The organism is Pseudomonas cichorii, assembly GCF_019719005.1.
Lineage (GTDB): Bacteria > Pseudomonadota > Gammaproteobacteria > Pseudomonadales > Pseudomonadaceae > Aquipseudomonas > Aquipseudomonas cichorii_E.
This window is the reverse complement of sequence record NZ_JAIGPJ010000025.1, coordinates 1-85,428: the sequence shown is the minus strand read 5'-3', so window position 1 is coordinate 85,428 and position 85,428 is coordinate 1. Positions and strand designations below refer to the sequence as shown.

The window sequence follows — 85,428 nt, the reverse complement described above, 5'->3', positions numbered from 1 at the left end:
GCAACCGGGTAGCGGTGTTCAAAAGCAAAGCGGGTTGACAGTGGGGGCGAGTCCATACATAGGAGCGAATTCATTCGCGAAAAGGCCAGCCACTACTTCCCGATCCCATACTTGCGCAATCGGTGCGCAATCGCGGTATGGGAGGTGTTCAGCCGTGCCGCCAGTTGCCGGGTCGAGGGGTGATCGGCATAAAGCTTCTGCAATAGTTCGCGCTCGAAATCCTCGACGGCCTGTTCAAGGCTGCCGACTTCGCCATCGTTCTGGCGAGCGACAGCAGTGCCTGCGATATCCAGATCGCCGATGTCCACCACTGTGCTTTCACTGATGGCCGCGGCGCGGAATATCACGTTCTGCAACTGACGCACATTGCCCGGCCAGCGGTTGCCCAGCAGGGCTGGATAGGTGCCAGTCGCCAGGCGGCATACCGGTCGCTGGATCTGGGTGCAGGCCTGTTCCATGAAATAACGGGCCAGCAGCAGAATGTCCTGACCGCGCTCGCGCAGCGGCGGGACCTCCAGGTTCAGCACATTCAGGCGATAGAACAGGTCTTCGCGAAAGGTGCCTTCGCTGACCATCTTTTCCAGGTCGCGATGGGTGGCGCTGAGGATGCGCACGTTGACCCTGACTTCCCGATCCCCGCCCACTCGTCTGAAGCTGCCGTCGTTGAGAAAACGCAGCAGCTTGGCTTGCAGGTAAGGCGACATTTCGCCGATTTCATCGAGAAACACGGTGCCCTGGTTGGCCAGTTCCATCAGCCCTGGTTTGCCGCCACGCTGGGCTCCGGTAAACGCGCCGGGCGCATAACCGAACAGCTCGCTTTCAGCCAGGTTTTCCGGGAGCGCCGCACAATTGAGCGCCAGGAAAGGTTCACCATGACGAGCGCTGCTGGCGTGACAGGCGCGCGCAACCAGCTCCTTGCCTGTGCCGGTTTCGCCTTGAATCAGCAGGGGCGCATCCAGTGCGGCAACTCGCTGGGCGCGGGCCTTGAGGATGCGGATCGCTGGGGATTCACCCAGCAGCGCATCGAAGCCTTCGGCATGGTCGTGATGCAGGGCCGACAAGCGTTCGCCGATCCGGCTGGGCAGGTACAACGTCAGCAGGGCACCGGCTTCGGTGATGGGCGTGGCGTCCAGCAGCAGGGCTTCGCCATTGAGGGTGACTTCGCGCATGGGCAGACGAAAACCGTTTTCCAGCAGCGTGGCCTGCAGGCTCGGATCGGCGAACAGTTCACCGATGGGCTCGCCTTCAGGTTCCCGGCCAATCAGCGCGATCAGCGCCGGGTTGGCCAACAGCACATGCCCGGCACTGTCCAGCGCCAGCACCGGGTCGGTCATGGCGGCGAGCAGGGCATCGAGTTGCAGGTGGCGGCGCTGGCCGGGGAGGATATCGACCACGGTGATCGCTTCGACGCCACGCACCCGGAACAACGCATCCTTGAGTTCTTCGAGCATCTGAGGGCTCAGCGTCGGCGCATCGATGTAAACGTTGGGAGGCACCATCTCCACGGCATCGAGATTCAGATTGCGTCCACCCAGAATGGCCAGCACTTCCTGGGTGATACCGACGCGGTCGATGAAGCAGACATGGATGCGCATGGGGCGTTATGGGTTCTGGGCTGCGGAGGGTGGCCAGTATAGGTTTTTTCGCGAATGAATTCGCTCCCACCGGGTTCGCAGGAGCGAATCGGGCGGCGTTCCGCTCATTCGCGAAAAACGATCACTCCAGATGCTCGGGCTTCACAGGCTCGCCGGGCTTGGCATGCAGCTTTTCGCGGATGTCGTTGAACATTCTGTCGTAATCCTTGTGCAGGTCGATGGGCATGGCGGCGCGATTGGGCAGGCCATATTTGATACCGATACGGCCCGCATCGTGGGCGAAGTTGAAAGCCAGATCACGTGGCAGGCTGAATTCTTCAGTGACGCTCTTGCCGTTGATCTCTCCCTGCATGGTGAAGTGCATGGAAGTGCCTTCCTTGGGGTCTTCCTGTACTTCGTAACGAATGTGGATGTCGTAGCTGAAACCCGTGTTTTGCAGGGCAGCATGGGTAATGTGCAGATGACCTGGTTCAAACATGGCGGTCGCTCCGTCGCAGAAGATAAGTGTAGGGGTAGACCCCGGCCCGTTGGCCGGGGTTCAGCACCCTTGACAGGCACCCGACAGCATAGCCTTGCGGCACATTTGCGTTACTGATTCAGATCACGGCCCGGCTCGGGTCTGGACCAGAGCCACAGATTGCCCATCGCCATGCCCGCGATGGCCAGATAAAGCCACCACACATGATTGAGCAGGCTCAGCATTACGATGGCGCACACCAGCATGCTGATGGTTGCGCTGATCTTGGCGCTGCGCGTGACCAGCCGGCCATTGCGCCAGTTGCGCAGGAGCGGGCCGAACACGCGATGGTTTTCCAGCCAGGCATTGAGGCGCGGCGAGCTGCGGGTCGCGGCCCAGGCGGCCAGCAGAATGAACTCGGTTGTCGGCAGGCCGGGGATGAATATGGCGGCAATGCCTATCCCCAGGCTGACGTAAGCGAGGATGCCAAACAGAAAGCGCGAAAGTCTGGAGCCGGGCGGTTTATAGGTCATGTTCACTACAGGCAGGTTCACAAAGCCCGGCCAGCTTAACAGCACCGGGCGTTTTTTCATGCCTGAACCTGTTCGACCTGTGGCGCATGGGCGTAAGCGTGTTGCAACAGCACGGCGAAGCGCTCGAACGCTGCAATGGCTCCCCGATCCAGCTGTGCTTCTTCTTCGGCACTGAATGTCAGGCCGTCCAGAGTCCTGATAAAGGTTTTCCAGCCTTCGGCACGACCACCGGCAGGTTCACCCAGATGCCGTGCACCAAAGCTTTCGCTGAGGTTCAGGGCGGCGGCGCGCTTGATCAGGAAGGCCGCGCCCAGTTTTGAACCTTCGGAGACGAACAGCCAGCCCAGGGCTTCGGCCTTGCCCGGATTCTGCACAGCGCCTGCGACGGATTGAGGGATGTCGGTGTTGAGGTCCGCGAGGTCGGCCCTGGCTTGTTCGGCACGGCAGCGGGCGGGCAGGTCGGCGACGACATGGATCAACTCTGGGTCGTTGTAGAGGCTTTGCAGTTCCGCCTGGAAAAGGTACTGGGCAACGACAAAACGCTTGTAGCTGTCCAGGGTTTCAAAGGGCGCATTGGCCTTGACCGTCTTGTCGAGCTGCTCGTGAGGCGCATGGGTAATCTGGTTGAGACGCTGGGAACGCAGTGCAGGACGAGTCTGCTCGGTTGTCATCAGGTTCTTCCTTGCAAAATGAAAGGGCGTTGTTGAATAGACGAATGGCCAGCCCCCTAAGCGTAAAAAAACACGCCGCCGATCAGGCCCGATGGCGTGTTTTTCACAAGGCTGGTGGTGACTGGAATCAGATATCCCAGACCAGATTGACGCTGAAGTTGCGGCCCGGCTGGGTCAGGCGATCCAGGTTGGCCGGCGCGGTAGCACCTGCTTCACCCACGCCGTCGTAGCCGCGTACGTCATCCCAGAGCCAGTATTTCTTGTCGGTCAGGTTGTAGAGGCCGGCATTGACGGTGACGTCGTTCGTGACCTTGTAATAGCCGGTCAGGTCCAGAATGCCGAAGCCCGGTGTGCGGAACTGTGAGGCCGAGCCATCCGGCTCGTGGAATTCGCTGTCATCCACGCGAGTCTTGCGTTTGACCAGTGTCCAGTTCAGCAGGCCGCCGTAGTTATCCTGCTCGTAACCCAGGCCGAAAACGCCGGTCAGCGGGTTGACGCTGTTGAGCGGTTCGCCCGTGTCGTTGTTGCGGCCCTGAGCGTAGGCAATCGAGCCCTGAGTGTAGAGGCCTTGCGGCGCGCCGAAGCTGTCCAGATTCAGGCGGCCCTTGACCTCGGCGCCTTTGATGGTGGCGTGCTTGATGTTGTAGGACTGGAAGGTGAGCTCATCGTAGCCGGCAGCCAGACCGTCTTCGTTGATGAAGTCGCGGTACTTGTTATAGAACACGGCAACGTCGAACGAACCGGACTCGAAACGTCCGCGCAATCCGGTTTCATAGCTCTTGCTCTTTTCCGGCTCCAGGTTCGGATTGGGCTCGACCACATAACCGGCCGTGGTGTTTTCAAAGCTGCCGTACAAGGCTTTGGCCGACGGTGTCCGGAAACCTTCAGCGTACTGGCCGTACCAGGTGTATTCGTTGCTCAGGGCGTAGGTCACGCCGAGTTTGGGTGATACGCGGTCCCAGGTCCTGTCCTTGTTATTGCCGCCGCTTGGGTCGTTCAGACCTTCGGAGTTGAGGAACTCATCGGTCATCTTCGGGTTCAGGCGGGTGTAGCTGTAGCGCACGCCCGGCATGAAGGTCCATTTGTTCCAGCTGATCTGATCCTGAGCGAACAGCGCATAACTGGTGATGGTCGGGTCCGGGAAGTCGCTGGTCGGGACCGGGTTATCGGAGGCTACCGGGCTAGTGGCACCCGCGACGGTACAGGCACCGAGCACCCGCGCGCAGGTTGCGCTGCCGGTACGCAGGCCGGTGACTTTCTGCTGCTTGAGGGTGGTGCCGTAGGTCAGCACGTGATCGGTGCTGGCAATCGCGAATGCCTTGTCGAGCTGGGCATCGAAGATCCACTGCTTTTCCTGGTAAGTCGTGTCGCGGTTGCGCAGCAGGTCGCGGCTGAACGGGAAATAGCGCTCACGGGTGCTCTGTTCTGTCTTGGCATCCTGATAGTTCAGGCTCCACTTGACCTTGTCGGCCAGCAGGCTGTCGAGGGCAAAGTCGTGTTCGATGCCAACGCGTTCGCGGGTGATGGTGTCGTTGGTGGTTCGGCCGCGGTACATGCCAACCCCGACTCCGTTGCCGAATGGCCCGCCGACGGCGCTGAGCTGATTGGTGTCACGATCATCCTTGTACTTTTCGTAGGTAAACGCCAGGCGCGAGTCGTCGGCGTAGTTCCAGCCCAGTTTGGCCAGCACATTCTTGGCGCGCTGGTCTTCCGGGTTGGCTTCGGTACGGGTCAGGCCGGTGCCGCTGGTGCTGCCGTAGGATTCGGTTTCATGACCTTCGCGCTGACTCAGGTGCAACAGCGCGTCGAAGTCTCCCTGGCGGCCGGCGACGGTGCCCGAGGTCAGCCAGCTTTCATCGGCCGAGCTGTAACCGGTTTTCAGACGGGCGCCGACGTCTTTGCCGGGCTTGATGATGTCTTCCGGATCCAGGGTGTAGTAACTGACCACACCACCGATGGCGCTGCTGCCGTAAAGCGCTGATGCCGGGCCACGCAGAATTTCGACGCGCTTGACGATTTCCGGGTCCACGTAATTGCGGCGGGTCTGGGCGAAGGGGCCGGTGAAGAAGCTGTCCGGTACTTCGACGCCATCGACCTGGGTCAGGACCCGGTTACCGTCGATGCCACGAATGTTGTAGCCGGTGGTGCCGCCACGCTGGCCTGCGCCGCCCACCGAAACACCCGGTTCGTTGCGCACCAGATCGCGGATGTCATTGACGTTGCGTCGGTCCAGTTCGGCGCGCTCGTGCACGCTGACGGTCGTGGGAACCGTGGAGATGTCCTGTTCCTGGCGCGTGGCGCTGACGGTGGTCTGCTCAAGGGCGATGACGCCAGCGACGCGCTTTTCCAGCACGACATTGTTGTCACCCAGATTGCGATAGCTCAGTTGGCTGCCCGACAGCAGGCGTTCCAGTGCCTGTGCGGGTTGCAGGTTGCCATTGGCGCCAGGGGAGACGACGTTTTGCGTCAGGTCCGACGACATCCCGACCTGCCAGCCGGTAACGCGGCTGAATTCATTGAGTGCCGAAACCAGCGGTTGCCTGACAATCGAGAACGTGTAAGTACCGGCAGCTCTTGCCTGTGGCGCGTTTTCGGTCGCAGCGACGGCGGGCATCGCCTGCATGCCGGCGCTGAAAACCGCCACGGTCAGCAGCGAAAGTGCAAACCGCTTGCGCGTGTGAGTGAACGAGGATGACATCTGTGGCGCTCCCTGACGTACTGCTGGTTATAGTGTTGTGCTTCTGATCGTTAATGCGAATCAGTTGCATTGGCTATGACTAGACGAACGAGGGAGGGCGAGTGCGTAAAAAAAGTTTTGCCGATCAGTTGATGAGTACAACGGCGGGCAATTCACGCACGTTGGCCGAGGTGATGTGCGCCAGTGAACGCACCACATTCAGGGGATTATCCAGCTTGTAGTTGCCGGTCACGGTAACGCGATCCAGCGCCGGATTGGTGTTGATGATCCAGCCGGGGTAATAGCGTCGCAGCTCTGCCAGCACTTCACTGAGGGGACTGTTATCGAAAATCAGGCGGCCCTGAACCCAGGCCAGGTCCCTGGCCGGGTCGAGTCTTTCCCGATGGCCAAAGCCCGACGGACCTACACGCACGCTGTCGCCCGCACCGAGACTGACTCTGGAGTCGCCGCGTATGGCGCTGACATCCACTGCGCCACGCTGGACCTGAACCCGTGCCTCGCCATCGAGGTAACGCACCGAAAACTCGGTGCTGTTGGCGCTCATGCGGATCGGGCCGGCTTCGATTTCCATCGGCACATTCGGGTCGAGGGCCACGTTGAAATAGGCTTCTCCTCGATAAAGGTGTGCCACACGCTGGCAGTCGTCCAGGTGGCTGGAAAAGGCCGAATCGGTATTGAGCAGGACTTTCGAGCCATCGCTCAGTTGCAGGCGCTGGCGTTCGCCGACCACGGTCAGGTGATCGGCCTGGATACGCAGCGGCAGGTTGCTGAAGTTGAATAAACCCAGCAACAGAATCGCGGCCGTGGCCAGAGGTTTCCAGTGTGGCCGGACTCGTTGCCACACCGAGGGTTTGCGCGGTGGCTGCAAGGTCGCTGCCGCGTGCTGCACCGTTTGCGAGTCCCATATCGCCTGTGCCCTGGCGAAGGCCTGGGCATTGGCAGGATCGGCCAGCAGCCAGGCTTCGAAACGCTCCTGCTGCCGAGGATCTGCGCCTTCCAGTTCGATCAGCCAGGTCAGGGCTTGATCCATTGCGCTGTCACTCAGTACATCCTGGGCAAGCGACTGCGGGCGTTCTGTTTTCACGGTGTTCCTCGGCTGCTTCGGTTTGATCTGTTTGCATCAGTGCGCGGTAGCAGACTGCGGCAGCGTCCAGGCCCGGTCAAGCCAGGTCGAGTCTTGCCACGACTCCCACACAGATCGCCATGATCAGTTTCAGTTCTTTTTGTACGGTGCTTGCAGAGATGTCCAGTTGCCCGGCGATCTCCAGATAGCTGCATCCGTTAAGACGGCTCAACGTGAATATTTTCTGTTGGCGCGGGCTGAGTTTACCCACAGTGGCACTGAGGCTTTCAAGCAGGCGCTTGGCGTGAGTGGCATCTTCGGGCGTACTGAGTTGCGCGATGACACTTTCGATCTGCTCTGCGGATGCATCTTCGACCAGAGTGCGGCCATGAATACGACGCGAGCGCAAATGATCCAGCGCCAGATTGCGGGCGGTCTGGTAGACGAAGGGTTCCAGGTGATCGATCGGGCGTTCGGTCAGGGCGCGGGTGACCCGCAGCCAGGTTTCCTGCAGCAGGTCTTCGGCGGTGCTGTGATTGCCCACCATGCCTTGCAAGGTTCGCAACAGCACCTCGCGTTGAGCGACAAACACGTCATTGAAGTGCGATTGCGACACAGAAATACCTGACCGGGAAAATCAGTGGATGATAATGCTTATCATCCACATATTCAGTCAAGTCGGCTTTCTGTATTTTTCTTAATGCTCGGCTGTTACTGCGCGTTGTGCAGCGCCAGGCAGTTGTCCAGCATGCGGTTGGAGAACGCCCACTCGTTGTCGTACCAGGCCAGTACCTTGAGCAGCTTGCCGCTGACCTTGGTGTGGTTGGCGTCGAAAATCGACGACAGCGGGTTGTGGTTGAAGTCGTGAGAAACCAGCGGCAGGGTGTTGTAGCCCAGAATCCTGGAGTGCTGGCTGGCTTCCTTGAGCAGTGCGTTGACTTCGTCGGCGGTGGTTTCGCGTTTGATGTTGACGGTCAGGTCCACCAGGGAAACGTTGATCACCGGTACTCGCACGGCCATGCCGGTGAGCTTGCCCGCCAGTTCCGGCAGCACCAGACCCACCGCCTCGGCTGCGCCGGTCTTGCTCGGGATCATCGATTGAGTGGCCGAACGGGCACGGTACGGATCGGTGTGGTACACATCGATCAGGTTCTGGTCGTTGGTGTAGGCGTGAATGGTGGTCATCAGACCGCTTTCGATGCCCAGTTCGCGATGCAGCACCTGAGCGACCGGTGCCAGGCAGTTGGTGGTACACGAAGCGCTGGAGATAATCTGATGCGACTGGCGCAGGGTATCGTGGTTGACGCCGTATACGATGGTGGCGTCCGCGCCTTTGGCCGGTGCAGAAATAATGACCTTTTTTGCCCCGGCGGTGATGTGCGCGGCGGCTTTTTCGCGGTCGGTGAACAGACCGGTGCATTCAAAGACGACATCGATATTCTGGGCTTTCCATGGCAACTCGGCAGGGTTGCGGATGGCGCTGACAGCGATACGGTCACCATTGACTGTCAGGCTTTCGCTGTCGCATTCGACGGTGCCGGCGAAAGGGCCGTGAACTGTGTCGAAACGCAGCAGATGAGCGTTCATCTCGCTATTGCCCAGATCGTTGATAGCGACGACCTGCAGGTCTTGCCGGTAACCTTGGGTATAGAGTGCGCGTAGGACGTTACGGCCGATCCGGCCAAAACCGTTGATTGCAATGCGAATAGTCATACAGTCGTCCTTCAAGAATTGTTGTTGGAATTACAAGATTATTCTCATAAAAATAGAAAACAAGCATTTTTAGTGGCAATATTTTGTTTTATCTACAACTACAAGCCTGAAAGGCTGCTTCAGTTGATCGAGATCAGGTTTTTTGCGCCTTGGCGCAGCATCCCGATAGCTGGCATGGTCTTTACGGGTGACCATAGACGTTAGCCTGGAGTTCATCACATGCATCCCCGCATTCTTGAGGTAACCGAGCGTCTCATCGCTCGCAGTCGCGAAACCCGTCAGCGCTACCTTCAACTGATTCGCGGTGCAGCGAGCGACGGCCCGATGCGCGGCAAGCTGCAGTGTGCCAACTTTGCCCACGGTGTGGCCGGGTGCGGCACCGAGGACAAGCAGAACCTGCGCATGATGAACGCCGCCAACGTCGCAATTGTTTCTTCATATAACGACATGCTCTCGGCGCATCAGCCGTACGAAGTCTTTCCTGCCCAGATCAAACAGGCATTGCGTGACATTGGTTCGGTCGGTCAGTTCGCGGGCGGCGTGCCGGCCATGTGCGATGGTGTGACTCAGGGCGAGCCGGGCATGGAACTGGCCATCGCCAGCCGTGAAGTGATCGCCATGTCCACAGCCGTGGCGCTGTCCCATAACATGTTCGATGCGGCATTGATGCTGGGCATCTGCGACAAGATCGTGCCGGGCCTGATGATGGGGGCGCTGCGTTTTGGCCATTTGCCGACCATCTTCGTACCCGGCGGGCCGATGGTTTCCGGTATTTCCAACAAGGAAAAGGCCGATGTGCGCCAGCGCTATGCCGAAGGCAAGGCGACCCGCGAACAACTGCTGGACTCGGAGATGAAGTCCTACCACGGCCCCGGCACCTGCACCTTCTACGGCACCGCCAATACCAACCAGTTGCTGATGGAAGTCATGGGCCTGCACCTGCCGGGCGCATCGTTCGTCAATCCGGGCACGCCCTTGCGTGATGCGCTGACCGTCGAAGCCGCTCAGCAGGTCACCCGCCTGACCAAACAGAGTGGCGAGTTCATGCCCATCGGCGAAATCGTCGATGAGCGGGTGCTGGTCAACTCCATCGTGGCCCTGCACGCCACGGGTGGTTCCACCAACCACACCCTGCACATGCCGGCCATTGCACAGGCTGCCGGTATCCAGTTGACCTGGCAGGACATGGCCGACCTGTCGGAAGTCGTGCCGACCCTGAGCCACGTCTACCCCAACGGCAAGGCTGACATCAACCACTTCCAGGCTGCGGGCGGCATGTCGTTCCTGATTCGCGAATTGCTGGCAGCCGGTCTGCTCCATGAGGACGTCAACACCGTGGCAGGCCGTGGCCTGAGCCGTTACACCCAGGAGCCTTTCCTTGAAGATGGCAAGCTGGTCTGGCGCGAAGGTCCGTTGCAGAGCCTGGACGAAAGCATTCTGCGCCCTGTGGCGCGTCCGTTTTCACCTGAAGGCGGTCTGCGGGTCATGGAAGGCAACCTGGGACGCGGCGTGATGAAAGTCTCCGCCGTGGCGCCCGAGCATCAGATTGTCGAAGCTCCGGCCAGGGTTTTCCAGGATCAGCAGGATCTGGCCGACGCCTTCAAGGCTGGCGAACTGGAGCGGGATTTCGTGGCGGTGATGCGCTTCCAGGGGCCGCGCTCCAACGGCATGCCTGAGCTGCACAAGATGACGCCGTTCCTGGGCGTGCTTCAGGACCGCGGTTTCAAAGTGGCGCTGGTGACTGACGGGCGCATGTCCGGTGCTTCGGGCAAGATCCCGGCTGCGATTCATGTCTGCCCGGAAGCCTTCGATGGTGGCCCTTTGGCTCTTGTGCAGGATGGTGATGTGATTCGCGTTGATGGCGTAAAAGGTACGTTGCAAGTTCTGGTCGAAGCGTCAGAATTGGGAGCCAGACAACCGGCAGTCGGTCAGCTCGACAATGGTGTCGGTTGTGGCCGTGAACTGTTCGGCTTCATGCGCATGGCCTTCAGCTCGGCGGAGCAGGGTGCCAGCGCCTTTACTTCAAACCTGGAGACGCTCAAGTGAAATTGGCTCTGGTCGGTGATATTGGCGGCACCAATGCACGTTTTGCCATTTGGGAAGACGACAAGCTGCATTCGATCCGGGTATTCCCCACTGCCGATTATGCCGGGCCGGAACAAGCCATCGAGATCTATCTGCAGGACCTCGAACTGCAACGCGGTGATATCGGCTTCGTCTGTCTGGCCGTAGCCGGTCCGGTGGACGGCGATGAGTTCTATTTCACCAACAGCAACTGGCAACTGAGCCGTTCGAAGTTCTGCGCCAACCTGAAGGTCGATGAGCTGTTGCTGATCAACGATTTCACGGCCATGGCCCTGGGCATGACCCGCCTGCGTGACGATGAATACCTGACCATCTGCCATGGTATCGGCAAACCGGATCGCCCGCGTGTGGTGGTCGGCCCGGGAACCGGGCTTGGAGTCGGGACCCTGATCAGCACCGGCGAAGGCCGCTGGATGGCCTTGCCCGGCGAGGGCGGCCATGTGGACCTGCCGATCGGCACGGCTCGCGAAGCCCTGCTTTGGACGCGGCTGATGGCCGAGCACGAGCATGTCAGTGCCGAGACGGTGCTGAGCGGCGCAGGCCTGTTGCAGTTGTATCAGGTCAGTTGTGCGCTGGACGATATCGAGCCGGTACTCAAGTCGCCTGCGGCCATTACCTCGGCGGCGCTGTCGGGTGATCCGGTGGCGGCCGGGGTTCTGGATCAGTTCTGTGTGTTTCTGGGCCGGGTGGTGGGCAATAACGTTCTCACGCTGGGCGGCCTGGGTGGGGTATATATCGTGGGTGGCGTGGTGCCACGCTTCGTCGACTTCTTCAGCAACAGCGGTTTCAAGCGCGCACTCGCTGAAAAAGGCGTGATGAGCGATTATTTCAAAGGCCTGCCGGTATGGCTGGTTACTGCCGAGTACCCCGGCCTGATGGGCGCGGGTGTCGCATTGCAACAGGCGTTTGGAAAGGATCTCTGATCCGCTTTTCCGCGCTGTATGTCACGGATGGCAACTCAATAAAAACAACGTCACTGTCAACAAGGACGATTCAATTTGAGCTCAGTCAGTAAATCGATTCTGTTGGTCGATGATGACCAGGAAATCCGTGAATTGCTGGATACCTACCTCAGCCGCGCCGGTTTTCAGGTGCGCACGGTGGGAGACGGCGCGGATTTTCGCCAGGCGTTCAACGAGGCCCCCAGCGACCTGCTGATCCTCGACGTCATGCTGCCCGATGAAGACGGCTTCAGCCTGTGCCGCTGGGTGCGTCAGCATCCGCGCCAGCCTCATGTGCCGATCATCATGCTCACCGCCAGTTCCGACGAGGCCGACCGTATCATCGGTCTGGAGCTGGGGGCCGACGATTACCTGGGTAAACCTTTCAGTCCTCGTGAGTTGCAGGCCCGCATCAAGGCCTTGCTGCGTCGTGCGCAGTTCGGCCATGAGCGCTCTGGCAACGACGTGATGGTGTTCGATGAGTGGCGTCTGGATATGGTCAGCCATCGGCTGTTCCATAACGATGGCGAGGAAGTGATCCTCTCCGGTGCGGACTTCGCGCTGCTCAAGCTGTTTCTCGATAATCCCCAACAGATCCTGGACCGCGACACCATCGGCAATGCCACCCGCGGACGTGAGCTGATGCCGCTGGAGCGTATTGTCGACATGGCCGTCAGCCGTCTTCGTCAGCGTCTGCGCGATACCGGCAAGGCACCGCGACTGATACGCACCATACGCGGCAGTGGTTATCTTCTGGCGACGAATGTCAGCGTGCACGCCAGCAATGGCTACTGAAAAAACCGGTTTGAGGTTGCCGAGTCCCAGACTGCCACGTTCGCTGCTGGGGCGGATGCTGTTGCTGACGTTGCTGGCCGTATTGATGGCCCAGGCACTGTCCAGCGTCATCTGGCTTTCCCAGTTGCGCGCCACGCAAATGGTCGGCCTGGTGACCAGCGCCCGCAGCCTGGCGTATTCCATGGCCGCCAGTGTCAGCTACTTTCGCTCGTTGCCTCTGGCCTATCGCCCGCTGGTGCTGGATCAATTGCGCAGCATGGGCGGCACGCGGTTTGTCGTGTCGCTCAACGATCGCCCGCTGGACATGCAGATACTGCCGCCGACACCGCGCAAGCAGGCTGTCCTGCAGGTTGTCGATGAAGTCTTGCGCGAACATCTGGGCAAAGATCCCGATATCGCCGTGTGGTTCGTGCGCCCCGATGACCTGCGGATTTTCAACAGCGGCCTGAAGCTCGATGAGCTGCCTCGTTCATGGGCGCATTACGCCCTGACCCTGGAACCGCTGGACCCACCCGTGCTGGTGACCCAGATTGAACTGGCTCCCGGCGAGTGGCTGTATATCGCCTCACTGCTGCCTGAACCCTATACCTCGCTGGAAGAACAGGAACTGCCTTTGCAGCAGGTCTGGTTCATTGCCCTGACCAGTGTTTTTCTGCTGCTCTTCATCGGTCTGCTGGTGCATTGGCAAAGCCGGCCTCTCAAGCGTCTGGCGCGTGCGGCGCGGGACATGTCCCTGGGCGCTGACGTCGAGCCGGTGGTCGAAGGCGGTGGCAGTGAAGTGGTGGAAGTCAGCCGCGCCTTCAATGCCATGCGCAACCGGATCAGCCGTTACCTGACCGAGCGCGGCCAGTTGTTCAGCGCCATTTCCCACGACCTGCGCACGCCCATTACACGCTTGCGATTGCGGGTCGAACTGCTGGAAGACGAGAAGTTGCAGACCAAGTTCAGCCGCGATCTGGATGAGCTGGAGCTACTGGTCAAAGGCGCGTTGCAATGTGTGAAAGACACCGATATCCACGAGAACATCGAGCAGGTGGACCTCAATCACTTGCTTGAATGCCTGATCGAGCCCTATCTGCGTGACGGGCGTGTCACGCAGAAGGGGCTTGCCGAAGCGGCCTATCCCGGCAAGCCGCTGGCGCTCAAGCGCTGCATCGGCAACCTGATCGACAACGCGATCAAGTACGGGCACCGGGCGCACCTGAAAGTCGAAGACAACGAGCTGGCTTTTGTCCTGCACGTGGACGATGAAGGGCCGGGCGTACCGGAAAAGCGGCTGGAACATGTGTTCGAGCCGCATTTTCGTCTGGCTGGCAGCCAACAGCAGGGCTATGGCCTTGGCCTTGGCATCGCCCGTAATATCGCCCACAGCCATGGCGGCGAAGTAAGCCTGCAGAACCTGCGCGAAGGCGGATTGCGGGTGACGTTGTTTCTGCCTCGATCAGTGGATTGAGGTAGATTTCAAACGTCATCATCGGCGGTGTCTGTGAATCAGCGGTATTCCTGCTTCAACTGATGAATCGATAAATGGCATTGGATGAAAAACCCGTTAGAACACTCGAGTAATAGGCCCCGCTGTCTGGATCTTCTCTCAGGTAGTTCAACCCCTGGATTTCTTCGTAGTAGCACACGCCGTCTGCTCCCAGGCTGGTGTCTGGCCGTCCGTCTTCGAGCAGCCGGGCCATGAAGCCTTTCAGTTGCGGTATCGCGCTGATATGTCTGCCTGCCAGAACAATCCGTCCGGAACTGTCGACAATAGCCGTGAAGTTTACAGGTACGACATTGTCGGGTTCTCTTGACTCGATCAATAAGGTTTCCCCTTGGTTGAAGTCGGGAATACGCTGACCATTTTTGTCTATCTTGCAAATGGCTAAAACACCTCTGCCACGAGCGATGTTTGTACTTCCCCGGTTTCCTGCGCAGACAATATTTCCGGCAGCGTCCGGTAAAAGACTGCTCCAGCTTGAATAAGCGTAATTGCCAAAGTCTGTAAAATATCCATCCGAAGCGAATGTGGTATCCAGCGTTCCGTTTTCATGAAATCTGGCAACAAAGGGAACGCCTGGGTGCGAGCCGCTGATGACAAGCATTCCATTGTCCTGCGCGACTAAACGATAAGGCTTGAACCATATATAACTTCGAGGCTCCATCAGGCCCTGGGTATTGAATGTCGGGTCCGGTTCGCCATCCGGGGTCAGTCTCAAGACGTAAGTACGATGAGTATTTTCAACCAGGTCCCTTACTGTGGTCAGGACCAACAGCTTTCCATCACTCAATACCTTGAGGTCACCGTATTGTTCGTCGGGGAACCGCCATATCTGTGGTTGGGGGAGACGGCTGGCAAGCTGGTGTAATGGCTGCGGCCATTGTGCCGGGTTGGCGGCCAGGGGATACAGTCGCAGCCCGTTACTGCCAAACGCCGGGTCCTTCTGACCATCAGCGGTAAAGCAGGCCAGTACCAGACAACTGACTTGATGGTTTTTGATGGTGATTATGGTATCCAGTCTGGCCAGATACCTGCCGTCGGGCAACAGATCCACATTCAGTAGATAACCGTCGTTTTCGGCGATAGGGTGACTGCGCACATCAACGAAGGCATAACCATTCTGGCCGAAGGTTTTATCAAGACTTTTATCGGGTTTTATTCTGACCAGGCAGGGCGGTTGGATATTGATCTCATCATGGCAGCCTGCAATTAAATATCCATTGGCCACTGGAAGTAATGTCTCAACAGAAAAGTTTCTTTGCGTCTCATTCGGGTTGGGGATGCCGATGGGTGGAAAGCCCGGATCAATTTCACCGGATTTAAACGAAGCAGGGTTGTTCATTGTGTTGTTCCTTGTCAGCGAAAATGTACGTCCATTTATGATCTTTCCAGCAGAGCTGAAACGGTGGAGAAGGCGCTCTGCCTTTTTAATATTAGGTAACTAAGGGTTAAATCATCGCCTCACGTTATATTTATTTGCGACATGAGGTGGATTGTTATTCCACGTCATTCGAGTGAGGGTATAAAATCAATGATGTCGTTATGATTGATTTTTTGGCTACTCATCGGTTTTTTAAGCGTGGACTACTCTGTTTCCTGAGGCTGGGCGCTGGTGTCCCGAGAGGGCTTGCAAATGTAACCATCCTGTGACTTTTGCGCATCCCTTCGTTACCGTGCCCGGAAAACCCTTGGTTACACTTCCCCGAGCGCAAGCACAGACTTGCTCATGCATAACAACAAGAAAGGTCAAATCGATGAATTCAATCTCACGTCTCGCTGCTGTCATTTCTCTCGCCTCGTTGTTCCCTCTGAGCGTTACTGCTGCTGATTCCAAAGGCACTATCGAAGTCGTGCACTGGTGGACGTCCGGTGGCGAAAAGGCCGCTGTCGATGTTCTGAAAGCGCAGGTTGAGAAAGACGGTTTCACCTGGAAGGACGGCGCAATTGCCGGCGGTGGTGGCGCGACTGCCATGACTGTACTCAAGAGCCGTGCAGTCGCGGGTAACCCGCCTGGCGTCGCTCAGATCAAAGGCCCGGACATCCAGGAATGGGGTGCCACCGGCCTGCTCGATACCGATGCGTTGAAGGACGTTTCCAAGGAAGAGAAGTGGGATTCTCTTCTGGACAAGAAAATCTCCGAAACCGTGAAGTTCGAGAACGAATACGTTGCCGTGCCGGTGAACATCCATCGCGTCAACTGGCTGTGGATCAACCCGGAGGTCTTCAAGAAAGCCGGTATAGACAAGGCCCCAACCACTCTTGAAGAGTTCTACGCTGCAGGTGACAAGCTCAAGGCAGCCGGTTTCATCCCGCTGGCCCACGGTGGTCAGCCATGGCAGGACAGCACCGTATTTGAAGCGGTAGTGCTCTCGGTCATGGGTGCTGAAGGTTACAAGAAAGCCCTCGTTGATCTGGATCAGAAGACCCTGACTGGCCCTGAAATGGCCAAATCTCTTACCGAATTCAAGAAAGTCGCCACCTACATGGATGCCAACCGTGCCGGTCGTGACTGGAATATCGCGGCGGCTGACGTCATCAACGGCAAGGCCGGCATGCAGATCATGGGCGACTGGGCCAAGAGCGAGTGGACTGCCGCCAAGAAAGTCGCAGGCAAGGATTACGAGTGCGTAGCCTTCCCGGGCACTGACAAGGCGTTCACCTACAACATCGACTCGCTGGCTGTGTTCAAGCAGAAAGACAAGGGCACCACCGCCGCGCAACAGGACCTTGCCAAGGTCGCGCTGGGTGAAAACTTCCAGCAGGTCTTCAGCATCAACAAAGGCTCCATCCCGGTTCGTAACGACATGCTGGCCAATATGGAAAAGCACGGTTTCGATTCCTGCGCCCAGGCTGCTGCAAAAGATTTCCTGGCTGACTCGAAAACCGGCGGTCTGCAGCCAAGCATGGCCCATAACATGGCGACTACGCTGGCGGTACAAGGCGCATTCTTCGATGTCGTGACCAACTACATCAACGATAAAGATGCCGACCCTGCGGCAACTGCCAAAAAGCTGGGCGCGGCAATCATGTCCGCCCAGTAATGATCGTTACCTGAACCCCAGCCGCAGTCCGTGCTGATGAAACCGTACCCCGGTTTCACACACGCCTGCGGCCTGGATTCGATATTCCGGATTGGATACTCCCGATGAGCTCTGTCGCTGTGTTCAGCAAAGCCTCGCCTCTGGATGCGCTGCAACGCTGGTTGCCCAAGTTGGTACTGGCACCCAGCATGTTCATCGTGCTGGTTGGTTTTTACGGTTACATCCTGTGGACCTTCGTGCTTTCGTTCACCAATTCGACGTTCCTGCCGACCTATAAATGGGTCGGGCTGGCGCAATACATGCGCCTGATGGACAACGACCGCTGGTGGGTGGCGAGCAAGAACCTGCTGATGTTCGGTGGCATGTTCATCGCCATCAGTCTGGTGGTCGGTGTGGTGCTGGCGGTGTTGCTGGACCAGCGCATTCGTCGTGAAGGTGCGATTCGCACCATTTATCTCTACCCGATGGCGCTGTCGATGATCGTCACCGGTACGGCCTGGAAATGGCTGCTCAACCCGGGCCTTGGCCTGGACAAGATGCTGCGCGACTGGGGCTGGGAAGGCTTTCGCCTGGACTGGCTGGTCGATCCGGACCGGGTTGTGTATTGCCTGGTCATCGCGGCGGTCTGGCAGTCTTCCGGGTTTGTCATGGCGCTGTTTCTGGCGGGCCTGCGGGGTGTCGATCAATCGATCATCCGCGCCGCACAGATGGATGGCGCGAGCCTGCCGCTCATCTACTGGCGTGTGATATTGCCCAGCCTGCGTCCGGTGTTCTTCAGTGCCGTGATGATTCTGGCGCACATTGCCATCAAGAGCTTCGACCTGGTGGCGGCGATGACAGCCGGTGGTCCCGGGTATTCGTCCGACCTTCCGGCGATGTTCATGTATTCCTTTACCTTCAGTCGCGGCCAGATGGGCATGGGCTCGGCCAGTGCAATCCTGATGCTTGGCGCGATCCTGGCGATTCTGGTGCCGTACCTGTATTCCGAACTGAGGACAAAACGCCATGAATAATATCGTTGGCAAACCTGGCCTCAGCTTCAGCCGGATCCTGATTCATGCCGTGTTGCTGCTGGCGTGTCTGGTGTATCTGGTGCCGCTGGTGGTCATGCTTCTGACCAGCTTCAAGGCACCCGAAGATATCGGCAGCGGCAACCTCTTGAGCTGGCCGAGCGTGGTCACGGTGATTGGCTGGGTCAAGGCCTGGGATATCGTCGATGGCTACTTCTGGAACTCGATCAAGATCACTATCCCGGCAGTCATCATCTCCACAGCCATCGGTGCCCTGAACGGATATGTGTTGTCGATGTGGCGCTTTCGCGGTTCGCAACTGTTCTTCGGTCTGTTGCTGTTCGGCTGCTTCCTGCCGTTCCAGACGGTCCTGCTGCCGGCGTCCTTCACCCTCGGCAAGATGGGGCTGGCCAGCACCACGACAGGTCTGGTGTTCGTGCATGTGGTCTACGGGCTGGCATTCACCACACTGTTCTTTCGCAACTACTACGTCAGTATTCCGGATGCGCTGGTCAGGGCGGCACGTCTTGACGGTGCGGGCTTCTTCACGATTTTCGGGCGGATCATCCTGCCGATGTCCACGCCCATCGTCATGGTCTGCCTGATCTGGCAATTCACCCAGATATGGAATGACTTCCTGTTTGGTGTGGTGTTTTCCAGTGGCGAGTCCCAGCCCATCACCGTGGCACTGAACAACCTGGTCAACACCAGCACCGGGGCCAAGGAATACAACGTTGATATGGCGGCGGCGATGATCGCCGGGCTGCCGACACTGCTGGTCTACATACTGGCTGGCAAGTATTTCCTGCGTGGGCTCACGGCCGGCGCGGTCAAGGGGTAATCATGGCGACTCTCGAACTACGTAACGTAAACAAGACCTACGGCGCCAACCTGCCGGACACGCTCAAGAACATCGAGCTGAAAATCAATGATGGCGAGTTTCTGATCCTGGTCGGCCCGTCCGGCTGCGGCAAGTCGACGTTGATGAACTGCATCGCCGGTCTTGAGAACATCAGTGGCGGCGCGATCCTGATCGATGACGAAGACGTCAGCGGCACCAGCCCTAAGGATCGTGACATCGCGATGGTGTTCCAGTCCTACGCCCTGTATCCGACCATGAATGTGCGGGAGAACATCGAGTTCGGCCTGAAAATCCGCAAGATGCCGCAAGCTGCCATCGACGAAGAGGTGAGTCGCGTCGCCAAGCTGCTGCAGATCGAGCACCTGCTCAATCGCAAGCCGGGCCAGTTGTCCGGTGGTCAGCAACAGCGTGTGGCTATGGGCCGTGCCCTGGCGCGACGTCCGAAGATCTACCTGTTCGACGAACCGCTGTCCAACCTCGACGCCAAGCTGCGGGTCGAGATGCGCACCGAAATGAAACTGATGCACCAGCGTCTGAAAACCACCACCGTCTACGTCACCCACGACCAGATCGAGGCCATGACCCTGGGCGACAAGGTGGCAGTCATGAAGGACGGGATCGTGCAGCAGTTCGGCACGCCCAAGCAGATCTACAACGATCCGGCCAACCTGTTCGTCGCCAGCTTTATCGGGTCGCCGCCCATGAACTTCATTCCCTTGCGCCTGCAACGCAAGGAAGGCCGCCTGCTGGCCGTGCTCGACAGCGGTCAGGCACGTTGCGAACTGCCTCTGGGCTTGAGCGACGCGGGGCTGGAAGATCGCGAAGTGATCCTGGGGATTCGTCCGGAGCAGATCACCCTGGCGTCTGGCGAGCCAAACGGTCTGCCGACCATTCGCGCCGAGGTGCAGGTCACCGAGCCGACCGGTCCTGACACCCTGGTTTTCGTCACGCTCAATCAGAGCAAGGTCTGCTGCCGTCTGGCGCCAGACGTCGCGCCTCAGGTGAGTGAAAGCCTGACCCTGCAATTCGACCCGGCCAAGGTCCTGCTTTTCGATGCACAGAGCGGCGAGCGCCTGGGTGTCCTGGGAAAGCAGCAAACGGCTGAGCGCGTGGGCAATGTCACGCAAATGATCCGTTAAGCGTTACCGAGCACAGCTGTCGGGTCGAGCGCTGCCATACCGCACGATCCGCCAGTGAACACGAAGCAGTAAGAAAAACGTGCACCAAAGCTAATAACAATAAAACGAGGATTGATGGGATGAAAAAGATCAAGGCTAAATCGCTTTCCCGGTTCCAATTGGTACGCAAACTGTCAGTTGTGGGTGCGATGAGTCTGGCGGGCAGCGTACATGCTGCCGATGCGTTCGACGCCAACTCACCGTGGATGACGGGCGACTGGGGTGGCACACGCACCGAGTTGCTCGACAAGGGGTATGACTTCTCTCTGGAATACGTTTCCGAGATGGCCAGTAACCTCAAGGGTGGCTTTAACGACGACACCACCGGTCGTTACAGTGACCAGTTCGCTTTCGGCTTGAAAGTCGACCTGCAGAAAGCCTTTGGCTGGCAGGATGCAGAATTCAAGCTGGCCATTACCGAACGTAGTGGTCGCAATATCTCCAATGACCGGATCGGCGATCCTCGTGCGGGCACCCTCAGTTCCTCTCAGGAAGTCTGGGGCCGTGGCCAGACCTGGCGTCTGACGCAAATGTGGATCAAACAGAAGTATTTCGATGGCGCCCTGGACGTCAAGGCTGGCCGGTTCGGGCCAGGCGAAGACTTCAACTCCTTCCCGTGCGACTTCCAGAACCTGTCGTTCTGCGGCTCGCAGGTGGGTAACTACGTCAACACCTGGTACAACTGGCCAATCAGCCAGTGGGCCTTGCGCATCAAGTACAACATCACGCCTGAGGTCTATGCCCAGGTCGGTGTGTACGAGCAGAACCCGTCCAACCTCGAAACCGGCAACGGCTTCAAGCTCAGCGGCAGCGGCACCAAGGGCATGATCCTGCCGGTCGAACTGGTCTGGACCCCGACCATCAACTCGCTGCCCGGCGAATACCGTGTCGGTTTCTACAAGAGCACGCCAAGTGCCGACGACGTTTATGAAGGTGCAGACGGTCAGGCTCAGCCGATCTCTGGCGGTGCGTTCAAGTCTCACAGCAGCAAGCATGGCTGGTGGGTCGTGGCTCAGCAGCAGTTGACGGCTCACAACGGCGATTCGTCTCGTGGTCTGAGCATCTTTGCCAACGCCACTGTGCATGACAAGGAAACCAACTTCGTCGACAACTACCAGCAGATCGGCCTGACCTACAAAGGTCCGTTCGATTCGCGTCCAAAGGATGACATCGGTATCGGTATTGCCCGTATCCACGTCAACGACGATGTGCAGGACCGTGTCCGTCTGCAAAACCAGATTAACGGCATCAACGACTACGACAACCCGGGCTACCTGCCGGTACAGGACACCGAGTACAACTCGGAAATCTACTACGGCTTCCATGTCACCAACTGGCTGACTGTGCGTCCTAACCTGCAATACATCAAGCATCCTGGCGGCGTCAGCCAGGTTGACGATGCCATTGTTGCGGGCCTGAAAATCCAGTCGAAGTTCTGATTTCACAAACCGCTCAAGGTCGTGTGTGCTTTACGGGCAGCCTGGCTGCCCGTTTTTTTATGGTCATGAATACCTTTATTTTCAGAGGTGCGGTTGGCGATGTCCCTCACTAACGCGCAGATGCACGAGCACCCTTTACAACGCTTTTTCACCTCCCGACGCGTCAGGCCGACCTTCGAGTGGGATCGCTACCAGTTGCGGGATGTGCTGGTGATCGATCATCCCCAGTGCCAGGCCGTGTTCAGTCGCCAGGGCGGGCAGTTATTGCATTTCCAGCCTCGCGGCCAGAAACCCTGGCTCTGGTGCGCTGCGCAATGGCCGCAGGTTGGCGCCATTCGTGGTGGCGTGCCGGTCTGCTGGCCCTGGTATGGCCGTCATCCCAGTGAAAGCGGCTGGCCTGCCCATGGCTGGGCGCGTCTGCTCAACTGGAAGCTGATCGACAGCGCCGAGAGCGAGGCGGGCGTGACCTTGCACTGGCAGTTGCAGCTCTGGGACTGGCAGGTCGATTTGCATGCCGAACTGGGGCAGGGTATGGAACTGCGCCTGAGTACCCGGCATGAAGACAGCGAGCCCTGCCATTTCAGTCATGGGCTGCATGCTTACTGGCGCATCAGCGATGTGGCGGGCGTCGCGCTGGAGGGGCTGGATGGCGCGCAGGGCTACGACAAGCTCAGTCGGCAGGTCTGCCAGCAGGAAGGCGAACTGCGGGTTGCTGGAGGCTGCCAGCGGGTCTTCGAGCATACCGGCGCCTTGCAGCTTCAGGACAGTGCCTGGAAACGGCGTCTGCACATCGACACCAGCGACAGCCCTAGCACGGTGGTCTGGCATCCTGGCAGCAGGCCGCTATTGGGTGTCTGTGGCAGCGAAGCCAGCGGCTTTGTCCGTGTTGAAGCAACTTCATGTGAGAGCGAACACGGAAGCCTGGAGCCCGGAGAGCAGGCGCAGATCAGGTTGCAGGCCTGCCTGGCGTAGATACGTTGCAGGGTCTGTGGGAGCGGATTCATCCGCGAAGGGTTCGCGAATGAATTCGCTCCTACGGTGTGAGGTCAGCCCTGATCTTCCGCCGGATACCGGCTGTCGTTCAGGCTTTCCTTGATCTTGCGCAGGTGTGGCTGGAAATCCACGCCGCGGCGCAAGGTCATGCCGGTGGCCAATACGTCGAGCACCGTCAACTGAATGATCCGTGACGTCATCGGCATGTAGATATCGGTGTCTTCAGGCAGCGGAATATTAAGGCTCACGGTGCTGGCCTTGGCCAGGGGAGAACCCGCAGCAGTGAGACCCAGTACCGAGGCACCGTTGGCCCGTGCAATGCGTGCCACTTCCACCAGCTCACGGGTGCGTCCGGTGTAGGAAATGATCACGAACAACTCACCGGTATGCGCCACCGAGGCGATCATGCGCTGCATCAGTACGTCCGCATGGGCAGTAACTGCCAGGTTGAAGCGGAAGAACTTGTGCTGGGCATCCAGCGCCACGGGTGCCGAGGCACCCAGGCCGAAGAAGTGGATCTGGCGGGCCTGGATGAGCATGTCCACCGACTTGCTGATCAGCGTCGGGTCCAGTTGCTGACAGGCGCTGTCCAGTGACGCGATGGCGCTGCCGAAAATCTTCTGGGTGTAGGCCTCGGGATTGTCGTCGGCTTCCACTGCCCGGCTGACATAGGCCGCACCGCTGGCCAGGCTTTGCGCCAGTTGCAGTTTCAGCTCGGGGTAACCGCTGACGTTGAACGAACGGCAAAAGCGATTGACCGTCGGCTCGCTGACTTTCGCCGCCTGGGCGAGGGCCGCGATGCTGAGCCGCGTGGCCATCTGCGGGTTGAGCAGGATCACCTCGGCGACCTTGCGTTCAGCCTTGTTCAGCTCTTCGAGCCGGACCTGGATCTGCTCCAGGAGATTTTTTGCGCGGTCCATTTCAAGTCCTTGTCGCGGCTGATTACCAACGGTTTTGTATTAGCTCTTTAGCCTGTAGCAAAGGTGGCCTATCGTACTGGTGGCCTGTGTCGATCACCACTGGAATATGGTTTTAGACAAAATGTTGTGGTTATTACTACATATGGCCTTGAGTAACGCCTTTAAAAAAGGTATTTGTAGCCTAACTTGATAAAAGAACCAACATTATGCCCTCGATTACGGTTGAACCGTGCACTTTTGCCTTGTTTGGCGCCTTGGGCGACCTGGCGGTGCGCAAGCTGTTCCCGGCTCTTTACCAACTCGACCGCGCCGGATTGCTGCATGACGACACCCGGATTCTTGCCCTGGCGCGCGAGCCTGGCACCGAGCAGTCGCACCTGGCGTACATCGAAAAATCCATGCGTCGCTTCATTCCCGAAGCTGAACTGGAAGCGGACAACGTTGAACGTTTCAAGGCACGCCTGAGCTATCTGCACGTGGACTTCCTCAAGGCAGAGGACTATGTCGCGCTGGCCGAGCGTGTCGGCGATGCCGAAACGCTGATCGCCTACTTCGCCACACCTGCATCGGTCTATGGCGCCATCTGCGAGAACCTGGCATCGGCCGGTCTGGCTGATCGCACCCGCGCAGTGTTGGAAAAGCCCATCGGCCATGACTTGGCGTCCTCGCGACGGGTCAATGACGCCGTGGCGCAGTTCTTCCCGGAAAACCGTGTCTACCGGATCGACCACTATCTGGGCAAGGACACGGTGCAGAACCTCATTGCCCTGCGCTTCGCCAACAGCCTGTTCGAGACCCAGTGGAACCAGAATCACATCTCCCACGTGGAAATCACCGTGGCCGAGAAGGTCGGCATCGAAGGCCGTTGGGGCTATTTCGATCAGGCCGGCCAGTTGCGCGACATGATTCAGAACCACTTGCTGCAACTGCTCTGCCTGATCGCCATGGACCCGCCCAGCGACCTGTCGGCCGACAGTATTCGTGACGAGAAGGTCAAGGTGCTCAAGGCACTGGCGCCTTTCACTCCCGAGCGTCTGGCGACCCAGGTGGTGCGTGGCCAGTACACCGCCGGTTACAGCGAAGGCAAGTCGGTGCCCGGCTATCTGGAGGAGGAAAACTCCAATACCCAGAGCGACACCGAAACCTTCGTGGCCCTGCGCGCCGACATCCGCAACTGGCGCTGGTCGGGCACGCCGTTCTACCTGCGTACCGGCAAGCGTATGCCGCAGAAGCTGTCGCAGATCGTGATCCACTTCAAAGAGCCGCCGCACTACATCTTCGCGCCTGAACAGCGTTTGCAGATCAGCAACCGCCTGATTATCCGCCTGCAGCCCGACGAGGGCATTTCCCTGCAAGTGATGACCAAGGATCAGGGGCTGGATAAGGGCATGCAGTTGCGCAGCGGCCCGTTGCAATTGAATTTTTCCGACACCTACCGCAGCGCCCGGGTCCCGGATGCCTATGAGCGGTTGTTGCTGGAAGTGATGCGCGGCAATCAGAACCTGTTTGTTCGCAAAGATGAAATCGAGTACGCGTGGCAGTGGTGCGATCAGTTGATCGCCGGCTGGAAGAAGGCAGGCGATGCGCCCAAGCCTTACGCCGCCGGTTCCTGGGGCCCCATGAGCTCCATTGCCCTGATTACTCGTGACGGGAGGTCGTGGTATGGCGATATGTGATCTTGAGCTGCCAGCAGGGCTGGTGGCACGCGAATTCGATAACCCGCAGCAGCTGGCCGGTGCGCTGGCTGGCAATGTGGCCGAGCGCCTGAACGCTGCCATCGCCGCCAATGGCGTGGCGACCCTGGTGGTGTCTGGTGGGCGTAGCCCGGTGGCGTTTTTCCAGAGCCTGGCTGAAAAGCCGGTGGACTGGTCCAAAGTAGTCATCAGCCTGGCTGACGAACGCTGGGTTCCGGTCGAGCATGCCGACAGCAATGCCGGCCTGCTACAGCGCCACTTGCTGCAAGGCCCGGTGGCCGAGGCGACGTTCATTGGCCTGTACACCCCGGCCGAGAGCCTGGAAGAAGCGGCCTTGGCCGCGGACGAGATTCTGGCGCAACTGCCTGCCATCGATGTGCTGATTCTGGGCATGGGCGACGACGGGCATACCGCGTCCCTGTTCCCCGGCAGTCCGAACCTCGAACAGGCACTGAGCCTGGATGACGAGCGCCGCTGCCTGCCGATGCTGGCCCCCAGCGTGCCTCATCAGCGCCTGACCCTGACTCGCCGTCTGCTGGCTTCGGCGCGTCACCCGATTCTTTCCGTGTCCGGCCAGGCCAAGCTCGACACATTGCGCACGGCGCTGGCGGGCGATGACATCGCTCAGTTGCCGGTCCGTGCCTTCCTCAACTCAACACTTGAGATTTACTGGTGCCCATAAGCAAAGGATCCGTCGCCATGACAACGAACGAAAATAATCAGCCGCGAAACAGCATGGCGAACAAGATTGCCCAGATCGACGAACTCTGCGCCAAGGCCAGAATCCTGCCGGTCATTACCATTGCCCGCGACGAGGATGTCCTGCCGCTGGCCGATGCCCTGGCGGCCGGTGGCCTGACGGCTCTGGAAATCACCTTGCGTTCGGCGTTTGGCCTGAGCGCTATCCGCATCCTGCGCGAGCAGCGCCCCGAATTGTGCGTGGGCGCGGGCACTGTGCTGGATCGCAAGATGCTGGCCGATGCCGAAGCGGCCGGTTCGCAATTCATCGTGACACCCGGCAGCACCCACGATCTGCTGCAAGCGGCAGTGGATAGCCCGCTGCCGATGCTGCCCGGCATCAGCAGTGCTTCGGAAATCATGATCGGTTATGCCCTGGGCTATCGTCGTTTCAAACTGTTCCCGGCTGAGATCAGCGGCGGCGTGGCGGCAATCAAGGCCTTGGGCGGCCCGTTCAACGAAGTACGTTTCTGCCCGACTGGCGGCGTGAATGCCGATAACCTCAAGAGCTACATCGCGCAGCCTAACGTGATGTGCGTGGGCGGCACCTGGATGATCGACAACGCCTGGGTCAAGAATGGCGACTGGGGTCGCATTCAGGAAGCCACGGCAGAAGCGCTGGCGCTGTTCGACTGAATATCTGGCTTCGGGCATCAGGCCCGGGGCCTTCAAAGAAGTTGTTGTTGGTTTGTATGGTTTTTACGGTGCTCCCTGGTCCGGAGCGCCGTTTTTTTTTGCCTGCGTTATCGGAGCCCTTTGCAGCGTCCAAGGAGCGACTTCAGTCGCGAAGAAATTGCCGCGGTCTTGTCCGCAGCGGATCCAGCAGCCCGCTCAGGCCGTTATGGTCGATTTCCTGCATCAATGCGAGCAGGCCGCCCAGTTCGCCTTGAGGGAAGCCTTCACGGGCGAACCAGTTCAGGTAATGGCCAGGCAGGTCGGCAATCAGTCGGCCCTTGTACTTGCCGAAAGGCATTTCACGGGTGACCAGCAGTTTGAGTTTTTCCGGGTTCATGTGTAAGCCATCGATAACGTCATTCCAATGAGAACATACCTGCATTCTGCATGCAGGCAAAAAGACAGTTCATGCAGAAAGAGCGGGTGGTGTATTTGCCTTATCTCCTAAGTCATTGAAATTTATCTATAAAAAATAATGAAAGAAGCTGGCATGGGCTCTGCAATCACTAAGGTCAGCAACATTACTTTCTCCACACTGCCTAGTAAGGATATTGAAATGACCGACGTCAATAAAGAATCCATTGACCTGCTCAACGATCTGATCGAAACCAGCAAAGACGGTCAAAAGGGCTTTGAAACCAGCGCCGAGGACCTGAAAAACCCTTTGCTCAAGAGCTTTTTCCAGACCCGTGCCAGCGAGTGCGGCGTTGCCGTAAGCGAGTTACAGGCTGAAGTCCGGTCGCTGGGTGGCGAGCCGGAAACCAGCTCCAGCGCTGCAGGCTCTCTGCATCGCGTCTGGGTCGACCTCAAGGCCGCACTGACCGGCCAGAGCGACGAGGCGATTCTCAATGAAGTGGAGCGTGGCGAGGACCATGCCCTGGCCGCCTACAAGAAAGCCCTGGAAAAGGCTCAGGAAAAATCTCTGCCTGCCAATGTGGTTGCCCTTGTGCGCAAACAGCTTGACGGCACTCAGCGCAATCACGATAAGGTCAAGTCGCTGCGCGATCAGGTTCGCCGCGCTTCCTGATAGCGGTTTTCAGCAAGCTTGAGGAAAAACGCCAGCCTGTCTGGCGTTTTTCTGTTCAGTCCTGACCGAAACGCCTCTGCTCCACTCGATTGCGCCCATTGTTCTTGGCCTGATAAAGCGCCTTGTCCGCCAGGCCGAACAGGGCTTCGAGTTTATTGCCTTGCTGGACGATTTGCGAGGCGACACCAATGCTGACGGTGATCCGTTGCTGGTCGCAGTTGAACACTGGCATGACCTCGACGGACGCGCGAATCGATTCAGCCAGTGCCATCGCGCCCTGCAGGTCGGTTTCCGGCAGCACCACGACAAACTCTTCGCCACCATAACGGGCCGCAATATCCCCAGGACGACGGATAGTTCGCGAAATGGTGTAGGCGACCTTGCGCAGTGCTTCATCGCCGCCGGGGTGACCATGGCGTTCGTTGAAGGCCTTGAAGTGGTCCACGTCTACCATCAGCAGCGATAAGGGTTTGCCTGAACGTACGGCCCGGGCCCATTCGATGTCCATTGCATCATCGAGCTGACGCCGGTTAGGCAGTCCGGTCAGGCCGTCGGTGGCGGCCAGGCTTGCCAGTTTGTCTTCGGCCTGGTGACGGCGGCGCAGTTCGCGGCACAGCAGAAAGGTCAGCCACATGATCCCGATGCACAGCACGCCGGTGGCGCTGCCCACCAGCCAGACATTGCGCCTCCAGACGGTATAAACCTCCTCTTCGGCCTGACCGATCACCACAATCAACGGCAAATCGCCGACCCTGGAAAAGGTATAGAAACGCATGGCCTTGAGTTGGGATGACATGGCGGTGAAGCTGCCGGTGCCTTCCTGAACGATGCGTTTGAAGTTTTCCGAGGCGCTGTAATCCTTGCCCGTCAGGTCCTGGCCGTCCATCTCGGGGTAGCGGACCAGCATGGTGCCATGGGCTGTGATGATGCTGATGCTGCTGCCCTTGTCCAGGACCTGGCTTTTGAACAGCTCCCTGAAATAGACAAGCCGGATGACGCCACTGGCGACGCCTTCAAACTCGCCATTGGGACCGGACATACGACGGCTGAGGCTGATACACCAGTCCGGATTGCCCGATCGGGTCTTGAACGGACCGTCTACATGAAGGCCTGTAGAAGGGTTTTTCAAGTGGTACTGGAAGTAGGAACGATCTGAAAGGTTATCGTTACGCGGAATGACCGACAGCGAGTCGGCAATAATCTTTCCGTCTTTATCCAGTAGAACCATATCGCCCTTGAAGGGCGCTATTGTGGAGCGATCGAACAGGACAAGTTGCCGCAGTTCTGCCGAAATATCCGTCAGGTCAGGACGCTTCCACGACTTGAGAATGCCTTGCAATGAAGTGTCATACAGCTCGGCATTGCGCAGGACATCGGCATTGATCAGTTGAACGATATTAGAGGCTGTACGGGCCGCCGACGATGTGGCGTCGGCACGCTCGCGAGCCAGCAGAAACGCGACAATGATCAGAATGGCAAGCATCGACAACGAGCTGCCGCCGATCAGCACTTTCTCGGAGCGTGTCCACTTGTAGTTTGCAGATTGCAGAGGTGCAGGAGAATTCATCGCAGCCGTTGTACTTCCAGAGCAGAGCGGTCGAGGCCGGATATATATCACGCTCTTTATGAAAAGATATGAATTAATTCAAGTAAGGGGCGGTTTTTCGGGGCAGTGCCTGGAGTAAGAGTACTTGTTGCGTGTTGTTTGTTGACGTGGTTTTTATGACGCTGGAGTTAGAGCGGTAGATGGATTCCGAAAGTATTGAAACCCTGCTCGCTTTTCACAAAGACCGTGCCACCGTGCATCAGTGCAATGGCCTTGACGATGGCCAGCCCCAGCCCGTGATTCGCGCCGCTGTTACTGCGTGAAGCGTCCACCCGATAAAAGCGCTCGAACAGTCTGTGCAGATGCTCTTGCGATATGGGCGGACCAGGGTTGGCAATGCCGATGCTGACATGCTCGCTGCCGGGTTGAATGTCTACGCGTATCACCTGGCCGGGCGCGGTGTGTTGCACCGCATTGTGCAGCAGATTGATCAGCGCGCGACGCAGGTGGGCTTTCTCGATGGGAACGCTGGCATCACCTTGCACCTGGACTTTGACCTGAGCGTCTTCGAGGATAAAGTCCAGATAATCGAGAGTAGTGGCGACTTCCTGGGCGAGGGAGGCACAGGTCAGTTCGGTGGCTTTGCTGCCCTGGTCGGCGCTGGCCAGGAACAGCATGTCGTTGATGATCGAGCGCAGTCGCTCCAGCTCTTCAAGGTTCGATTGCAGCACCTCGAAGTAATGCTCCGCCGAGCGGCCACGGGTCAGTGCCACCTGGGTCTGGCCAATGAGGTTGGTCAGCGGCGAGCGCAACTCATGGGCCACATCGGCGTTGAACGATTCAAGCCGTGAATAGGCCTGTTCGACACGCTCCAGGGTCGAGTTGAAAGACGTGACGAACTGTTCCAGCTCCGGCGGTAGCGGCGACATGCGCAGGCGACCGGACAAGTGGGGCGGCGACAGTTTGCTGGCTTCCCAGGAAAGACTGGCCAGCGGTCGCAGACCAATACGCGCCACCCAGTAACCCAGCACCGAAGCCAGCACGACGCCGACCACTGCCAGGCTGATAAGGGCAATCAGCAGCGAGTGCTGGGTATGCCAGAACGTCTCTGTGTCGATGGCGGTCATGAAGCGCAACGTGGGGCGCTGGTCCTTGGCCGGGAACTCGCTGACCAGCACTTTGAAAGGATAGGGATGATCGGCCAGCCTGAAGTCGTGCATGCCCAATGGTCCGTGGGCCAGACGGCGTATCTCGGCGTTCGGGTTGCCGTATTCATAGAGCGGATCGTCGCTGACCACCCAGAAGCGGATGCGCTTGTCTTCCTCGCTCAACAGGCTGAGCTTGTTCTTGATCTTGCCCCAGTGCTCGGGGTTGCCGAAGCGACTCACCGCAGACTCCAGCACGCTGTAGCGCGCATCCACCTCGGCTTTGGGCAACAAGTCCAGGCCCTTGTCGACTTGCAGGTACAGGGCCCAGCCGATCAACAGAAAAACCCCGAAGGCGACCAGCGCGAACAGGCCGCTCAGGCGCAAGGCGATGGAGTCAGTCCGCACTGCGGTCCTCCAACACATAGCCCATGCCGCGAATGGTGTGCAGCAGTTTCTGTTCGTGAGGACCATCCAGTTTGGCGCGCAGGCGCTTGATCGCGACTTCGACGACGTTGGCGTCGCTGTCGAAATTGATGTCCCAGACCATCTCGGCAATGGCGGTCTTGGACAGGATTTCGCCCTGACGCCGGGCCAGCACGCTGAGCAGCGAGAACTCCTTGGCGGTCAGTTCCAGGCGCACCCCGGCGCGTGTGGCCTTGCGGCTGATGAGGTCGATCCACAGATCGGCGATGCTGATCTGTACCGGTTCATGGCCGCCGCTGCGCCGGGTCAGGGCTTGCAGGCGGGCGACCAGCTCCAGAAAGGAAAACGGTTTGCCCAGATAGTCGTCGGCCCCTTCGCGCAGGCCGCGAATCCGGTCATCCACCTGCTCGCGTGCGGTCAGCATGATCACCGGCGTCTGCTTTTTTGCCCGCAGGGCGCGCAGCACACCAAAGCCATCGAGGCCCGGCAGCATCACGTCGAGAATGATGACGGCGTATTCGTTTTCCAGAGCCAGGTGCAGCCCTTCGATACCGTCTCGTGCCAGGTCCACGGTATAGCCTTGTTCAGTCAGGCCGCGATGCAGGTAATCCGCTGTTTTCTCTTCGTCTTCGATAATCAGCACGCGCATGGGACGACTCTCACTTGTGGATGGCCAGCGCTGGCGCAGGCTCTGGCTGGCGGCGATGGAACAGCCGCTCCAGTTGCAGATAGATGACCGGCGTGGTGAACAACGTCAGCATCTGGCTGACCAGCAAGCCACCGACCACCGCAATCCCCAGGGGCTGGCGCAGTTCTGCACCGACCCCGAAGCCGAGCATCAGCGGCAAGGCGCCGAGCAGGGCCGCGAGGGTGGTCATGATAATCGGTCGAAAGCGCGTCAGGCAGGCTTCGTAGATCGCCTCTTGTGGCGTCAGGCCTTGTTCGCGCTGGGCTTCGAGGGCGAAGTCCACCAGCAGGATGCCGTTTTTCTTGACGATGCCGATCAGTAGCACCACGCCGATCAGTGCCATGATCGAGAAGTCCTGGCCCATCAACCACAGCAGCAACAGCGCGCCGATGCCTGCCGAGGGCAGGGTGGAAATGATGGTCAGCGGATGGACGAAACTCTCGTAGAGCACGCCCAGAATGATGTACACCGCCACCAGCGCCGCGAGAATCAGCCAGGGCTGGTTGGCCAGCGAACTCTGGAATGCCTGGGCGGCGCCCTGGAAGTTGCCGATGATCGCCGCCGGCATGGCGATTTCTTTTTTGGCCTCATCCAGCATGCGCACCGCATCGCCCAACGCCACGCCCGAGGCAAGGTTGAAGGACAGGTTGGCGGCGGGGAACATGCCGTCATGGCTGATGGACAGCGGCCCCATGGTCGGAGCGCTGACCTTGGCCAGTGCCGACAGCGGCACCATCTCGTTGGTCAGGGGCGAGCGCAGATAGAAATAGTTCAGGCTTTCGGCCTTGCCGCGCTGTTGCGCATCCAGTTCCAGCACCACCTTGTACTGGTTGACCTCGGTCTGGAATTCGCTGATCTGCCGCTGGCCGAAAGCGTCGTAGAGTGCCTGATCGACGTCGGCAGTGGTCAGGCCGAAACGCGAGGCGGCGCTGCGGTCGATTTCGATGTGGGTCACGCTGCCGCCCAGTTGCAGGTCGTTGGATAGGTCGCGAAAGGCCGGGTTGCTGCGCAGTTTTTCGGTCAGGCGCTGGGTCCAGGTGTTGAGCAGGTCGCCATCGTTGCTCTTGAGCACGTATTGATACTGGCTGCGGCTGGGGCCGGAACTGAGGTTGATGTCCTGGCCGGCGCGCAGGTAAAGCACGATGCCGGGGACCTTGGCCAGTTTCGGGCGCAGACGGTCGATGAACTCACTGACCGATACGTCGCGCTGGGCCCGTGGCTTGAGGGAAATCCAGAAGCGGCCGTTGGCGATGGTCTGGTTGCTGCCGCTGACGCCCACCGAATGCGAGAACGCCAGCACCGCCGGATCGGCGCCGACGATCTTCGCCAGTTCCAGGTGTTTTTTCACCATGTCCGGATAGGAAATATCGGCTGCGGCTTCCGTGGTGCCGAGGGCGAACGCGGTGTCCTGAACAGGAAAGAAGCCCTTGGGGATCAACACATAACCGACAACAGCCAGTACCAGCGTCAGGCCGAATACCCCGAGCGTCAGGCGCTGATGCGCCAGGGCCTTGCGCAAGCCGCGTTCATAAAACGCCAGCAGCCGTTCACTAAACCCGGGTTTCTTGTGTTGGTCGTGCTTGGGAGCACGCATGAACATGGCCGCGAGGGTAGGGGCCAGGGTCAGGGATACGACGACTGAAATCAGGATGGTCGCCGTGGCTGTCAGGGCAAACTCCTTGAACAGTCGCCCGACCACACCGCCCATGAACAGCAGCGGAATGAAGGCCGCTACCAGAGAGAAGCTGATCGATACCACCGTGAAGCCGATTTCCCCCGAACCCTTGATCGCCGCTTCGCGCATGCCTTGGCCCGCTTCAAGGTGGCGATGGATGTTCTCCACCACAACGATGGCATCGTCCACCACGAAGCCGACGGCCACCACAATCGCCACCAGGGTCAGGTTGTTCAGGCTGAATCCCATGACGTACATCATCGCGAAGCTGGCAATCAGCGACACGCCCAGTACGCTGCTGACGATAAGGGTGGCGGACAACTGGCGCAGGAACAGCGCCATGACCGCGATCACCAATAGGACGGCGATCAGCAGGGTCAGTTCGACTTCATGCAGCGAGGCGCGGATGGTGCGTGTCCGGTCGTTGAGCACTGAAACGTCCACGGATGCAGGCAGCATTTCCCGCAATCGCGGCAGTTCGCGCTGAACGCGGTCCACGGTATCGACAATGTTGGCGCCTGGCTGGCGGAAGATCGCGATATTGACGCCCTGCTGGTCACCGGACCAGGTTTTGACGTAGGCGTTTTCGGAGCCATTGATGACCCGCGCCACATCCTTGAGATGCACGGGAGCGCCGTCCTTGTAGGAGACGATCAACTGCGCATAGTCCTGGGGCTTGAACAGCTGATCGTTGGCAGACAGTGTGGAAATACTGTCCTTGCCATACAAGGCGCCCTTGGCCAGGTTCAGGCTTGTCTGTTGTACGGACTGGCGTATGTCCGCCAGGGTCAGGCCCAGTGCGGCGAGTTTTTCCGGGGCTGCCTGGATACGGATCGCCGGGCGTTGCTGCCCTGCGATTGCCACTTGACCAACGCCTTCTATCTGGCTGATCTGTCGGGCCAGCAGGGTTTCGGTGATATCGCTCAGTTCGGTGCCGGGCATCAGGCTGGAACTGACGCTCAGGATCAGCACCGGGCTGTCGGCCGGGTTGACCTTGCGCCAGGTCGGCAGGTTCGGCAGGTCGGCGGGCAAACGTCCTGCGGCCGTATTGATGGCGGCCTGCACTTCCTGGGCGGCGGTATCGATGCTTTTGTTGAGGGTGAATTGCAGGGTCAGATTAGTCGAGCCCAGCGCGCTGCTGGAGGTCATCTGGGTCATGCCCGGTATGGCGCTGAACTGCACTTCAAGAGGCGTGGCGACCGAAGAGGCCATGGTTTCCGGGCTTGCGCCGGGAAGCTGGGCGCTGACCTGTATGGTCGGGAATTCGGCTTCCGGCAACGGCGCGATGGGCAGGCGCGGGAAGGCGATGGCCCCCAGCAATACCAGCGCAAACGTCAACAGCAGCGTGGCGACCGGGTGATCAATGCACCAGGCCGAGATCGAGCCCCGACCTCTCATTGCGCGCTCCCTACCTTGAGCAAGGCAGGCTGTGGCGATTCACTCACTACTTCGATCCGCGTCCCTGGCCGGAGTCGCGACTGTCCGTCGATGACCAGCACGTCACCGGCATGGGGGCCGCTGATCAGGGTCAGGTCGCTGTCCTGATAAAGCACCGTGACGGGCACCACTTCGACTTTCTGTTCGCTCGTGACTCGATACACATAATGCTGGTCGATGCCACGCTGTACGACCTGCGGCGGGACCTTCAGCGAGTTGCGTTCGATACCGGTCTGGATCTTGACCGTGACCAGTTGCCCCGGCCAGAGTTTTTCATCGGCATTGTCGAACTGTGCCTTGGCGCGAATGGTGCCGGTGGTGGCCGACACCTGATTATCGATCAAGGCCAGCTTGCCTTCGCCCAGTAGTGTGCCGTTGGCGCCATCGCCCAGGTAGGCCTTGACTGCCGCCGAAGCGGGATTGGCGGTCAGGGTCTGCAAGGTGGGCAGCATCTGTTGCGGCAGGGAAAACTCCACTGCCACCGGGTTTATCTGAGTGACGGAAAACATGCCGGTGGCATCGCTGACGCGTAGAAAGTTGCCTTCATCCACATTGCGAATACCGACCCGGCCAGTCACCGGGGAGCGAATCTGGGTGTGGGAAAGTTGTACCTGTGCGGCATTGATGTTGGCCTGATTTCCCAGCACGGTAGCAGTGAGCTGACGAACCAGAGCCTGTTGCTGGTCGAACGTCTGCCGGGAGATGCCGTTGTCGTCAGTCAGTTGGCGATAACGCTTGAGGTCCACTTGTGCCACATCCAGTTGCGCCTGGCTCTGGGCCAGTTGGGCGCGGGCCTGTTCGAGCGTGGCGCGAATCGAGCGGTCATCCAGGGTTGCCAGCAGGTCGCCAGCTTTTACCGATTGTCCCTCCTTGACCAGCAGCCGGGTCAGGATTCCATCCACCTGCGGGCGAATCACCACACTTTGCAGCGACAGCACCGAACCTATTCCGGTCACGAAGCGCGGCACATCCTCGGCACTGACACTGATCACCTTGACCGGGACGGCGACCAGGGTGTTTGTCTTGGTAACAGCAGGGCGTGTCAGGTTCCAGGCGGCAATCGCGGCAAGCGTTGCTAAGGTGGCCACAGCAATGACGATTCTGGTCTGTTTACGCATGTGAAGGAGGCGCCGGGAGGGTCAAGTGAGAAACCATGAAGTCTGGTGCTCCTTATAGCGGGTAAACCCGGTCAGTAGAATGACTTTTAGCTGTCAGAATTGTCAGCAAGCGACCAGCAGGGAGTCGCAGCATCAAGAAACGCCGGTTTCAGGCGATATCTGTTTCAGGTTGCACGGGAACACGCTTGAATCACTCACAGGTTCTAGAACACGAAGTTATTGCAGTATTACTTGCAGAAAATTCGCGCTCTACATGAGAAATATCCTACAAGCAATGTACGATTTTTCTGGCGGTTAATCCTTTTGTCGACTTAACTAAAACCTGTCGGTTGATCAAGCGGAGTAGAGCCATGAAGCGCGAGGCGTCGGTGTGGAGAAAGTTTGTCGGGGGTGTATCCAGTGCCCGGAAACTGTCTGCTTTTATCAGTGTTTCTGTAGTGTTCTTATCCGCACCCATCATGGCGCAAAGCGAAGGGCTCAGATTTCACGGCAAACTTGTCAATACAGGCTGCACTGTCGAAAGAACTGCCGCCAGAGTGACAGATAGCGATGTTCGTTATTTACAGGTTTCCGGTATCACGGTGCAAGTCCGTGCCGGGCGCGATGCATGCGGCGAGCAGGCCATTCCGTTCACCCTGCACTATCAGCTATTGCCGGTTACTTCATTGCAGGCAGGCATACAGAATCCAGGGAATATCCAGACAGGCTTACTCATACTGACTTATCAATAAGCGCCTTCTTCTCATGAACCGTCATGCCGGGCAGTGTGACGGTTTTTCAGGCTTTGAAAAAAAGCGAATCATGTTTAGCTAAATGCAATCTTTGGTTGAGTGTTTTGCTCTGTCTTTCTGCGCAGTCCCCGGTCCGTATGGCGTGTAGGCTATTTTTAATTTTTCCTACAGAAACGTCATGCAATTCAAGTTGGTCTATCTCCTGTTTCAAAGTCATTAGCCTGACAGCGGCTTAAAAGTCCGGGACCTATAGTGCTCGCCGTCCGATAGTGGGCACACACGAAATAACACAAGGAATGTCGTTGGTATGAAAAAGCTTTCTCTCACATTGGCTGTTATGGGCGTTCTGGGCTTGGGTGCTGCGGGCATGGCTAACGCCGCCAACAACGGTAAGTTGATATTCAATGGAACACTGACCAATATTTCCTGTGATGTTGCTCCAGGCACGGGTGTCAGCCCGGGCACCAATCCTGGCGAAATCAATGTCGATCTTGGAAATGTATCGTTTTCCGATATCGGTCTTTCGAGTGAAAGCAAACTCGAAACGGCCATGCCTATTCAACTGCTGGTCAACTGCAGTGCCGGTGCCGATCAGTACAACATGGTGAAAATGCGTTTTACAGCCCGCAATGGCAGTGGCCTGGATAACAACGATCCGAAACTGTTGCGCACCACCGGTGCGGCAGACGGTGTCGGTATTGGTCTGCTCAACGCATCCAATGTACTCATGGACCTGAGTGGTAATGAAACCATCGACAACACCCTGGTGAAGGATGGTGCGGGTGGTGCGACGGCAGAAATCAACTTCGGCGCCGTCTATGTACTCAATGGCACACCGACCAATCCGGGTAATGCCGATGGTTTCATGCCTTTCGTGCTGGACTACGAGTAATGAAACGGCAGGGTGAGCATTGCTCGCCCTGCCTCATGCCGAACTCAATGCGAATGCCACCATGTTATTTACCTCTTTTCGCTCTGCCGTCGTTCTTGCGGTGGGGTTGTGGATGTCGGCCGTCGAGGCGGGCATTGTGCTCAATACCACGCGGGTCATTTATCAGGGCGGTGACAAGGAAGCCAGTTTTGCTGTGCAGAACAGCGGCGGCGGAGAGATTCTTCTCCAGTCCTGGCTGGAAGCGCCGGCCCGCGCAGATAACGTCACTGCGAACCTGCCTTTTGTCGTGGCTCCGGCACTTGCCCGCATGGCAGGCGGCAGTCGGCAATTGTTGCGCATCATCTATGCCGGATCAGGCTTGCCGGAGGATCGGGAGTCGGTGCTCTGGCTCAATGTGCAGGAAATTCCCCAGACGGCCTCGGAAAATACCCTGCAGATTGCGATACGCCAGCGCATCAAGGTGTTCTTTCGACCTCAGGGCCTGAAGGGCGATCCGACGGCTGCACCGGAAATGTTGCGCTGGCGGCTGCTCAAGGGCGATGTGCTGGAGGTCGAGAATCCGGGGCCTTACCACGTCTCGATGCTCAAGCTGGCCACCCGCCAGGGAGGCAAGGAACTGGCAAGTCTTGAAAGCCAGATGCTTTCGCCGGGCCAGAACCTGCGCCTGACACTGATGCACAAGTCTGGCAATGGGCCGGTGGCGTTGAGTTTTATCAGCATCAATGACTTCGGTGGGCAAGTTCCTTATCAAGCGACTCTCAATGGAGAGCAAGTTACGTTGGCCACTAAAACCCGATAGCGATAACTCTCCAAATATTAGCCTGGACGCTTTTATTGATTCTCAACCCTTTGAGTACTGAAGATAACAGTGACTCGGTAGTCGTGCGCCTGCGTGAAAGGATTCCGCTGCACGTCAGATCTGCGAAGTAGAGTGAAAACAGCTAATGGAATGGCACCACCAGAACAACAAGAAGGCCATGACAGGTTTTGGTCTGTATGGCAGAGCGAACTGGATCAAAGGCAAGACCCGAAGATCGTTGCGGCGATGTCGGCTGGCGATTGTGGGGGGAAGCCTGTGTATCACCGCGTTCACCGTGGTATCGGCAGATACGCAAGGCGCACAGCCGGTCAAGTTCAATACGGCTTTCATTCAAGGCAGTGACCAGCCTCCCGACCTGCAGGAGTTTCTGCGCGCCAACAGCGTATTACCCGGTACTTACCGGGTGGATGTGTATGTCAACCGCGCACTGAGCGGCCGCCGGGATATCACCTTCAGTCGTAACGAAAGCTCCGGCCTGATCGAGCCCTGCCTGAGCCCCGAGATGCTTGAGAACTTCGGGCTGGACCCGCAGCGTTTGACGGTGGCCAGCGAGCAGGAGTGTTTCGATCTGGAGAACACCATTGAATTCGCCCGCATCGATTACCGGCCCGATGCCCTGCGTCTCGATATCAGTGTGCCGCAGGCTGCCATGGCGCGCAGCAGGCGAGGGTATGTATCACCGGAACTCTGGGACCAGGGAGAAACAGCCGGTTTCATCAATTACAACTTCAATGGCTCAAGACGTGATCAGCGTGGGCAGCAGTCAGATCAGTATTACCTGGGGCTGCGCAATGGCTTTAACCTCGGTGCATGGCGGCTGCGCAACGAGTCTTCGCTGGTGTATGGCGATAACCAGCCCTATCGCTTTCGCAGCAACCGCACTTTCGCGCAGCGCGATATCACGGCACTCAAGAGCCAGCTCACTCTGGGTGAAACCTTCACCGATTCTCAGGTCTTCGACAGCGTGCGCTTCAAGGGCGCGACGATAGCATCCGATGATGGAATGCTGTCCGACAGCGAGCGCACCTATGCGCCGGTGATTCGTGGCACTGCCGAAACCAACGCCACGGTCGAGGTCCGGCAGAACGGCTTCATGCTGTACAGCGGCAACGTTTCGCCCGGGCCGTTTGAGATAACCGACATTTATCCCAGCGGTTCCAATGGTGATCTGCTGGTGACCATTATCGAGGCCGACGGTCGACGGCGCACCTTTACCCAGGCCTATGCGTCTCTGCCGATCATGGTGCCTGCCGGTTCGTTTCGCTACAGCCTCGCCGCCGGGCAAGTGGACAGCAATGATGATCACCAGGCCTCGCCGAACTTCACCAGCGCCGCTGTCATTTATGGGCTTTCCGAGCGTGTAACCGGTTTTGGTGGCCTGCAACTGGCCGAGGACTACAACGCCGCCAATATCGGAACCGGGGTCAATACAGGCCTGGGGGCCGTCTCTTTTGACATCACCCATTCGATCAGCGAGCTGAAGCAACAGACCCGCAGCGGCCAGAGTATGCGGGTTCGTTATGCCAATACTCTGGATGTCACCAACACCACATTGGCAGTGGCCGGTTATCGTTACTCCACCGAGCAGTACCGGACCCTCAACCAGCACGTCAGTGAAACGGACGAGCGGCCCGGGCTGCTTGCCAATGGCCGGGCACGAGACCGGCTGGAGCTTAATGTCACTCAGGTGCTGCCCAGCCAGTCCGGTTCTCTGAGCCTGACCGCCTCCGAGCAGCGCTACTGGAACGTGTCCGGCAAGACTCGCCAGTTGTACCTGTCCTACAACGCTGCCTGGCGCACCTTGAATTACAGTGTGTCGGTAGAGCGCAATCAGGAATTCGGCACTCAGGGAAAGGGTGAAAACGATAACCGTCTGGCTTTGAGTGTGACCCTGCCGCTGGGCGACTCGCCGGGTTCTTCGCGTCTTTCGTTCAATGCCGTGCGTGATGACAGCGGCGAATACAACGTACAGACCGGGCTCAACGGTCAGGTGCTGGACAAGCGCGACCTGTTCTATTCGGTACAGGCCGGCCATGACAGCAGTTCCGGCAGCTTCGGTGCTGGCAAACTGAATGTCACGACGCCTTACGGCCGCTTCGAGACGGGCTACAGCCAGGGCCGTGACTATGACGCCTTGACCCTGGCTGCATCGGGTTCGCTGGTGGCCCATGGTGGCGGGATCAACCTCGGCCAGCCGCTGGGGGAAACCTTTGCTCTGGTTCAGGTGCCGGAGGTGGGTGGCGCCAGGTTGAAGTCCTACAGCAATGTGGAAACTTCGGACAATGGCTATGCGGTGCTGCCCTACGCCCAGCCTTATCGCACCAACTGGGTGTCGCTGGACACCCGGCAACTGGGCGCCGATATCGAACTGGATAACGCGATCAGCCAGATCGTGCCGCGTCGTGGCGCCATTCCTCTGGTGAGTTTCAAGGCATCCCAGGGCCGCCGTGTGCAGTTCGAACTGGTTCGTGCCGACGCCAGCCCGATCCCGTTGGGCGCCAGTGTCGAGGATGAGCAGGGCCGTAATCTGGCCGTTGTCGATCCCAACAGCCAGGCATTGGTGCTCAGCGAAAAGGACAGTGGCGTGTTGCGCGTGCAATGGTCGGGGCAAAGCTGCCGTGCTCCGTTCACGCTTCCCCCCAAAGATCCCAAGCGTGCCTATGAGCGGCTCAAGGTGGTTTGCCAATGAACCGGGCATTGCGTCGCGGGGTGTTTGCGCTGTTCTGCTGGGCGAGCAGCACTGTGCAGGCGGCAGTATCGCTGGCGGGTACCCGACTGATTTTTGATGGCACCTTTCGCGAAGCGAGTATCCAGGCCAGCAATCTCAGTAAACATGAAGTGTTGATACAGGCCTGGTTGAGCGCTCCCCAGGACAATGACGAAACGCCCAGAGAGCAGCGAACAGTCCTGCCCTTTGTCGTCACGCCGCATTTCTCCCGTTTGCCTGCCGGTGGCAAGCAGGAACTGCGGGTGCTGTATCAGGGCGCGGGCCTGCCCGAGGATCGCGAGTCACTGTTGCACCTGTACGTTCTGGAAATCCCGCCGCGGCGTGAGGGCATCAATCAGCTCAATATCGCCGTACGTCAGCGTATCAATGTGTTCTATCGACCTCCCGGCCTGCCGGGCGACCCGGCTGAAACTGTCGGGCGCCTGGGCTGGAGCCTGGCGGATGACACCGTTCGTGTCAGTAATCCCACGGCTTATCACGCCACGCTGCAAGCGGTGAAGCTCGATGAGTTTCTGCTCAGCGATTACCTGTTGCTGGAGCCAGGTGCGCATCTTGAGCTGCCGATGCCGCGTCAGTCCCGTCCACACGTCTTTTCATTCAAGGGCCTGACCGACTATGGCGGTCAGCGCTCTCATTGCACGCGGTTGAACGGGCGAATGCCGTTCACTGACTCCATCCCACTTCAAGAAGAATGCTGATATGACCTGTTTTCCTGCCAAGCGCTGGTTGAAACCCCTCGTTCTTGTGGCGGCACTGAGCCCGACCACCGGCTTTGCCCTGGTGTGCAAGACCCAGGGTTCGGGTGAGTCCGCGATTCATGGAGACCTGAGCAGCACGGTCGCCATACCGGCCTCGGCTCCCAATGGTGAGGTGATCTGGCGTTCCGAACGACTGAACATTCAGGTCGAATGTGCCAGGGAAGGGCAGCAGTCGGTGCCGCAGGAAATCTTTATCTACATCAACCCGGATAACAGGCCGATCGGCCAGGGCATTCGTGCCGGTCTGACCATCGATGGCGTGGATTACCTGCAAACCGGCGGGCGCATCAGTACCCGTCAGTCCGTGCCGGCCTGCCATGAAGGGGATTCCAATATAGGCGCATGTCCCAAGGCCAGTTTCAACCTGGCGTTTTCAGTGTTCGTGCAAAAGTACGGGCCGACGCCGCCTTCGGGCATGGCCAGTGACCTGACCGATTACCGGGTCTTCCAGCTCGATGGTGCGGCCGGTCTGGACCCGGTTCCGGGACGTAATCTCAGTTATGTCATCAACAACCTCAAAGGTCTGCGATTCATCGCCTGTGATGCGCAATTGCAGGTGATGCCTGAAACACTGGAGTTCGGCTCTATCGGTATTCAGCGGGTCGAGGTGGGAAGGGTGTTTGCCAGACGTCCGTTTTCCCTGCTGACCAGCCGCAGCTGTGAATCACCGTTCAGCCTCAATGCGCGCTTCAGGCCGGTGACGGGGCGGCTTGCCGGTGACGTGCTGATACCGGGCAACAACAGTTCTCTGGGTATTCGTATCGTGAGCGAGAGGAGCAACTTGCCGCTGCGTTATAACGAGCTGTTTCATCTGGCCGACCTGCTGGGCGATAGCCAGACGGCGCGTGCAGACTTCAATGCCGAGCTGCTGTGGCAGACAACCAGGCCCAAGGCCGGGCCGTTCGAGGCCGAGGTGATGGTGGATCTGTTCTACAAATGACGACGACCCATGGCCGATGTCTGGTCGGGCAAGCGTTCAACGATTGAGGTATGCTGCGCGCCCACGGGCATGTGCCCGGCTATTTCGACTTTTGGTGTCGCCATGACAACCCCCGAACAAACACCTGCTCCAGAAGCCGTCACCGACTCAGCGCCGGAGACTGACAAGAAACCCGCGATTGCGCCGTTCAGCTTTCCGTTCAAGCCTTCCGAGTTCGCGCAGGCCAAGAAAGATCAGGCCTGGTATCAGAAGTCGAACAAGCCTGGGCATCACAAGACCCCCGGTGCCGCGCCTGCCGGAACCCGTCGCTCGATGGGCAAGCGCTGATCGGCATCAGGCCGACTGTAATGGAATGAACATGTAGGAGGTCGGGTCGCGGGTCGTCACTTCAGCACCTGCCCCATTCAGCGTGTTGATGACTTCCTGCCCCGCCACATGAAACTCCCAGCCCGCATCGGACGAAACCGGCTCCGTACGGGTGGTGACCTGCTCGATGGCGTCCGCAAAAGCCTGCATGTCCGGCAGGTAGGCCACAAACCCGTTGCCCTTGAGCGCGGTGGTGCGAATCCCCAATAGCTGACAGACCGACTGCTTGGTGGCGATCTCGTCCCGGTCGGCCTGACGCGATTGTTCGATCAGCGCTATCAGTTGAGTATCCACCAGTTTGTTGCCCACGATCAGGTCCGGACCCTGTTCCCAGGAGTGCGGCGGGCAGTCCTTGGCTTCAGGGCGCAGGGGAATGTGCGGATTGATTTCCATCGGATAGATACGGCACACCAGCGGGCGACGTTCGTAGATGCGGCAGAGGTTCTCTGCGTCAAGATTCCGGCAACGCCCCACGTTATAGGCCGCGAAAGTGATTGCCACGTACGCCTGTGCGGAGCCGCTGTTCACCACCGTCGAACGACGGGTAGCGTGGGTCAGTTGCTCTTGGGGAACACCATAACCATCACTCAGAAATGCCTCGGTCAACACGATCACCGTACCGCCGTCAGCCGCCCATTGCGTGGCTTCGAGCAGAGTCAGGGGAACATGATGATCGGTGCAGCAAGCGCCGCAGCCTACGCAGGAAAACTGAGTGTTCATTGTTTCGATAACCCGTTCAGGATAGGTGCCAGGACCGACAGCGAGTTGCTGCCGGTCACGACCTGGACAGGTAACGAAGCAAATTGTGCGCCAGCGCTACCTCACTTGAGGGGGAGGCTGTCCCATTCGGTCACGCTGGCCTCTCGGCTTTTGCGGTTGTACAGGCACAGCTCGGTGCCCTTGCGGTTGTTCATGTGCTTCTGGGGATAGCGGCCTTGCAACAGCAGGGCACTGTAGCCAACCCGGTCATCGAACAGGGCGTTGCTGCCGACGGGTTTGCTGTCCTTGAGCTGGCTGGCCTTGAGGCAACTGTCGAGCATGGCCTTGTCCAGAGCGTTCCAGGCTTGCGGGGTGGCAGCGTTGGCCAGGCCGGCAATTGCCCAGAGGATTATCGGCAGCGCGATAAGTGATTTCATGATTGGCCTCCACACTATCGGGAGTCGATTATGCCTGATCAGGTTTCTTCGATTGCCGAACGCCGGACGTAGGACATGTCCATTTTTTCGTACAACTGCCGCGCCATCAGATTGTTTTCCATGACCAGCAGGTCGACCCTGGGTTCGCCGCGTTGACGCAAGTGGCTGAACAGCAGCATCAGCAAGGCCATGGCGACACCCTGGCGTCGGGCGCGTGGGTGAACCACCAGATCCTTGATGAAGGCGCTGGTCCAGCAGGTAATCACGCCGACCGCTCCTTGATCGTCCACGGCAACGAAGCACAGCCCGGTATCGAACTCCGGGTCATGTTCGAAAGCGTTCACCCAGTGGGAAAAGTCCGGCACGCTTCCGCTGCCGTCCCGATAAGCCAGGCTGAGCAGGCGATGAATTTCGAGGGCTTGATCGAGAGAGAAGGGGATCGGGCGGATGTCGGCAGGCCAGTGGGGTTCAAGTACCGGCTGCCCTAGGTCCCGACGCATCAACCAGTAATGCCGGGCTGAGGCGTCGGTCCTTGAAGGGCCTTGGGAGCAGGGCGCTCTGCGTATCAGTTGCCCTGGGCCATGACGGTGTGTGCCGCCTCGATCAGACATTTGGTCAACTCGGGGGACGAGAACTTGGTCAGCACGGAGTTGGCGCCGGCCAGCTTGGCCTTTTCGCCGTTCATTGCGCTGTCCAGAGAGGTGTGCAGCAGGATGTACAGGTCCTGGAAGTCCGGGGTTTCACGCAAGGTCCGGGTCAGGGCGTAGCCATCCATCTCGGACATTTCGATGTCGGAGACCACGATGTTGATCTGCGCCGGGGTGCCTTGCAGTTCCAGCAGGACATCGATGGCTTCCTTGGCGCTGCGGGCCGTGTGGCATTCCAGGCCAAGGTTGCGCAAGGTGATGATCGACTGCTGCAACGCGACCTGGCTGTCATCAACTACCAGAATCCGCGACTGGGCCAGAGCCATGACGTCTTCGGCAGGCAGTTCGTCGGACTGCACGACGATTTGTGCCGGCGCGATACCGTGAATCACTTTTTCGATATCCAGCACTTGTACCAGAACGCCATCGACCTGGGTGACGCCGGTGATGAACGACCGGCCGCTGGAACCGAAAGGCGGTGGACGAATGTCGGTGGTCAGGCAGTGGACGATCTTGCTCACCGCCTGCACATGCAGACCCTGCTTGGAACGGCTGACGTCAGTGACGATCAGGCAGCCGCCATCGGGATCGGCCAGCGGGCGCTCGCCAATGGCACGGCTGAGGTCGATCACCGACAGAGAGGCACCGCGCAGTGTCGCGACACCTTTGACGTGCGGGTGGGACTCGGGCAGGTGAGTCAGGGGCGGGCAGGGAATGATTTCACTGACCTTGAGCAGATTGATCGCCATCAGCTTGCCGCTGCGTAACGTGAACAGCAGCAGCGAAAGTGAATCTGCTCGGACGTTCTTGGGTGACATAAAAACCTTCTGGCTATAGGTGTTCGTCGCTGAGAGGCGCAAAACAACTTTCAGTGACAGGCTATCGACTCGCGACAGGCTGGCTTTAGGCTAACGGGCCGCAGCATTGAAGGCCTGTGTGTTCGGTCACTCTTCTTGAAAAGTGATTTTCACTTCGTGCAGGATTGTTTTCGGCCGCAAGAGCGGGGGACGCAATACTGGCAGTTTGATTTGTTTGACGTCAAACGGTTGATTGCGTCACAGAACGAAAGAGAATTACCGATTGTGTCTTTTGTGCGCCCCTGGCTGTGTCCCGGGATTGCCCTGCGGTAAACTGTCGCACTTCTTCTTCCCGGTGCCTGGGTGCGACAAAAAGACGCATCCTTCTATATATAAGGAAGAGATCTGTTTTTTGCGCCTCTGTGCTCCGCCACCTGTCGCAGTGCCGAAGGAACCATCCGGTTGGCAAATCCATCCGTATGGCGGACAGGCGCTTGAGTTGGCAGGGACGAGAGACGAATATCGCGCACCATCCGCCAGCGGGTATTTACTCGCGATCAGTCCCGCAGGTGCCTGCGCTGGCCCGGCGCACCTGCACACCATTTCGATAAGGTAAGTGAATGAGCGACAACACGTTGTACCTGAGACGCGAAAAGCGTTTTCTGGTCTTGCTGGGAATCATCTGCCTGTCCTTGATCGGCGGCGCCCTGTACATGCAGATCGTGCTGGGCGAGGCACCTTGCCCGCTGTGCATCCTGCAGCGCTATGCCTTGCTGTTCATCGCCATCTTCGCTTTCATCGGCGCCGCCATGCCGGGCCGTCGCAGTATCACGGTGATGGAAACCCTGGTCACCTTCAGCGCCCTGGGCGGTATCGCGGCTGCCGGCCACCATGTCTACACCCTGGCGTATCCGGCAGTGAGCTGCGGCATCGACACCCTGCAGCCCATTGTCGATGGCCTGCCTCTGGCGTCGCTTTTCCCGCTGGTATTTCAGGTCAGCGGTTTCTGCTCCACACCCTATCCGCCCGTCTTGGGGTTGTCATTGGCCCAGTGGGCTCTGATAGCATTCGTTCTGACGGCTGTTCTGGTCCCGATTTGCGTCATCCGCAATCGTCGTAGACCTTACTGAACGCAAGGGCTTTGATGGAAAAATGCCTCGTTTTCACGAGGCATTTTTTCTGGTTATAAAGATCAATGATTTGCGATTGTTGCAAGCTTTGAGATTAACTGTTACAAAATTAGGCATAGTCAATAAAAATTTACATATCTACAATCGCCAGCACTCATCGTCCAGCCAGGCTTGGCGATCAGAAATTTTGAGGCTCGGAGCGCCCTGTGCAGGCTAAACAGGCAGCGCAATGCTGGCCTCTGAGCGCGCAGGATCAGCGCGCGCAAGGCGATTGATCTGCGAAAGCAGGCCAGTTTCCGGCGGCTCAAAATAAGAATTCATAGCAAAAACCCCGGATTTGTCGTTTCGCAACAGAGCGTTTCGGCAGGTCCTTGTTCAATTTAAAAAAAGATGCCGGCACTGGCAGGGTAAAGTGTTGGCGGTCGAAACCCACTGCACCGCGCAAGCTGCTTTTAGAGGTCGTGAGATGAGTAAAACAAGGTACCCCAGGTTTTTTGGCTACTTGGCCCTGTTCAGCATGCTGTTGCTCAGCGGCTGTGACGGCGTTCCTCTGCTCGATCCGAAAGGGCAGGTGGGTATCGAACAACGGAACCTGATCATCATCGCCACGCTGCTGATGCTGATCGTGGTCATCCCGGTCATTGTCCTGACCTTCGTCTTCGCCTGGAAGTATCGCGCGTCCAACAAGGCCGCCAAGTACACGCCCGACTGGTCGCACTCGACCAAGATTGAAGTCGCGGTCTGGGGTATCCCCATGATCCTGCTGGTCTTTCTGGGCTACTTCACCTACATCTCCACTCACTCGCTGGACCCGTACCGTCCGCTTGAGTCCGACGTCAAGCCTGTGACCATCCAGGTTGTCGCGCTGGACTGGAAATGGGTGTTCATCTATCCGGAACAAGGCATCGCCACGGTCAACAAGATCGTCTTCCCTGCCAATACCCCGATCAATTTCCAGGTTACATCCGACTCGGTAATGAACTCGTTCTTCATTCCAGGCCTGGGTGGCCAGATCTACGCAATGGCTGGCATGCACACCAAGCTGCATCTGATCGCCAATGAAAACCACGAGTTCAACGGTATCTCGGCCAACTACAGTGGCGCGGGTTTCACCGGCATGAAGTTCAAGGCTATCGCCACCAGCCAGGCTGATTTCGATGCCTGGATCAACGAAGTGAAGAGTTCACCTAAACAGCTTGGTGCTGCTGAATACGCTGAACTGGCCAAACCTAGCGAACGCAATCCCGTCGAACTTTATTCCACGGTTACTCCGAACCTGTTCCAGATCATCATCGACAAGTATGAAGGTATGAACCCAGGCAAGAAGCTGATCCCTGGTGAGAAAGAAGTCGCTGGTGCCGAAGGTGCGGAAAAGGGCAAAAATTCAGCTGCTGGGGCAGAGGAGTAAACGATGTTAGGTAAATTAAGTTGGGAATCGGTACCGTTCCACGAGCCGATAGTCATGGTGACCCTTGCCATGATCGCGCTCGGTGGTCTGGGTGTGGTCGGGGCTATCACTTACTTCAAGAAGTGGTCCTACCTGTGGACTGAGTGGCTGACTTCCGTCGACCACAAGAAAATCGGCGTGATGTACATCATCGTTGCCATGGTCATGCTGCTGCGCGGTTTTGCCGACGCAATCATGATGCGTGCGCAACTGGCCATGGCCCAGAACGGTGCCGAAGGCTTCCTGCCGCCTGAACACTATGACCAGATCTTCACCGCTCACGGTGTGATCATGATCATCTTCATGGCGATGCCGTTCTTCACCGGCCTGATGAACATCGTTCTGCCACTGCAGATCGGTGCTCGTGACGTTGCCTTCCCGTTCCTGAACTCCCTCAGCTTCTGGCTGCTGGTAGCAGGCATGCTGCTGATCAACATCTCCCTGGGTGTCGGCGAGTTCGCCAAGACCGGCTGGGTTGCGTATCCGCCGTTGTCGGGTCTGCAATACAGTCCTGGAGTGGGTGTCGATTACTACATCTGGGCGCTACAGCTATCGGGGCTAGGTACGACACTTACGGGCGTCAACTTCCTGGTTACCGTGCTGAAGATGCGTACTCCCGGCATGAAACTGATGGACATGCCGATCTTCACCTGGACCTGCACCTGGGCAAACATCCTGATCGTGGCTTCGTTCCCGATCCTGACCGCTACCCTGGCGTTGCTGACCCTTGACCGTTACCTGGACTTCCACATCTTCACGAACGAAATGGGCGGTAACCCCATGATGTACGTGAACCTGTTCTGGGCATGGGGTCACCCTGAGGTTTACATCCTGATTCTGCCTGCGTTCGGTGTCTTCTCCGAAGTCATCTCGACGTTCTCGGGCAAGCGTCTGTTCGGCCACAAGTCGATGATCTTCGCTTCCGGCGCGATCTGTGTACTGGGCTTCATGGTATGGCTGCACCACTTCTTCACCATGGGTGCGGGCGCCAACGTCAACGCCTTCTTCGGTCTGGCGACGATGCTCATCGCGATACCGACGGGTGTGAAGCTATTCAACTGGCTGTTCACCATCTACCAGGGCCGTCTGCGCTTCACCGCGCCAGTACTCTGGACCCTGGGCTTCATGGTTACCTTCTCGATCGGCGGCATGACCGGCGTTCTGTTGGCAATCCCGGGTGCTGACTTCGTACTGCACAACAGCCTGTTCGTAATCGCTCACTTCCACAACGTCATCATCGGCGGTGCGGTATTCGGTTACATCGCCGGCTTCGCGTTCTGGTTCCCTAAAGCGTTCGGTTTCACCCTGAACGAGAAGTGGGGCAAGGCAGCGTTCTGGTTCTGGATCAGCGGCTTCTTCGTTGCATTCATGCCTCTGTACGCGCTGGGCTTCCTGGGTATGACCCGTCGCCTGAACGCTACCGACATGCCTGAGTGGAACATCTACCTGAACGTTGCTCTGTTCGGTGCATTCCTGATCGCAGCCGGTATCGCTTCGCAGCTGATCCAGTTGTTCGTCAGTATCCGTGACCGCAACCAGAACCGCGATCTGACCGGTGACCCATGGAATGGCCACACTCTGGAGTGGTCCACTTCTTCGCCACCGCCGTTCTACAACTTTGCCGAGCTGCCTGAGGCAAAAGACATCGACGCATTCACGGACGCCAAGCGTGCCGGTACCGCCTACAAGGTTCCTGCTCACTACTCGGCTATCCACATGCCTAACAACACAGCGACCGGCCTGTACATGGGTCTGCTGTTGACCGTCTTCGGCTTCGCGTTCATCTGGCACATCTGGTGGCTGGTGGGTGCAAGTCTGCTGGCGACCATCGTTGTCTTCGTCATTCATGCTGCACGTGACGACCAGGGCTACATGGTGCCTGCTGAAGATGTAGCGCGTATTGAAGGTGAGCATCACAAGGTCCTGGCGGCCAACGGTGCATACACTCCTGTCAAGTCCTCGCTGGAACAGGTTTAAACATGTCAAATATTGCTATCAACTCCGGAGCCCACGGTCATGACGCTCATGACCATGGGCATGACGATCACCACGACAGCGGTGGAATGACGGTCTACGGCTTCTGGCTGTACCTGATGACCGACTGCGTGTTGTTCGCATCGTTCTTCGCGGTCTACGCCGTGATGGTCAACAGTGTCGCGGGTGGCCCGTCGGGCCAGGACATCTTCCTGCTGCCTTTCGTGGCTGTGGAAACCGCGTTCCTGCTGGTCAGTAGTATCACTTATGGCTTCGCCATGCTGGCGCTGTACAAAGGCAAGAAGAGTCAGGTCCTGGGCTGGTTGGCCCTGACTTTCCTGTGCGGTGCTGCGTTTATCGCCATGGAAATCTATGAGTTCCATCACCTGATCAACGAAGGCTACGGTCCTAGCCGCAGCGGCTTCCTGTCGGCGTTCTTCGCCCTGGTCGGCCTGCACGGTCTGCACGTAACCAGCGGTCTGATCTGGATGGGTATCATGATGTATCAGGTCCAGAAAAAGGGCCTGACCAACACCAACAAGACCCGTCTGAGCTGCCTGAGCCTGTTCTGGCACTTCCTGGACGTGGTCTGGATCGGTGTGTTCACTATCGTCTACCTGATGGGAGCCCTGTAAATGGCGAATTCACATCATCCAGCTGAAGACAATAGCCACGGTTCCGTGAAGTCGTACATCATCGGTTTCGTGCTGTCGATCATCCTGACTGCCATCCCGTTCGCCCTGGTCATGTCTCCGGTTCTGCCGAAAGACCTGACCATCGCGATCATCCTGGCCTTCGCGATCGTCCAGATCCTGGTGCACCTGCATTACTTCCTGCACCTGGACTTCACGAGTGCGCAACGTAACAACGTGCTGGCGTTTGCCTTCACCGCGTTGGTTATCGTGCTGCTGGTCGGCCTGTCGCTGTGGATCATTTTCAGTATCCATCGCGAAATGATGGCGCATTGAGGAATACCAGATGTCCCTGAAGCACTTTATCCAAATCACCAAGCCGGGGATCATTTTCGGTAACGTGCTTTCGGTGGCAGGTGGCTTTTTTCTGGCTTCCAAGGGTGATATCGATTTCATCGTGTTTCTTGCGGCGGTAATCGGTACCTCCCTGGTCGTAGCGTCAGGTTGCGTATTCAACAACTGCATCGATCGTGATATCGACCAGCGCATGGAGCGGACTCGCAACCGTGTGCTGGTGCAGGGTCTGGTGTCCATCAAGCTTGCGCTGCTGTATGCCACGATTCTGGGCATCGCCGGTGTCAGCCTGCTGTACACCTACGCCAACCCTCTGGCTGCCTTGCTGGGTGTGATCGGCTTCGTGATCTACGTGGGCTTCTACAGCCTGTACTTCAAGCGTAAATCCGTACACGGCACCCTGATCGGCAGCCTGTCGGGGGCCATGCCTCCGGTGATTGGCTACTGCGCTGTAAGCAACAGCTTCGATTTCGCGGCATGGACGCTACTGGTGATGTTCAGCCTGTGGCAGATGCCGCACTCGTATGCGATCGCGATCTTTCGTTTCAACGACTATCGTGCAGCGAAGATTCCGGTTCTGCCGGTCAAGCGCGGCATTCTGGTCACCAAGCGTCACATCCTGCTCTACATCCTGGCGTTCCTCGTGGCGACCCTGATGTTGACGTTCGGCGGTTACGCGGGTCTGAACTACCTCGCTGTTGCAGCGGGCATGGGCATGTACTGGTTGTACATGGCCTGGAAGGGCTACAAGGCTGCAGACGATACTGTCTGGGCCCGCAAGCTGTTCGTGTTCTCCATCTTCACCATCACCGCCCTGAGCGTGATGATGTCGGTGGACTTTCAGGTAACGAAAGAGTTGCTGGTGACCTACGCCTTCTGACTTGCACCTGAACCCGAAAAACAAAACCCTGTCCCGAAAGGCACAGGGTTTTTTATTGGATGCTCACTTCAGCTCAAATGATCTGGCAGAATACGACACAGGCCTGACTCATCCAGGCAGCGGCTAAACGAAAGAGGGCGTTATGAGTCAAGAAAGCATCAACTGGGAAACCCTGGGTTTCGATTACATCAAAACCGACAAGCGCTACCTCTCTCACTGGCGTGATGGCGCCTGGGATCAGGGTTCCCTGACCGAAGACAACGTGCTGCATATCAGCGAAGGTTCTACCGCGCTGCATTACGGTCAACAGTGCTTTGAAGGCCTGAAGGCTTATCGTTGCAAGGATGGCTCGATCAACCTGTTCCGCCCTGACCAGAACGCCCAGCGCATGCAGCGCAGTTGTTCCCGTCTGTTGATGCCTCACGTACCGACCGATGTGTTCATTGAAGCGTGCAAGCAGGTCGTCAAGGCCAACGAACGTTTCATCCCGCCTTATGGTTCGGGCGGTGCCCTGTACCTGCGTCCGTTCGTGATCGGCGTTGGCGACAACATCGGCGTGCGTACCGCGCCCGAGTTCATCTTCTCGATCTTCTGCATTCCGGTTGGCGCCTACTTCAAGGGCGGCCTGAAGCCGAACAACTTCGTGATCTCCGGCTACGACCGTGCTGCCCCGAACGGCACCGGTGCTGCCAAGGTCGGTGGCAACTATGCTGCCAGCCTGATGCCAGGTTCCGAAGCCAAGAAACACAGCTTTGCCGACTGCATCTACCTGGACCCGCAAACCCATTCCAAGATCGAAGAAGTCGGTTCGGCCAACTTCTTTGCAATCACCGCCAACAATGAGTTCGTTACGCCAAAGTCGCCTTCCGTGCTGCCGGGTATTACCCGTCTGTCGCTGATGGAACTGGCGCAAAGCCGCCTGGGCCTGACTGTTATCGAAGGTGATGTGCTGATCGACAAGATCGGTGAGTTCAAGGAAGCGGGCGCCTGCGGCACCGCGGCCGTCATCACTCCGATTGGCGGGATTTCCTACAAGGACAAACTGCACGTCTTCCACAGCGAAACCGACGTCGGCCCTGTAACCCGCAAGCTTTACGCTGAACTCACCGGCGTACAGTCCGGCGACGTTGAAGCGCCAGCAGGCTGGATCGTGAAGGTCTGATTCCCCACGATCGGTATACATGACACTTGTGGGAGGGGCCTTGGCCGCGACAGCCAGTTGTCGCGGCCAAGGCCCCTCCCACACAGCCAGCATAGGTTGTGCCGTCCAATCACTCCTTCGCCGGCCCCAGCACAATCGCCAAATGCCGCAGGTCGTCCACTTCGACGCTGAAGCTTTTCCCTGATGGGCTTTTGACGACATTCCCCAACGCATAGACCGTGAAGAACTTCACGTCGTCGGCATGGCTCAACAGTTCGGTGATGTACCGGCTGGAGCGATAGGCCTGCATCTGCGCGGGTGACACGTACAGCGTCACCAGCTTGGCTTCAAGACGGTCGAAGAACTTGAACTTGAACCCCAGACCATAACGCTCCACCAGCCCGCCGCCATACAGCACCCGGCCGTTGTCGCCTGCCTGCGCATATTTGATGTGGCGAAAGTACGAGCGCAGGGACAACTCGCCTTGTCCGGGAATCTTCAGGGTCAGCAGCTTGAAGTCATCGGGGGATAATTGCGCCTTGGCCTGGCGGAAGCTGTCCACCAGCCGCTCAAGATTATTGGTGCGCGTTTCACTGTAGCGCGGTGCTGCAGGCGTCGAAGTTTCTGGCGCTGGAGAGTCGTTCGCGGGCTTCGGTACGCGAGGTCCAGCCTTGTCGGGGCCGGCCTTTTCCTTGACCGGGTCTTTGATGACCGGATCGAAGACATCAATGTAGTCATCCAGCTTGCGCTTGACCTTGCGAACACGCGCCTGGGGATCGGTCTCTTCGACTTCGGGTTCTTCTTTGGCTTCCCCGGCTTCTTCCTCGACCCACTCGCAGCTGGCGTGATGGTCGTAATGCGGGTTGGCGCGAAAGTGAGCGGCCACGAAGGTTGGATTGTCCTGAGGCTTCACGTCATAGCGAACCCCCGTCACCTTGGCACCCAGCGCCCGGCAGGCCTCACTTGAGCACAGAAACTCGAATCGCGAGCGCGGTAGCTCCTGAGAGAAATACTCTCGCCGTGCGGCGGTAATGGACAGTTCCTGCTGCAACTCGACGCAGAACGCACGAGTGATGGTTTTGCTGGGTTTCATGCGTCTTTCCTTGGTCGTCCAAGGCAATACGCTATTTCAGGATGGGCCGGCTTTCAACCGAATGTTTGGCAGGAAGACACTCTTTGCGCTGTGGGCAACGCAAAGAGTGTGTTTTGGGTCAGGACAGACGGAAGCGCCCTACGATGCCGCTCAGATCCACAGCCAGTCGCGACAGCTCACGGCTGGCGGTGCTGGTCTGTTGTGCGCCGGAGGACGACTGTGCCGACAGGTCACGGATGTTCACCAGGTTACGGTCCACTTCCCGGGCCACATGGGCCTGTTCCTGTGCCGCACTGGCGATCACCAGATTGAGGTCGTTGATCTCGCTGACCGCCGCGTTGATCTTGCTCAGCGCTTCATTGGCGCCTTCGGCGATGCCCAGGGTTTCGCTGGCCAGTTCGGTATTGCCGCGCATGGAGCCCACGGCACGGTCGGTACCGTTCTGGATATTGGTGACCAGACGTTCGATTTCGCTGGTCGATTGCTGGGTACGATGAGCCAGAGCGCGCACTTCGTCGGCTACCACGGCAAAACCGCGTCCTGCTTCGCCTGCGCGTGCGGCCTCGATTGCGGCGTTCAGTGCCAGCAGGTTGGTTTGTTCCGCCAGGCCACGAATAACATCCAGCACCTTGCCGATATCACGGGACTGATCTGCCAGCTCGCCGATCAGGGTCGCAGTCTTTTGTACGTCATTGCTCATGGTATCGATGGCACTGACCGTCTTCTTGACCAGCCCGAGCCCGTCCTGCGCGGCTCCCGTCGCATTGCTGGACGAGCGGGCGGTGTGTTCGGCATTGCGGGCCACTTCTTCCACTGCGCTGGTCATTTGATTGACTGCCGTGGCGGCCTGATCGATTTCGGTGTTCTGTTTGTGCAGGCCGTGAACGCCATCTTCGGTAATGGCAGTCATTTCCTCGGCTGCCGATGCCAACTGGTTCGCCGAGCTGGAGATCTGTTGCAGTGTCTCGCGAAGTTGAGCCTGCATGGCACCTACAGCCGCCACCACGCTGGACTGATCATTGCTCGCAACCTTGATGTTGCTGCTCAAGTCGCCCTTGGCAATGGTGCGGGTGATGCCAGCCACCATATCGGGCTCGCCACCGATGGCACCGAGGATGCTGCGGGTGGTCAGCAGTGTCGCGATAACACCCAGCAGGGCAATCACCAGCGTTGCACCAATCGCCAGGCCATTGGCTTGACTGGCGCTCGCTTCCTGAGCCTGGAAGCGCTTGCCCGCCTGTTGCTTGCCTTGCTCGCGCAGGGTCTGCAGAGTCTTGAAGACCTGCTCCGCGAAAGGCTTGACCTCGGTGCGGTTGATATTGGTTGCGCCGGCAATGTCACCGGTCTGAATCACGCTGGTCTGATGGCGCATGCCGTCACGCAACTTCGCATAGTCGCGCTGCAATTGCTGGGTCAGTTGCACGTCCAGAGTGCCAGCTGTTTCCTGGCTCAACTGGCTGGTGAGCTTGTCCAGTTGAGTGAAGGCGTTTTCGTTTTCGGTCTTCCAGACAGCGGTCTGTTCCGGGTTGCCGATAGCAATCATGCGCAGGATATTGATGTCCACGCGGGTCAGCGTGCCATCAATATTGTTCACGGTCTCTGTTGCCAGAAAATCGCGGTTATAGAGCGCATCGACGTTTTCGGTCGAAGTCTTGAGCGTCTGGATCATGAAAACCGACAGCACGAAAAACGCAACGATGATTGCGAAGGTCGAGAACATCAATCGTTGCTTTACGGTGAAGCCGGTTGTGGAGGCGACTGGAGTATGTGCCATGGCTTTCCCCTCAATGGGAGTCGGTTGCGCAGATAGATAACCGCGCTCTTGAGGCGCGTTATCTTCTATCGGCGTCAAACTCCCCAGCTAAAGCCTTGAGACGGAGTTTACTGGCCCGGCACCGCCAACCACTCACCCAGCGCCTGCTGGTAGGCGCCTGTGGCTTTACTCAAGTGCAGCCATTGGTCGACATAGCTTTTCCAGGTCACATCGTCACGGGGCAACAGATAAGCTTTTTCGCCGTATTGCATGTAACGGGTCGGGTTGACCGCGCACAGGCCCGGCATGCGTTTCTGCTGATACAGCGCTTCGGAAGCGTCGGTGATCATCACGTCGGCCTTCTTGTCCAGCAGCTCATGGAAAATAGTGTTGTTGTCGTGGAAAGCAATCTGAGCCTTGGGCAGATAAGCGCGGGCGAAGGCTTCGTTGGTGCCACCGGCCGGCTCGATCAGGCGCACGGACGGCTGGTTGATCTGCTCGATGGTCTGGTACAGGGCCTGATCTTCGCAGCGTACCAGCGGGATCTTGCCGTCGACATCCAGCGTGTTGCTGAAGAAGGCTTTCTTCTGGCGCTCCAGCGTGACGGAAATACCGCCCATGCCGATGTCGCACTTACCGGCGACCATGTCCGGCATCAGGGTTTTCCAGGTGGTCGGGACCCACTCGACCTTGACGCCCAGGCTCTTGGCCAGCGAGCGTGCCATGGTGATATCGATACCTTCGTACTCGCCGTCTTTGCGCAGGAAGGTGTAAGGCTTGTAGTCACCCGTGGTGCACACTGACAACTGGCCAGCCTGAATCACCTTGTCCAGATGCGAAGCCGATTCCTGGGCCTGCGCCATGCCTGTCAGGCCCAGCAGAAGGGCGGCCGGTACGCTGTATTTCAGATTCATCATGAGGCTGTGTGCTCGCAACGGTTTGATTGGATTTATCGAACGCGGCAGAGTGCTCCATGGGCTGGAGCGACGTGAAGCCGCAGTCGCGTCATGCCCGTTCGTTGAACTTACGGGTACGCATTTCGTCATTTCACAGGACGTTGAATGGAAAGGAGATCGATCATGAGCAACACAACCATTTATGTACAGGCCGGTGGCGGTTACGAGCGCGTTATTGTCGGTGACAGTGAAGTGCTGGCCCCCAAGGCCGGGGAAATCACCGTGCGCCTGCACGCTAACTCCCTCAACTACCACGACTTCGCGGTGGTCAGCGGCATGTGGGGCCCCAGCGAGTCACGCATTCCCATGGCCGACGGTGCCGGTGTGGTCACGGCGGTGGGTGAGGGCGTCAGCGAGTTCAAGGTCGGGGATTCGGTGGTCAGCACCTTCTTCCCGGACTGGATCAGCGGCGAGCCGCTGGTGGAAGGCTTCGTGACTGTTCCAGGCGATGGTATCGATGGCTATGCCCGTCAGCAAGTCACCGCCCGCGCAACCTCCTTCACCCTCGCACCGGTCGGCTACAGCCACGCAGAAGCCTCGACCCTGACCACAGCGGGCCTGACCGCCTGGCGTGCGTTGATGAGCGATGGCGGCCTTAAAGCAGGTGACACCGTACTGGTCCAAGGCACCGGTGGCGTTTCGATATTCGCCCTGCAATTCGCCAAAATGGCGGGTGCCACTGTCATCGCCACATCCTCCAGCGACGAAAAACTGGAGCGCCTGAGCGCGCTGGGTGCCGATCACCTGATCAACTACCGCAAGGACAGCACCTGGGGCGAGACTGCCCGCACCCTGACCGGTGGCCGGGGTGTCGATCACATCATCGAAGTCGGTGGCCCATCGACGCTTGAGCAGTCCATGCAGGCGGCGCGTGTCGGTGGGCATATCTCGGTGATCGGCATTCTGACCGGCGTCGCCGGGCAACTGGCAGTCGTGCCGGCGCTGATCAAGCAACTGCGCCTGCAAGGCGTACTGGTGGGCAGCCGAACCCTGCAGCAGGACATGATTCGTGCAATCGATGCCAACGGCATGCGCCCGGTACTGGACCGCTCGTTCCCGCTGACCGATATCGTCGAAGCATTCCGCTATCAGGAAACCAACCAGCACTTCGGCAAGATCATCCTGGATATCTGACCGGCTCGCACAGGAAGAGGCCTCAGCCGTAGGCCTCCTCCAGTGCATTGAGCTGTTCTTCTATGGTCGCCATGATGGTTTCCCAGTCGGCCTGGGTTCTTTGCCAGGTTTCGCCCTGATGCACATAGAGAAAGTCCACGACGGAATACGTGACCTTGCCCTTGCCTATGGCGCCGAATGCTTCGGCACTCAGCGCCCGGGCCAGCATCTCGAGTTCGGCTGCATGGTTCAGCCAGCGCCAGTGATGCTTGATCACCACCTTGTCCAGCAGGATGCACTGCTTCTTGAATGCCTTCAGCGCCAGACCCAGCGGGCTTGCACTGAGCAATGAGTCGATCTGACGCGGATCATTGCCCGCCTTCAGCTCGGCATTCGGGCCGAAGAACCACTCGTTGAACCCGATCTCGATCTCCCGAAACGCCACACTGGCATCCCAGATGACCCCAAGCGCCTTGTGCTGACGCACATCCCGCTTCCAGCCGCCATACGCCTTGAACGCAACCCCCGCGATCCCGATGATCGCCAGCGTCTCCACCAGAGAAGATGCCGAATAAACCACAAACCAGGCATCCACGGCCCGCACAGGACTGCTGCCGGAAGCCGCACTGTAATAAGTCGCCGCAACCACCACCATCAACGCAAAACAGGCGCTGTAGAACCCGAAGGCATAAGGGTCTTTCATTATTATTCTTGTCCCATCAGTCAAGGTGGTCAGGGCATCAACCGCTTAAATGATGGGTTTGAGGGTAGTTGAGAGTGGGGGTGTTTGCTGTTGAGAGATCTGAGGGGATTGGGTGGGAGCGGATTTATCCGCGAGACGGAATTGAAGACAATTCATTTTGTGTGCTGAGACGTCCATCCCGCAGACCCAACCTTGTGGGAGGGGCCTTGGCCGCGACAGCTTCACACGGGATATGTCAGGAAATGGAGTTTTTCCAGGCTGTCATGTCGCAATTTTCGTGTTTTAGCGACACGTTATTGGGTCATGTCGTTGGCGACGACATATCAAACAGCAGGGCCTGTCGCAGCATATGAATATCTTTTTACGGCAGACAGGAATGAACCCTTTCCTGACCCTCTTTTTTCACCGCAGATTCGCCTTTTAAAAATCAATGACTTACAAGGCCCGATAAAAAAAGGGTTAAAAAGGCTGCTGGCGCATATTTTTCTTTGAAAACGGACGGTTATCGAGGAAAGTGTCTACTTCACTGCCGTATAGGCAGCTCAGAAAGAAGAAATCCGGTGGCTTATGGATTTGCTGGCCTTCACTGCCGTATAGGCAGCTCAGAAAAGCTACCACAAGGCGCTGCAGGAACTGAAGAACTTCACTGCCGTATAGGCAGCTCAGAAATTTCACGCTGGTCACGCAAGAAGCAGGCTTCCCTTCACTGCCGTATAGGCAGCTCAGAAAATGTGTAATTGTTGCCGCAGTCACAGGCACCGCTTCACTGCCGTATAGGCAGCTCAGAAAAGCCACAGCACATCACTGGGTACGCGGATCTGCTTCACTGCCGTATAGGCAGCTCAGAAACTGGGAATACAACGACCTTTCAAAAGGCATTGCTTCACTGCCGTATAGGCAGCTCAGAAAGAACACGACCGGCACCGGCCGGCCGGCGCTCACTTCACTGCCGTATAGGCAGCTCAGAAAAGGCACCGCGTACATCGAGGGCATTCGACTTGCTTCACTGCCGTATAGGCAGCTCAGAAAAGGCCCGCTCTTGCGTTGCGACATACTCTGCATCTTCACTGCCGTATAGGCAGCTCAGAAATGGATGCGTGATCGGAGTGTTGTTAGTCGCAACTTCACTGCCGTATAGGCAGCTCAGAAAGGCATTACTGAAGAGATGTATCAAGAGCTTGTCTTCACTGCCGCACAGGCAGCCCCAAACCAAAGCCCTCGTAATAACCACATTACAAGGGCTTCAGCCCGCATCAAAACCAGGGAACAGTCGCCGTAGCACTCAACCCATAGCTATTGAAGGTCCCCGGCTGGGCGTTGGCCTGTAATGATCCATGCTGGATGAACAGCAGAAACGTCTGGCCACTGGTGCGGCTGCGCAGTTGGGTGAAGGGCAGGTTGCAGCGTTTTGCGGCGCTGTCGGGGATGCGTTCGCGGGCTTGTTCTTCGGTGATACCGTGGCGTTTGATCAGGCGTCGTCTTGTGCGTTCCGGGTTGCTGTCCACTTGCACGCGGCTGACGCGGCGATGCTGTGCGTCAGTGGGCACCACGCTCAGTTCGCCTACCCGCACATGGTCACGCATGCCCGTCAGCCAGGTCAGTGCCATCAAGGCATCCAGCGCTTGCGCACTGCCATGCAAGCGCAGACGGTCGCCCAGGCCGCTGGCCTTGCCTCCAAGAGCCGGGAAGCTGATGCCGATGTCATCGCGGCGCAGGTCATGCAAACCGCGATGCAACTTGGACATCAGTGCGCTCATCAGTTGCGTGGCTGCAAACTCCGGATCGGGCAGTAATTGCAGGTCGAGGTAGTGATCCATGGCTTAGCCCGCCTCACCAAATACGCCGCCACGAATCAGGGTCGCGATGACGAAATGCTGCTGATCCAGCTCTGGCACCTTGTCCTTGAGCACCCAGCCATCGAGCAGGGTGTAGAAGTTATCCTTGGCGCGATATGCCTTGCCCTGCGTGGTCACCGAGCCATAGGGTTCCACGGCAATCGGGCCGTTGATATCGGCTTCCTGATACCAGGTGTCGATGCTGCGAATGGCGTTGCCGATCTTTTGCGAGTGGATGCCTGCGATAGCGTCGACTTGATAGAGCGTTCTGCTTTTGGTGGTGCTGGAACGATCCAGAATTAGCTCTTGGGAAGGAAAGACTTCCTGCCCTGCGCCGATGCGCACATAGGCCGTCACGCCTAGCAGTACATGTTGTTTACCTGCCAGCCCGCTGGCGATCAATTGCGTCAGTTCGCTCAGTGCCTTGGTATTTTCAGCGTTGGTGTTGAAGTCACGTAGTGACAGCGCCAGAGAGTCGAAGGTCCATGTCGACGCAGCCTTGCCATCTACCCGATGAGCGACTTCTACTTGCACCTGTTCGGCACCGATGCGATTGCGCCACAGGAAGCGACCGTTGGCCAGATTGTGGGCATAGCGGCGTGCCAACTCATCGAAGCCATTGCCGTCTAAGTAGCTTTTTACGGTAGCGAGCAGCTTGTCCCGATACTCGATGTTATTACAGGCCGAAGGCTGGCCGGTGCCACTCAGGATGCGCAAGGTAAAGCTGACCCGCAGGGTGTCGGCGTCGTGTGGCAGGGCGGCCACATCTACGGTTTGCAGGTTGGGCTTTTCGATCTGGGCATCCAGTTTGGCCGGGTCCAGCTCCTTGGTTTTCAGACGATTGGAAATAGTGCCGCGCACTGACTTTTCACGAACTTCCACAGGCGTCCAGTTTTCGCGAGACTGCCAGTCGCCTGAATGAAACAGCGCATCGGAAGGATCGAGCTTGCGCTCGAAAGCCAGAACGGAAGCGGTCTTGAGGGTGTCGTTAGCCATGTTCAAATACCTTTTAGGAAGATGGTCAGCAGTCAGTCGAAGTCGTGCAAAACAACAGGGCGATAGTCGTTGGCGCAGCGATAGAGGTCATCATCGGGTTGCGAATCGGCGTACCAGAGCAGGTGCTCGGGTGTGTGCAGGCGATGCGGGCTGATCCACTCACCGATGCCATACAGGCTTTCGACGAAGCGGAACTGGGTTTGCCCATCGCGGGCGTTTGCCACCGAGCCAGCAGGCAGCAGGTCGCTCAGCGCGCCATAGCCGACAGGGATTGGCACTATCCAGCCTTCGCCTTTTTTATCGTTGATCCATTCGGGCTTTTTATCCGGGTCTTTGTTGGCAACGCTGTGCCAGTTGATGCGTGATAACGACAGCCAGGCGTCGAGCAAAGATGCATCGGGATTTTGCTCCTTGAGCGCGTCATGCCGCTTTTCGAGCAAATCCTGACGATCAACCAGCGCAAAGCCCGGTAGCAGGCGCAAGCGGATTTTGCTGAACAACTCTTGCCTGTCGCTCTCTTCTTTGGGCATGAGTGCCAAGAAGGGCTGCTGCTTGTAGGGCGGCGCACTGGACGGAACCACGCTGCCACCTGCAATACGCATCTGTGAAAGCTGATCGCGCACTTGTCGGGCGATCAATAGCGTGGCTTCGCTATCGGTCGGCAATGTGTCGCCTTGCACTCCGAACACAAGGCTGATCTCCATATGCATCCGGCCCTCCTCGACAATCGCGGCAGTGCTGCCGTCCTTGTTGATAGGGTTGCGGGTCAGGCGCAAGGCACTCACGTATTTGCTGTCAGTGATTTGCTCTTCGTGATGATGCACAACGACGCCGACAGCCTTGAATTTCAGGTCCAGGCCTGCATCGTGGGTCTTACGCCCCAGTGCCCACATCAGGCCCAGGAATGCCGTCATTGACGGAAAGCCATGGGTCAGCGGGCTGGAAACGGAGTTGGCGTTTTGCACGCGAATACGTGGGATAACCAGCAGGTGAGTGAACAAGGGGCAGTCAGCCATTGGAAGCCTCCCGGCCAGTGATCGGCATGAAAGAGTCGGCTTCGATGATTGCCTGTCTGGTCCAGTGTTTCAGCTCCACATCGCCGACAGGCAAACCGATATCGCGCAGGATCGCGTTAAGCCATTGGCCAAAGCGCTGGGCGACCTGGTCCGGCCATTCATTGCGTTCAAAGGCCGCGATAAATGCCTTATCTTCATCGAGATGATCGTCGCGCAAAGGCAGAGCGATACGGCCAGGGTCTAGCCACAGTTGTTCGCATAATGGCAGGTCGCAGTCAGGGTGACGGCTCCAGCCCGGTTCGAGTCGTTCGCGATTGGTGAGGCCAAAGGCGACCAGTGACAGGCCCAACGCTTTTTCGATGCTTTTGCGTGCATCCCGAGTAGGCAGAATTTTGGGCGGGTCTTTTTTAAGCAGCGTGCACAAGGCCTCGATCTGCTCGGGAACACCTTCAAAATATCGAAAACGATCAAACGCTGTTTCGATATTGAGAAAGTTAGGTGCCTTGTCCCGCTTCCATGTCGGCGGTATTGAAGCCAGCAGATAATTCACCCCACCGCGCTCGCTGTTGAGCTGGTTGATGTTCTGCGGCTTGGTACCACCCAGCTTGCGGGTGACCAGATTACGGTAATCGTGGTATTGCCCCGCGTGAAGCTTTTCTTCCCGTCTGGCCTGCCGGGCCGCTTTGTTGACTTCCCCGAAGCGCGCATCATTGATGTCCTGATGCACCGCATGGGCAAGGCTGCTGGCGAACAAGGGCTGCAAGAGATGAAAGCCCGAGTTGTCAGTCGGATTACCGGAAACGCTCCAGTACACCTGCTTGGCCATGGTGTGAGAGGTCAGGGTAGAGGCAGACCGGATCAGTCCCTTGAATGCCGATGCCCATTCATGAGCAGTGGCTTCATCATCGCTCAATGCACTCAACAGGTCTGCATCATTGGCTTGTAACCAGTCCAGCAAGCGACGGTCTTCGACTTCTACCTTGAGAAACTTGTACACGTCGAGAGCGGCAGCATTGCCCACGATATCGTCGGCATATACATCGCTCAGCACATGAGTGCCAATCTCGGCATGTTGATGCAGTGATTGCGGCACGACATGCAGGCTGCTACCCCGAGCATCGGGATGCGTGGCCTTTAACACATGAGTCACCGCCTGAATCTGCGTTACCCGGCGCGCCGCATCGGCCAGCCAGGTGGCGTAATCATATTTCCCGGCCGCTTGATTACTGTCGCCCTCGTCACTGCCCTTGAGCTTGGCTTCTTTGCGCTCATTGATAAAGGCAGTGATAGCGGTACGAAAAAGGGTGGAGCGGGGCGTGGGCCTAGATCCTTCATCCATGTTCGGAACCTTTAAAAATCGACTTGGCGGATTCCAGTCCCATGACTGCTTTTAGGTAATTCACTATCTGCATATGCCTTCCTTTGTCTTGATGTTTATTTGTTTCTGGCTTTTCCAAACCCCAAAACCGGGTGATACCTCCACCCAAACCGGCTCTCACGCACACTGACCGAGGTAAATTTCTCGGCACATCTCTCAAGGGAAAGGCCCTGAGCCTCTGCCTGTTCAACAAGCAACTCCATCAAATCATGTCGACCCCAAGGGGTTATCCGTGGGCCAAGCACGCTGTCGAGGTCGATAGTGGTGAGTTCGCTCTGGGCGAGGGTGTAAATCGCAGGCTTGCCGCGTGTGGCCTCTTCATGAATGCGATGCAGCACAAGCTGTTCTTCATCCTCGTCAGGCAGAAACACCAGCTCGGTTTCCGGCGTGGTCTGTTCGCGGAAGGGCTGATGCTGCGGCAAGATCCAGGTCAGCGAGGCCTGTGGATACTGCCAGGCGCAGGCGGCATCCAGGCTGAATGCGGTTTTCGAGGCTGGGTTGTGATCCTTGGGCAGCATTTGTGCCGCAAGCCGACTATGTTCGAGATCCACCAGGCTTTTCTTGGCCTGCCACTCCTGAGCAGGTCGCGGCTGGATGCGCGGGCGGGCTGTGAGGGTCTTGTATTCATCCTCTTTCAGCAGCTTGCCGAGCCGATGAGTCGTCAATCTGAACGGATCATCAAGCGTGCCATTTTTGTTCTCGAAACCCGGCTGCACAAAAGCGGCTGCCTGCGGGTGTTCAAAGTGTCGCAGGTTGGCATCGAAGATAAGCTCATTGGGCGACTTGCAGGGTTCGTTGCGATGCCGCTGTATGCGCCCGGCCAGTTGAATGAGCGAGCGCATGGACGACGGCTCTACGATGGCCCAGTCATAATCGTGATCACGACCGACTTCAGTCACCGGTGAGCCCAGCACCACAAACAAATGATGCTGCTCGGGCGATTGATCGATGGCCTGCCGAATCCCCGGCAGCCCATAAACCGCTTCACGCTTGCGCCGGTTCAGGCTGGTGTCCAGTTGTGCTTCGATGGCCGAGCGTAGCAGTAGCGGAAAGCGCGAGTGGTAAACGCATAAATGGATGCGGTAATTCTCGGGCGCACCAGCCTGAAACAACGCCAGAGCGGTATCGAACAACGGTTCGATATTGGCCATGCGTACCAGACCGAAACTGACTCGCTTGCCGCTGTGCGGGCAGGTTTCGGCGTGTCGGGCATGGGCTTCAAGCATGGTGCTGCGTACATGCTTGGCGAACTCGACACGAATGGCGTCCGGTTTTTTGGCTGTGATATTCAGCGGTATCAGCTCACTGCATCTTCGCGGCTCGGCTTTGTTCAGCTCTTCAACGCGACGCTGCACGAAGGCTTCATGCTCGGCGAGAAAGTGCTGGATGTCAGCGCAGGTCGTGCCGTGAGCGCTGAACTCATCCACCCACAGGCACGCGATATCTGATGGCGGATAAGTCTGATGGTCATGGGAGCCGCGGTTGCGTCGATAATGCATACGGCCTGCCCGATAGGCCTGAAACATCCCGTCGACCAGCGCAGGCGGCAAGGTTGCCGATGACAGCAAGACCCGTGTGCCGAGCATGCCTGCCCAATGCATCAGGCGGGTCAGAGCGGGCAAATCATGCAGATCGAAGTCGTCCAGTTCATCGAGCACCAAGTCGCTGCTCATCATGCGCAACATCGGCGCGATCTGGCGGCCCGAGCGCTGGGCTTCGGTGGCGGGCATCAGATGGTCGATGGTGCAGACCAGCATGGGCGCGCTGAGCAGCGAGCGTATTTCCTGATTGGCCATGGCTTTGGACAACAGGCCGTGATTGCTCGACTGGCCTTCGTACAAAACGTGGCTGTCCTCTTCGATCAAGGCCTGCACCGAGCCCGAGCCAGTCTGCTCTGCCTGCTTCTGGTGGAACTTGAACAAGGCTTTGCTGGCTGAGCCGCCGACATGCACGGCCAGTTCGTCTTCGTTCAGGTGCAAGTCCTGACGATAACTGGCCCCGGTCTGCAGCGTCAGCGTGCGCAGGCCCAGCGCGAATGTGCAACGAAACCCCAGTTGCGGGTCGGCCAGCGCATTCATGATGCGGGCGTTGGCGAGAGTCTTGCCGCAGCCGGTGGAAGCCATATTGACGATGAATGCCCCGTGCTCGACTGACTTGTCACGCAGGCTGGTGGCGGCATCGCTAGCTTTGTCCTGCCACTCGAATCGTCCCGAGCCACTGCGTTTGCGCAGCCCTTTGTGCTTTGCAAGGCGTGGCAGATGACGCTCGAAACCCGGCAGCCCATGAACGATGGTGCCCGCAAGACGAGCCACGCCCAGCAAGTGTTCATCCAGTTTCTGCTTGAGCACGTTATTTTCGGTATTGGCGTAGAGCAGGCATTGCGCATCGCCCTGGACGCGCTTTTTCGAGTCGGCCTTTAGCCCCGAGTAATGATGGTCGGCCAGCATCAAACTCATGCGTGCCACATGCATGACATAAGGATTGCTCAGCCAGTCGCCTTTGCCTGCCTTGCCCTGTAGCGCTAACAGGCGAGTCGCCAGTTTCGCTGCCTGGGTGCGCCATTTGGGCAGCGTCACCGGTAAACCGTGCTCGAACTGCCAGTAAGGCTTTATCTCGCCCGGTTCGGCAGGGCGTTTCAGTTCGTTCCACTCGTGGGTAATGCCATCCAGAATATTGCTCAGCGATGTCGGGGAAATGTAGCGCGATGGCTTGCCGAACCAGAGCTTTTCGTCGCCCAGATAATCCTCAAAAGGCTTTGTCGGCAAGCGATGGTGAGTTACGACCAGCCAGGCAATCGCTGCCGCCAGTGGTGGCAACTGGCGAAAAGGAGGTGGTGTGTCGGGGTCAAGCCCGTCGCGTAGATATCGGCCTTCAGCCAGCCAGCTGGCATCGTCCAGTGAGTCGGGTTTGGCCAGACGCTCAAGCCAGGCCTCGTCGGAGTCGCGCCCGACGAACGCCAGAAAAAGTCGCAGTGAAACCCATTCGTGGCGATAAAGGTTTTTCTCGTGAATGGAGCTTGTCAGGCGTTTCTGAAAAGCGATGCTGGATTTGCCAAGGTCGTGCAGTAACGCGGCCATCTGCGCGAGCAAGGTAATGTCTTCGCCTGTGTGCCAGTCGTTTTCATCGCCGTTGCGCAGCACATTGCGTCGTGTGACGTTGGTCGGTACGGCGCCCTGTTCATTGAAACGGCTGGCATCGCCGACAATCCACAGCAACTCGCTATGATCCAGCCCTCTGATCCAGTGGCAGGCTACTGCCGTATTGCGGCGTGCGCTTTTTCTCAGCAGGCGGCGCAAGGTATCGAGGCCAGCCTGGGTGATCGGCGTTTGCCAGGTACGCTCGCCGCGACGTTCGGCGAACTGATCCAGGATGCGTCGGGTTTCCACCAGCGCTCGCTTGTCGCACTGGCAGATAAGCAAAATATTCACGCGACGCTGCCTCCCAGTTGCTCGGCAACGTCCTTGAGGCTGTCGATCATGAAATCCAGGGCTTCGCTGCGGGTCAGGTTCTCGATACAGGCCTGACGGAACGCTTGCTCATCGTCGCCGCGCATGGCCGAGATAAAGGCCTGTGGCAAGATCAGCCCGTCCTTGACCAGGTCGGCGGCATCGAATACCAATCCGCCGCGCCGGGTCTTGCCGTGCAGCACCGCCAGACCATGGGGCAGGCCCAGCACCCAGGTTGCCGTGGCGGCCAGGCCATAAGCGAGGTAATTGCCGTGATCGAGAAACCGGTTGGCCGGGTCGCCACCTGCGCCACGCTTGGCCCGCACGAAATCGCCATACTTCATCGCCGTGGCGGCCAGCTTGAAAAGACGTTTGGTCAGCCGCGCTTCTTCGGTGAGCAGGAAGGTGTGGTCTGGAGCGTTGTTCAGGGCTGTTAGAGACTGTGCCAGCGCGTTGTCGAGTTCGACCGGATCGACCTTGAACCCTGCCTTGGCAAAGGCGTTGTGCTCGACCCATTGACGCTTGATATGCTTCAGTCGCAAGCGTTGAAAAGCCTTGGCGGCCTCGAGTCGCAGATCATCCTTGAACCAGAACGCGACCCAGCGTTGCAGGTATTCGGTAGGCCGGTATTCGCTTTGCGGCGAGAACCATGCGACCTCGATATCGATCTCGTTGGCACTGAACAACGGCGTACCGCCACCGCCGCAAAAGCCCACCAGAACACCGGCCTTGGCCAGCTCACGCATCGCCGCCTGAGTCACCGAAGTGCCGGTGCCCAAAAGCACCGTGGTGGTATTGGCGATAGGGATATTCCAGTACAGCGACTGCTTGCCCGCATCAGTCACATACTCGACCCGACCGCCATTTACCAATACCCGGCAATGCTGCAAGTAATAAATATTCGCGCGTTTTGAATGCAGGATCGTCTTGAGATCCGAAGAGCTGATGTCATCCATGATCGAACCACTAATGGCACTAGGCCGGTGAGAGAAAACATATATAGCCGATAGCGTAAGGCGGTGCTTATATGTTTTTTGAGCTGGGGAGCGGCAGGGCGTCAGAAAGATCAGTCTGCGATTCGTGTGCGAAGGGAGTTACGGAATGGGCTGTAGGAGACAGCGCGCTCCAGAGTAATGCTGATCAGTTAAGACACACACGAACGTGTAGGAGGCAGCTTGCTGGCGAAAAAGGCCTGAAAACCGGCAGATATTCTGCGTGTGTACGTGGTTTTTAGAAAGATGGTTTGATTGTTTCTGAGCTACCTGTTCGGCAGTTAATTAGCGCAGATGACCGTTAATGACCGGGTCGTATTTCTGAGTTGCCTACACGGCAGTGAAGTGCCCACGTGCGGATCCGTGCGTCATCTCCCTTTTCTGAGCTGCCTACACGGCAGTGAAGGATGCCTGTCAGCTCGACTGGCTCTTGGGCTGGTTTCTGAGCTGCCTACACGGCAGTGAAGGGGTTGTGCCGCCCGGCGCAGCTTGCCAAACATTTCTGAGCTGCCTACACGGCAGTGAAGTAGACACTTTGCTCGATAACCTTCCGTTTTCAAAGAAAAATATGAGCTTGCGATCGTGTTACCCCTTTTTTTTCGTCGGTTCTGTAAGTGATTGATTTTAAAAGGGTGCATGGTGGGCGAAAAAAGAGGGTCAGGATCAGCAATTGACCCAGACTAGCGACCTCATCGCTCCTCGATTACCGAACAACCGCAGCGCAAGGCCTCCCTGCATGGCGAGAATCAATACTCCCTGTTATGTGTCTTGTCGCGGGCAAGCCCCCTCCCACGGGGATCTGATTTATCCGCGACACGGTATCGAGGGCAATACATTTTTGTGGGAGGGGCCTTGGCCGCGACAGTGAAGACAGAAATGCACCAGCAATGAACCCTTTTTTGACCCTCTTTTTTTCGCCTCAGATTCGTTCCTTAAGAATCAATGACTTACAAAACTTGGTAAAAAAAGGGGTAAAACAGCGTTTGGTACATATTTTTCTTTGAAAACGGAAGGTTATCTAGCAGAGTGTCTTCTTCACTGCCGCATAGGCAGCTCAGAAAAACCCCTTGACCGCTCTCCGTGGCGCGCATGGCTTCACTGCCGCATAGGCAGCTCAGAAATACCAGCGCGCCCCTGCCCTTGTAGCCTTGGGCTTCACTGCCGCATAGGCAGCTCAGAAATCCAGCGAACATGTCAACTACCAGTTCTTGTTCTTCACTGCCGCATAGGCAGCTCAGAAAGCGAATCGAAAGCAGCTTTATAGCGGACAGCTCTTCACTGCCGCATAGGCAGCTCAGAAATTTAGCTACACGGCAGTGAACTCGACTCGGTCGAGCAGGTATTCACCCAGGCGTTTCTAAGCTGCCTGCATGACACTGAAGTCGCCAGCAAGCTGCCTCCCACAAATTAATTCATGGCCTTAACTGATCCGCCTTGCTCGGTAGGCGGGTTCATTCGCGAAAGGGTACATCCGACATAGATATGTCGTTTGAAATACCCCTTTCCCGGATGAATCCGGTCCTACAGATTTGAACCGTGATCAGCCAACCCTGCACAAACCTTCTAGACTTCCCACCGCCCATACGCGATAACACTCCATCCCACCCCAAGCCCCATAAGCCCACCATGACTCAGAGCAACTGGATCAATCTTGCTCAGGACCGCGACACCGGTATCGAGACGTTGCATGCCCATTTTCACGGGAATGCACATGTCTACGATCCGCATTGGCATGACAGTTATCTGGTAGGTGTCACGGAGCAGGGTGTGCAGCAGTTTCACTGCGGGCGGCAGCGTTATGCCTGTACGCCGGGGCAGGTGTTCATGCTGGAGCCGGGTGAGATTCATGATGGGGATGCGCCCAGCGCCGACGGTTTTACTTATCGGATGCTGTACCTCGATCCTGACTGGCTGGCCCGTGAGTTGCCCTCGCTGTTTGAAGACGCGCCGGATGGCTATCAACTTGGTTTCGCCAGCACTCTGGCCAGCGACCCTCGCCTGACCAACGCCACTCTTTTTGCCTTTGCCGCGCTGCATGGACAGGAGACTCGCTTGTTCCGGCAAAGCGCCCTCGATGGATTACTGGATCAACTGACCGGCAATCTGCGCTGGCGGCTTCGGCAGAATCAGGACCCGCGCCTGCCGCAGGTGGCCTTGCGCGCCCGTGACTATCTGCATGCCCACTTTCGACGCGACCTGGGCCTCGATGAACTGGCTCAGGCCTGCGGCGTGGATCGTTTTCGTCTGAGCCGTGCCTTCAAGTCGGCGTTTGGCCTGCCACCTCATGCATACCTGGTGCAGTTGCGTCTGGCCCAGGCCCGTAGGATGCTGGCCGCCGGAGCGTTGCCCGTCCAGGTGGCCAGTGACCTGGGTTTTGCCGATCAGAGTCACCTGGGTCGATGGTTTCTGCGTGCCAACGGCATGACGCCATCCGCCTATCGAAACCGCTGCACGGATCTTCCAGACTAAAGCCGCGTGCCGGGCGAGCATGAGTGCATCTCGTTTCTGGAGTCGTGCCCATGCTGTCCTTCCTGCTGTTTGCCTTTGTGTCCTCCATTACCCCAGGCCCGACCAATATTCTGGTCCTGAGCAACAGCGCCCGTTATGGCTTGCGCGCCAGCCTGCCGATCATTTTCGGCGGCTGCATGGGGGCGGCGGCATTGGTGCTGGTGGTCGGGACCGGAGTGGGGCGCTCTCTGGTGCAGATACCGGGTGCCCATCAGGTGATGGCAACCATCGGTGTGCTCTGGCTGACCTGGCTGGCGTGGAAGATTTTCAACAGCGCCAGCACCATCGAACAGGACGACAAGCAGCAACGGCTCGGCTTTATCGGCGCGGCAGGCCTGCAAGTGGTCAACCCCAAGACATGGATGATGGCGCTGGCGGTTGTCAGCGTCTTCAGCCAGGGCACGGTGGTCGATCTGGCACTGGTGTTCTTTCTGGTATCGCTGCCCTGCATGACGTGCTGGGCATTGCTGGGCCTTGGATCGGCGCGGCTGCTCAAGTCCGGGCGGGCCATGCAGCGGTTGAACCGTGGCATGGCGGTGTTGCTGCTGGTATCGGCGTGGGCTGGCTACCTGCGCTGAGGTCAGCCTTCACACCTCGCAACCGCCTCGATTTCAATCAGATACCCATGATGCAAAACCGGCACGGGCACCACCGCGCGTGCCGGGCGATGCTGGCCCAGGCAGCGGGCGTAGAGTTGGTCGAACGCGGGCCAGTGTTCGATGCCGACGATATAGACGGTCACCTTCAACAGATCATCCGCACCACTGCCAGCCTTTTCGAGAATCGCCATCAGGTTGCTCAGAACAATGGCGGCTTGAACCTCGAAAGGCTCATCGACACTGTGGCTGCCATCGGCGCGTACCGGTAACTGGCCGGACACCCACAGCAGCCCTTGATGACGAACGGCTTGCGAGTAATGCCCGCCCGGCGTTGCGGCGTCTGGGGCGTGGATCAGGTCGATCGGTTTACCAGCCATGCAGGCGACTCCAGATATGCGTTTCGCCATCGGCATCGAGGGCGTGGTAATGGGGGAATTGCGCGCCCGTCGCACAGGCGTGGTTCGGCAGAATGCGCAGGCGGCTGCCTATGGGGAAGAGGGCGGTCAGGTCGCCGTTTGCGGGTGTTTGCAGAGTGACGATGCCGTGTTCCTGATTGGCGCTGTGCAGCAGGGCACCGTCGATCCATTGGCCGTCTTCGCGGCACACCTGGCCATAGGCGAAATCCTGTTGCTGGCGTTGGGTGCCACGGTCGCGGCTCATGGCCATCCAGCCCGAGTCGGTAATGATCCAGCCCTTGTCCAGTTGATGGCCGATGACCGTGGTCAGCACGCTCAAGGCCAGTTCAGCGGCCTGGCACACGCCGACGTTATGCATCACCAGATCAAAGAACACATACACCCCGGCGCGCACTTCGGTGACGCCTTGCAGATCGGCAGCCGACAGCGCCGTGGGTGTCGAGCCGATACTCACTTGCGGGCACGGCAGACCTGCCGCCCGAATCCGCTCGGCGGCGCTGACGCACTGATAACGCTCTTGCTCTGCCAACCGTTGCAGGGCTTCGGCGGTGTTCAGTTCATAGCTGGAACCGGCATGAGTCATGACTCCGACGAGCTGCATGCCGCCGTCATGCAGTACTTGCGCGACCTCGATCAGCACAGTGTCGTCGTACTTGATCCCCGAGCGATGGCCATCACAGTCGACCTCGATCCAGACCTCCAGCACTTCGCCTTGCTCCCGACCAAACGCGACGATGGCTTTGGCACCGGCAACGCTGTCGGTGATGATGCTCAACTCGCAGCCCTGACGTTTGAGCGCCAGCGCTTGAGGCAATTTACCGGGCACCATGGCGACCGCGTAGAGAATGTCAGTGATCCCGACCGCAAAGCAGTGCTCCGCTTCTTTCAAGGTCGACACCGTGACACAACGGGCACCCGACGCTGTCTGCTCCTGGATCACCGGCAGACACTTGCTGGTTTTGACATGCGGGCGCAAGCGAACGCCCAGGCTGTCCATACGTTGCTGCATGCGCTGAATATTGCGCTGCATTCTGGCCACATCGATGATCGCGGCAGGAGTTTCCAGGCTGGAGAGGGCGTTGGGCATGATCGGTACTCAAAGGGCGACTGACGACCTTCACTCTACTGATCAACCGTAAATCCATGGTTAAATCAGGTGTCATTTATGATTAAGTAAAATTGAATGATCACCATTGAAGATTTACGTCTGGCCGTGACCTTGGCGCGTTCCGAATCCTTGAGCGCAGCCGCCAGAACCCTCAACGTTTCGCCACCTGCGCTGTCCATGCGCCTGCGTAAGCTGGAGGCTTTACTGGGTTCCAACCTGGCCAATCGCGATGCCCGACGCCTGAGCCTGACGGCGGAAGGCGAACGTTTTGCCAGAGAAAGCGCAGCCTTGCTGGAGCGGCTGGAAGCGTTGCCAGAATCCTTCAAACAGCCTGACGATCAACTGACTGGCACCCTGCGACTCGCCGCGCCCTTCGGCTACGGTCGCCAACGCATTGCGCCATTGCTGGCGCGTTTTGCGAAGCTGCATCCGGGGTTGCGTCTGCACCTGGATCTGCGCGAAACACCCTGGCCGGATCGACATGACAGCGATGCCGTGATCCATATCGGCAGCATCAATGACAGCTCATGGGTGGCCCGCATCCTGGTGCAAAACGAGCGCTGGTTGTGCGCCAGCCCGCAGTACCTGAAAACCCATGGCGTGCCCCAGAACCCGACTGAACTGACGAACCACCGCTGCATCTGCATTCGCGAGAACGAAGAAGACGTCACGCTCTGGCACCTGCGCAAACAGACCGCCCGGCATACGGTGCGCATCGAGCCCGCGATGCTCTGCAACGATGGCAGCGTGGCGCGCCGCTGGGCCGAGCAGGATCAAGGGCTGGTCTTGCGCTCGGAATGGGATGTGAGCGATGCGATTCAGAGTGGCGCGCTTGTGCGGGTGCTGGCGGACTGGTCGTTCGAGAGCGCGCCGATCCTGTTGCTGGTGCCGTCACGCAAACACCGCAGTGCGCGGATGCAGGCGCTGGTGGGGTTTCTTGAAGAGTCGTTGAGGTGAGTGATTGTTCTTAAAGATGACTGATATCACGCCGATATCGCTGTAACTTCAGTCACCGCTCAGCCCAACCCCGCAGGATGCGCAGAGCTTCCATCATGGACGAACATCAATGAATCAAAGTGGATACCTGTGTCTGGCCTTCATGATCATCGTGGGCTGTCTGAGCTTTTTTCTGCAACCCGAGGCCGCTGGCGTTTCATTTGCCCTGATTGGTCTGTTTTCCTGCAGCTACTTTGTCTACTTCCTGATCAAGAACAACCTGCACCACGGCATCATTCGTGGCCTGCTGCTCTCGGTGCTGGTCATGGCACTGGCGGTCATCCCGGTTCTGGGCTGGATCGTGGTCATCGGTTTTGTGATCTACAACATATCCAAAGCCGTGGATGGTCTTAAAAGCCTGGTCCCGGACGTGCTCACCAGCGTGGTCATTTATGGCCTGCTGTTTTCCCGGCTGGCTTTCGATATTCGCGACCCTGTTGCGATTGCCGCGCTGGCAGCCGCTTACCTGGTCGCTTCGATTGTTTACTGCCGAAGCCTCAGCGAGCTGCCCACCCCAAGCGCTCTGTTCAAGATGAGTATCATGTGGCTGTCGATCCCCTTTGCGGCGCTGACCGTCATTTCAATCATGTCGGCCCTGGGCAATCTGTTCCGCACCATCAGTTCGACCATCACTTACACCGTCATGCGGCCGCAAGTGGTTTCAGCCCACATGCGTGGCGGTATGCCGATTGATTCCTATACCCGCAACATCAGCACCACCGTCAACGCAACCGTGACGCGAGTCGTGCCGGGTGTGGGTGGTGTGGTGACGACATCCATGGCCGGCGAAGTGGCACAGAAGGTCAAAGAGGAAAAGCCTGAGTAATTCGGGGGCGAGTCTGGTCGCAGGTTCTGCTGACGACCAGACTCTGGATACTCGTTCCAGGTTAGAGGTCTTTCTTCACTTCCTTGTCCACATGCTTGTCGGCCTTGTGGCGTTCTTCATCGTCGTGCTTGGCACCTTTGTCGACTTCCTTGGCGTCATGTTTGGCGCCCTTTTCGACTTCCCGAACGTCGTGCCGGACGCCTTTCTCCAGTTCGCTTTCGGCAAGTGCCGGGGCCGCGATACTGCCCAGCAATAGAGTTGCAGCGAATGTCGCCATCACTAGCTTCTTCATAGTCTTCTCCATTTCCTGAACGGCCGTCCCTTCATGGGGCGATCAGGTTCAACGATAGACCAGTCAGGAACAGGGATGCGGTTTTTGTACCTGGATGCTGGTTAAAGGCTATATGGCCTCATTTGCTTGTCTGTTAAGGTTCTGCCCCACCAATGGATCAAAATGAATCAGGACGATGAACGAAAACGCTCTCAACTTCGCCAAATACTGGCGCAACTCTCTGGTCGATGCCGAAAATGGTAACGGTGGCCTCAAATCTGATGGCCTGACCGATCATATTCGCCTTCCGTTCGAGGCCTTGCAGTCAGGGTATCTGGGGAGCGAAACCGTCGAATGCCTGTTCAAGGATGAGCCTGAGCGATGCCAGAGTATTGAGGTCACTATTCGGCCCTGGGTTTTCAGGGCGCGACTTGAGCACGGCAAAGTCCGCAGCGGCATGCATGCGATAGTGACACCACTGATCGGGCATGTGCGTGTCAATCGTCACGGGCAATTTTTCCCGACCGCCAACACCGTCATACCACGTGACATTCTCGACCCCCTGGAGTCGGGCAGTTTCTCGCTGGGCGATGTCGCCGATGTGGATACCTTTCTGGCAGTCAACACATTACCGGCCTTTGAGCCGCCGGAAGATGACCAGGCGGCGGATGCCGATGAGTACGCCCGTCAATGGGCTGCCTACTTGCAGTTCTGTGAACACTTTCTAGAGGAGGTCAGCCCTGGCTGGCTGCAAGGCGACAACGGTTATGAGCGCTCGAATGAGTGGTGTCTGTTCAAGGAAGAAAAGATATCCGGGGCCAGCCAGCATATTGTTCGTCTGTACGATCACATACGTGATACGAAACCCGGCAGTGCGCTTTTTGAACGTTATGCCAGTCAAGTCACTCTTGCTCCCGAACCCTGCCTGCATAAAAGCGCAGGCTTTACAGCGCGTCTTGGGCATGCCAGCGATCAATACGCTCTGGCTGATGAGCAACGCGATGCGCTGGCGCATTTTCTGACATCCCGCCACGGCGATATTCTGGGTGTGAACGGACCGCCCGGAACCGGCAAGACAACGCTGCTGTTATCGGTGGTTGCATCACTGTGGGCCGAGGCGGCGCTTGCCCAGGCCGAGCCTCCGGTGATTGTGGCCAGCTCCACCAATAACCAGGCCGTGACCAATATTCTCGATGCCTTCGGTTCGGATTTCGCCAAGGGTAATGGTCCTTTTGCCGGACGCTGGTTGCCGGATATCGACAGTTTCGGGGCTTATTTTGCAAGCTCATCTGCCAACCCTGAAACCGTACGCAAGTATCAGAGCCAGAGCTTCTTTACCAAGACCGAATCCTCAGCCTATCTGGCGCGTGCACAAAGCGAATGGTTGAGCAACGCTGCGTTGGCCTTTGCGGGCATTGCGCCGCTCACGGTCGATGTAGCCGTCAAACAGTTGCATCAGGCACTGGAGGCTCGCGCCCACGAGCTGAGGGTGATCGAGCAGTCATGGGATGCGCTTGTCAAGGCTCGTGAGGCACTTCGAGCCGAATGGGGCGACGACCCCGATGCCGGTATCGAGAGTGCGCGCACGGCGGTACAGACTCTCAAAGCCAAAGGCGCTCGATTCAAAGCCCTGGAAACCTCATTGCGCCAGTATCTGGCCGATGAGCCTCTGTGGTACGTGCTGTTTGCCTGGATCACGCCCGTACAGCAAAAGCGTCGGCTGCGGGCTTGCCTGCATATCGAGCGCAGTCACCTCGATCCGCAGACTTCAGAGCCTCTGCTCAGTGAAGAGCAACTGGAGCAGTTGTCATCGCTGAACAAGGTGTCGGCAATCAGTGATGCCGTGGTGGCCTGGCGTAAGGCTGTCACAGAGCAGGTCGCCACGCAGGAAGCCAGAATCTTCAGCGCTCAAGCCCTGCTGCAGGCACGGCAGCAATGCCTGACGAACTGGCATGGAGCATTGCAGCCTCTGGAGCTGCCTGCCGATGCGGTCACCGACGACATGACGCTCAGCGAGTGCGATGCTCTGGCCGACACACGCATACGCTTCCCGATTTTCCTGTTGAGTACCCATTATTGGGAAGGGCGATGGCTGCTTGAGCTTGAGCAGACCTTGCCGGATATCCTGAAAAACCCCAAAGCCAATGGCCGCAAAACTCTGGAGAAGCGCTGGCATCGCTGGATGAAGCTGACCCCCTGTGTGGTGTCGACCTTCTTCATGCTGCCCAGCTATCTGAAAGGCAGCAAACATAACGGCAGTGGCTACGACGATGACTACATGTACGAGCTTATCGACCTGTTGATCGTCGACGAGGCCGGTCAGGTCCTGCCTGAAGTGGCGGGGGCCTCCTTTGCCCTGGCCAAAAAAGCGCTGGTCATTGGCGATACCCTGCAAATCGAGCCTATCTGGTCGATTCCCGACTCGGTGGATATCGGCAACCTGATGAGCGCCGGGCTGTTGCCACGGGTTGGCGTGGACCACGCCTATGAAACACTCTGCGCCACCGGCGTCAGTGCGGCCTCGGGCAGCGTGATGCGTATTGCCCAGAATGCCAGCCGCTATCATTACGACCCTGACATGGACCGCGGGATGTTCCTCTACGAACATCGTCGTTGCTACGACTCGATTGTCGATTACTGCAATGCCCTCTGCTATCGGGGCAAGCTGGTGCCCAGGCGTGGTGAAAAACCTCAAGGTGGATTACCGGCACTGGGTTATCTGCATGTGGATGGTATTTGCCAGCAGCAGAACGGCCGTAGCCGGATGAACCGTCTGGAAGCTGAAACCATCGCGCAATGGCTTGTCGCCCATCGCTCGCAGCTTGAAGAGCGCTATGGTCAGGAGTTGTGGAAGATCGTCGGGGTTATCACCCCCTTTGGTGCTCAGTCCCAGGCTATCGCCGAAGCATGCGATGCCTGCGGTATAAAGACCGGCAAGGGCGATGGCGAACTGACGGTGGGCACCGTGCATTCCTTCCAGGGCGCGGCGCGCCCCGTGGTGATTTTTTCGGCAGTGTATTCCAAGCACGCCAATGGCGGTTTCATCGACCGCCGCTCAAGCATGCTGAACGTCGCAGTATCCCGCGCCAAGGACAGTTTTCTGGTCTTCGGCGACATGGACCTGTTCGGCATGGTGCCTGAGGCCAAGCCGCGAGGCCTTCTGGCTGAATACCTGCTGCGCGACCCTGCCAGCGAACTGGTATTTCAATATCAGCCGCGCAAGGACCTGCAGACTTCCCGCTCAACCTTTAGTCATCTGATCAATGCCCCGGCCCACGATCAGTTCCTGCTCAAGACCCTGGCGACTGCAACACGCGAAGTACACATCGTTTCACCGTGGATCATTTTGCAGCGCATCCATGACATCGGTGCCTGGCAAGCCATGACTGACGCCGTGGCGCGTGGCATCAAGGTGAAGGTTTATACGGATCGTGATTTCAATCTTCGTGCGCACTGGGAAAAGAATCCGAGTGAGGCGCTCAAGCAGGCCCTGCAATCATTGCGAGGTCAGCAGATTGAATCCCATGTCGTGCGCAAGGTGCATAGCAAAATCGTCATGGCCGATGATCAGTTACTGTGCATGGGATCATTCAACTGGTTCAGCGCAAATCGCGGCAGCGGGGCCAATTATGAAACGTCCATGGTGTATCAAGGACCTGATGTGGCAAGCGAGATAGGCACCCATCGGCAGAGTCTCGCTGCACGTATCGACCCTGTACATTGAGGCCGCGTGCTGCGGCAGTCCGGAATCCGCTTTCTGGCTACCGCCGTCCGGTTAGTGGGCCGAGTGTCAAACGCACTGGTTATTCAGAAAACCTGAAATCTCCTGCGCCAGATCCCGCGCATATTCCGGGTTATTACGAAACCAGGCCGAAACAGCATGGTCGCATCCGGGCAGTACAAACTTTCTGAAAGTATGAGGGCGCAGGTTTTTCTCGATGGCCTCGATCACTTCATAAGGAATCGGGCTATTGATGATGCGCTCGTGCGGTGTGCCTTGATCTATTGTCACTGTTCCGGCTGATGTGCCCGCCACTTTGCCGAAGGCCGTGGATTCAAGACCATCAAACTCTCCGATTACCAGCAGCAGTTCTCCCTCGAACTCATTCAGGAATTCGAGGGATGACGAATCGAGAAAGCTATACGGGACTGAAATGGCGCTTTTGAACGGCTCGCCAAACGGCTGTTGATAAGCGACATCCGAATACAGGGCCGGGCAGAATAGTATGATCTTCCTGACGCTGGCCTTGTGGGCTTCAGCTACTTTCAGGGCCAGTGCTCCGCCCATGCTGTGACCGATCACCGTATCGAAATGTGTGCCCATGCAAGCGGCAAACCGCAGGGCTTCTTGCAGGTTATTGCCCAGGGAAGTGTCTGCCAGCTGGATATTGGTTGTCGTGTTATGCCCCGAAAGATTGAAACTCAGACTGGCAACGCCCGACGCCTGCAAAGGATAAAGAATGCCATTCAGTTTGCTGTAATCCGAGCGGGCTCCATGAATGGCTAGCACCTGTGGGAGTGCATCTGGCAATGCGGCATTTGCGAGAATTCGGCCTTCAAGTTCATACCCCTCGAAGGCTTGTGAAAAATAACGCGCAGGACCTGTCGGCGTTTCATCGAACTGCAACCGGGATCGAATTCGAGAGCTGTGAGATAACGCCGACAGATTGATCATAACGAAGCCAGTGTGTGCATGAAGGCGACTCGCAAGGGGTTGGTTTCCACGCTCAAAAGTTTAATGGCCAGCGCGCAACACACCACCACCAACATGGGTTTGATCAACCGTGGCCCGACCCGCACTGCGGCCCGCGCACCCAGTTGCGCGCCAACAAAAGCAGCCAATGCCATGGCAATCGCTATCGGCCAGATAATCACGCCTTTGGTGATAAAGACCGACAAGGAACCCAGGTTGCATGACGCATTCGCCAGTTTTGTAAAACTCATGGCCCGCATCATGCCCAGGCCGCAGAGCAACACGAAACCGACAATAAAGAACGAACCGACACCGGGGCCAAATACACCGTCGTAAAAACCCAGGGCAGGTGCCACGGTAAAAGAGAACAGCAGAATCCCGATTCGTTTACGGCGATCTTCATTGCCGATCTTTGGTGAGAACGCAAAATAAAGCGCAACCAGAATCAGCATCACCGGCACGCAGACTTCCAGATAGCGTTTGTCGATAGAACTGACCAGCAATGCACCACTGGCCCCGCCGATAAATCCACAGAGCACCAGAAAGCGACCTTCTCGCCATTCGATCATGCCTTTGCGGGCAAAAGTGATCGTTGCCGAAATGGTGGCCGAAGCGGCCTGAAACTTGTTCGTGGCAATTGCACTGATAGGGTCGACGCCCGCCAGAAACAGGGCCGGCAAAGTGATCAGCCCGCCACCTCCGGCAATCGCATCAAAAAAACCGGCGCAAAAAGCCACAAGCGCCAACATGCCAATCAAATCCCAGGCCATTACATTTCCTCATTACCCATACAGGCCAGCCATCTGCATGGCTGGCCGTTCAAGACCCCCGACAAAACCGGGTGCAACGCAATCAACCACGCAACAACAGCGGATCTTCTGAAATAACCAGAGGGGCAGAGAACTTGGACATGCCAAATATCCGCACCAATACTCGCCGGTTGTCCTTGATGACATCCCGACAATGCAAGGCCCGAATGTTATTGATGACTATTGCCGATTCCTGGGTCAGTACATATTCACAAGGTGTGGCTTCTTCAATGCCTTTGCAAAGCGCGGAGTAAGCCTTTTTCACAAAGGGTGAAGCGTTTTCATTGACTGAAAAACGATACGAGTTGAAGCGGGCTGCGAAGCCGACTTTATTGTCGAACTCCAGAATCGACACACCGCGACCGTCTTCGCCTTTGCCGCTGACAAAAGAATCGCTGCGGGTGAACTGGAAGCTGCCGGTCGTCAGCGCCAGGCAGTTCGTAACGCCAATCTTGTCCAGCACAGGCGGGAGTGGAATGACGGTGGTCGGTTCCAGACTCGGGTTCCACAGGGCCGAAAGGATCAGCGAAGACGGCGAGGGCGAATGCCCGTCCTGGGCGTTCACGGCACACCAGTAAGGTGCTTCGGTATGAGGCCCGAGCGCCAGGCCCGAATGGGAGCTCAACTCCTTGACCTCAGGTTCTGCGGTGATTTTGGTCAGGCCACCGCCTTTGAAGTTGGCGACCAGACGAACCAGTTTTCCTTCGTTGTCCATGTCATAGGCAAAGGAGCTGTTATCCACCAGCTTCAACAGGATCTGGTTGCGGGCGGCCATGCACAGCACGTCGTGCCGACCTTCCAGGGCTGCCAGCTCCGGCAACTCATCGGGTGGGCTGTCATTGCTGATCGTTTGCAGGCCTTCGAATATCAGCAGCGAGATAAGACCATCGGAGTAGGCAAGCAGAAGTTCTGATTGCTCTTTCGACATCGAGAACTTCAACTCGGTGGCCGCGACAGAAGCCTTGGCCCTGGCACCCGCCGCCTGCGGCCCGCCAATAGCCGCCAATTCCTCGCAGAACATATGCAGCAGTTTTGACTGCTGAACATCAAAGCGGAACGTTCTGACTTCCTGATGGGCGAGAGAGATAACGGATTCGGTACTTTGTTTTATAGCGGTGGTCATGTGTGACATCCCTGTGGTGCTTTGCACCTTTTTTATTGTTTACAGGCACTGCTTGAACAACAACGCACAAGGCCCTGCATATCAAACGATGCATTGCTTCAGGTTGATGCGAATCCATGAAGTTTTCAAAAGCACAGATAGACCGTCGGCCTTCAGACGCGAAGTGCCTGTCAATGCCTGTGTTACGCGCAATACGTAACGTGCATGGATTTTTCTAACGTAATCGGAGTGCTCGCAGGGAACGGCAGAGCAAGGGTGACGGGAACGGAAGCGGCAGTGCGGTGCGTTCTTGAAGGCGCATATAGGAAAACCTGGCAGATTGTTTTTATTTTGATTTTCTGTAGCGAGTCTTTCAAAGTGGATCGGGAGTATTGAAACTTCCCGGGGCAGATAATGACCCACTGAAAAAACGCGCCGAGATTAACATCAAAATAATGGCCAGCAAATTATTTTGATAAAACTGTCCCCTTGGCCGTGATAGGCGCACGTCATTTAAGGGATATTCGGTGCCTGTTGCACGTAGCCGCAACAGGCACTGTCACTCAGGCTACGCCGTTGGGACCGTCGAGCACCTGGCGTACTTTTCTGGCGAGATCGTGAGGCATGCAAGGCTTGGACACTACTTCAAACTCTGTGCCGCCCAGGTCAGTCCGCTCGATAGAGCTTTCGGCGTAACCTGTGGTCAGCAGCACCTTGATTTTCGGGTAGCGCCGTTTCACTTCCCTGGCCAGCATCACCCCGTTCATCCCGCCCGGCATGATCAGGTCGGTGAAAAGCAGGTCATACGTCTCGCCGCTTTCAAAACGTTTCAGCGCTTCCCGTGCATTGAGCACCATGTCGGTGACGTAGCCGTAATCTTCCAGCACCATCTTGGCCAGCTCCGCAACGTCGGGGCGATCCTCGACGATCAGGATGCGCTCGCTGCCAGTTTTGCTGGCAATCGGTGTGGCGTGGTCATGAATACTGATGCTGGCATCATCCACCGGGAAGTAGAGGCGCAGCGTGGTCCCGACATCTTCCTCGGAGTAGATCCGCGCCGCTCCGCCCGATTGCTTGGCAAAGCCATAGACCATCGACAGCCCAAGACCGGTGCCCTGGCCTTCTTCCTTGGTCGTGAAGAACGGGTCCATGACCCGGTCGCGAATGTTGGCCGGCATGCCGATGCCATTGTCGGTGATCGAAATACTCACGTAACTGCCCGGCAACAGGCCGTCATAAGAGACGCTGGCCAGGTCCTTCACGATGATGTTTCGCGTTTCGATGAACACCCGACGGTCCTGCCTGCCAATCAGCGCATCCCGTGCGTTGATCAGGATGTTCAGCAGCGCAACTTCGGCCTGGCTCGGGTCGAGGCGGCAGTTGAGAAGGGCGGGCTCAAGGCTGTACTCAACCGGCACTTCTGCACCGAAAGTACGCTCGATCAAGGCCTCCATGCCCGTGACCACTTGATTGAGGTTCAGTACCCGGCCTTGCAGCTTCTGCTTGCGGGCAAAAGCCAGGAGTTGCTTGGTCAGGGTGCTGGCACGGTCAACGGCCGACTTGGCGTGTTCGACGCTTCGTTTGATGCGAGGGACATCGATGTTGGATTTGTCGGTGGCTGAGTCGATCAGACCGATGTAACCCCCCATGACTTGCAACAGGTTATTGAAGTCATGGGCAATCCCGCCGGTCAATTGGCCCAGTGCTTCCATTTTCTGCGCTTGACGCAAGGCATCCTCAGCATCTCGGCGGCGGCTGACATCCAGTTGGGAGGCGAAAAAGTAGACAAGATCGCCGTTGTCATTGAAGACCGGCGACATGAACAGGGCGTTCCAGAACGACGAGCCGTCCTTCTTGTAGTTCAGGATTTCCGTCGCGATGTCTTGCTTGTCTGCAATGGCCTGGCGCAAGGCAGCGACAACTTCGCGATCCGTTTCCGGCCCCTGCAGAAAGCGACAGTTACGGCCCACGATCTCATCGGCTGAATAGCCCGTCATCTCGAGAAAAGCCTGATTGGCAAAGATGATGGGATTATCCGGGCGATGAGGGTCGGTAAATATCATCGGCATCCGGGTGGTTTCGACGGCTGCAAAAAAGATATCTTTTTGCGGATGAGAGATATCACCCGTAACCAGGTTATTCACCCTGACTTTATTATCACTCACACACCCACCCTCAACGCTCGGTCACATCAGTGAACCATAAGAGCATTATCTTACCTGTTCGGTTCCGAAGGGTTATGTGCGGTAGGGCAAAAGAGTTGGGTGAGATACGGACTGCCTGTAGGTAATCACCCGCTGTCTCGGCGTAGGAGCGGATTTATCCGCGAGACGTCATTGATGCCGCAAAGTTTCTAAACTGCCTATACGGCAGTGAAGCCAACAACGCATTCTATCTGAATTTCGAAGATTTTCTGAGCTGCCTACACGGCAGTGAAGGAAAAGAACCCCGACTTCTGGGCGCAGGTCTGTTTCTGAGCTGCCTACACGGCAGTGAAGATCGTTCCGGCCTTGTCGGTAAGTTCGATGAATTTCTGAGCTGCCTACACGGCAGTGAAGGTTACGCCGCGCTTTCAAGTCCGAGCGTGATCCTTTCTGAGCTGCCTACACGGCAGTGAAGTTTCCGACGCCACGTCACTAGGTCCGACAACCTTTCTGAGCTGCCTACACGGCAGTGAAGGAGCTTTGGAACGCGGAAGGTGCGGCTAACCATTTCTGAGCTGCCTACACGGCAGTGAAGAAACCCGCTGGCAAAGCGGATCTGTCCTCCCTTTTCTGAGCTGCCTACACGGCAGTGAAGTAGACACTCTGCCCAATAACCCCTCGTTTTAAAAGCAAAACCATGGCCATAGCGCAGTTTTACCCTTTTTTTTCGAGGTGTTTATAAGTCATTGATTTTAAAGGGGCTGAAGCGGGCCGAAAAAAGAGGGTCAGAACCCGGCAGGCCTTTGCCAAAAAACTGCCGGGCGCGAAGGTCAATCGCTTTTCACATCACGAGCCGCTTGCCCATCAGACGCGCAAGGTCCGACAGGCAAAACCAGGCCTGAGCGTCGGACGTGACGGCACGCAAGACGCGGTGATGGCGGTTGAAAACGAGGGCTTCAAATTGGTCTGTGCAGGGCGCAGAGGGATTGAGGGTGTACATCGGCGTAGCTCCTGGATGATTGAAGCTGCCAAACAACGTCGTCAAACGAATGGGTGGCAGCTGTGCGAAGGTTGACGAACCGGTATCCAGGAAACCGGCAGCCCCGAAGATCTCCGACGCACAGCCGCCATAGCACGCACTTCAAGCTTAAGCCCGAAGCAGTGGGGGAGACGCTGATACGCCTGGATAGATCGGGTCGTCAACCCGGTCGCTGATTTGGCAGCGGACGGCGCGCAGGGGCAGGACAGGCAAGTGGTGGCCCTCTTGAAGGCTTGGCAGTCTTCCTGCACCATCCTGCACTCTGCTATTTCATTGGATGAAATTCAAAGCATGCTGGACGCAAATGCTACCCATATCTCCCTGACGCTCGAAGGCGTTTCCACCGACCTGCAAGTCCTCAGTTTCATCGGTCGCGAAGCCCTTAACCAGCCATATTCCTTCGACATCGAACTGGTCAGCTCCCGCCCTGATCTGAAACTCGAAGAGCTGCTGCACAAACCCGGCTACCTGACTTTCGGGGCAACGGGAAAAGGCATCATTCATGGCCTGGTCTACCGAATCGAACAAGGCGACTCCGGCAAAAAGCTGACCCGCTACAGCATCAAACTGGTGCCGCAACTCGCCTACCTTCGGCATAACCATGACCAGCAGAT

The 85,428-nt window shown here is 57.8% G+C and carries 73 protein-coding genes, 1 pseudogene and 2 CRISPR repeat arrays; of the genes and pseudogenes, 36 read left to right on the top strand and 38 right to left on the bottom strand.

All coding sequences use genetic code 11. The features are described from left to right. Positions 1 to 92 precede the first annotated feature (92 nt). From K5D32_RS17770 to gap, 8 genes are all read right to left on the bottom strand, one after another. A complete protein-coding gene (locus K5D32_RS17770) occupies positions 93 to 1,595 on the bottom strand; it encodes a sigma-54-dependent transcriptional regulator (RefSeq protein ID WP_221578083.1) in 1,503 nt (500 codons plus the stop codon). 121 nt (positions 1,596 to 1,716) lie between these two features. Next, on the bottom strand, positions 1,717 to 2,073 hold the full coding sequence (locus K5D32_RS17765; RefSeq protein WP_221578084.1) for a DUF5064 family protein: 357 nt from the start codon (positions 2,071 to 2,073) through the stop codon (positions 1,717 to 1,719). A gap of 110 nt (positions 2,074 to 2,183) precedes the next feature. Beyond that, entirely contained in the window at positions 2,184 to 2,645 is a 462-nt protein-coding gene (locus tag K5D32_RS17760) for a YbaN family protein (RefSeq protein ID WP_221578085.1), read from the bottom strand. Then, on the bottom strand, positions 2,642 to 3,256 hold the full coding sequence (locus K5D32_RS17755) for a biliverdin-producing heme oxygenase (protein WP_221578086.1): 615 nt from the start codon (positions 3,254 to 3,256) through the stop codon (positions 2,642 to 2,644). The genes K5D32_RS17760 and K5D32_RS17755 overlap by 4 nt, the downstream gene beginning before the upstream one ends. Before the next feature lie 127 nt (positions 3,257 to 3,383). Next, the gene (locus K5D32_RS17750; protein ID WP_221601264.1) at positions 3,384 to 5,954 is read right to left on the bottom strand and encodes a TonB-dependent receptor; all 2,571 of its coding nucleotides are present in this window, start codon (positions 5,952 to 5,954) and stop codon (positions 3,384 to 3,386) included. 124 nt (positions 5,955 to 6,078) lie between these two features. Then, entirely contained in the window at positions 6,079 to 6,984 is a 906-nt protein-coding gene (locus K5D32_RS17745; RefSeq protein ID WP_221601267.1) for a FecR domain-containing protein, read from the bottom strand. Between the two features lie 130 nt (positions 6,985 to 7,114). Next, the gene (locus K5D32_RS17740) at positions 7,115 to 7,633 is read right to left on the bottom strand and encodes an RNA polymerase sigma factor (protein ID WP_221578088.1); all 519 of its coding nucleotides are present in this window, start codon (positions 7,631 to 7,633) and stop codon (positions 7,115 to 7,117) included. A gap of 95 nt (positions 7,634 to 7,728) precedes the next feature. After that, positions 7,729 to 8,730, bottom strand: a complete 1,002-nt coding sequence (gene gap, locus K5D32_RS17735) for a type I glyceraldehyde-3-phosphate dehydrogenase (RefSeq protein WP_221578089.1) — start codon at positions 8,728 to 8,730, stop codon at positions 7,729 to 7,731. Between the two features lie 219 nt (positions 8,731 to 8,949). Here gap and edd point away from each other — a divergent pair, with 219 nt between their 5' ends. The 4 genes from edd to K5D32_RS17715 all read left to right on the top strand — a co-directional run bounded on the left by edd (position 8,950) and on the right by K5D32_RS17715 (position 14,004). After that, the gene (gene edd, locus K5D32_RS17730; protein ID WP_221578090.1) at positions 8,950 to 10,776 is read left to right on the top strand and encodes a phosphogluconate dehydratase; all 1,827 of its coding nucleotides are present in this window, start codon (positions 8,950 to 8,952) and stop codon (positions 10,774 to 10,776) included. Further along, on the top strand, positions 10,773 to 11,738 hold the full coding sequence (locus K5D32_RS17725; protein ID WP_221578091.1) for a glucokinase: 966 nt from the start codon (positions 10,773 to 10,775) through the stop codon (positions 11,736 to 11,738). Before edd ends, K5D32_RS17725 begins: the two co-directional genes overlap by 4 nt. Positions 11,739 to 11,813: 75 nt before the next feature. After that, complete coding sequence (locus K5D32_RS17720; protein ID WP_221578092.1) at positions 11,814 to 12,551, top strand: response regulator; 738 nt, start codon at positions 11,814 to 11,816, stop codon at positions 12,549 to 12,551. Next, positions 12,541 to 14,004 carry an ATP-binding protein gene (locus K5D32_RS17715; RefSeq protein WP_311775790.1) on the top strand — a complete coding sequence of 488 codons (1,464 nt, stop codon included), beginning with the start codon at positions 12,541 to 12,543 and terminating at the stop codon, positions 14,002 to 14,004. The genes K5D32_RS17720 and K5D32_RS17715 overlap by 11 nt, the downstream gene beginning before the upstream one ends. A 55-nt stretch (positions 14,005 to 14,059) precedes the next feature. Here K5D32_RS17715 and K5D32_RS17710 read toward each other — a convergent pair whose 3' ends face one another. Continuing rightward, complete coding sequence (locus tag K5D32_RS17710; protein WP_221601262.1) at positions 14,060 to 15,379, bottom strand: hypothetical protein; 1,320 nt, start codon at positions 15,377 to 15,379, stop codon at positions 14,060 to 14,062. Positions 15,380 to 15,791: 412 nt separating this feature from the next. On the opposite strand from K5D32_RS17710, the gene K5D32_RS17705 reads away from it, so the two are divergent. The 6 genes from K5D32_RS17705 to K5D32_RS17680 all read left to right on the top strand — a co-directional run bounded on the left by K5D32_RS17705 (position 15,792) and on the right by K5D32_RS17680 (position 22,539). Further along, positions 15,792 to 17,078, top strand: a complete 1,287-nt coding sequence (locus K5D32_RS17705; protein WP_221601260.1) for an ABC transporter substrate-binding protein — start codon at positions 15,792 to 15,794, stop codon at positions 17,076 to 17,078. A gap of 104 nt (positions 17,079 to 17,182) precedes the next feature. After that, positions 17,183 to 18,091, top strand: coding sequence for a carbohydrate ABC transporter permease (locus tag K5D32_RS17700; protein WP_221578095.1), 909 nt, complete (start codon positions 17,183 to 17,185; stop codon positions 18,089 to 18,091). Next, positions 18,084 to 18,929 (top strand): carbohydrate ABC transporter permease, encoded by an 846-nt coding sequence (locus K5D32_RS17695; protein WP_221578096.1) that lies wholly within the window; start codon positions 18,084 to 18,086, stop codon positions 18,927 to 18,929. Before K5D32_RS17700 ends, K5D32_RS17695 begins: the two co-directional genes overlap by 8 nt. A 2-nt stretch (positions 18,930 to 18,931) precedes the next feature. Continuing rightward, complete coding sequence (locus K5D32_RS17690) at positions 18,932 to 20,089, top strand: ABC transporter ATP-binding protein (protein WP_216705008.1); 1,158 nt, start codon at positions 18,932 to 18,934, stop codon at positions 20,087 to 20,089. A gap of 119 nt (positions 20,090 to 20,208) precedes the next feature. Further along, positions 20,209 to 21,567 carry a carbohydrate porin gene (locus K5D32_RS17685; protein ID WP_221540708.1) on the top strand — a complete coding sequence of 453 codons (1,359 nt, stop codon included), beginning with the start codon at positions 20,209 to 20,211 and terminating at the stop codon, positions 21,565 to 21,567. A gap of 120 nt (positions 21,568 to 21,687) precedes the next feature. After that, positions 21,688 to 22,539 (top strand): D-hexose-6-phosphate mutarotase, encoded by an 852-nt coding sequence (locus tag K5D32_RS17680; RefSeq protein ID WP_038400209.1) that lies wholly within the window; start codon positions 21,688 to 21,690, stop codon positions 22,537 to 22,539. A gap of 74 nt (positions 22,540 to 22,613) precedes the next feature. Here K5D32_RS17680 and K5D32_RS17675 read toward each other — a convergent pair whose 3' ends face one another. Continuing rightward, the gene (locus K5D32_RS17675) at positions 22,614 to 23,480 is read right to left on the bottom strand and encodes a MurR/RpiR family transcriptional regulator (protein ID WP_025258773.1); all 867 of its coding nucleotides are present in this window, start codon (positions 23,478 to 23,480) and stop codon (positions 22,614 to 22,616) included. Between the two features lie 206 nt (positions 23,481 to 23,686). On the opposite strand from K5D32_RS17675, the gene zwf reads away from it, so the two are divergent. Genes zwf through K5D32_RS17660 form a run of 3 tightly spaced genes read left to right on the top strand, consistent with a single transcriptional unit; the run spans position 23,687 to position 26,548 of the window. Next, the gene (zwf, locus tag K5D32_RS17670; protein ID WP_025258774.1) at positions 23,687 to 25,156 is read left to right on the top strand and encodes a glucose-6-phosphate dehydrogenase; all 1,470 of its coding nucleotides are present in this window, start codon (positions 23,687 to 23,689) and stop codon (positions 25,154 to 25,156) included. Next, the gene (pgl, locus tag K5D32_RS17665) at positions 25,143 to 25,856 is read left to right on the top strand and encodes a 6-phosphogluconolactonase (protein WP_221601258.1); all 714 of its coding nucleotides are present in this window, start codon (positions 25,143 to 25,145) and stop codon (positions 25,854 to 25,856) included. The genes zwf and pgl overlap by 14 nt, the downstream gene beginning before the upstream one ends. A 17-nt stretch (positions 25,857 to 25,873) precedes the next feature. Then, positions 25,874 to 26,548 carry a bifunctional 4-hydroxy-2-oxoglutarate aldolase/2-dehydro-3-deoxy-phosphogluconate aldolase gene (locus K5D32_RS17660; protein WP_025258776.1) on the top strand — a complete coding sequence of 225 codons (675 nt, stop codon included), beginning with the start codon at positions 25,874 to 25,876 and terminating at the stop codon, positions 26,546 to 26,548. Between the two features lie 142 nt (positions 26,549 to 26,690). Here the strand turns inward: K5D32_RS17660 and K5D32_RS17655 are convergent, their stop codons facing one another. Further along, entirely contained in the window at positions 26,691 to 26,924 is a 234-nt protein-coding gene (locus K5D32_RS17655) for a DUF3820 family protein (RefSeq protein WP_221527165.1), read from the bottom strand. Between the two features lie 219 nt (positions 26,925 to 27,143). On the opposite strand from K5D32_RS17655, the gene K5D32_RS17650 reads away from it, so the two are divergent. Next, a complete protein-coding gene (locus K5D32_RS17650; RefSeq protein WP_221527164.1) occupies positions 27,144 to 27,614 on the top strand; it encodes a PA2169 family four-helix-bundle protein in 471 nt (156 codons plus the stop codon). A gap of 55 nt (positions 27,615 to 27,669) precedes the next feature. On the opposite strand, the gene K5D32_RS17645 is transcribed toward K5D32_RS17650, so the two are convergent. The 5 genes from K5D32_RS17645 to K5D32_RS17625 all read right to left on the bottom strand — a co-directional run bounded on the left by K5D32_RS17645 (position 27,670) and on the right by K5D32_RS17625 (position 35,649). Next, entirely contained in the window at positions 27,670 to 29,181 is a 1,512-nt protein-coding gene (locus tag K5D32_RS17645) for a sensor domain-containing diguanylate cyclase (protein WP_221540703.1), read from the bottom strand. Between the two features lie 167 nt (positions 29,182 to 29,348). Further along, positions 29,349 to 30,713 (bottom strand): heavy metal sensor histidine kinase, encoded by a 1,365-nt coding sequence (locus tag K5D32_RS17640; RefSeq protein WP_221578101.1) that lies wholly within the window; start codon positions 30,711 to 30,713, stop codon positions 29,349 to 29,351. Beyond that, entirely contained in the window at positions 30,703 to 31,380 is a 678-nt protein-coding gene (locus tag K5D32_RS17635; RefSeq protein ID WP_221540699.1) for a heavy metal response regulator transcription factor, read from the bottom strand. Before K5D32_RS17635 ends, K5D32_RS17640 begins: the two co-directional genes overlap by 11 nt. 10 nt (positions 31,381 to 31,390) lie before the next feature. Beyond that, complete coding sequence (locus tag K5D32_RS17630) at positions 31,391 to 34,492, bottom strand: multidrug efflux RND transporter permease subunit (RefSeq protein WP_221601256.1); 3,102 nt, start codon at positions 34,490 to 34,492, stop codon at positions 31,391 to 31,393. Further along, positions 34,489 to 35,649, bottom strand: a complete 1,161-nt coding sequence (locus K5D32_RS17625) for an efflux RND transporter periplasmic adaptor subunit (protein ID WP_221601254.1) — start codon at positions 35,647 to 35,649, stop codon at positions 34,489 to 34,491. Before K5D32_RS17625 ends, K5D32_RS17630 begins: the two co-directional genes overlap by 4 nt. A 350-nt stretch (positions 35,650 to 35,999) precedes the next feature. Between K5D32_RS17625 and K5D32_RS17620 the strand changes: the two genes are divergently transcribed. The 7 genes from K5D32_RS17620 (at position 36,000) to K5D32_RS17590 (ending at position 42,845) form a co-directional block, all read left to right on the top strand. Next, positions 36,000 to 36,380 (top strand): hypothetical protein, encoded by a 381-nt coding sequence (locus K5D32_RS17620; RefSeq protein WP_221578104.1) that lies wholly within the window; start codon positions 36,000 to 36,002, stop codon positions 36,378 to 36,380. A gap of 307 nt (positions 36,381 to 36,687) precedes the next feature. Continuing rightward, the gene (locus tag K5D32_RS17615; RefSeq protein ID WP_025258785.1) at positions 36,688 to 37,272 is read left to right on the top strand and encodes a fimbrial protein; all 585 of its coding nucleotides are present in this window, start codon (positions 36,688 to 36,690) and stop codon (positions 37,270 to 37,272) included. 61 nt (positions 37,273 to 37,333) lie between these two features. Further along, positions 37,334 to 38,071, top strand: coding sequence for a molecular chaperone (locus K5D32_RS17610; RefSeq protein WP_025258786.1), 738 nt, complete (start codon positions 37,334 to 37,336; stop codon positions 38,069 to 38,071). A gap of 145 nt (positions 38,072 to 38,216) precedes the next feature. Next, positions 38,217 to 40,781, top strand: coding sequence for a fimbria/pilus outer membrane usher protein (locus K5D32_RS17605; protein WP_221601252.1), 2,565 nt, complete (start codon positions 38,217 to 38,219; stop codon positions 40,779 to 40,781). Continuing rightward, on the top strand, positions 40,772 to 41,518 hold the full coding sequence (locus K5D32_RS17600) for a molecular chaperone (protein ID WP_409372878.1): 747 nt from the start codon (positions 40,772 to 40,774) through the stop codon (positions 41,516 to 41,518). The genes K5D32_RS17605 and K5D32_RS17600 overlap by 10 nt, the downstream gene beginning before the upstream one ends. A gap of 1 nt (position 41,519) precedes the next feature. Then, the gene (locus tag K5D32_RS17595; RefSeq protein WP_221601249.1) at positions 41,520 to 42,518 is read left to right on the top strand and encodes a fimbrial protein; all 999 of its coding nucleotides are present in this window, start codon (positions 41,520 to 41,522) and stop codon (positions 42,516 to 42,518) included. A 102-nt stretch (positions 42,519 to 42,620) separates the two neighbouring features. Further along, the gene (locus tag K5D32_RS17590; protein ID WP_221578108.1) at positions 42,621 to 42,845 is read left to right on the top strand and encodes a hypothetical protein; all 225 of its coding nucleotides are present in this window, start codon (positions 42,621 to 42,623) and stop codon (positions 42,843 to 42,845) included. A 6-nt stretch (positions 42,846 to 42,851) separates the two neighbouring features. Here the strand turns inward: K5D32_RS17590 and K5D32_RS17585 are convergent, their stop codons facing one another. From K5D32_RS17585 to K5D32_RS17570, 4 genes are all read right to left on the bottom strand, one after another. Beyond that, positions 42,852 to 43,604 carry a YkgJ family cysteine cluster protein gene (locus K5D32_RS17585; RefSeq protein ID WP_221601247.1) on the bottom strand — a complete coding sequence of 251 codons (753 nt, stop codon included), beginning with the start codon at positions 43,602 to 43,604 and terminating at the stop codon, positions 42,852 to 42,854. A gap of 101 nt (positions 43,605 to 43,705) precedes the next feature. Then, positions 43,706 to 44,020, bottom strand: a complete 315-nt coding sequence (locus tag K5D32_RS17580) for a hypothetical protein (RefSeq protein WP_221593638.1) — start codon at positions 44,018 to 44,020, stop codon at positions 43,706 to 43,708. A 38-nt stretch (positions 44,021 to 44,058) separates the two neighbouring features. Beyond that, the gene (locus K5D32_RS17575) at positions 44,059 to 44,520 is read right to left on the bottom strand and encodes a GNAT family N-acetyltransferase (protein WP_221601246.1); all 462 of its coding nucleotides are present in this window, start codon (positions 44,518 to 44,520) and stop codon (positions 44,059 to 44,061) included. 65 nt (positions 44,521 to 44,585) lie between these two features. Then, on the bottom strand, positions 44,586 to 45,485 hold the full coding sequence (locus tag K5D32_RS17570; protein ID WP_198728579.1) for a chemotaxis protein: 900 nt from the start codon (positions 45,483 to 45,485) through the stop codon (positions 44,586 to 44,588). Positions 45,486 to 46,084: 599 nt separating this feature from the next. Here K5D32_RS17570 and K5D32_RS17565 point away from each other — a divergent pair. The 7 genes from K5D32_RS17565 to K5D32_RS17535 all read left to right on the top strand — a co-directional run bounded on the left by K5D32_RS17565 (position 46,085) and on the right by K5D32_RS17535 (position 53,043). Further along, a complete protein-coding gene (locus K5D32_RS17565) occupies positions 46,085 to 46,594 on the top strand; it encodes a disulfide bond formation protein B (protein WP_221578112.1) in 510 nt (169 codons plus the stop codon). Positions 46,595 to 47,060: 466 nt separating this feature from the next. Continuing rightward, positions 47,061 to 48,002 carry a ubiquinol oxidase subunit II gene (cyoA, locus tag K5D32_RS17560; protein ID WP_025258796.1) on the top strand — a complete coding sequence of 314 codons (942 nt, stop codon included), beginning with the start codon at positions 47,061 to 47,063 and terminating at the stop codon, positions 48,000 to 48,002. A gap of 3 nt (positions 48,003 to 48,005) precedes the next feature. Further along, a complete protein-coding gene (cyoB, locus tag K5D32_RS17555; RefSeq protein WP_221530195.1) occupies positions 48,006 to 50,018 on the top strand; it encodes a cytochrome o ubiquinol oxidase subunit I in 2,013 nt (670 codons plus the stop codon). Between the two features lie 2 nt (positions 50,019 to 50,020). Continuing rightward, positions 50,021 to 50,650: a cytochrome o ubiquinol oxidase subunit III gene (gene cyoC / locus K5D32_RS17550; protein WP_221530196.1), complete on the top strand. Its 630-nt coding sequence runs from the start codon at positions 50,021 to 50,023 to the stop codon at positions 50,648 to 50,650. Next, positions 50,651 to 50,983 (top strand): cytochrome o ubiquinol oxidase subunit IV, encoded by a 333-nt coding sequence (cyoD, locus tag K5D32_RS17545; protein WP_025258799.1) that lies wholly within the window; start codon positions 50,651 to 50,653, stop codon positions 50,981 to 50,983. Between the two features lie 10 nt (positions 50,984 to 50,993). Beyond that, on the top strand, positions 50,994 to 51,881 hold the full coding sequence (gene cyoE, locus K5D32_RS17540) for a heme o synthase (RefSeq protein ID WP_025258800.1): 888 nt from the start codon (positions 50,994 to 50,996) through the stop codon (positions 51,879 to 51,881). A 142-nt stretch (positions 51,882 to 52,023) separates the two neighbouring features. Then, positions 52,024 to 53,043, top strand: a complete 1,020-nt coding sequence (locus K5D32_RS17535; RefSeq protein ID WP_025258801.1) for a branched-chain amino acid aminotransferase — start codon at positions 52,024 to 52,026, stop codon at positions 53,041 to 53,043. A gap of 109 nt (positions 53,044 to 53,152) precedes the next feature. On the opposite strand, the gene K5D32_RS17530 is transcribed toward K5D32_RS17535, so the two are convergent. From K5D32_RS17530 to K5D32_RS17520, 3 genes are all read right to left on the bottom strand, one after another. Next, a complete protein-coding gene (locus tag K5D32_RS17530; RefSeq protein WP_221601244.1) occupies positions 53,153 to 54,115 on the bottom strand; it encodes an ATPase in 963 nt (320 codons plus the stop codon). A 118-nt stretch (positions 54,116 to 54,233) separates the two neighbouring features. Then, positions 54,234 to 55,889, bottom strand: coding sequence for a methyl-accepting chemotaxis protein (locus K5D32_RS17525; protein WP_221593642.1), 1,656 nt, complete (start codon positions 55,887 to 55,889; stop codon positions 54,234 to 54,236). Between the two features lie 107 nt (positions 55,890 to 55,996). Further along, complete coding sequence (locus K5D32_RS17520) at positions 55,997 to 56,785, bottom strand: transporter substrate-binding domain-containing protein (RefSeq protein WP_221593643.1); 789 nt, start codon at positions 56,783 to 56,785, stop codon at positions 55,997 to 55,999. A gap of 162 nt (positions 56,786 to 56,947) precedes the next feature. Here K5D32_RS17520 and K5D32_RS17515 point away from each other — a divergent pair, with 162 nt between their 5' ends. Next, on the top strand, positions 56,948 to 57,958 hold the full coding sequence (locus K5D32_RS17515) for an NAD(P)-dependent alcohol dehydrogenase (protein WP_221601242.1): 1,011 nt from the start codon (positions 56,948 to 56,950) through the stop codon (positions 57,956 to 57,958). 22 nt (positions 57,959 to 57,980) lie between these two features. Here K5D32_RS17515 and K5D32_RS17510 read toward each other — a convergent pair whose 3' ends face one another. After that, on the bottom strand, positions 57,981 to 58,640 hold the full coding sequence (locus tag K5D32_RS17510) for a hypothetical protein (RefSeq protein ID WP_221593645.1): 660 nt from the start codon (positions 58,638 to 58,640) through the stop codon (positions 57,981 to 57,983). Positions 58,641 to 58,943: 303 nt separating this feature from the next. On the opposite strand from K5D32_RS17510, the gene K5D32_RS17505 reads away from it, so the two are divergent. Next, entirely contained in the window at positions 58,944 to 59,132 is a 189-nt protein-coding gene (locus K5D32_RS17505) for a hypothetical protein (RefSeq protein WP_221601240.1), read from the top strand. A gap of 29 nt (positions 59,133 to 59,161) precedes the next feature. Next, positions 59,162 to 59,790: direct repeats of the CRISPR family, unit length 28 nt; unit sequence CTTCACTGCCGTATAGGCAGCTCAGAAA. 103 nt (positions 59,791 to 59,893) lie between these two features. Here the strand turns inward: K5D32_RS17505 and cas6f are convergent. The 6 genes from cas6f to cas1f form a co-directional block, all read right to left on the bottom strand. Then, positions 59,894 to 60,457 (bottom strand): type I-F CRISPR-associated endoribonuclease Cas6/Csy4, encoded by a 564-nt coding sequence (cas6f, locus tag K5D32_RS17500; RefSeq protein WP_221601238.1) that lies wholly within the window; start codon positions 60,455 to 60,457, stop codon positions 59,894 to 59,896. 3 nt (positions 60,458 to 60,460) lie between these two features. Further along, complete coding sequence (gene csy3 / locus K5D32_RS17495; RefSeq protein WP_221601236.1) at positions 60,461 to 61,471, bottom strand: type I-F CRISPR-associated protein Csy3; 1,011 nt, start codon at positions 61,469 to 61,471, stop codon at positions 60,461 to 60,463. Between the two features lie 32 nt (positions 61,472 to 61,503). After that, on the bottom strand, positions 61,504 to 62,487 hold the full coding sequence (gene csy2 / locus K5D32_RS17490; RefSeq protein ID WP_221601235.1) for a type I-F CRISPR-associated protein Csy2: 984 nt from the start codon (positions 62,485 to 62,487) through the stop codon (positions 61,504 to 61,506). Then, on the bottom strand, positions 62,480 to 63,826 hold the full coding sequence (gene csy1 / locus K5D32_RS17485) for a type I-F CRISPR-associated protein Csy1 (RefSeq protein WP_221601234.1): 1,347 nt from the start codon (positions 63,824 to 63,826) through the stop codon (positions 62,480 to 62,482). Before csy1 ends, csy2 begins: the two co-directional genes overlap by 8 nt. A gap of 95 nt (positions 63,827 to 63,921) precedes the next feature. Then, positions 63,922 to 67,293: a type I-F CRISPR-associated helicase Cas3f gene (cas3f, locus tag K5D32_RS17480; RefSeq protein ID WP_221601233.1), complete on the bottom strand. Its 3,372-nt coding sequence runs from the start codon at positions 67,291 to 67,293 to the stop codon at positions 63,922 to 63,924. Next, positions 67,290 to 68,267: a type I-F CRISPR-associated endonuclease Cas1f gene (gene cas1f, locus K5D32_RS17475; RefSeq protein WP_221601232.1), complete on the bottom strand. Its 978-nt coding sequence runs from the start codon at positions 68,265 to 68,267 to the stop codon at positions 67,290 to 67,292. The genes cas3f and cas1f overlap by 4 nt, the downstream gene beginning before the upstream one ends. Positions 68,268 to 69,929: 1,662 nt before the next feature. Between cas1f and K5D32_RS17470 the strand changes: the two genes are divergently transcribed. Both K5D32_RS17470 and K5D32_RS17465 read left to right on the top strand, forming a co-directional pair. Continuing rightward, on the top strand, positions 69,930 to 70,772 hold the full coding sequence (locus K5D32_RS17470) for an AraC family transcriptional regulator (protein WP_221601231.1): 843 nt from the start codon (positions 69,930 to 69,932) through the stop codon (positions 70,770 to 70,772). A gap of 50 nt (positions 70,773 to 70,822) precedes the next feature. Next, complete coding sequence (locus tag K5D32_RS17465) at positions 70,823 to 71,389, top strand: LysE family translocator (RefSeq protein WP_221537255.1); 567 nt, start codon at positions 70,823 to 70,825, stop codon at positions 71,387 to 71,389. Between the two features lie 2 nt (positions 71,390 to 71,391). Here the strand turns inward: K5D32_RS17465 and K5D32_RS17460 are convergent, their stop codons facing one another. Together K5D32_RS17460 and K5D32_RS17455 are read right to left on the bottom strand one after the other, a co-directional pair. Beyond that, a complete protein-coding gene (locus K5D32_RS17460; protein WP_221540675.1) occupies positions 71,392 to 71,787 on the bottom strand; it encodes a RidA family protein in 396 nt (131 codons plus the stop codon). Continuing rightward, positions 71,777 to 72,913, bottom strand: coding sequence for a DSD1 family PLP-dependent enzyme (locus tag K5D32_RS17455; protein ID WP_221601228.1), 1,137 nt, complete (start codon positions 72,911 to 72,913; stop codon positions 71,777 to 71,779). Before K5D32_RS17455 ends, K5D32_RS17460 begins: the two co-directional genes overlap by 11 nt. 96 nt (positions 72,914 to 73,009) lie before the next feature. On the opposite strand from K5D32_RS17455, the gene K5D32_RS17450 reads away from it, so the two are divergent. Together K5D32_RS17450 and K5D32_RS17445 are read left to right on the top strand one after the other, a co-directional pair. Continuing rightward, positions 73,010 to 73,891: a LysR family transcriptional regulator gene (locus tag K5D32_RS17450; protein ID WP_221601226.1), complete on the top strand. Its 882-nt coding sequence runs from the start codon at positions 73,010 to 73,012 to the stop codon at positions 73,889 to 73,891. A gap of 109 nt (positions 73,892 to 74,000) precedes the next feature. Next, entirely contained in the window at positions 74,001 to 74,756 is a 756-nt protein-coding gene (locus K5D32_RS17445) for a hypothetical protein (RefSeq protein WP_221601224.1), read from the top strand. Between the two features lie 61 nt (positions 74,757 to 74,817). Here the strand turns inward: K5D32_RS17445 and K5D32_RS17440 are convergent, their stop codons facing one another. Then, entirely contained in the window at positions 74,818 to 75,048 is a 231-nt protein-coding gene (locus K5D32_RS17440) for a hypothetical protein (RefSeq protein ID WP_221578122.1), read from the bottom strand. Positions 75,049 to 75,223: 175 nt separating this feature from the next. On the opposite strand from K5D32_RS17440, the gene K5D32_RS17435 reads away from it, so the two are divergent. Beyond that, on the top strand, positions 75,224 to 78,751 hold the full coding sequence (locus K5D32_RS17435; protein ID WP_221601223.1) for an AAA domain-containing protein: 3,528 nt from the start codon (positions 75,224 to 75,226) through the stop codon (positions 78,749 to 78,751). A gap of 66 nt (positions 78,752 to 78,817) precedes the next feature. On the opposite strand, the gene K5D32_RS17430 is transcribed toward K5D32_RS17435, so the two are convergent. The 5 genes and pseudogenes from K5D32_RS17430 to K5D32_RS17410 all read right to left on the bottom strand — a co-directional run. Continuing rightward, positions 78,818 to 79,702 carry an alpha/beta hydrolase gene (locus K5D32_RS17430; RefSeq protein ID WP_221601220.1) on the bottom strand — a complete coding sequence of 295 codons (885 nt, stop codon included), beginning with the start codon at positions 79,700 to 79,702 and terminating at the stop codon, positions 78,818 to 78,820. Further along, a complete protein-coding gene (locus K5D32_RS17425; protein WP_221578125.1) occupies positions 79,699 to 80,490 on the bottom strand; it encodes a TSUP family transporter in 792 nt (263 codons plus the stop codon). The genes K5D32_RS17430 and K5D32_RS17425 overlap by 4 nt, the downstream gene beginning before the upstream one ends. A gap of 82 nt (positions 80,491 to 80,572) precedes the next feature. Continuing rightward, on the bottom strand, positions 80,573 to 81,652 hold the full coding sequence (locus K5D32_RS17420) for a hypothetical protein (RefSeq protein WP_221601219.1): 1,080 nt from the start codon (positions 81,650 to 81,652) through the stop codon (positions 80,573 to 80,575). A 542-nt stretch (positions 81,653 to 82,194) separates the two neighbouring features. After that, positions 82,195 to 83,796, bottom strand: a complete 1,602-nt coding sequence (locus K5D32_RS17415) for a hybrid sensor histidine kinase/response regulator (RefSeq protein WP_221578127.1) — start codon at positions 83,794 to 83,796, stop codon at positions 82,195 to 82,197. Between the two features lie 185 nt (positions 83,797 to 83,981). After that, a CRISPR array of direct repeats spans positions 83,982 to 84,430; the repeat unit is 28 nt; unit sequence TTTCTGAGCTGCCTACACGGCAGTGAAG. Positions 84,431 to 84,625: 195 nt separating this feature from the next. After that, positions 84,626 to 84,775, bottom strand: a pseudogene (locus K5D32_RS17410) (phage antirepressor); the annotation flags it as partial. 330 nt (positions 84,776 to 85,105) lie between these two features. On the opposite strand from K5D32_RS17410, the gene K5D32_RS17405 reads away from it, so the two are divergent. Then, positions 85,106 to 85,428 (top strand): contractile injection system protein, VgrG/Pvc8 family (locus tag K5D32_RS17405; protein ID WP_260407436.1); only part of this gene is annotated, 323 nt, incomplete at its 3' end.

Coding starts and splice junctions, on each gene's coding strand:
- K5D32_RS17770 (WP_221578083.1), bottom strand. CDS start 1,595: ATGCGCATCCATGTCTGCTTCATCGACCGCGTCGGTATCACCCAGGAA.
- K5D32_RS17765 (WP_221578084.1), bottom strand. CDS start 2,073: ATGTTTGAACCAGGTCATCTGCACATTACCCATGCTGCCCTGCAAAAC.
- K5D32_RS17760 (WP_221578085.1), bottom strand. CDS start 2,645: ATGAAAAAACGCCCGGTGCTGTTAAGCTGGCCGGGCTTTGTGAACCTG.
- K5D32_RS17755 (WP_221578086.1), bottom strand. CDS start 3,256: ATGACAACCGAGCAGACTCGTCCTGCACTGCGTTCCCAGCGTCTCAAC.
- K5D32_RS17750 (WP_221601264.1), bottom strand. CDS start 5,954: ATGTCATCCTCGTTCACTCACACGCGCAAGCGGTTTGCACTTTCGCTG.
- K5D32_RS17745 (WP_221601267.1), bottom strand. CDS start 6,984: ATGGATCAAGCCCTGACCTGGCTGATCGAACTGGAAGGCGCAGATCCT.
- gap (WP_221578089.1), bottom strand. CDS start 8,730: ATGACTATTCGCATTGCAATCAACGGTTTTGGCCGGATCGGCCGTAAC.
- edd (WP_221578090.1), top strand. CDS start 8,950: ATGCATCCCCGCATTCTTGAGGTAACCGAGCGTCTCATCGCTCGCAGT.
- K5D32_RS17715 (WP_311775790.1), top strand. CDS start 12,541: ATGGCTACTGAAAAAACCGGTTTGAGGTTGCCGAGTCCCAGACTGCCA.
- K5D32_RS17710 (WP_221601262.1), bottom strand. CDS start 15,379: ATGAACAACCCTGCTTCGTTTAAATCCGGTGAAATTGATCCGGGCTTT.
- K5D32_RS17705 (WP_221601260.1), top strand. CDS start 15,792: ATGAATTCAATCTCACGTCTCGCTGCTGTCATTTCTCTCGCCTCGTTG.
- K5D32_RS17700 (WP_221578095.1), top strand. CDS start 17,183: ATGAGCTCTGTCGCTGTGTTCAGCAAAGCCTCGCCTCTGGATGCGCTG.
- K5D32_RS17695 (WP_221578096.1), top strand. CDS start 18,084: ATGAATAATATCGTTGGCAAACCTGGCCTCAGCTTCAGCCGGATCCTG.
- K5D32_RS17690 (WP_216705008.1), top strand. CDS start 18,932: ATGGCGACTCTCGAACTACGTAACGTAAACAAGACCTACGGCGCCAAC.
- K5D32_RS17685 (WP_221540708.1), top strand. CDS start 20,209: ATGAAAAAGATCAAGGCTAAATCGCTTTCCCGGTTCCAATTGGTACGC.
- K5D32_RS17680 (WP_038400209.1), top strand. CDS start 21,688: ATGCACGAGCACCCTTTACAACGCTTTTTCACCTCCCGACGCGTCAGG.
- K5D32_RS17675 (WP_025258773.1), bottom strand. CDS start 23,480: ATGGACCGCGCAAAAAATCTCCTGGAGCAGATCCAGGTCCGGCTCGAA.
- zwf (WP_025258774.1), top strand. CDS start 23,687: ATGCCCTCGATTACGGTTGAACCGTGCACTTTTGCCTTGTTTGGCGCC.
- pgl (WP_221601258.1), top strand. CDS start 25,143: ATGGCGATATGTGATCTTGAGCTGCCAGCAGGGCTGGTGGCACGCGAA.
- K5D32_RS17660 (WP_025258776.1), top strand. CDS start 25,874: ATGACAACGAACGAAAATAATCAGCCGCGAAACAGCATGGCGAACAAG.
- K5D32_RS17655 (WP_221527165.1), bottom strand. CDS start 26,924: ATGAACCCGGAAAAACTCAAACTGCTGGTCACCCGTGAAATGCCTTTC.
- K5D32_RS17650 (WP_221527164.1), top strand. CDS start 27,144: ATGACCGACGTCAATAAAGAATCCATTGACCTGCTCAACGATCTGATC.
- K5D32_RS17645 (WP_221540703.1), bottom strand. CDS start 29,181: ATGAATTCTCCTGCACCTCTGCAATCTGCAAACTACAAGTGGACACGC.
- K5D32_RS17635 (WP_221540699.1), bottom strand. CDS start 31,380: ATGCGCGTGCTGATTATCGAAGACGAAGAGAAAACAGCGGATTACCTG.
- K5D32_RS17630 (WP_221601256.1), bottom strand. CDS start 34,492: ATGAGAGGTCGGGGCTCGATCTCGGCCTGGTGCATTGATCACCCGGTC.
- K5D32_RS17625 (WP_221601254.1), bottom strand. CDS start 35,649: ATGCGTAAACAGACCAGAATCGTCATTGCTGTGGCCACCTTAGCAACG.
- K5D32_RS17620 (WP_221578104.1), top strand. CDS start 36,000: ATGAAGCGCGAGGCGTCGGTGTGGAGAAAGTTTGTCGGGGGTGTATCC.
- K5D32_RS17615 (WP_025258785.1), top strand. CDS start 36,688: ATGAAAAAGCTTTCTCTCACATTGGCTGTTATGGGCGTTCTGGGCTTG.
- K5D32_RS17610 (WP_025258786.1), top strand. CDS start 37,334: ATGTTATTTACCTCTTTTCGCTCTGCCGTCGTTCTTGCGGTGGGGTTG.
- K5D32_RS17605 (WP_221601252.1), top strand. CDS start 38,217: ATGGAATGGCACCACCAGAACAACAAGAAGGCCATGACAGGTTTTGGT.
- K5D32_RS17595 (WP_221601249.1), top strand. CDS start 41,520: ATGACCTGTTTTCCTGCCAAGCGCTGGTTGAAACCCCTCGTTCTTGTG.
- K5D32_RS17590 (WP_221578108.1), top strand. CDS start 42,621: ATGACAACCCCCGAACAAACACCTGCTCCAGAAGCCGTCACCGACTCA.
- K5D32_RS17585 (WP_221601247.1), bottom strand. CDS start 43,604: ATGAACACTCAGTTTTCCTGCGTAGGCTGCGGCGCTTGCTGCACCGAT.
- K5D32_RS17580 (WP_221593638.1), bottom strand. CDS start 44,020: ATGAAATCACTTATCGCGCTGCCGATAATCCTCTGGGCAATTGCCGGC.
- K5D32_RS17575 (WP_221601246.1), bottom strand. CDS start 44,520: ATGCGTCGGGACCTAGGGCAGCCGGTACTTGAACCCCACTGGCCTGCC.
- K5D32_RS17570 (WP_198728579.1), bottom strand. CDS start 45,485: ATGTCACCCAAGAACGTCCGAGCAGATTCACTTTCGCTGCTGCTGTTC.
- K5D32_RS17565 (WP_221578112.1), top strand. CDS start 46,085: ATGAGCGACAACACGTTGTACCTGAGACGCGAAAAGCGTTTTCTGGTC.
- cyoA (WP_025258796.1), top strand. CDS start 47,061: ATGAGTAAAACAAGGTACCCCAGGTTTTTTGGCTACTTGGCCCTGTTC.
- cyoB (WP_221530195.1), top strand. CDS start 48,006: ATGTTAGGTAAATTAAGTTGGGAATCGGTACCGTTCCACGAGCCGATA.
- cyoC (WP_221530196.1), top strand. CDS start 50,021: ATGTCAAATATTGCTATCAACTCCGGAGCCCACGGTCATGACGCTCAT.
- cyoD (WP_025258799.1), top strand. CDS start 50,651: ATGGCGAATTCACATCATCCAGCTGAAGACAATAGCCACGGTTCCGTG.
- cyoE (WP_025258800.1), top strand. CDS start 50,994: ATGTCCCTGAAGCACTTTATCCAAATCACCAAGCCGGGGATCATTTTC.
- K5D32_RS17535 (WP_025258801.1), top strand. CDS start 52,024: ATGAGTCAAGAAAGCATCAACTGGGAAACCCTGGGTTTCGATTACATC.
- K5D32_RS17530 (WP_221601244.1), bottom strand. CDS start 54,115: ATGAAACCCAGCAAAACCATCACTCGTGCGTTCTGCGTCGAGTTGCAG.
- K5D32_RS17525 (WP_221593642.1), bottom strand. CDS start 55,889: ATGGCACATACTCCAGTCGCCTCCACAACCGGCTTCACCGTAAAGCAA.
- K5D32_RS17520 (WP_221593643.1), bottom strand. CDS start 56,785: ATGATGAATCTGAAATACAGCGTACCGGCCGCCCTTCTGCTGGGCCTG.
- K5D32_RS17515 (WP_221601242.1), top strand. CDS start 56,948: ATGAGCAACACAACCATTTATGTACAGGCCGGTGGCGGTTACGAGCGC.
- K5D32_RS17510 (WP_221593645.1), bottom strand. CDS start 58,640: ATGAAAGACCCTTATGCCTTCGGGTTCTACAGCGCCTGTTTTGCGTTG.
- K5D32_RS17505 (WP_221601240.1), top strand. CDS start 58,944: ATGTCGTTGGCGACGACATATCAAACAGCAGGGCCTGTCGCAGCATAT.
- cas6f (WP_221601238.1), bottom strand. CDS start 60,457: ATGGATCACTACCTCGACCTGCAATTACTGCCCGATCCGGAGTTTGCA.
- csy3 (WP_221601236.1), bottom strand. CDS start 61,471: ATGGCTAACGACACCCTCAAGACCGCTTCCGTTCTGGCTTTCGAGCGC.
- csy2 (WP_221601235.1), bottom strand. CDS start 62,487: ATGGCTGACTGCCCCTTGTTCACTCACCTGCTGGTTATCCCACGTATT.
- csy1 (WP_221601234.1), bottom strand. CDS start 63,826: ATGGATGAAGGATCTAGGCCCACGCCCCGCTCCACCCTTTTTCGTACC.
- cas1f (WP_221601232.1), bottom strand. CDS start 68,267: ATGGATGACATCAGCTCTTCGGATCTCAAGACGATCCTGCATTCAAAA.
- K5D32_RS17470 (WP_221601231.1), top strand. CDS start 69,930: ATGACTCAGAGCAACTGGATCAATCTTGCTCAGGACCGCGACACCGGT.
- K5D32_RS17465 (WP_221537255.1), top strand. CDS start 70,823: ATGCTGTCCTTCCTGCTGTTTGCCTTTGTGTCCTCCATTACCCCAGGC.
- K5D32_RS17460 (WP_221540675.1), bottom strand. CDS start 71,787: ATGGCTGGTAAACCGATCGACCTGATCCACGCCCCAGACGCCGCAACG.
- K5D32_RS17455 (WP_221601228.1), bottom strand. CDS start 72,913: ATGCCCAACGCCCTCTCCAGCCTGGAAACTCCTGCCGCGATCATCGAT.
- K5D32_RS17450 (WP_221601226.1), top strand. CDS start 73,010: ATGATCACCATTGAAGATTTACGTCTGGCCGTGACCTTGGCGCGTTCC.
- K5D32_RS17445 (WP_221601224.1), top strand. CDS start 74,001: ATGAATCAAAGTGGATACCTGTGTCTGGCCTTCATGATCATCGTGGGC.
- K5D32_RS17440 (WP_221578122.1), bottom strand. CDS start 75,048: ATGAAGAAGCTAGTGATGGCGACATTCGCTGCAACTCTATTGCTGGGC.
- K5D32_RS17435 (WP_221601223.1), top strand. CDS start 75,224: ATGAACGAAAACGCTCTCAACTTCGCCAAATACTGGCGCAACTCTCTG.
- K5D32_RS17430 (WP_221601220.1), bottom strand. CDS start 79,702: ATGATCAATCTGTCGGCGTTATCTCACAGCTCTCGAATTCGATCCCGG.
- K5D32_RS17425 (WP_221578125.1), bottom strand. CDS start 80,490: ATGGCCTGGGATTTGATTGGCATGTTGGCGCTTGTGGCTTTTTGCGCC.
- K5D32_RS17420 (WP_221601219.1), bottom strand. CDS start 81,652: ATGACCACCGCTATAAAACAAAGTACCGAATCCGTTATCTCTCTCGCC.